This is a genomic window from Amycolatopsis sp. NPDC104863 (genome assembly GCF_055582965.1).
This window is the reverse complement of sequence record NZ_JBVJOW010000004.1, coordinates 314791-426707: the sequence shown is the minus strand read 5'-3', so window position 1 is coordinate 426707 and position 111917 is coordinate 314791. Positions and strand designations below refer to the sequence as shown.

Here is a 111917-nt window from a genome sequence, read left to right as displayed (position 1 = left end):
ATTGCGGGAGTGTATTGGTATCGCAACCAGCGTCTTCACGCCGTCCCGGTGACGGTACATTCCGTTACCTTGTGAGGCTCCTCACTTGATCGATCACTCGTTCGCCGATCCGTTGGCGCAGCTGGGGATCGCTCCGAGATGCGAGAACTGTCGGACCCCTGTGCCAAGCTCGGCTGGTGGACGACTCACGGGGGCGGCGGCTGCTGGGGCGGGTGACCGCCGGCATCCCGGCGCGCGAGAACCCGGTCACGCACGTGGCCGACCTGCCGGGCCGGAACGCGCGCTACGCAGAGTGGCCGTCTTGGGCCGATCCGGCCGTGGTGACTGCGCTGCGTGACTGCGGTGTTTCGGCCCCTTGGGCGCACCAGGCCGAAGCCGCTTCGCACGCGTACGAGGGTCGTCACGTCGTGGTTTCGACCGGCACGGCGTCGGGCAAGTCGCTGGCCTACCAGCTGCCGGTGCTATCCCGGCTCGCCGCGGGCGAGAAGGCGAACGCGCTGTACCTGTCCCCGACGAAGGCGCTGGGTGCGGACCAGCTGCGGTCCGTGTCCTCTTTGGACGTTCCGGGGGTCCGGGCCGCGTCGTTCGACGGGGACACGCCGATGGTGGAGCGCGACTGGGTGCGGGCGCACGCGAACTGGGTGTTCACCAACCCGGACATGCTGCACCGCGGGATTCTTTCGCAGCACGGCCGGTGGGCGCAGTTCTTCCGGCGGCTCAGCTGCGTGGTCGTCGACGAGTGCCACAGCTATCGCGGCGTTTTCGGCTCTCATGTCGCGCTGCTGCTTCGCCGGCTTCGGCGCGTTGCCGAGCACTATGGCGCGTCGCCGGTGTTCGTGCTCGCCTCGGCGACGACGGCTTCGCCTGCTTCGTTCGCTTCGCGGCTCACCGGGGTTTCGTGTGAGGCGGTGACGGAAGACGCGTCGCCGCGCGGCGCCCGGACCGTCGTGTTGTGGGAGCCGCCGCTGCTGGAGGAACTGACCGGGGAGAACGGCGCGCCGGTCCGGCGCTCGGCGGGCGCGGAGACGTCGCGGATCCTGGCCGACCTCGTTGTCGAGGGTGCCCGCTCGCTGGCGTTCATCCGGTCGCGGCGGGGCGCGGAGCTGGCCGCGCTGGGCGCGCGTCGCATCTTGTCCGAAGTGGACCCTCGGTTGTCGGAAACCGTTGCGGCGTATAGGTCTGGATATCTTCCCGAAGAGCGCCGGGCACTTGAGTCGGCGTTGTTGTCGGGACGGCTTCTTGGCGTCGCGACGACCAACGCGCTGGAGCTCGGCGTCGACATCGCGGGGCTGGACGCGGTGGTGCTCGCCGGTTACCCGGGCACGCTCGCTTCGTTCTGGCAGCAGGCCGGGCGGGCCGGCCGTTCGGGCGACTCGGCACTGGTGGTTTTTGTGGCGCGGGACGACCCGCTCGACACCTATCTGGTGCACCACCCGGCGGCGCTGCTCGACCGCCCGGTCGAGACGGCGGTGCTCGACCCGGCGAACCCGTACGTACTGGCGCCGCAGCTCGCGTGCGCCGTCGCCGAGCTGCCGTTGACCGTTCCCGAGCTGGAGATGTTCGGCGGTGCGGCGGCCCAGGAGGTGCTGACCGAGCTGGCCGAGCAGAAGCTGCTCCGGCGCCGGTCGAGCGGGTGGTACTGGACGTCGCGGGACCGGCCGCACGCCGAGGTCGGCATCCGCGGCACCGGCGGTGAGCAGATCGCGGTGGTCGAGTCGGACTCCGGCCGGATGCTCGGCACGGTCGACCCGGGTTCGGCGTGCTTCGCCGTGCATCCGGGGGCCGTCTACCTGCACCAGGGGTCGTCGTACGTCGTCGACGAGCTGGACCTGGAGACCGGGCTGGCGATGGTGCACTCGGAGAACCCCGACTGGACGACAACTCCGCGCGAGATCGTGGACATCGCGGTGCTGAGCACTGCCGAGAAGCAGGACTTCGGCGGGGTGAGCGTCTGCCTCGGCGAGGTGGCCGTGACATCGCAGGTGGTCGGCTACCTGCGGCGGCGGCCGTCCGGAGAGGTGCTGGACCACACCGCGTTGGATCTGCCGGAGCAGAGTCTGCGCACGCGGGCGGTCTGGTACACGGTCTCGGCGGAGCTGCTCGCGTCTTCAGCCGATGGCGAGGCGAGGACCGGGGGCCATCGGGTGGGGACCGAATCTGCGGGGCCGGTGGGGACCGGGGAGGAAACCCTGGCGAGCGGTCGGGGGCCCACTCACGAGGGTGGCAGGGCACCGGGGGGTGCCGGATTGGTTCCGGCACGGGTCCCCGGTGCCCTGCATGCCGCCGAGCACGCGGCGATCGGCCTGCTACCGCTGTTCGCTACGTGCGACCGGTGGGACATCGGCGGGGTGAGCACCGCGTGGCACGAAGACACCGGGGAGGCGACGGTGTTCGTGCATGACGGCCATCCCGGGGGTGCGGGATTTGCCGAACGCGGTTATGCCGCGATTGTCCCGTGGCTGGCCGCAACGCGGGAGGCGATCGTCTCCTGTGAGTGCCCGACGGGTTGCCCGTCCTGCGTCCAGTCGCCGAAGTGCGGGAACGGCAACGATCCGCTGGACAAGGCGGGTGCGGTGGCAGTCCTGGACACCGTGCTCGGGGCGTTGCGTCTACACGGTGCCTAGAACGGCCACTTGGTGGTTCATGGAGTTGTGTCCTGCTCCGCCGCGGCCGGGCTGGGACCGGCCGCCGGCGGTGGTTCGGGTGGGTCAGGCCGCAGTGGTCTGAACCAGCTGCGCGGCGTCGGCGCCGGCCAGGGCGCGCACGAGAACGTCGTGCACCTCGGCGGCGTCCGGCAGCTGCCAGCCGCAGACCTCGGGCTTGACGCGCCAGTGCACAACACCGTGCTGGAACGGCGACGGCGGCAGCGGGATCCAGCTGTCCTTGCCGTGCCACTGGATCGTGGCCTCGGCTGCCAGCTCGGCCGGCACGCGGTCGGCGACGGTGGTGAGGAAGAGCCAGCGGCCGTTCGGCAGCGCGATGATCGGCGCCGGGTGACCGAGGGTGCGGAGCAGGCGGCAGGCGCGCTTGCCGAGCTCGTCGTCGACCTCGATGGCGTCGAGGACGGTGCCGGTGGCGACGAGGAGGCTGTGGGTGCGGTCGGAGAACCAGGTGGCGACCTCGTGGGCGTGGGTGCCGATCTGCTCGCGCCAGGCGTCACTGGCCGGGACCGGACGACGCCAGGTGAGGTCGTCGCCGTCGGTGAGCGGAGCGGGGTTGACGCCCGGGAGCACCGGCCAGCCACGCCAGGCGAGTCCGATCGCCTCCGCGCGCAGTTCGATGCGGAAGGCGCCCCGCCAGCTGTCCGGCCAATTCGCGTCCAACATTGTTTTCCTGCCTTAGGTTCCGGTTCTCCGCGACCCCGGAGCTAAACGCTGTCGTGGTGTCGCACATCTCACTTAACGGCAAGTTGCACATTGCCCGGAACCCCCGCGCGACAACCGGTGGTTACTGGGCGATGAACGCCCAGTAGCCCGAACCGCCGGACCGAACCCGGCGGCGCGGATCGACGGTGAGCGGCGACCGCACACGGACCGTTCGTCGCGGGGAGCCCACGTCGGAGAAGGAGCCTGCGGGGGCAGCGCTACCGCCTATCGGCCCAGGTGGGCAGCTTTTTCGACCGCTCGCCGTGCACTGGCGACCGCTGCCCGTGACCATCCGCCGCTCATCGTCGGGTCCCGCGGATCAGCCGGTCATCGCCGCATACCGACCGGTCGGCGTCCGGTGGGCGGAGAGTCCCGGTGAGTGGGGCGTCGAGGCTTCGGGGGCCGGGTAGCTGGTGGTCACGGGGTGGACCCGGCAGGCGAACAGGGCCCGACCGCTGGAGATGGCCGGTCGCCGGCGCGGTTGTGAAGGGACGCAGCGGCCGGGCCCATGGGTGGGCGAACGGCCGGGCTGGCCTGGCCCGCGGGCGGGCCGGGCGGACGGGCTGGCAGTGGGTACTGGCCGAGGATGCGGGCCCGGGCCGCGATGCTCACGGCGAGCGGCCGGTGGGCCAGCGCGGGCGCGAGGCGCGGGGCGCGATGGTCACGGCGAGCGGCCGGTGAGGCCAGTGCGGGCGCGGGGCGCGCGATGGTCATGGCGCGCCGCCGGTCAGGCCAGCGCGGGGCGCAATGGTCACGGCGAGCCGCCGGTCAGGCCGACGCGGGCGCGAGGCGCGATGGTCACGGCGAGCCGCCGGTCAGGCCGACGCGGGCGCGAGGCGCGATGGTCACGGCGAGCCGCCGGTGGGGCTGGCACCGGCGCGAGGATCACGGCGCGCGGCCGGTGGGGCCGGCTCGGGCGCGGGCGGATGGGCCTGGCAGGCCCGCCAAGGCGAAGCTCGGGGCCTGGACTTCGACCAGGGCGTCGAGGCGCTGCCATCGGCAGGTCAGGAGTGCTACTTCCATCCGGTCCGCGATCCACCGGGCTCGCTCGCACGCCCTGATGGGTCCCTCTGCCGCATGCGAGGCTGCCGCGAGGGCGCCTAGGTCGGCTGCTGTCTCCGCCCTGTGGCGTGCGAGGACCGCCGCGCCTAGCCAGCAGCCCAGGACCGCTATGCCGGTCAGCGCTGCCACCGCCATGGCTGTCCAGATCGTGGCCACTCCGCTGTCGTCGTGGTCGTCGGGGGACTGGCCCTGCTCGGCACGTCGAGGCTGTCGGTCAGCCTTCTGCATCGGTGGCCTCCGTTCCCGGCTCGGCCATTGCGTAGGCCGTTGCGTCCAGGTGGATGGCCGGGAGCAGGCCGCCGGCCGGTTGGGCTGTCACCCTTACCGTTATTGCGTCGCCTTCCTGGCGTATGTCCAGGTTCGCGCCCGGTGGGGCGATCGTGTGGACCGCCGACGCCGCTTCGGCGGGCTGGCCTCTTGCCAGCAGGCGCGCTGCTTCGCGGGCTGCGTCCGTGCAGCGCAGTTGGCCTGTCAGGACCGTCAGGCCTGCGAGGAGCAGCACCGTGACCACGGTCAGACCCGCCAAGCCGAGCGCTGCCTCGACCGTCACCGAGCCTTCGTCGCGGCGGCTCACGAGGGCACCGTCAGGGCCTTCATGACCAGGCTCGTCAGCCACGACACCACTGAGTCACCGGTGAGCAGGGTGTAGAGGACAGCGGCGAACGCCGCGACGGCGACCGTGACGATCGCGTACTCGACCGTCGTGGAGCCGTCGTCGGAGCCGGGGCTGTGGTGGAACGCGCGCATGGGATTCCCTTCGTTGTTCTTACGTGGGTCAGAAGAGCGGGCCGAGACGTCCGGCGAGGCCCAGGACGACCGGCAGCACGCCCAGGCAGAAGAAGGCCGGTAAGAAACAGAGGCCGACCGGCAGCGCGAGAGCTACTCCCGCGCGCTCGGCTCGTTCCTCCGCGCCGGTGTCCAGCTCGTCGCGGAAGCGGGTCGCGAGGTCGGCCGCCGCGGTGGCGAACGCGGCGCCCGAGCGGGACGTCCGGATCGCTGCCGCCGCCAGCTCCGCGAGGCCCGGGACCGCCCGCACCGGCGCCCAGGCCTCGTCGGGTGTGGAGCCGAGGGCGAGCAGCCCGGCCGTCGAGCGCAGGGCCGCGCCCGCCTCGGTCGGTGTTGTGCCGGATACCGCATCGAGTGCGGAGGAGACCGGCAGGCCGGCTCGCAGGCACGCGGCCAGGAGGTCGAGTGTTCCGGCCAGTCGCAGTTTCACCGCGATGTCGATCGCCGGGGCGCTCGGACGGCGGGTTCTGCGAATCGCCCACCATCCGGTGGCCGTGATGGCGGCGCCCACGATCACTCCGGTCAGGCCGCCGATCAGCACGGCCGTCGAGACGCCGCCGAGTGTTGTCGCGATGTGCGGTATCGCTGGGTGCCATTTGCGGGCGGGTTGCGGTTTCCGACCGGCCAGCCAGTCGAAGCGCCGCGCGACGGCTGCGTCGGCTGGCCAGATGAGGAGGGCGCCGCCGAAGAGAAGGAGGGCCGCCGCGTTCATCGGATCCGCACCCGTCCGGTCAGGGCGCGGCACCAGGCCGTCCCCGCCCAGAGCAGGACACTGCCGACGACCAGCAGCAGCTGGCCCGGCGTGCTTCCGGCCAGGACCGACAGCGGCGCCGCGCCCATGACCTGCCCGAGCAGCACGCACAGAGCCGGGAGCCCGGTGAGCACGGCCGCGCTCGCGCGGGGGCCGGCCAGTTTCGCGCGCATCCGGCGAGCGAAGGCCAGGCCGGCTTCGGCGTCGCGGCGGGCCGCGTCGAGGACGTCAGCCATCGGCAGGCCGTAGCGCTTGCCCAGCGTCCAGGCGGCGGCGAGCTCCGGAAGTGCCGGTGCGCGCAGCTCGCCGTCGAGGCGAGCCGCCGTCGCCAGGGCGCGGAGGTCGCCGGCCACGGCCGGGACGGCTTCCGCGGCCGCTTCCGCCGCTGTCACCGGGTGGGCGCCGGATCGGAGCTCGGCCACCATCGTGCGCAACGCCGTTGCGGTGTGCGCGGCCATCGCGAGCTCCGCGGCGCCGCGGCGGTGGGACTGCCATTCCTGGCGCCATGCCAGCGTGAGCACACCGGCGGCCAGCGCGCCGCCGACTCCCGCGAGCAGGCCGGCGAGCGCGGCGGGAAGCAGCCACCGGATGACACCCCAGACGTCGGGGATCCGGATCGTCGCCGGTTTCTCGACTGCCCTTTGGAGCCGGGTCGGGGCCGCGGGCCAGCACGCCAGGGCCGCGCCGACGCACAGCGGGAGCCACGCGGTGATCATCGTGGCCTCCTTCGCCGGCGCGGGAAGATGTTCACCAGCAAGGAAAAACGCACGATCAGGAGGGTCAGCACGTGAGCGCTCCCGTCGTGACGAACAGGTGGCGATCGACGGTCCAGCGGCCCGCGCGCCACACCGGCACGACGCGGGCGCGGCCGTGTTCGGCGCGGAGAACGCCGACTTCGGCGAGGCGCCGTCGGCCGCCCGGCTCGCGTCTCATGTGGAGGACGACCCGGATCGCGGCGACGAGCTGGCTGTGGACGGCTTCGCGGCCGAGACCGCCGAGCGCGGCCAGCGCCTCGATGCGGGCGGGCACTTCGGCCGGCGAGTTGGCATGGACGGTGCAGGCGCCGCCGTCGTGGCCGGTGTTGAGCGCCGTGAGCAGAGCGCCGACCTCGGCGCCGCGGACCTCGCCGACCACCAGCCTGTCCGGGCGCATGCGCAACGCTTGGCGCACGAGCTCGGGCAGGCCGACCGCGCCGGCACCCTCCACATTGGCCGGTCGAGCGACGAGGCTGACGAACTGCGGGTGCGCGGGCTGCAGCTCGCCGGCGTCCTCGACGCAGACGATGCGCTCGGTGGGGTCGACCGCGCCGAGCAGCGCGGCCAGGAGTGTGGTCTTGCCCGCGCCGGTGCCGCCGGTGACCAGGAACGCCATCCGCCGCGCGACGACGGTGTCCAGGATCTGGGCGCCGGCCGCGTCGAAGGCGCCGAGCTCGCGGAGGGTGGTGAGGTCGTGGGTTGCCGGGCGGAGGACGCGGAGGGACAGGCAGGTGCCGTTCGTGGCGATCGGCGGGAGGACCGCGTGGATGCGTATCCGGCCGTGGGGGCCGGAGCCGGGGAGCCAGCCGTCCACATAGGGCTGTGCGTCGTCGAGCCGGCGGCCGGCGGTGAGGGCGAGGCGTTGGGCCAGGCGGCGAACGGACTCTTCGCCGTTGAAGGTGATGCCGGTGCGGGTGAGGCCTTCGGGGCCGTCTGTCCAGACCTCGTTCGGGCCGGTGACGAGGACGTCGGTGGTCGAGGGGTCCTCGAGGAGCGGGGCGAGGGGGCCGGCGCCGATGAACTCGTCGCGGGCTTGGCGGGCGGCGTCGAGCACGGCGTCGTGGCCGAGGGCGCCGCCGGCTTCGGCCCGGACCGCGGTCGCGACGGCGACGGGGTCGGCCTGGCGGCGGTCGCCGGCGAGGCGGTTGCGGACTCGGTCGACGAAGTCGGTGGTCATGGGTTCACCGCCTGGGGGCTGGTTGGTGTTGGCTCGGGGCTCGGTCTGCGGCTGTCGCGCGGGTGCCTGGTGACCGGGCTCGGATGGTGGAGGGCTTCGGCGGGGAGGGCCGGCACGGGGGTTTCGGACGGTGGGCGCGGATCGCGGGGACCTGCGGCGAGGCGCGCCGTCACGCGCGTTCCGGACGACAGGGATGGAGAGGAGGGATCGTCGGCGACGCATGCCGTCACGCGAGTGCCCGACGGCGAGCGCGGATCGTGAAGGGCTTCGGCGAGGCTGGCCGGCACGCGAGTACCCGACGGCGGGCGCGGATCGTGAAGGGCTTCGGCGAGGCTGGCCGTCACGCGAGTACCCGACGGCGGGCGCGGATGGTCGAGGGCTTCGGCGCGGGTGGCTGTCACGCGGGTTCCGGACGATGGGCGCGGATGGTCGAGAGGCTCGGCGAGAGTGGCAGTCACGCGAGTGCCGGGCGACGAGCACGGGTGGCGCGAGCCCTCGGCCGGACACGCCGTGCCCGACGGCACTCGCGGATGGTGGAGAGATTCGGCGAGAGCGGCCGTCACGCGGGTTCCGCACGACGGACGCGGAGGGCGAGATGGGCTCGCCTGGGGTGGCAACGACCGCAGAAAGCTCTCCGCGCTTGCCTGGCCGCGGCCAGCGAGCGTCAGGAGGGTTGGGAGCAACAGGTCGCTCACTCTGGTTGGGGGCACCGGGCCGCGGAGATCGTTCGCCGTTCTCATCAGGCCGCCGCCTGGGCTTCGCGGTGGGCTACTGACAGGACCCTTGCTGCTGCCGCCGCCAGCGGGCCCGATGGTTTGGTCGGGAACTCGCCTCGCTCCAGGGCCATCGCCAGGCCTCGCTCCGGGAGCATCGAGGCCAGCAAAGGCGGGCCGAGGATGCCTGCCGCGCGGGTTGGGGATACCCCTGCCCTGGACCGTCCACATGCGACTATGCCGACTCGGGCCGTCAGTTTTGACAGGCCGTGCAGGACCTGCTTGGCCGCCGCGGAGGCGCGGAACTCGATCGGGGCCAGGAGGACCACCAGGTCGGCCGCGCTCACCGCGCTCGCTGCTGCCTCCGTCAACGTTCTCGGGAGGTCGCACACCACCGTGCGGCCTGCGCGGCGGCCTGCCGCCAGGACCGCCGACAACGAGTTCGCCTCCGGGCCTTCGCCCTCGGTGCCGCACGCCAGGACCGGGAGGCTGCCGCCGCGGTGGCGCTTTTTCGGGAGGGCCGCTGCCAGTGACGTCACCGAGATTCGGCCGGTCAGCTTCACCTCCGACCAACGGGGGCCGGGGGTCTTTTCCAAGCCCAGCAAAAGATCCAGACCGCCGCCCAGGGGGTCGCAGTCGACCAACAGGGCGCCGCCCGGGTCGCAGTCGGCTGCCAGGGCCAGTGCCGTCGCGAAGACCGATGCGCCCGCGCCGCCGCGGCCGCCGACCACCGCCAGGACCAGGCCGGCCTGCTCGGCCGGGGTTTCGACGACGTCGGCGAACGCGCCCGCCAGCTCCGTCTCCTCGTCCGGCAACGAGATCACGCGCTCGACGCCGACCTCGAACGCGTGTTTCCACGTCCTCGGCCCCGGGCTGCCCTTGCAGACCAGGACGATGCCGCGACGCCGTGGCAGCGTGGGTGGCAGCCGCGCGGTTTCCTCGTCGAGCACCACCAGCGGCGCGCGGGCCCAGTGGCTCCGGGCCGCCGTCAGGTCCGGTGCCCGGTCGAGCTCGCAGCCCGCGACCGCGGCCACGCGCAGGATCTCGTCGAGCACGGTTTCGTCCGCGGCGACCACCAGCGGTCGTTCCCCCGTCATGCGTTCTCCCCCGTCGTCGGTGCGGGCCGTGGGTGGCCCGGCTTCCACCGTCGCGGTCGGGGGTGCGGCGGCACAACGGGTCGGGGGGCCGGCTGTGGACAACCGGGGTGTTGTGGACAACTGCCGCCCGGGGAACCGCTCGCGGGCCGGTTCTGTCGGTGGGCCGTGGGATGATCGCCGCGCCGAGGATTCGATGCCCGCCCGAACCGCGCGATCAAGCCGTGCCAAGGGAAACGGCGAAAGCAAGCGGAAGGTTAAGAGGGCGGCCCCCGCCAGGGGGGAGGGACGGGGGCCGCCGAGGGTTCAGCCCCGGGGGGTCGGACTGAACCGGCCCGGTTGGACACCGGGCTCCCTCACTGTAACTCCGCCGGGCGCCGGTTCGCGCGCCGGACGAGGCACACAGTTCGGTAACGGCACGGCGCGCCGGAAGTCCCTTCCTGTCATGGATTTTCCGCCCGCCGCGGCGCGCCTGTGGTGGATCAACGGGACGTGCCGCGATCAAGCTCTTATCCTGGGCACGTGGCCGAACCGAGCAGCGCGCCGTCGCGCATCCGGAACCCGGGCCCGGAGCACGCGGTGGCCGCGTTCTTCGACCTGGACAAGACGATCATCGCCTCGTCGAGCGCGCTGGCGTTCAGCAAACCATTGCTGAGAGAAGGACTGATCAACCGTCGCGCGGCGTTGCGCAGCGCCTACGCGCAGCTGGTGTTTTCCCTCGCCGGCGCCGACGAGAACAAGACCGAGCGGCTGCGCGCCGAGGTTTCCGCGCTGTGCGCCGGCTGGGACGTCGCGCAGGTTTCGGCCATCGTCCGCGAAACCCTGCACGACGTCGTCGACCCGCTCGTGTACGTCGAAGCGGCGGAGCTGATCGCCCGGCACCGCGAAGACGGCCACGACGTCATCGTGCTGTCGGCGACCGGTGAGGAAGTCGTCGCGCCGGTCGCGGAAATGCTCGGCGCGACCCGGAGCGTCGCCACGCGGATGCAGATCGTCGACGGCCGGTATTCCGGTCAGGTCGACTTCTATTGCTACGGCGCCAACAAGGCCGTCGCCGCGAAGCAGCTCGCCGCGACCTACGGCTACGACCTCGCCGAGTGCTTCGCCTACACCGACTCGAGCACCGACATCCCGCTGCTCGAGGTCGTCGGGCACCCCCACGCGGTCAACCCGGACAAGCTCCTGCGGCGCGAGGCCCTCGACCGCGGCTGGCCGGTGCTCGCCTTCGACCGGCCCATGTCGCTGCGCAGCCGGATCCCGACGCGGTCGGCGGGGATGGTCGCCCTCGGTGTCGGCGCGGTGGCCGCCGGGGCGACCTGGTACGGCCTCAGCCGTCGCCGTCGGTCCCGATGACGGGACCCCGACACCCACACGGCCGTACGACCTCCGCTTTCTCCCGGCCCAGCCCCGAATTGTCCGTCGCGCAGGGTGCCCGTGTCACCCGATCCAGCCTCTGTACCGGTGCACCCATCCGCGCACTTGAAGTGACCGGGCTCACGGCGTAGAAAGTAGGTGCGGACGTTTGGTCGGCCAGGGAGCAGGTAGAAGAGAAGCCTGTTCCACCCCGGCAAATCTCCGTGCGCGGACTCCGGGTACCCACGCGCAGCGCGCCGCGGGAGGCTCGTCGTCTAGGGACTGCGTAGTGGGACGCCACACGCCGAGTCCATGTAGGTACGACCAGAGTTGCACGCTTGGTCGCCCGAGAAGTTCGCGCTGCAGGCGGCGCCCGTCGGCCCTAGGCCACGGGCGCCGCCTCGTCTCTGTGTAAAGGTGTCTCGGCGAACGGCCGCCTCGCGAACGCCGCCGTTCGGCCGCCCCCGCATGTTGCGAACGGCGAATTTCCTACCGATCCGGGTACGACTGGACCGTTCGTGCGGTCGGCCGATGGACATCGACGGATTCGGTGAGTAGCTTCCCGATACTGGCGCCTCCGAGTGGACTTCTCACGTCCGCCGGGCGCCCGCAACTTTCTGGGAGGCTGGTCGTGACGACCCGAAATCGGAGGTTCCATGCGCTCGCCCTGCCCGTCGCGGGGGTGCTCGCCCTCACCGGTGTGGGTGTCGCGACCGCCGCGAGCGCGCCGAGCGTGAGCGCCGACGCGCAGGCGGACGCCGCCGCGACGCAGGCGCTGCGGGGGCTGTCGCTCGAGCAGAAGGTCGGGCAGCTGTTCGTCACGTGGGTGAACGGCAAGACGGCCGACGAGGTGAACCCGAAGAACCAGACGGACTTCGGCGTCGACACCCCGGCCCAGGTCGTCCAGAAGTACCACCTGGGCGGGGTCATCTACTTCAACAACGACACCCGCGACAACTTCGACGACCCGGTCCAGGTCTCGAAACTTTCGAACGGCCTCCAGAAAGCCGCCATCACGAGCGGGGCGCACATCCCGCTGCAGGTCGGCGCCGACCAGGAGGGCGGCACGGTGACCCGGATGGGCGCGCCGGCGACCGAGTTCCCGAACGCCATGGCGATCTCGGCCGGGCGCGACACCGGCCGCGCGACGAAGGCCGCGACCATTCTCGGCCAGGAGCTGCGCGCCGTCGGCATCAACCAGGACTTCGCGCCCGACTCCGACGTCAACTCCAACCCCGTGAACCCGGTCATCGGCGTCCGCTCCTTCGCCGGGCAGCCGGGGCTGGCGAGCGACTTCGTCACCGCCGAGCTCAAGGGCTTCCGGAAGTCCGTCGCGGCGACGTCGAAGCACTTCCCCGGGCACGGCGCCGCGCCGACCGACAGCCACACCGGGCTGCCGCGCATCGACAGCACCGAAGCGCAGTGGCGGGCCACCGACGTGCCGCCGTTCAAGGCCGCCATCAAGGCCGGCGTGCCCTCGATCATGACCGCGCACATCCAGTTCCCCAGCCTCGACCCGTCGCTGGAGCCGGCGACGCTGTCGAAGCCGATCGTCACCGGAAAGCTGCGCAACGAGCTCGGTTACAACGGCGTTGTCATCACCGACTCGCTCGAGATGCAGGGCGTGCGCGAGATGCACAGTGACGCCGAAATCCCCGTCCTCGCGCTGAAAGCGGGCGTCGACCAGCTGCTCATGCCGGTGCACCTCGACGTCGCGATCAACTCGGTGATCAACGCCGTGAAGACCGGGGACATCCCGATGCAGCGGATCGACCAGAGCGTGCTGCGCGTGCTGAAGCTGAAGTTCGAGAGCGGCATCCTCTTCTCGCCGTTCGTCGACCCGAACCGGGTGATGAAGACCGTCGGTGTTCCCGCGAGCCTCAAGACCGCGCAGGACATCGCCGACCGCGGCATCACGGCGGTCGCGAACGACGCCGGTCTCCTGCCGCTGAAGCAGAAGCCCGCGACGGCGCTCGTCACCGGCTGGGGCGTCTCCACGACGACCACGCTCGCTCAGAAGCTGACCGCCCACGGCACCACCGCGACGGCGTACCAGACCGGCCAGGCCCCGACGGACACCCAGATCGCGCAGGCGGTCGCCAACGCCAAGAACGTCGACCTCGTCGTCGTGCTGACCAACAACATCGGCGGTTTCCCGCTGCAGACCAAGCTGCTCGACGCCCTCCAGGCCACCGGGAAACCGGTGGTCGCGGTCGCCGCGCAGATCCCGTACGACGCCGGTTACCCGACCACCGTGAAGACCTGGCTCGCCACCTACGGCTACATCACGCCGACCCTGGAGGCGCTGGCCAAGGTGATCCTCGGCGAGACGAAGCCGGTCGGGAAGCTGCCGGTCGACATCCCGGCGGGCGCCGACGTCACCACCGTGAAGTACCCGTTCGGCCACGGGCTGACGTGGTGAGCCTGAACCGGCGGCACTTCCTCGGCGCGGGCGCGCTGGCCGTCCCGGTCCTCGCGGGCGGCTCTGCGGTGGCCGGGGCGCAGCCCGAACCGGCCGAGGTGCAGACCCACGGCCGCGTCCTCACGGGCGCGGAGCAGCTGGCCGCGCAGGGCTGGCGGACGCTCAAGGGCCGCAAGCTCGGCGTCCTGTCTAACCCGACCGGCGTCCTGCTGAACGGCGACCACATCGTCGACTCGATGGTCGCGGCCGGCGTCAAGCCGGTCGCGGCCTTCGGGCCCGAGCACGGATTCCGCGGCAGCGCGCAGGCCGGCGGGTCCGAAGGCGACTACACGGACCCGCGCACCGGCGTGCCGGTGTACGACGCGTACGGCGTCGACGCGGCGAAGCTCGCTTCGCTGTTCACCAAGGCGGGCGTCGACACGGTCGTCTTCGACATCGCCGACGTCGGCGCGCGCTTCTACACCTACATCTGGTCGCTCTACACCGCGATGGTGGCCGCCGCCCAGGTCAAGGCGGCTTTTGTCGTGCTCGACCGGCCGAACCCGATCGGCGGCCGCCTGGCCGGCCCGGTGCTCGACCCGAAGTTCTCCTCCGGCATCGGCAAGAAGCCGATCGCCCAGCAGCACGGCATGACCGTCGGTGAGCTCGCGCGCTTCTTCGCCGAAGAGTTCCTCCCCGGCGAAGGCGTGAAGCTCGATCGCCTCGACGTCGTCCAGGTGCGCGGCTGGCAGCGGGACACGCAGTTCGCGCAGACCGGGCTGAACTGGGTGCTGCCGAGCCCGAACATGCCGACCCCGGACACGGCGCTCGTCTACCCGGGCACCGGCATGTTCGAAGGCACCGTGTTCTCCGAAGGCCGCGGCACCACCCGGCCGTTCGAGATCATCGGCGCGCCCGGGCTCGACTGGCGGTGGCGCGAGAAGCTCGAGGACCTCGCGTTGCCTGGCGCGAAGTTCCGCGAGATCTACTTCGTGCCGACGTTCAGCAAGTTCGTCAACCAGACCTGCGGCGGCGTGCAGGTGAGCGTCGCCGACCCGCGGGCCTTCGATGCGATCCGGACCGCGGTCGCCATGCTCGTCACGGCGAAGGCCCTGCACCCGGACGTCTTCGCCTGGCGGCCCGACAACTACATCGACAAACTCTCCGGGTCCGACCGGCTCCGGACGATGGTCGACGCCGGCGCGGGCGTCGACGAAGTCACCGGGGCCTGGCGCGCCGAGCTCGCCGAGTTCGACCGGAAACGTCGCCACTACCTGCTCTACCGCTGAGGGGGCGCTCGTGCGTGCTAGGAAGGTCATCGCCGCGGCCACCGGAGTGCTGGTCGCGCTGACCACGTTGACCTCGGGAGCCGGCGCCATCACCAGGCACGACGACGCGGGCCGCTTCGACCGGCCACAGCAGGGGTTCGCCCCGGCGTGGACGACCCTGCGCGACGCCAAGCCGAAAGAGGTGAACCTCGACCCGGCACCGATCAAGGCGGCCGAGGACTTCCTGGCGAGCTGGACGAAGCCGGACGCCACCGGGCACCCGCACTTCTCCGGCGCGGTCGGCCTGCTGGCCCACGACGGTGTGGTCGTCGACCGGTACGCCGTCGGCGGCGCGCTGCGGTACGCCGACGAGGCGGGCACCGAACTGCCGCCCGCGCAGCAGGTCCCGATGCGCAACGACACCATCTTCGACATGGCTTCGATCTCGAAGCTGTTCACCTCGATCGCCGTCCTGCAACTGGTCGAACGCGGGCAGCTCACGATCGACACCCCGGTGAGCCGCTTCTTCCCGGAGTTCGCGACCGGCGACAAGGCCGCCATCACGATCAAGATGCTGCTCACGCACGTCTCCGGGTTCGACGCCGACCCGATCCCGTCGCTGTGGGCCGGCTACCCCGACATCCCGTCGCGCCGGCAGGCGGTGCTCGACAGCCCGCTGAAGAACAAGCCGGGCACGACCTACCTCTACTCCGACATCAACCTGCTCACCCTCGGCTTCATCGTCGAGAAGCTGACCGGGCAGAGCCTCGACAAGGTCGTCCACGACCGGATCACCGCGCCGCTCGGCATGGTCGACACGGGGTACAACCCGCCCGCGTCGAAGCTGAACCGGATCGCCGCGACGGAGTTCGAGGCGAACCCGCCGCGCGGGATGGTGCGCGGCAGCGTCCACGACGAGAACGCGTGGTCGCTCGGCGGCGTCGCGGGGCACGCCGGGGTGTTCAGCACCGCGGGCGACATGGCGACGCTGGCCCAGACGATCCTCAACGGCGGCAGCTACCGCGGTCACCGGATCCTCGGCGAGCAGACCGTCCGGCAGATGCTGACGAACTACAACCAGCAGTTCCCGGACGACTCGCACGGCCTCGGCTTCGAGCTCGACCAGCCCTGGTACATGGGCGCGCTGGCCTCGCCGGTCACCGCGGGCCACACCGGGTTCACCGGAACGACGCTGGTCATCGACCCGGAGTCGCGCTCGTTCGCGATCCTGCTCACCAACCGCGTCCACCCGACGCGGAACTGGGGCTCGATCAACACCGCGCGTCAGGTGTGGGCGACGTCGCTGGCCAGGGCGATGGCGGTGAAACCGGCCGTCGGGAAGGACGCCTGGACGAGCACGCTGGGTAACGCCGCCGTCGCAACGCTGAGTACACGGCCTTTTACTACCCAAAGTGATCAAGCACGGGTGTCTTTCTACGCTTTCGTGGACACCGAGGGAGTTACTGATCCATTACAGCTGCAGGCGACCACCGACGGGGTGAACTGGCAACCGATCACGCTATCGGTATCGGGGCCGGGTGCACCCTCCGGAGATGTGACGTCGCTCTCCGGACACGGGCACCGTGCCTGGTGGAAGGCGAGCGGTGTGCTGCCGCAGGGCAGCTCAGTGGGCCTCCGGTGGCGTTACAGCACCGATCCGAACTACACCGGGCGCGGAGTTTCGGTCGACGGTGTGAAAGTCACCGAGAGCGGCCGATCACTCCTCGACGGTGAACGGAACCCCTCGGATTTTGTCGCTGAGGGTTGGCAGTTGAGCGCTCGGTGACGACCGGGTCGCTTGCTGTCGACTTTTCCCCGCACCACACCGTTCCAGAGCCGTTTGCATCGCGACACTAAGTTGCCAAGTCGTTAGCTTGAGCTCGTTAACAAGACCGACCTGGTTGGCGACTTTCTGGTCAGTGATTAATCGCAAATCCAGATCCGCAGACACGGACGGGTTGCGATAAGACCGAAGGGTGTGGGTAGCCTTGTCGCAGATGCCAACGGTTAGTAACTTTCCGACGGTGAGTGATACCGAATCCGTAGTCGGCACGGCACCGTCCGAAGCCGTGGCGGTCCAGCCGACCGCCCGGGACGCCGACGCCAGCCCGCTGGTGCGGATCCGGTCCCTGCTCCCCGGCCTGGCCCGCGCGGAGCAGCGCGTGGCCAAGGTGGTGCTGGAAGATCCCGCGCAGGTCGCGAGACGCAGCATCACCGAGGTGGCCCTGGCCGCCAACACGAGTGAGACGACGGTGACGCGCTTCTGCAAGGCGGTCGGCGTCGGCGGGTACCCGCAGCTGCGCATCGCGCTGGCCGCGGACACCGCCCGCACCGAGGCGCGCACCACGCGCAACCTCGGCGGCGAGATCGGCCCGGAGGACGACCTGGCCGCCGTGATCGGCAAGGTCAGCTTCGCCGACGCGCGTGCGGTCGAGGAGACGGCCGACCAGCTCGACGTCGCCACGCTGCAGCGGGTGATCGAGGTCGTCGCGAGCGCCGGTCGCGCCGACGTCTACGGCGTGGGCGCCAGCGCGTTCGTCGCCGCGGACCTGCAGCAGAAGCTGCACCGCATCGGCCGCGTGTGCTTCGCGTGGTCGGACACGCACATCATGCTCACCTCGGCCGCGGTGCTGAGCCCCGGTGACGTCGCGATCGGCGTCTCGCACACCGGCGCGACCACCGACACCGTCGAGGCGCTGCGGGTGGCCCGGGAGCACGGCGCGGTCACCATCGCCGTGACGAACTTCCCGCGATCCCCGATCACCGAGGTCGCCGACTACGTTTTGACCACGGCCGCCCGGGAAACCACGTTCCGTTCGGGAGCGACGGCGAGCCGCATCGCCCAGCTCACCGTCATCGACTGCCTGTTCATCGGCGTCGCGCAGCGGCACATGGACGCGTCGGTCAGCGCCCTGGACGCCACCCGGGACGCGGTCGGCTCGCACCGCCTGGGCGTCCGGCCGGACGGCCGCCGCCGGCCGCGGGAAACCGGCAAGTAATGACCATCGAAGATGTGAGGCGCATGATGACCGTCCCCACGCAGGCGGTGCACGTCGATTCGCCGACCGAGACCCGCAACCCCCGCACCACGGACATCGACCTGATGTCCACCGCGGGGATCCTGGGCGCGATCAACGCCGAAGACCGCACGGTCGCCGGCGCCGTCGCCGCCGTGCTGCCCCAGGTGGCGCGCGCGGTGGACTACGCGGTCGACGCCCTGCGGGCCGGCGGCCGGGTGCACTACGTCGGCGCGGGGACGTCCGGTCGTCTGGCGACGCTGGACGCGGCCGAGCTGGTGCCGACGTTCAACGTGCCGGCGGACTGGTTCATCGCGCACCACGCCGGCGGCGAGCGCGCGCTGCGCCAAGCCGTCGAAAACGCGGAGGACGACGACGGGGCCGGTGCCGCCGAGATGGCGGCCATGGTCCAGCCGGGCGACTTCGTGCTGGGGCTGACGGCGTCGGGCAGGACGCCGTACGTCTTGGGCGCGCTGCTGGCGGCCCAGCGCCAGGGCGCCCACACCGGCCTCGTGTCGGGCAACCCGAAGGCCGCCAAGCCGGCGGGGGTCGACGTGCTCATCGCCGTCGACACCGGCCCGGAGGCGATCGCCGGCTCGACCCGGATGAAGGCGGGCACGGCGCAGAAGATGATCCTCACGTCGTTCTCCACCGCGACGATGATCAAGCTGGGCCGGACCTACTCCAACCTGATGGTCAGCATGCGGGCGACGAACGCGAAGCTGCGCGGCCGGACCATCCGGATCCTGCAGGAAGCCACCGGCATGACGATGGCGGAGTGCTCGGACGCGCTGACCGAGGCCGGGGGCGACCTCAAGGTGGCGCTGGTGCACCTGCTCTCCGGGGAAGACGTCAAGAGCGCGGCGAAGGCGCTGCACGTCTCCGGCGGGCACGTCCGCAAGGCGCTCGACCTGGTGCACGTGCGCGCCGGCTGACGCGGACGGCGAGGACTCGCGGCGCGGGCTTCGCGCCGCGAGTGGGAGCGGTCAGGACGCCGCGTCGGAGATGCTCTTCGCTTCGCGCGCGCCCGATTCGAACGCTTCGCAACAGAACAGCAGCCACGCGCGGACGCCTTCGGGCGTCCCGCTCGCGAACCCTTCCGCGGTCTCGAGATACCGCGGCACCCGGCGGAAAAAGGCGACCTCCGGAACGCTCAGCGCTTTCGGGTCGAGCCCCGTCGCGACCATCGTCAGCCGGGCCGCCGCACGGGCGACGACGCCGTCGGCGCTGCCGAAAGGCTTGAGCGCCAACAGTTCCCCGTGCACGACCGCCGTCAGGACCGGGCCCGGCACCGACGTCGCGCCGGTCACCAGCTGGGCCAGCAGCTCCAGGCGGCCACCGCCGGAATGCGGGCGCCCCAAGGTATCCGGGTCGCTGACGAGGTCCGCCGCGGCGAGCACGTGCAGCCGCGCCAGGGCCTGCATCGGCGCGCGCCGCCACGTCGGCAGCAGCGTCTCCAGCGTCTCCGCGACCCGCAGCGCGCCGGCCAGGACCGGGTCGCCGACCGCGCCGTCGGCGGGCAGCTCCGGGTTCGCGCCCTCGATCCCGGCGGACGCGCGCGCCGCCCGCACCGAGGCTTCCGCCGCCGTCGCCGCGCCGCCGCGGAGGTTGGCCGGGAGGCGGTGCACCGCGAACACGGCGTCCTGCGCGGACTTCGCCGCCGCCGCGACGCCTTCGAGGTCGAGCAGGGGCTTCAGCGGGTCGTTCATGCGTCGAGAACCTGTCCTTCGCGCTTGACCACGGGCGGCAGCACCGACCACGGGAAGTTGATCCACTTGTCGGTGTACCGCCAGACGTACTCGCACTTGACCGTCGAGTGCGGCTTCTCGTAGACGACGGCCGAGCGGACCTCGGCGACGTGGTCGAGGCAGAAGTCGCGGACCAGCTTGAGCGTGGCGCCGGTGTCGGCGACGTCGTCGGCGATCAGCACCTTCTTGCTCGTGAGGTCGACGACGTTGGGCACCGGCGGCAGCATCACCGGCAGGTCGAGGCGCTGGTCGACGCCGGTGTAGAACTCGACGTTCATCACGTGGAGGTTCTTCACGTCGAGCGCGTACCCGAGCGCACCGGCGACGAAGAGGCCGCCGCGGGCGATGGACAGGACGAGGTCCGGCGCGAAGCCGTCGTCGGCGATGGTGTGAGCCAGTTCACGGCTCGCCGTGCCGAACAGCTCCCAGCTCAGCTCTTCCCGCTCTTCGGCCATCGAACTCGCCCTTTCGTCGTGGTTCAGCCGAGTTTAGGCAACGCCGAAGTGGCCCCTGGAGATGCTCGGAAATTGGCTATCAGGGAAAGCCAATGCCGATTCTACGATGATCACGTGAGCGACTGGAACGGACAACCCACCCTGGCCGGCGAGCACGTCCGCCTCGAACCGCTGGCGCGCGAGCACGCCAAGGGCCTGCTCGAAGCGGGCGCCGACCCGGGCATCTGGGCGTGGCTGAGCATCCGGCAGCCGGGGGATCTTCCGGCGGCCGAACGGATGGTCGAGCAGGCGCTCGCCGACCCCGCGCGCCGGGCGTTCGCGCAGATCGACGTCACCTCCGGGCGGGTCGCCGGGACGACGTCGTACTACCAGGTCGTCGAGCAGCACCGGATCCTCTCGATCGGGCACACCTGGATCGGCGCGGACTGGCAGCGCACCGGGCTGAACACCGAGTCGAAGCTGCTGCTGCTCACGCACGCGTTCGAAACCCTTGACGCGCAACGGGTTTCCTGGGAGACCGACATCCGCAACCTGCGCTCGCAACGCGCCATCGAACGGCTTGGCGCGCTTCGCGAAGGCATTCTGCGCGCGCACCGGATCCGGCCGGACGGGTCCTCGCGCGACACCGTCACCTATTCGATGCTGGCGCCGGAGTGGCCGGCGGCGAAGGCGCGGCTGAACGAACGCTTAGTCACCGGGACTCGCCTGCCTCGGTGAAACGGCCGTGCTACGTGGGTGCAACCTTTTACAAGGCGGACTAACGTCGCTAGCGTGCCGCTAGCCGTCATGTCGGCGCACTACAGGAGGCCTTGCAACCATGACCGAGCAGTCCCCAGCCCTGGACAACCTGCTCACCGAGAGCCGCACCTTCCCGCCCAGCGACGAATTCGCCGGCCAGGCCAACGCGAAGGCCGACCTCTACGCCGAGGCGGACGCCGATCGTGAAGCCTTCTGGGCCAAGCAGGCGGAGCGGCTGACGTGGGACACGAAGTGGACCACGGTACTGGACTGGACCAATGCGCCGTTCGCGAAGTGGTTCGTCGGCGGCAAGCTGAACGTCGCGTACAACTGCGTCGACCGGCACGTCGAGTCCGGCCACGGCGAGCAGGTCGCGATCCACTGGGTCGGCGAGCCGGGTGACACCCGGGACATCACCTACGCCGAGCTGAAGACCGAGGTCTCCCGGGCCGCCAACGCCCTGCTGTCGCTGGGCGTCACCGCCGGCGACGTCGTGGCGATCCAGCTGCAGATGGTCCCCGAGGCCATCTTCGCGATGCTCGCGTGCGCCCGGATCGGCGCGCTGCACAGCGTCGTCTTCGGCGGCTTCTCCCCGACCGCGCTGCGCGCCCGCGTCGACGACGCCGCCGCGAAGGTCGTGATCACCTCCGACGGCCAGTTCCGCCGCGGCAAGGCCGCGCCGATGAAGGCGAACGTCGACGAAGCGCTCGAAGGCGCCGAAAGCGTCGAGAAGGTCATCGTCGTGCGGCGCACCGGAGACCAGCTCGAGGGTGACGTCCCGTGGACCGACGGCCGCGACCTCTGGTGGCACGAGCTCGTCGACGGACAGTCCGAAGAGCACACTCCCGAAGCCTTCGACAGCGAGCACCCGCTGTTCATCCTCTACACGTCCGGGACGACCGGGAAGCCGAAGGGCATTCTCCACACGTCGGGCGGCTACCTGACGCAGACGGCGTACACGCACCACAACGTCTTCGACCACAAGGCCGGCGAAGACGTCTACTGGTGCACCGCCGACATCGGCTGGATCACCGGCCACAGCTACATCGTCTACGGCCCGCTCGCGAACCGCGTCACGCAGGTCGTCTACGAAGGCACGCCGAACACCCCGCACGAGGGCCGGCACTGGGAGATCATCCAGAAGCACAAGGTCTCCATCTACTACACCGCGCCGACGCTGATCCGCACGTTCATGAAGTGGGGCGCGGAAATCCCGGAGAAGTACGACCTGTCGTCGCTGCGGGTGCTGGGCTCGGTCGGCGAGCCGATCAACCCCGAGGCGTGGATCTGGTACCGCGAGAACATCGGCGCGGGCCAGGCGCCGATCGTCGACACGTGGTGGCAGACCGAAACCGGCGCGATCATGATCTCGCCGCTGCCGGGCGTCACCTCGACCAAGCCGGGCTCGGCGCAGAAGGCGCTGCCGGGCATCTCGGCGAAGGTCGTCGACGACACCGGCACCGAGGTCGGGCACGGCGGTGGCGGGTACCTGGTGCTCGACCAGCCGTGGCCGTCGATGCTGCGCGGCATCTGGGGCGACGAAGAGCGCTACAAGGAGACGTACTGGTCGCGTTTCAAGGACCAGGGCTTCTACTTCGCCGGCGACGGCGCGAAGTACGACAACGACGGCGACATCTGGCTGCTCGGCCGCGTCGACGACGTGATGAACGTGTCCGGCCACCGCATCTCGACGACCGAGGTCGAGTCGGCGCTCGTCTCGCACCCGACGGTGGCCGAGGCCGCGGTCGTCGGCGCGACCGACCCGACGACCGGGCAGGGCATCGTCGCGTTCGTCATCCTCCGCGGCAACGCCGTCGACGGTGGTGAAGAGGCCATCCAGGCGCTGCGCAACCACGTCGCGAAGGAGATCGGGCCGATCGCTAAGCCGCGGCAGATCATGGTCGTGCCGGAGCTGCCGAAGACGCGCTCGGGCAAGATCATGCGCCGGCTCCTGCGCGACGTCGCGGAGAACCGGCAGGTCGGCGACGTCACCACGCTGGCCGACTCGTCGGTGATGGACCTGATCTCGTCGGGCCTGCAGTCGGGCAAGTCCGAGGAGTGAGCTAGCGTCTTCGTGTCAGAGCCCTTCCGGCTTCGTCCGGGAGGGCTCTGTCATGACACCCCGCGCGGCGCGCGTCGAACGCATGTTCTACACTGTGCCGCGAACCACACCCCCTTCCCGGGCAAGGAGACGACACGACGATGACCGTGGATGTCCTGACGCACGACGAGGAAACGGCTTCGGCTACCCCTGAGGCGCCCGCCGTTGCCACTGACGAGGCGACGACCGTCACCGAGTCCGCGTCCACCTCTTCTCCGGAGGACTCGGCCCCGGCCGAGCCCGCCGCCGAGGAGGCCCCCAAGCCCAAGCGCGGCCGCCCGAAGGGTGCGGCGACCGCGTCGACGGCGAAGAAGACCCGCACGGTCGAGCTGATCCTGACCGTCACCGGCACGGCCGACGGCGAGTGGCAGGCCGAGCTGAAGAACGGCTCGAAGTGGGTCGCGAAGGGCCTGGAGATCCCCGCCGCCGCGGTGTCGCGCGCGGCGAAGGAGCTGCACTCCGACCTGTCCGGCCCGATCGACGAGGTGATCAACCAGGCCCGCGAAGCGCAGGCCGCGAAGGTCGCCGCGCTGGAGGCCGAGCTCGAGAAGGCCAAGCAGGCCCTCGCCGAGCTGGACGGCTGAGGCTTTACTGGTAGAAGCGCCCGGTTCCGCGTTCCGCGGGGCCGGGCGTTTCGCTTTCCGCGGGTGGCTCGCGTGCTTGAAGGGTCGACGCGCGTGATCAGAGGGGTCGACACGCGTGTCTGGAGGGTCGACTCACCCCGTGAGGGGTGCGGTCAGCCGCCCTCTGCGCGGGCGTTGAAGTCGTCCAGCGGCATTTTCGGCTCAGGCGATCGGCGGGCGGCCCGGCAGGGGTGACTTGAACTCCACCCACATGGCGTCCGTCAGCGCCTCCACGTGGTGGTCCACCCCGCGGGGGTGCAGCACCGAATCCCCCGGCTCCAGCACCGCCTCGACGCCGTCCACCGCGCCGCGGAGTTTGCCGGACAGGACGTAGACGATCGAGTCGTGGTCGTGCGCGTGGGGCGGGGATGCCACGCCCGCCGGGTAGTGGATCAGGTACGCCAGGCCGCTCGACGCCGTCTCCAGCAGGCGGAACCGGCCTTCGCCGCCGTGGAGCGGCAGGCCCTCGACCGTCACCAGCGGCTGCCACACTTGCTCGTCCATACCGCCATGATGACCCAGAACCGCTGAGTCCACACAGGACCGAGTTAGGCAAGGCACGCGTTATTTAGGCGAACCTGACCCAAATCGGAGGTCTCGCCACGATTCTCCGTTCGTGTTTCACTGGTTTCCGTGACCGACACCGACACCGCCGTGCAGCACGCCCACGAGCCGCACGAAGACCTGGGCGGGAAGCTGAACTGGTTGCGGGCCGGGGTGCTCGGGGCGAACGACGGGATCGTGTCGGTCGCCGGGATCGTCGTCGGGGTCGCCGGCGCGACCACCGAGAGCACCACGATCCTCACCGCCGGCATCGCCGGGCTCGTCGCCGGGGCCTTTTCCATGGCCGGCGGGGAATACGTGTCCGTGAGCACCCAGCGCGACACCGAGCAGGCGCTGCTCCGGCTGGAAAAGCAGGAACTGAAGACGATGCCGGAGGCCGAGGAGCGCGAGCTCGCCGGCATTTACGAAGAAAAGGGCCTTTCGCCCGATCTGGCGAGCCAGGTCGCCCGCGAACTGACCGAAAAGGACGCCCTCCACGCGCACGCCGAGGCCGAGCTCGGCATCAACCCGGACAACCTGACGAGCCCGTGGCAGGCGGCGTGGGCGTCGCTGATCGCGTTCTCCGTCGGCGCGCTGCTGCCGATCCTGTCCATCGCCTGGGCCGGCGTCTCCCTGCGGGTGTGGGCGTGCGCGGCCGCGGTCGTCGTCGGCCTCACGCTGACCGGATGGGTCAGCGCGAGGCTCGGCGACGCACACGTGGGGCGCGCGATCCTGCGCAACGTCGGGGTCGGCGCCCTCACGATGGTGGTGACCTACTTCGTCGGGGTGATCTTCGGTGTCACCGTGGGCTAGTGCACGCCCTTCATCAGCTTGCGGATGAACGGGATGCCCAGGAACAGCAGGATGCCGACACCGATCGCGACGCCGCCGACCGTGCTGAAGTACGGCGCCTCGTCGTCGACGGAGTAGTACTCGGCGAGCTTGCCGGACATCGCGGTGCCGAACGAGATCGACAGGAAGTTCAGCGCCACCATCTGCGTCCGGAACGCCGCCGGCGCGAGCTTCGTCGACAGCGACAGCCCGACCGGCGACAGGCACAGCTCGGCGATCGTGAAGACGAACAGGATGCCGACCAGCGCGAGCATCGGGCTCGCGTTCTTGCCGCTGCCCACCATCGGCAGGAACAACAGGAACGCCGCGCCCATCAGCACCGTGCCGAGCACGAACTTCATCGGCGTCGACGGCTGGCGCTCGCCGAGCTTCGTCCACAGCGCCGCCAGCACCGGGGCGAACACGATGATGAACACCGGGTTGATCGAGTTGACCCAGGGCACCGGCAGCTCCCAGCCGAACAGGTTCCGGTTCAGCCGCTGGTCGGTGTAGGCCGCGACGACCGTGAACTGCTGCTGGTACAGCGAGAAGAACACCGCGCTGGCGATGAACATCGGGATGAACGAGAAGACCCGGCTGCGCTCGTCCGAGGTGATCTTGCGGCTGGTCAGGATGACGAGGAAGTAGATCACCGAGATCACGCCGACCACGATGACGACGACGTCGGCGAGGTTGCCCGGGTTCACGACGCCGGTCATGACCAGCACCAGGATCGCGGCGACCAGCAGGACGGCGGCGCCGACGGCCAGCAGGCGCTGCGACGACGGCAGCGGGTTCGGCACCTCCCTGGCCTTGTCGCCGAGGTTCTTGCGGCCGAGCGTGTACTGGCCCAGGCCGAGCGCCATGCCGATCGCGGCGAGGCCGAAGCCGAGGTGGAAGCCGACCTCCGTCTGCGCGAGCCCGGTCAGCAGCGGCCCGACAAAACCGCCGAGGTTGACGCCCATGTAGAAGATCGTGAAGCCGGCGTCGCGCCGCTCGTCACCTTCGGCGTAGAGCGTGCCGACGATCGCCGTCGCGTTGGACTTCAGCCCGCCACTGCCGACCGCGACGCACACGAGACCGATGCCGATCCCGGTCAGGCCCGGCAGCAGCGCCAGGCTGATGTGGCCGATCATGATCAGCACGGCGCTGTAGAACAGCGTCCGTTCGGAGCCGAGCAGCCGGTCGGCGACCCACGCGCCGATGACGGCGGACAGGTACACCAGGCCGCCGTACGCGCCGACGATGCCGAGCGCGGACTCCTGCGCCAGGCCCAGCCCGCCCTGTTCGACCTTGTAGTACAGGTAGATCGGCAGGATGCCGAGCATCCCGTAGTAGGAGAAGCGCTCCCACATCTCGACGCCGAAGAGGTTCGCCAGCCCTCGTGGGTGCCCGAAGAACCTCGTGTCCTGCTGGACCTCGGTGGAGGTGCTCACAACTCTGTCTTCCTTTGTCTCGGACTTCGTTGTCGCTTGGCATGCTATGAGCACACCGTGTGACCCACCACCGGCACCCGATGTGGCGGTGGCCATAACGGTCCGTGACAAAGAGGGATTAAAATAATGTCAAGGTGCGCCGGGAAGCCTGGTCGGCAACAGTGACCAGCGACCCCAGGAGCTGCCGTGTCCCGTCCGTTGAGCGAGTTCGCGCGTTACCTGCGCACCGAAACCACCGGCGGTCTCATCCTGCTCGCCGCGACCGCCGTCGCCCTGGTCTGGGCCAACTCCCCGCTGCGCGACAGCTACCACGCGCTGCGCGACTTCCGGCTCGGCCCGGAGTTCCTGCACCTGAACCTGACGATCGGTGACTGGGCCAAGGACGGCCTGCTCGCCCTCTTCTTCTTCGTCGCCGGGCTGGAGCTCAAGCGCGAGCTCGTCGTCGGCGAGCTGTCGCGGTTCAAGCAGGCGATCCTTCCGGTCGTGGCCGCGATCGGCGGCATGGTCGTGCCCGCGCTCATCGCGCTGAGCGTCGGCTGGGGGACGCCGGGCATCGACCGGGCCTGGGCGATCCCGGTCGCCACGGACATCGCGTTCGCGCTCGGGGTGCTCGCGCTGACCGCGTCGAACCTGCCCTCGAGCGCGCGGGTCTTCCTGCTGTCGCTGGCCGTCGTCGACGACCTCGGCGCGATCGTCGTGATCGCCGTGGTGTTCACGACCGGCTTCGACCTCGTCGCGGTGGCCGTCGCCGTGGTGGCTCTCGCGCTGTACGCCTACCTGCAGCACCGCCGCGTCCGGACGCCGTGGCTGTACGTGCCGCTCGCGCTCGTCACCTGGGTCGCGGTCCACTCGGCGGGCGTCCACGCGACGATCGCCGGGGTCGCGCTGGGCCTGCTCACCCGCGTCCGCCCCGACGAAGGCGAGGCCGAAGCGCCCGCGTTGCGGCTCGAGCACCGGCTGCAGCCGTGGTCGGCCGCGGTGGCCGTGCCGGTGTTCGCGCTGTTCGCGGCCGGGATCTCGGTCAGCGGTGACGCGCTCGGCGAGGTGTTCACGACGGCGTTGCCGCTCGCCGTGCTCGCCGGGCTGCTGGTCGGCAAGGTCGTCGGGATCCTCGGCGCGAGCCTGCTCGCCGTGCGCCTCAAGCTCGCCGAAAAGCCGCACGGGATGGGCTGGCGCGACCTGGGCGCATTGTCCGTGCTCGGCGGGGTCGGGTTCACCGTCAGCCTGCTGATCGCCGACCTCGCGCTGCCGGCCGAGGCGAGCGAACTGGCCAAGGCCGCGGTGCTGATCGCCTCCGGGATCGCCTCCCTGCTCGCGGCCGCGCTGCTGCTGCGGCGCAGCCGGGTGCACGCCCGGGCAGATTGATCGCGACACTCGCGTACTCCGCCGCGCCCGCTCCAGGGCGTCATGGCACGATGACCCGGTGAGCAGCCCCAAGCACGAACGCATCGGCCCCGACGGCGTGGGGGCCGTGCCTTACCTCCCGCTGTCCTCCGACTCCGACATCCCCGGCGACCATTCGATCGGCAGGCTCGTCGGCGACGCGACCCAGCACATCTCGACCCTGGTCAGGGCCGAGATGGAGCTCGCGAAGTCCGAGCTGGTCGGCGAGGTGAAGAAGGGCCTCAAGGGCGCCGTCTACTTCCTGATCGCACTGACGGTCTTCCTGTACAGCACCTTCTTCCTGTTCTTCTTCGCGGCCGAGGGGCTGGCCCAGTGGCTGCGCTACCGCTGGATCGCCTTCGGGATCGTGTTCGTCCTGATGCTGCTGGTCGCGGGCGCGGCCGGGTTCCTGGGCTACCGCAAGGTGAAGAAGTTCAAGGCGCCGGAGCGGACCATCGCCAGCGTCAAGGAGACCGCCGCCGCGCTCAAGCCGCAGAAGGCGCCCGACGCCGACTTGACCACCACGCGCGACTGAGTTCGTTGCCCGCGTCCCCCGATCCGTCGACCGTCCGGCTCGACGGCCCGTGGGCGCACCGCGACGTGTCCGCGAACGGCATCCGGCTGCACGTCGCCGAGCTCGGGGACGGCCCGGTCGTGGTGCTGCTGCACGGCTTCGCCGAGTTCTGGTGGACCTGGCACCACCAGCTGCGGGCCCTGGCCGACGCCGGGTTCCGCGCGGTCGCCGTCGACCTGCGCGGGTACGGCGACTCGGACAAGCCGCCCCGCGGGTACGACGCGTGGACGCTCGCCGGTGACGTCGGCGGGCTGGTCAAGTCCCTCGGCGCGCGCCGCGCGCACCTCGTCGGGCACGCGTGGGGCGGCATGCTCGCCTGGACCGTAGCCTCGCTGCACCCGCGGCTCGTCTCTTCGGTGACGGCGATCGGCGCGGCCCACCCGCTCGCCCTGCGGTCCGGCGCGGCTCGCCCGTGGGGTGGCCAGGGCCGCGCGGCCGGGCACCTCTTCCGCTTCCAGGTGCCGATGGCGCCGGAGAAGTGGCTGGTGAAGAACGACGCCCAGGCCGTCGAGGACCTCTTCGCCGGCTGGGCCGGCCACGACTGGCAGTCCACTTCGGACTTCACCGAGAGCGTCGGGGCCTTCCGGCAGGCGATGCTCGTGCCCGGGGTCGCGCACAGCGCCCTCGAGTACTACCGCTGGGCGTTCCGCGCGCAGTTCCGCGGGGAGGGCCGCCGCTTCACCGACGCCGTCGCCACCCGGATCACGGCGCCGACCCTGCAGCTGCACGGCGCCGACGACACCTGCATCCTGCCCGAGACGGCGACGTCGTCGGTCCGCTGGGCGGGCCCGCACGCCGAGCCGGAGGTCTGGCCGGGCGTCGGGCACTTCCCCCACCTCGAGGTCCCGGACCGCACGTCGACGGCCCTGGCGGACTTCCTCAGTCGAGCGTGATGGCGTTCTTCGCCCGCTCCACGGACTCCTCCGCCGGGCCACCGGTCGGGTTTTCCGTCGCCAGCGCCTGGTTGAGCGCGACGAAGGGCCGCATCCGACGCTCGTAAGCCGCGAAAGCTGCTTCGTGTTCCGAGCGGCCCAGCTCCTGAGCGAGGACGTACGCGCCGACCAGCGCCAGGCTCGTGCCCTGGCCGGACAGCGCCGACGCGCAGTAGCCCGCGTCGCCGACCAGCGCGACCCGGCCCGCCGACCAGCGGTCCAGGTGGATCTGCGCCATGGCGTCGAAGTAGAAGACGTCCGCTCCGGCCATCGCCTCCAGCAGTTTCGGCACCTCCCAGCCGACCCCGCCCAGCCGCTCGGTGACGAGCCGTTTCTGGCTCTCGACGTCCAGCCGGGGCAGCGGGTCCGACCCGAAACCGAGGGTCACGCGCAGCTCGGTGTTGTCCCGCACCGGGTAGGCGACCCCGCCGGTCTCCTCGTGCCGGAACCAGACCTGCCAGTCCTCGAGCCCCAGGAAGTTCGGCGCCGGGAAGATCGCCAGGTACTGACCGAGGTGCGTGCTGAACCGTTCCTCCGGCCCGAAGGCCAGCCGCCGCACGGCCGAGTGCAGGCCGTCGGCGCCGACGACCAGGTCGAACGTCCGGAAGCCGGCGTGCTCGAACTCGACGCGCACACCGTGCGGCTCCTCGGTCAACGCCGTGATCGAGTCGCCGAAGACGTACTCGGCGTCGGTCGCCTCGCGCAGGATGTCGACGACGTCGTCGCGGAGCACCTCGAAGTCGTCGCTGTCGAGGCGTCCGCTGCTGTAGGTGAACTCCTCCGAGCGGAACAGCTCCTGGCCGTCGCCGTCCACCACCGACATCCCGCGCATCCGCGTCCGCCGGGCGCGCAGCCGGTCACCGAGGCCCATCCGGTCGACGACGTCGAGCGCGGCCCCGCGCACGTCGATCGCCTGGCCGCCACGCCGCGGACCGGGCGAGCGCTCCACGACCGTCACGGCGAAGCCCTGGCGCGCCAGGAACCAGGCCGTGGTCAGGCCGGCGACGCCGGCCCCCGAGATCAGCACGTTTCGCATCTTTCCTCCAGAGTCGTACGCTTGCCTGCACCACACTGGAGTCGACGCAGCTCGAAGGCCAGATCTGTACTAGCACAGATTGCCTGCTGTACTAGGTCAGGAGACGCCGTGAAGTACACCGCCATCGCCGACGACCTGCGTGGCCGCATCACGCGTGGCGAGCTCCCGCCGGGCGCGCGGGTGCCCTCGACCCGGCGGCTCGCGGCCGACCACGGCGTCGCGCCGGCGACCGCGGCCAAGGCGTTGGCCCTGCTCGGCCAGGAAGGCGTGGTGCGCGCGGAGCCGCGGTCCGGCACGGTGGTCGCCGAGCGGGACCGCCGCGGGGGCGGTCACCGGGGGCTGACGCGCGACCGGATCGTCCGGACGGCGATCGACATCGCCGACGCGGAAGGCCTGGCCACGCTCTCGATGCGCGCGGTCGCCGCCCGGCTCGGCGTCGCGGCCATGGCGCCGTACCGGTATGTGAGCGGCAAGGACCAGCTCGTGCTGCTGATGGCCGACGCGGCGTACGGCGAGCGCGGTTACCCCGCGACTCCGTCCGGGGGCTGGCGCGAACGGCTGACGCTCGGCGGCCGGACGCTCTGGTCGCTCTACCGGCGGCACCCGTGGCTGGCCCAGCTCGCGCCGCTCACCCGGCCGCTGCCGCTGCGCAGCCTCGCGACGCACGCCGAGTGGGCGCTGTCGGCGCTGTCCGAGTTCGACGTCGACGCGGCGACGCTGTGCGACCTGCACGTCCTGTTCTTCAGCCAGATCCAGGGCCTGGCGATCCACCTCGAGCGCGAGCAGCACGCGCAGGCCGCGTCCGGGCTCTCCGAGGAGCAGTGGATGGACCACCAGGCGCCGGCGATGGTCACCATGGTCGACGGCCACCCGGTCTTCGCGAAGATGCTGACCGAGCTGGGCGAGACCGGGTACGACCTCGTCCTCGACGACGTCTTCGAGTCCGGGATGCGGGCCCTGCTGGACGGCCTAGCGCTGCGGTACGGGCGTTAGGCGGCGCAGGAACCGGTGGAGACGTTCGTCGTCTGCGACGGCGCCGCGTCGACCTCGGCCCGCACCTGCTCGGCCGTCAGCGTGAACCCGGTTTCGGGGTCCTCGACCGCCGCCCCGAAGACGACGCCGATGACCTGGCCGTCCGGGGTCACCATCGGGCCGCCCGAGTTGCCGCTGCGGATCTCGGCGCGGACCGTGAAGACGTCCCGCTGCACGGTGTTCGCCTCGTAGATGTCCGGGCCGCGCAGGTTGATCCGGCCGCGCACGCGGGCCGGCGTCGCGCGGTAGGGGCCGTCGAGCGGGTAGCCGAGCACGATGGCGCTGTCGCTCGCCCGGGCCGTCTCGGCCGCGAACTGCAGCGCCGGGGCCCGCAACCGCGGCACGGCGAGCACGGCGATGTCGACCTCGGGGTCGAAGTAGACGACGCGCGCCGGGTAGTCGCCCTGCGTCGTCTCGATGCCGACGGTGTCGGTGCCCGCCACGACGTGCGCGTTCGTCATCACCCGCTGCGGCGCGATCACGAACCCGCTGCCCTCCAGCGAGCGGGAGCACGAGCTGGCGCTGCCGCGGATCTTGACCACGCTGCCGTGCAGCTGCTGGACGGTCGCGCTGGTCTGCAGGGCCGGGTCGGGCGGCGACGTGTCCGCCGTCGGGGCCTTCTCGAACGGGTCCATGATGGACGGGAAGCCGGACGCGTCGAGCAGCTTGCGCAGCTGGCTCGGGAAGCCCTGGGCGGCCTCCGGCATGGTGTCGTTGACCTTGCCGAGCACCACCGAGTTGTTGATCGCCTTGGCCAGCCCGGGCAGGCCGGACACGGTGGTCAGCGGGGTCGCGATCAGCCACGCCACCACGAAGACGACCACGGCCTGCACGATCGCGCCGAGGGTCTTGTCGATGCCGGAGAGCTTGTCCGGGTTGATCTTCTGCCGCAGCTTGCGGCCGACGTAGACGCCGATCGCCTCGCCGAACGCGACCAGGAACACCACGGTCGCGACCGCGAAGGCGACCTTCCACACCGGGTCGTCGAAGAACGAGACGACCACCGGCGCGAGCTTGATCCCGGCGATGGCGCCGAGGACCACGCCGACGAGCGACGGCAGCGCGACGATCACCCCCTGGTATGCGCCGGACACCGCCGCCAGCACGGCCAGCAGCAGCACCAGCACATCGACCCAGTTCACGTCGTCACTCCCCGCCTTGCAGTCGCGCCTGGAACGCAGCCAGCGCCTCGTCGAGATCCCGGACGTCGCCCGAGTCCCATTCGCGCTCCCAGCCTCCCAGGCCGAGGAGGACGGACAGCAACCCGGCGGTGAACCCCCAGACGAACAGGCCACCGACCTCGAAGGCCGGGCCCTTCCACGGCATGCCGGCCTTCTGGATCATGAACCGGTTCGCCGGGTCGACCAGGTCGGCGATGGCGACGCGCGCGACGGACGCCGTCTCGGCCGGGTCGACCGCGTGCACCGGCGACGGCTCCGCCCAGTGCGCCAGCACCGGCGTCACGGCGAACCCGGACACCGGGACGAACAGCTCGGGCAGCACCGCGACCGGGCGGACGCCGGCCGGGACGACCCCGGTTTCTTCCTCGGCCTCGCGCAGCGCGGTGCCGACGGGCCCGCCGTCACCGTCCTCGGCGCCGCCGCCCGGGAAGGCGACCTGGCCGGCGTGCGAGCCCAGCGTGTCGGCACGGCGTTGCAGGAGGACGTCCGGCTCGCCGTCGGCCTCGCGCTCGCCGAAGAGGATGAGCACGGCGGCGGGGCGCGTGTAGGCGTCTTCGGGCGGGCTGAACCGCGTGAACGTCTTCGAATCGACCTCGGCGCTCACCTTCACGAGCGGCCGGAGCCACTCGGGCACCGACTCCGGCTCGACCAGTGGTCCGATCACGATGCCCCCTCGACTGCCGCGCGCACCTGGTCAGTGTTCCCGAACGTGCGGGGATTCGCGATGAACCGCACCTCGCCCGCGGCGGTGACCAGATAGGACGCCGGGAGCGCCGACGGCACCTTCAGCGCCGTCCGGACGGGCCCGGCCGGCCCGTCCCCGTCGAACACCGACGGTAGGTGCACGCCCAGCTTCGCCAGGAGGTTCAACCCGTCCTCGGCCGGGCTCTGCACCTGGACACCGAGCACGCGCACCGCGCCGGGCTGCTTCGCGTAGTCCTGGAGCACGGGCAGCTCGGTCCGGCACGGCTGGCACCACGACGCCCACACGTTGACCAGCACCGGAGCCCCGGCCAGCGCGCGCCCGACGTCGACGCTCGCGCCGTCGCCGAGGCAGTCCGCCTTGACGCCGTCGAGCTGCTTCACCGGCTGGGCGGGCCCGGGCGCCGGGCACGGCTGGAGCGCCGCCGCCGACCGCGCGGGAGCGAGGTCGGCCGCCGGTTTCGCGGCGGAGTCGTCACCCCCGCGGGGCAGCAGCGCGACGATCAGCGCCACCGCCACCACGGCGGCGGCCAGCGCCCATTTGGTGACGGTTGTCACCGGGGCGCCGCCAGCGCCAGGATGTGGTCCTTTTCGACACCCTTGACCAGTTTCGCGGCTTCCTCGAACCCGGTCGGGCCGGTGCCGTACGACGGGCAGTCCCTGGCCAGCGGGCAGGCGCCGCAGGCGGGCTTCTTGGCGTGGCAGACGCGGCGGCCGTGGAAGATCACCCGGTGGGAGAGCATCGTCCACTCCTTGCGGGGGATCAGCTCGCCGACCGCGTGCTCGACCTTGACCGGGTCGTCCTCCGCCGTCCAGCCCCAGCGCCGGACCAGCCGGCCGAAGTGGGTGTCGACGGTGATGCCCGGGACGTCGAAGGCGTTCCCGAGCACGACGTTGGCGGTCTTGCGGCCGACGCCGGGCAGCGTGACGAGGTCGGTCAGCTTCGCCGGCACCTCGCCGCCGAAGCGTTCGACCAGCGCCGCACCGAGCCCCATCACGGAGTTCGCCTTGGCCCGGTAGAAGCCGGTGCTCCGGAGGTACTCCTCCAGCTCGGTGCGGTCGGCGCCCGCGTAGTCGGCGGCGGTCTTGTAGCGCTGGAACAGCGCCGGCGTGACGAGGTTCACCCGCACGTCGGTGGTCTGCGCGGACAGCACGACCGCGACCAGCAGTTCCAGTGGCGTGGTGAAGTCGAGCTCGCAGTGGGCGTCGGGATACACGTCGTCGAGGCAACGCTTCATCCGCCTGGCGCGTCTCACCAGAGCTAACCGGCTTTCACCAGCGCCCTCTTGGGGGGCGTTCGTGGTGGCAGGTGGCACCCCGATAGCCTACGGGCGCCGTCGGACGAGCCGGTCAGTGCACCGGTGGACGTCACGACACGCCAGAGCGGACTCGGCGCAGTTCACGGCCGCCATGAGCGAGGATCTGGAGTAGATGCTTTTCATCGAGTGTTTCGGGGTCCGGTCATGACCGTCTGGTTCGTCATCCTGGTCCCCTTGGTGATCATGTTCTTCGCGCTGTTCATGGAGCGCGTCGAAAGCCGGCTCAAGCACGTCGCGGTGCAGGAGAACGAGGTCGAAGAGTTCCTCGAGCAGGCGCAGCCCAACGAGGTCAGGGCGCTCTACGGGCACGGCATCGGCCGTGCGCTGGAGCTGTTCCGGCTGCGTAGGCTGGGCGGACGGGCAGCCAGGCTACGCGCGCGTCGCGTGCGGAGTTAGGCTCCACGTTCGAACGAGATCATCTGGCGGTCGCGCGCGTCCGGCAGGCGATCTCGGTCGTACGCCCTAGACTGACGCGCAAGTGATTGGCGTCACGCTCTGCGACCGACGCCGAGCGTGATCGTTTCTCGACGAGGAGGCACCCGAGGTGGACGAAACCCTGGCCCGTGCGGGCATTTTCCAGGGTGTGGAGCCGGCAGCGGCGGAGGCGCTGGCCCAGACCTTGGAATCCGTGGAGTTCCCCCGCGGCCATGTCATCTTCAACGAGGGTGAGCCCGGCGACAAGCTGTACATCATCCAGTCCGGCAAGGTGAAGATCGGCCGCAAGTCCCCGGACGGCCGCGAGAACCTGCTGGGCATCTTCGGCCCGTCCGACATGTTCGGCGAGCTGTCCATCTTCGACCCCGGCCCCCGGACGTCGAGCGCGACCACGGTCACCGAGGTCCGCGCGGTCACCATGGACCGCCCGGCCCTGCGGCAGTGGATCTCGACCCGCCCGGAGATCGCCGAGCAGCTGCTGCGCGTGGTCGCGCGCCGCCTGCGCCGGACCAACAACATGGTCGCGGAGCTGATCTTCACCGACGTCCCGGGCCGCGTGGCGCGGGCGCTGCTGCAGCTCGCGCAGCGGTTCGGCAGCCAGGAGGCGGGCCTGCTGCGGGTCACGCACGACCTGACGCAGGAAGAGATCGCCCAGTACGTCGGCGCCTCGCGCGAGACCGTCAACAAGGCGCTCGCCGACTTCGCGCACCGCGGCTGGCTGCGGCTCGAAGGCAAGAGCGTGCTGATCCTGGACCCGGAGCGGCTCGCCCGCCGGGCTCGCTGAGTTCTTCCACCGAGTAAGGCCCCTCACCCGTCCGGGCGAGGGGCCTTACTTGGTGTGCACCCAAAACAAAGAGCCGGGCGCCACCCCCGACGTGGCGCACCGGCTCTTCGTTGTTGCGCGGACCATCCCCCGACGATCCGCGCTCCCCGCCCTCCGGACCAGGCCCCGACCCATATGCCGGAGGGAGCTGGGTTCTGTGCTGTTGTTCAACCATCACGGCCCATACCCACGAATTCAAGGCCATTCACTCTCAAGGACGCCGTGGGGGCCGTTTTGTTGCACGGGTTCACGGAGAATATCGCGAGTGTTACCTGATCGAGACCTCGCGTGCTCCACCTCCAGTTTGCCGGTGACGCACCTGACCGTCAAATAACTGGTACTTGCGTACCACTCTGCGGCATACTCGTCCTGTGTCCCACTCCGAAGGTCGTACCTCCCTGGCCGACTACCGCAGCGCGCTGACGACCCGCGCGGCCCGGCGGCCCGCTGTCGCGTCCGTGCTCGCCCGGCTGCCGATCGCCATGATCGGCATCTCGGCGCTGCTCTACGTCCAGCGCGAGACCGGTTCCTTCGCCGCCGCCGGGCTCGTCTCGGCCGGTTCACTCGTCGGGGTGTCGGTGGGCGCGGTGATCCAGGGCCGGCTGATCGACCGCTTCGGCCCGACGCGGCCGCTGCTCGTCGTCGCGGTCACCCTGGCGTTGTCGATGACCGCGCTGGTGACGGCGATCGAGTCGCACGCGCCGACGGCCGTGCTGGTCACGCTCGGCGCGCTCACCGGCCTGTCGGAACCGATGGTCGGCTCGGCGTCCCGGGCGCTGTGGACCCGCCTGCTGCCCCCGGGCGGCCCGCGCAACGCGGCGTTCTCGTACGAGGCGATCAGCATGGAGGTGTTCTTCATCCTGGGGCCCGGCCTGGCCGGCCTGCTGGTCATGGCGCCGTGGGCGGGCACCGGCCTGGTGCTGGGCGTGGCCCTGCAGTTCACCGGCGCGGTGCTGTTCGCATTGAGCCCGGCGGTGCGCTCGTGGGGCCCGGCTTCTTCGTCGTCGGCGTCGCTCCTGGGTGCGCTGGCGAGCCCCGGCATGCGGACGCTGGCGCTGGCCGCGCTCGGCTTCGGCGTCGTGATCGGCTTCGTCGAGGTCGCGGTCCCGGCGTCGGCGACGGAAGCCGGGCACGCGTCGGTCGGTGGGTTGCTGCTGTCGGCGTGGTCGCTGAGCTCGGTGGCGTTCGGCGTGGCGTACAGCCTGCGGCCGTGGCCGCGCCGGCTGGGCCTGCGCCTGCCGATGCTGCTGGGCGCGTTCGGCGCGCTGGTGGCCCTGCTCGCGTGGCCGTCGTCGCTCTGGGGTCTCGCGGTGATGATGCTGCTGGCGGGCGCGTTGATCACCCCGCAGTCGACGGCCCATTCGGCGGCGATCGAGCTGGTCGCCCCGAAGGGGACGGCCGCGGAGGCGTTCGGCTGGGTCCTGACGGCGGTGACGTTCGGGCTGGCGATCGGCCAGTCGGTGAGCGGGTACGTCGTCGAGCACGCGGGCCCGGCGGCGGCGTTCCTGGGCGCGAGCCTGGCCGGGCTGGTGCTGGCCGGTGTGGTGTGGGCACTGCGCGGGACGGTGCGGCCGGTGGATCAGGGTGCTGCGGTCGACGAAGCCGCATTGGTCGGCGCGGGCCGGTAGGCCGGCGGAAGAGGTGCCGCAGTCGGCGAGGCCGCGTTGGCCGGTGGGCCGGTGGGTCAGGCCGCTGCGGTCGACGAGGCCGGGTTGGTCGGCGCGGGCCGGTAGGCCGGCGGGAGAGGTGCCGCAGTCGACGAAGCGGCGTTGGCCGGTGGGCCGGTGGGTCAGGCCGCTGCGGTCGACGAGGCAGGGTTGGTCGGCGCGACCCGGTGGGCCGACGGGACAGGGTGCCGGGACCGCGTTGGTCGGCACGACCCGGCAGGCCCGCGGTCTGCCCCGGTCCACCCAGCGCCGATCGACCGTTCCCCCAACCCACGTTTTCGCTGTTCAGCGGCACTGTGCGCGGTTTTTGTCGGTGCCCGCCGCTAGCTTCGGGGCATGGACGTCACCGCGCCTGCTCACCGCCTCTCGGCGGCCGTCTCGGCTGCCTCGCGCCTGTTGCCCGCCCGTGCCGGGCTGCGGGTGCGGGCGGACGTGGCCGGGCTGACCGTGGCCGGGACCGATCCGGATCTCGCCGTCCGGTTCGACTGCCCGGCCGCCACGCACACCGACGGCTCGGTCGTCGTCCCCGCGGCGCCGTTGGCCGAGACGCTGAAGATGCTCGACACCGACCACGTGCGCCTGGTCGTCGAAGGCAGCCGTCTGGCGCTGCGGCTCGACAACGCCCGGTTCGCGTTGCCCCTCCTCGCCACCGAGGACGACCTCCCGCAGCGAGAACCGCCGCTTGTGTCCGAAGTGGACGGATCCGCCTTCGCCTCGGCGCTGCGGATCGTCGCGGGCACCGCCGCGAAGGACGACCCGCTCCCGCTGTTCACCGGCGTCCGGCTGCAGGCGGACGCCGGCCGGCTGACCCTCACCGCCTCCGACCGGTACCGGATGGCGGTCGCGCGGCTGCCGCTGCGGAGCCCGGGCGAGCTGGACGTCCTGGTGCCCGCCGCGCTGCTCACGGAGGCCGCGCGCCAGGCCACCGGGGTCGTCGGGCTGCACCTGGGCCCCGGGCGGTTCGGCTTGAGCTGGCCCGGCGGACTGGTCGGCACCGCCGTGCTCGACGCCGGGTTCCTGTCCGAGGACTCGATCCCCTCGGGCGCGGTCGACACCACGGTCACCCTGGACGCGGACGCCCTGGCCGCGGCGGTCCGCCGCGTCGGGGTGTACGCCGAAGACCGCCGGGTGCTGACCCTCGAAGTCGGCGACACCCAGGTCCGCCTGGCGAGCGCGCGCCAGGACACGGGCGAGGCGGAGGAGACGCTGAAGGCGGACGTCGAGGGCGGCCGGACGTCACCGTCCTTCCAGGCGAAGTACCTGCTCGACGCCCTGCAGGCCTTCGCCGGCGAGCGCGTGACGTTGTCGATCCAGCCGGGGATGCGCGCGTGCGTCCTGCGGGCGGCCGAGGCCGGGGAGGTGGAGCTGACCTACTACCTGATGCCGATGCTCAGCCGATGATCTCGGTGAGGTCCCGAAGGCGGACGTCGGAGGCCGGGCCGGCGGTGAACTCGCGCACGGTCAGTGCCGCGCTTCCGAAGCGCTGTTGGTAGGCGTCGCGGAGGTTCGGTGACGAGCGGCCGAGCATCCACTCGACCGTCGACGTGCTGGTCCGCAGGAACTCGAGGGGCAGGCGGCCGAACACGTACAGCTCGGCGCGCAGCTCCCGGCGATCGAGGACCAGACCGACGAGGTCGGCGACGAGCAAGCGTTTGCGCATGGTGTCGGCGCCCTTCCACCGGGCCGTTTTGAACTCGGCCACGCGACGGTCGGTCTCGAGGTCGAACGGGCGGTCCGGGTCGTTCCCCGAGGCCAGCGAAGGCCGGCGGACGATGCGCTCGCCCGGTTCGAGGATCTTCGGCAGCGCCCGGACGATCGTCGCCGCGTGGATGAGGTCGTTGATCCGGCAGGTGTGCTGCCGCACCAGCAGCGCGGCCTGAAGCAGGTCGTCGGTCATGCCGCAGTTCACGCTGCCGACATTCCCGAGCTGCGCTCCCTCCAGGCGCTGTTCCATGCGGCCGATGCGAGCGGTCAGGTCTTCGACGGTCAGAAAATCGACGAGAGACGCGAAGGCTTCCCGCGGTTCGGGGTCCGGGCGGACGTCCGGCTCCTGCGGCAGCGGGCTGGTCGGGAACCCGAGCCGGCGCAGCTGGCGGATCGCGGTGTGCGAGATGAACTCCGTCCGCGACACCCCGAGCGCGCGCTCGAAGAGCTGTCTCGGCGGCCACTGGCGGTCGCCGACGGAGACCCAGTGCTTGCGGATCGGCTCGGGGCCACCCCTCGCCGCCGCGCTCAGCACCTCGGCGCGGCTCAAGTGGTGCTGTTCGCCGTTGAGGATGAAGTCGATCGCGCGCTCGTCGTCCACAGGCAGTGAGTCGCCCGCGCACCCGATCCCGCTACACCGGCGTCACGGTCCCGAAGCGCTTCAACGTGCGGATCATCGGCGCCGTCTCCACCTGCCGGACGCCGGGCAGGCCACCCAGGTCGTCGGCCAGGTACGCGTACAGCGCCGCGTCGTCGCGGCAGCCGACGTTCGCCACCAGGTTCGCCGGGCCCGTGGTGGCGGCCGCAAAAGCCACCTGCGGGTGCGACGCCAGCGCCCGGCCCGCGGACTCCAGCGCCGAGGGCGCCACCGTCAGCCATAGGGTCGCGGTCAGGGGAAAGCCGAGCAGGGCCGCGTCCACCTCGACGTCGAAGTACAACGCGCCCGACGACCGCAGTGCCTCCAGGCGACGGCGGACCGTCGACTCCGACCGGCCCGACGCCGCCGCCAAAGTCGACATGTCGGCACGGCCATCGTGCGCCAAAGCCGCCAGCAACTCCGGGTCCCCCGGCTCGGACCGGTAAGAACCTTCCAGCGGAGGACAGCGAAGGAGCGCGACCTGCTCCGCCGACAACGCACTCGACCGGCCCGACCACCCCGCCGGGCCGCCCGCGAACCGGCGCAGCAGCCGGTACGCCGTCATCGACACCACTCGGGGCGTCCGGGGCAGCTGGCCCAGCAGCAGGCCGTCGGTCTGCTCGCGCAGCGGCGCCCGGACGAAACACACGATCTCGGTGCCGCCGGACATCAGGCTCACCCACTGGGTGTCGGACCGCCGGGCGAGCGCCGCCGCGATCGCCGCCGCCGCGTCCGGGACGCACCGGAGGCGCACCAGCCAGTGCACCTGACCCAGCGGCGCCGCCTCCGGGACGCCGACCACCCGCAGCACGCCGGCCGAGCGCAGCTTCCGGTAGCGCCGCGCCACCGTCTGGTCGGAGACGCCGAGCACCGACGCGATCGTGCTGAACGACGCCCGGCCGTCCAGCTGCAGCGCGTGCGCCAGGCGGCGGTCCAGGTCGTCGAGCAGGCCGGATTCCACCAGATCAACGTAGAACGTGTCGGATTCCGGGCACAAGCGATCGATGAGCGGAAGAAAAGGCCGTTCCGGCCCACGCTGAAGGCCATGAACATCGACCACACGGTCTTCCTGACCCGCGGCTACGAGCAGGCCTGGCGGCGCTACGAGCAACTCGGCTTCACGCTCAGCCCGCCGTCCCGGCACTTCGCCGCCGCCACCGACAACACCGAGCCGGTGCCGAGCTGCACGGCCAACCGGTGCGCCTACTTCGGCGTGTCCTTCCTGGAGCTCATCGGCATCGTCGACGAAGCCGCCGGCGACCCGTGGCACGTCCTGCCGATCCTCGACGCCCACGGTGCCGGCCTCCACGGCTGCTCCTTCGGCGTCGACGACTCCGAAGTGGCCGAACGCCGGCTGCGCGAAGCCGGCCTCTCGAGCTCGGGTGTGCTGAAGCTGCAACGCGACGTCGAACTCCCCGAAGGCACGCGCACCGCGCGCTTCCGCAGTGTCCACATCAGACGTGACCGGACCCCCGAAGGCATCCTCCACACCGCCGAGCACCTGACGCCCGAGTACGTCCACCAGCCGCGGTACCTCGACCACCCCAACGGCGCCCGCGGCGTCGCCGGGATCGTCCTGGTCGTGCCGGACGACGAGGTCGGCGACTACCGGCAGCGCTACGCCGTGATCACCGACGGGCAGCGACTTGTCGACATCATCGGCGTGAGCGACCTCGACCGCTCCTTCCCCGGCGAGCAGCCGCGCGAGCTGCCGTACTTCGCCGCCCACGGAGTCGTGGTTGCGGATCTGGCCGAAGCGCGGAAGCTGGTCGAGGAGCACGTCCCGACGACCACCCGCGGGACCGGGTTCTTCGTCCGCGCCGAGGACGCCGAAGGCGCCGCCGTGTACTTCGAGGAGGCCCGATGATCGTCGAAACCACCACCGGCCGGGTTCGCGGCACCGATGGCGCGTTCTGGGGAATCCTTTACGCCACAGCGGGACGCTTCGAACCACCCCAGCCGCCGAAGCCGTGGACCGGCGTCCGTGACGCGCTGGAAGCCGGGCCTGCCGCGCCGCAACCGCCGTCACGGCTCGAGCACGCCCTCGGGCCGATGCCCCTGCCGCAGAGCGAGGACTGCCTGTCGCTCAACGTCTTCACGCCGTCGGCCACCGGGAGCCGACCGGTGCTGGTGTGGATCCACGGCGGCGGGTTCTCCAGCGGCTCGGGCGGCCAGGTCTGGTACACCGGCACGCGCCTGGCCCGCGAGGCCGACGTCGTGGTCGTGACGCTCAACTACCGGCTCGGCGCCCTCGGTTTCCTCGCCCTGGACGGGGTTCCGCCCAACCTCGGGATCGCCGACCAGCTCGCCGCGCTCGAATGGGTCCGCGACAACATCGGCGCGTTCGGCGGCGACCCGGCCGACGTCACCCTCGGCGGGCAGTCGGCGGGGGCGCAGTCGACGCTCACCCTGTGGTCGGCGCCGCGCGCTCGGGGACTCGTCAAGCGGATCGCCCTGCAGAGCGCACCAGTGGGCATGCGACCGTCCACATGGGACGAAGCAAATCAGAACGCCTTGCTGCTACAGGAAGAACTCGGCGAAGATCTCCGGACTACCTCCGTCGAGAAGCTTTTGGACGCTCAGCTGAGGGTCGCGGCCAAGACGGCAAAACCGGGCTCGATCGAACCGCCGTTCCAGCTGGTGGCCGACGGTGACCTGGTCGCCGACGACCTGATCCAAGCGGCCGGCCCCGGTCCGGCACTCATGAGCTGGACCAGGGAAGAGCTGCGCGCGTTCGCCCCGGACGCGCCGCAGGACGTCGTCGACGCCGCGAACGCGTTCTTCACCGACGACCGGCTGGCCGGGAAGCTCGACGCCTTCGTCTACCGCTTCGACTGGCAGGCGCCGGGCAACCCCTTCGGGGCCTGCCACTGCATCGACCTGCCGTTCCTCTTCGGCACCCACGACGTCTGGGACGCGCCGATGCTGCGTGGCGCCCCGAAGGGCCTCAAAGAAGAACCGGGGCTTCGCGAAGTCTGGGCCGCTTTCCTGCACGGAAAGCGGCCCAGCCCGACGTGGGAGGCGATCAGGCCGACGCGGCCTTGACCGCCGCCTCGACCTCGGCGAACGTCGGGTTGACCAGGGCGGTCGACCCGACGATCACCGTCGGCACGGTCTCGTTGCCGTTCGCGACCTCGCGCACGCGCGCGGCGGCGTCCGGCTCCTCCCAGATGTTGATCTTTCGGATGGTGAAGCCGCTCTTGGACATCGGCCGGTCCAGCGCGGCGCAGAAGCCGCACCCCGGCCGCCAGTAGAACTCGACCTCGACGTTGCTCATCCCTGGTCCTCCGACCGCAAGTAGTCCAGCTGCGCCTGCACGCTCAGTTCGGCGGGCGCCCACAGCGCCCGGTCGACGTCGGCGTACACGACTTCGACGACCTGGCGCGGCGTGGCGTCCGCACCGAGCTTCCCCAAGGCCGAACGCACCTGGTCGAGCCGCTGTTCCCGGTGGGCGAGGTACTCGCGGGCGGTGGCGGGCAGATCGGGCAGCTCCGGACCGTGGCCGGGCAGGCCGAGGGTGCCCGCGGGCAGGTCGATCAGCTTGCGCAGCGACCGCAGGTAGTCACCGAGGTCGTGCAGCACCGTGGTGCCGCGGCCGAGGATGGTGTCGCCGGTCAGCACCTGGCCGTCGAGCACCAGCGACACGGAGTCGTCGGTGTGCCCCGGCGTGTGCAGCACGCGGATCGAGAGCCCGCCGGCCGAGATGACGTCGCCGTCCACGAAGGACTTCGCGTCGATGCAGAGCGCCGGGTCGAAGGCCCGCACCGGCGCGCCGGCCCGCTCGGCGAACCACGGCGCGCCCTCGGCGTGGTCGGGGTGGAAGTGCGTGAGCAGCACCAGTTCGACCGCGCCGACGCCGGCCAGCAGCTCGAGGTGCTCGAGATCGCGGTAGCCCGGGTCGACCACGACGGCCGGGGTGTCCGGCGTCGCCCGCAGCACCCAGCTGTTGGTGCCTTCGAGCGTCATCGACGACGGGTTGTTCTCCAGCAGCACCGAAGCCGTCTCGGACACCGGGCGCAGCACGCCGTACGCGGGGGCGTTCATCGGGGCTCCAGCACGACTCGGACGTGGTCGTTCTCGCGGATCAGCGTCGGCGCGATCCGGACGATCTCGCGCTGCGCGTTCAGGACGTCGTCGGCCGTGGCGAACTCGGCCAGCTCGCTCAGCGTCAGCCAGGTCGGCGGCATCAGCATCCGGCGGCCCTCGCGCGCGTCCGCGATCGCGTCCTCGGGACGCTGCCAGCCGGAACTGGACGCCTCCGACGTCGCGCCGTCGGCCTGCTGGCCTTCCGGCAGCTTCGCGACGTAGAAGCGGGTGTCGTAGCGACGCGGCTCGGCTTCGGGGGTGATCCAGTGCGCCCACGGGCGAAGGAGGTCCGCGCGCAGCGTCAGCCCGGCGTCGGCGAGGAAGCCGGCCAGCGACACCTCCCGCGTCTCCAGGGCCTGGCGCGCGGCCGCGTACGGCGTCACGTCGGTCAGCACCGCGTCCGCGCTGCCGGCGAGCAGCACGCCGGACTCCTCGAACGTCTCGCGCACCGCTGCGCACGTGAGCGCGCGCGCGAGCGCGTCGTCACAGCTGAACCGGGACGCCCACCACGACGGCTCCGGGCCGGCCCACGCGACCGACGCGTCGGCGTCGCGCTTGTCGACCCCGCCGCCCGGGAAGACGGTCATCCCGCCCGCGAAGGGCATGCCCTTGACCCGGTGCTGCAGGAAGATCTCGACACCGTCGGCGCCGTCCCGGACCAGGATCACGGTGGCCGCGTCCTTGGGGACGGCCGGCGGGCCGTCGGCGTTGGCGCGGGTCGCTACCCCGGCGCCGACGGGGATGTCGAAGACGAACTCCGTTGGCTGCTCCACCCGGGCAACATACCTCCGGACCCCGACGTTCCGTCGCGCAGTTGTGGCGTCCCGGACAGTGAAAAGGCGGTACCTCCCGGAGGAAGTACCGCCTTTTCGCGAAGGAGGACTAGGGGGCGGTCCAGCCGCGCTGGTCGCCGCCGGAGCGGGAAGCGCCGTTGAGCCGCATCTTCGCCGCCTCGGCCCGCTCGCGCTCGGCCAGCTCCGCGTGCAGCTCACGCAGCAGGGCCCGGTCGCGCTCGCTCAGGCTCGGGTCGTCCAGGTCCAGCGCGGGCAGCTCGACGACCTCGTGCATCGACGGCTTGCCCGCGGCGATCTCGCGGCCCTTCTCCGGGTCCTCGGCCAGCGCCTGCCGCAGCTGCGCGACTTCGGCCGGGGTGAGGTCCGCGGTGCGCTCCGCGCGTGTCTCGGCCCGTTCCGACCGCGACTGGCGGGGCGGCTCGGGCGCGGGCGGCGGCGACACGATCGGCACCACCGGGGCGACCGGCTCGGCCTGCGCCGTTGTCGTCGCGCTGGAGCGCATGCTGTGCCTGCTGCCCGACTCCGCGACCGGCTCCGGCGTCACCGGGGCCGAGACCTTGGCCGGCTCCGGCCGGTACGGCGACGAAGCCGACGTCGTGGCTCCGGTCACCCAGGCCGGCGAAGAAGCCGCCGAAGCCGCCTGGTGGTACTCGGAGTGCGCGACCCCGGGACCGCTGACCTCGACGACCGAGTGGATCCCGGCGCGGCGCAGCGCGGTGTCGACGCGGAAGGCGACGGCGGGCGGGTTGCCCTCCGGCCCCAGCTCGACCAGCACCACGCGCTGCGGGAGCGCGCCCGGCACACTGCCGGCCGGGGTGTTGCGCCACACCGCGTGCACCGAGCGGACGTCCGGCAGCACCTGCAGGGTGCGGTCGAGCGCCTCGGCGATGCCGAACTCCGGGGAGTTCTCGCCGCTGAAGCGGTGCGTGCTGACCTGCTCGGCCTCGTCGACCAGCAGGTCGTTCGCCAGCGTCGCGTCCGACCGGCTCATCTCGAGCACCAGCGCGAGCTCGCGCTGTTCGGCGGAGCTGACCGGGATCCGGCCCGCGATGAGCGTGCCGGTGGTCAGCTCGACCGCCTCGTCGATGTGCGCGCGGGCGATCAGCTCACGCGCTTCGGTGAGCGCGCTGTCGTCGATCCGGCCCGCCAAGGCCAGCAACAGGTTGTGCAGGCGCAGGGGCACCGAGAACCCGTCCATGGGCGGGCCGTCGTGGACCTCCACCATTGCCTTGCTCCCTCCCAGCTCGCTGGCGGAGCGAGCGTTAAGCGGCTACTAGCCGGTTTCCGGCGACCGCGCCCACGCAGACCAGCTCTGAGTCGGCCAGCGCGGCCCGGTGGTATCCCGGCAGGTCGAAACGCGGCGGGATGACCTCGACGCTGGGCTCTTCGTCACCCAGCACCCGCAGCACCCGCTGCAGTTCGCCGGTCAACCTCGGCAACCCCGTCAGCGCGGTGATCAGCAGGACGCGCTTGGCCGTTCCCTGACCGACAACACCGACGTGTCGCCAGCTCTGCCGCACTTCCCCCACGTCCGGGCGTCCTCGCAACGTTGCGTGGATCAACACGGACACGGAGTCGACCGAGTTAACCCATTCGGGCGCACTCGACGTGAATGTGTACCTGTTCTCGGTGACGTCGTCTACCCCCAGCGTCGAACTGACCTGGTGCCAGTCGGCGCCGTGCGGGATGAGACCGGCCACGAGCAGGCGGTACTCCGTTTGGTCGAGGTCGATCCTGTGCTTAAGCAAAGACCTCGGCAGGGTCCGGGCGAGCGTGCCCATCGCACCCTCGCCGAGCCAGTCCCGGAAGCGCCACAGCAGCTGGTCGGGCAGCCGCCCGGCCAGCCGGAGCAGCAGCTCGTGGGTGGACTGCTCGATGTCCGGATCCATCACTGCACCTCCACGATCAGTTCGACCTCCACCGGCGACCCGATGGGCAGCTCCGCGACGCCGACGGCCGAGCGGGCGTGGACACCCGCGTCACCGAAGACCTCGCCGAGCAGCTCGGACGCGCCGTTGACGACCGCGGGCTGGCCGGTGAAGCCGTCCGCGGAAGCCACGAAGCCGACAACCTTGACGATCCGCGTGACGTTGTCAATGCCGACCAGAGCGTGCACGGCCGCGAGCGCGTTGAGCGCCGAGGTGCGGGCGTGGCCCTTCGCCTCTTCGGGGCTGATCTCCGCGCCGACCTTGCCGGTCGCGGCGAGCACGCCGTCGACGAAGGGCAGCTGGCCGGAGGTGTACACGTGCTTGCCGCTCTGCACGGCGGGCACGTACGCGGCCAGCGGGGCCGCCACGCCGGGCAGCTCGATGCCGAGCTCCTTCAGCCGTTCGCTCCAGCTCACGCGGATCAGCCCTTCGGACGCTTGAGGTACGCGACGTGCTGCTCGCCCGTCGGGTTCGGCAGGACGGTGACCAGCTCCCAGCCGTCCTCGCCCCACTGGTCGAGGATCTGCTTCGTCGCGTGGATCAGCAGAGGGACCGTCGAGTACTCCCACTTGGTGGCGCTCATGAACCGGGAGCGTAACCAAGCGGGCAAGAGCGCCGGGGACGGCCGCCGGATCGGGCCCCCGCGACGCGCCGGAGTGTGGTTCATCTCACGCCGCTAGCGTGGGTGCGTGGAAACGTGGCGCGTGATCGCGACGGCGCTCCTGGCCTCGGCCGGGCTGCCGCTGGTGCTCGTCGTGATGGCGAAGGTGCGCGACCGGACGCAGAGCTCCGGCCAGGTCGTCCTCGGCGGCGTGATCACGTTCACCCTGCTGGTCGTCCTCGGTGTGCTCGCGCTCACCGTGCTGCCCGGGATCGTCACCTGGGTGCTCGTCGCGGCGGTGGCCACTGCGGTCAGCGTCATGCTGCTGGCCAGCTGAACACCGGTTTAGGGTGAAGAAGTGACCACTTCCCATGCCGGCTGGACCGACGAGCTTGCCCGCGCCCGGCTGCACTTCGTCACCGGCAAGGGCGGGACCGGCAAGACGACGCTCGCCGCGGCGCTCGGGCTCGCGCTCGCCCGCGAAGGCCGGCGCGTCCTGCTCATCGAGGTCGAGGGCCGCCAGGGCATCGCCCAGCTCTTCGACACCGAGCCGCTGCCCTACGCCGAGCAGCGCATCGCCTCCGTCCCCGGCGGGGGCGAGCTGCGCGCGCTGCACATCGACGTCGAAGCCGCGCTGCTCGAGTACTTCGAGATGTTCTACAACCTGGGCTTCGCCGGCCGGACGCTGCGGCGGATGGGCGCGATCGAGTTCGCGACCACGCTCGCGCCGGGCCTGCGGGACGTCCTGCTCACCGGGAAGATCAAGGAGTGCGTCGGGCGCACCGAGTCCGACGGGCGGCACACCTACGACGCCGTGGTCGTCGACTCGCCGCCGACCGGCCGGGTCGTCAAGTTCCTCGACGTCACCAAGGCCCTCACCGACCTCGCGAAGACCGGCCCGATCCGCGGCCAGGCCGAGGGCGTCGTGCGGCTGCTGCACTCCGGCGAGACCGTGATCCACCTCGCGACGCTGCTCGAGGAGATGCCGGTCCGCGAGACCGTCGAAGCCGTCGCCGAGCTGGACGGCGCCGACCTGCGCCCCGGCGCGGTGCTCGTCAACCGGGTCCGGCCGCCGCGGCTGCCCGCCCGGTCGGTGACCGCCGCCGCGGACGGGCGCGTCGACGCTTCCCGCGTCCGCACCGGGCTGGCGTCGGCCGGCCTGAAGCTGCCGGACGAGACACTGGAAGCGCTGGTCGAAGAGACCGTCGAGCACGCCGTGCGGGTCGCCGCCGAGCAGCGGGCGCGCGAGCAGCTCGCCGAGGCCGACCTGCCGACGCTCGAGCTGCCGGACCTGACCGACGGCGTGGATGTCGCGGCCCTCTACGACCTGGCCGAGGCCCTGACCGACCAGGGGGTGCGGTTGTGACCACCGTCGACATCGACGCGCTGCTCGACGACGAGAAGAGCCGCGTGATCGTCTGCTGCGGCTCCGGCGGCGTCGGCAAGACGACCACCGCGGCGGCGCTGGCGTTGCGCGCGGCCGAGCGCGGCCGCCAGACCGTCGTGCTCACCATCGACCCCGCGCGGCGCCTGGCGCAGGCGCTCGGGCTGCGCGAGCTCGGCAACCACCCGAAGCAGGTGCAGGTCGAAGGGTTCGAGCCCAAGGGCGAGCTGTGGGCGATGATGCTCGACATGCGCCGCACCTTCGACGACATGGTGCGCGTGCACGCCGGCCCGGAACGCGCCGAGCAGCTGCTGCAGAACCCCTTCTACCAGACCATTTCCACGTCGTTCTCCGGCACGCAGGAGTACATGGCGATGGAGAAGCTGGGCCAGCTCGCGGCCACCGGCGACTGGGACCTGATCATCGTCGACACCCCGCCGAGCCGGTCCGCTTTGGACTTCCTGGACGCGCCGACCCGGCTTTCGTCCGCTTTGGACGGTCGGATGATCCGCCTGCTGACGGGCCCGGCGAAGGCCGGCGGCTGGGGCCTGCGCAAGGTCGTCAACGCCGGGTTCTCGATGTTCGCCAAGGCCGTGTCGACGATCATCGGCGGCCAGCTGCTGACCGACGCGTCCGCGTTCATGCAGGCCTTCGACAGCATGTTCGGCGGTTTCCGCGAGCGCGCGCGCAAGACGGCCGAGCTGCTGCGCTCGTCCGGGACGTCGTTCCTCGTCGTGGCCGCGCCGGAGCCGGACGCGCTGCGCGAGGCGTCCTACTTCGTCGAGCGGCTCTCGGCGGAGTCGATGCCGCTGGCCGGGCTGATCGCGAACCGGACGCACCCGGTGCTCGCGAAGCTGTCGGGCTCGGAAGCGCGCGCGGCGGCGGACTCCCTGCAGGGCGCGCCCCTGGCCGAGGCCGTGCTGCGGCTGCACGCGGACCGCGTCGACCTGGCCGCGCGCGAAGAACGCCTGCTCGCGCGGTTCACCCGGGCCCACCCCGAGGTGGCGCTGGCCCGGGTGCCCGCACTGGCCGGTGACGTGCACGACCTCGAGGGCCTGCGCGACATCGGCGTCAAGCTCGCCGGCTGACCGCCCGGCTCAGGTGGCGTGGTCGCTGCGGGACCACGCCACCTGAGCCGGTCAGCCGACTTCGACCCGTTCCAAGGCGTCCCTCTTGGCCGCCTCGAGCAGGTCCGCCCAGCTCCCCACGTCGGGACGGCGGCGCAGCAGGGCCCGCCGTTCCCGTTCGGTCATACCGCCCCAGACACCGAAGTTGATCCGGCCGTCGAGCGCTTCGGCGAGACATTCCGTGCGGACCGGGCAGCCCATGCAGACGGCTTTCGCCCGGTTCTGCTCCGCACCCCGGACGAACAGGCCGTCCGGATCGGCGTCCCGGCAGGACGCGTTGATTCGCCAGCTCGACTGGTTGGTTTCCATACCCCCAGCTCCCTACCCTGGTGTTCGACGCACCAGCGGGGAAAGGCACTGCGCTCCCTGCCCCCGCGAGCGTGTCTCCCTCTGCTCACGTCGGTTACCCGGGCACCTCCCCGGTGCCGGTGCCGCCGTTCGGGCCAAGCGAGCTCCCACTCGCACTAACCCGTCCGACGGCTTTTCTTCGTGAGACGTTGACGGACTGTAGGGGCCCTCGGTTCCCCCCGCCAAGACCTAGGATGCCTTCCGTTACCAGATGTCACCGAAGGGGGTCGGTTTTGTCACTGAATTCACACTTGTGGAGACAGGGCGTCACCGTGGCCTGACCTCGTCCGCGTAGGCTGGCCCCGTGCGAAAAGCGGATGGTTTGTTCAAGCTCATCGGCCTCTGTCTGCTCGCGGGGGTGCTCGTCGCCGGCATGCTCTTCCCGGTCGTGGGGGCCGCCGGCGTCATGTCCAACCAGGCCAGCGAGACGGTCGAGAAGACGTCTTCGGACCTCGCCGACATCCCTCCGCCCCTGGTCACGACGGTCACCGACAGCGGCGGCAAGCCGATCGCCACCCTGTACGACCAGTACCGGCTGCCGATCACCGAGAACCAGATCAACGAAGCCATGAAGTGGGCGCTGGTCTCGGTCGAGGACAAACGGTTCTACGACCACCACGGGGTGGACTGGCAGGGCACGCTGCGCGCGGCCGTCAGCAACAGCACCGGCGCGGACACCCAGGGCGCTTCCACGCTGACGCAGCAGTACGTCAAGAACTACCTGATCAACGTCGTCTACCGCGGTGACCAGGTCGGGCAGAAGAAGGCCCAGGAACAGTCGGTCGCCCGCAAGCTCAAGGAAGCGCGGATCGCGATCCAGCTCGAAACGAAACTGAGCAAGCAGCAGATCCTCGCCGGTTACCTGAACATCGTCGAATTCTCCCGGCAGATCTTCGGGATCGGCGCCGCCGCGCACGCGTACTTCGACACGACGCCGGAAAAGCTCACCGTTCCGCAGGCCGCACTGCTGGCCGGGCTCGTGAACAACCCGATCACCTTCGACCCGTGGAAGCACCCGGACAAGGCCACCGCGCGCCGCAACATCGTCCTCGACCGGATGGTCGAGAACAAGAAGCTGGCGAAGGCCGACGCCGACCGCTTCAAGGGCGAGCCGCTGGGCGTCGTGCCGGACTTCCCGGCCAAGCCGCCGGCCAACTGCATCGGCGCGGGCCCGGAGTCCGGGTTCTTCTGCCAGTACGTCGAGGACTACCTGATCAAGTCCGGGATGACGAAGGACCAGCTCTACACCGGCGGGTACACGATCAAGAGCACGCTGGACGAGCGCGCCAACCACGAGGCGAAGGTCTCGGCCGAGGCGCAGGTGAAGAAGACCCAGCCCTACATCGCGAACACGCTGTCGCTGGTGAAACCGGGCAAGGACCGGCACGAGGTGGTCGCGCTCGCGGCCAACCGCGACTACGGCGGGAACCAGGACGACGGCCAGACGACGTACGCGCTGCCCGCGGGTGTCTACAACACCGGCGGCGCGGGGTCGACGTACAAGATCTTCACCACCGCCGCGGCGCTCGAGAAGGGCGTGACCGGGATCTTCTCGCCGGTGCAGGTGCCCGACTCCTACACCTCGCACGTCTTCACCGGTGGTGGCAACAGCTGCCCGCAGACCGGGCCGCCGCTGCGCTCGCGCTGGTACTGCGTGGGCAACGCCGGTGACTACAGCCGGGTCGCCCAGGGCGCGACGGTCCAGACCGCGCTCGCGACGTCGCCGAACACCACGTTCGTCGAGCTGGAAGACCGGCTCGGCAGCACGGCGCCGGGCATCGACATGGCCAGCCGGCTCGGCATGCGCGACACGATGGCGAGCACGACCGGCGGCGGCACGGTCGACCCGAAGTCCCCGGACGACAACAAACGGCTCAGCCAGGCCCAGGTCTACGGGCCCAACGGGCAGAACCCGGGCTACGGCGCGTTCACGCTCGGCTTCAGCCCGCTGAGCGGCCTGGAGCTGGGCAACGTCGCGGCGACGATCCTGTCCGGCGGCGTCTGGTGCCCGCCGACGCCGATCGCCGGCGTCACCGACCGGAACGGGAAACCGGTCCCGGTCAAGGAAGCGGCGTGCCAGCAGGTCGTGCCGGAGGGCCTGGCCAACACCCTCGCCGTCGGCATGAGCAAGGACGACCAGCCCGGCGGCACGTCGTTCCAGGCGGCCAACAGCGCCGGCTGGGACCGCCCGATCATCGGCAAGACGGGCACCACGCAGGGCAACGTCTCGGCGACGTTCGTCGGCGGCACGCCCCAGCTGGCGGGCGCGGCGATGACGTTCAAGTTCGGCGGCGGCCGAGGCGGTATCTGCGACGCCGGCCCGGGCCGGGTCAGCCTCTGCCCCGGCGGCCGCGACGGCAACATCTTCGGTGGCCACGCCCCGGCCCGGACCTGGTTCGGCGCGATGAAGAACATCATGGACGCGAGCCAGCCGATAATGGACCTCCCGCAACCGGACCCGCAGTACATGGGCGGCGGCCGGTAGCGCCAACGACTGGAGGGGGCCCGCGGGCCCCCTCCGGTCGTTCCGGGGTCAGTTGTCGGGCATCTCCGACAGGATCCCGGTGTTCCACCACTCGTACAGGTCGGCCAGCTCCGCGTTGTTCGTCACCTTGGTCGACAGCAGCACGCCGGCCACCAGGTTCTGCTGCGTCCACACCAACTGGGACGGGCTGCCGACGAAGCACGTCAGGTACTCACCCGGCTTCGGGGCCGCCGCGCGGTAGTACGTGCCCCAGATCTTCGGGTACTTCTCGGGCCGGCACGCTCCCTGCGCGTCGTTGCGGGTGAGGCCCTGCGCCTTGACGATGCTCTGGAAGAACGCGTCCATCGCGGCCGCGTCGGCGAAGCGGAGGAAGCGCGCGCCGGTCGGCTCCGGGAACACCACGTTGCCCGACTTGATGTCCCCGACGTTCGAGCCCTGGCACTCCACCGCGGCGGCCGCGCCGGCGGGCACGGCCGCGTCGACGCACGAGTACTGCTTGTAGATGGCCGGAAGCGCGGCGTACAGCTTCTCGTCGTGCGCCGGCTTGGTCTCCGAAGTGGACGGTGGCGGGCTCGACGTCGTCGGCGGCGGGGCCGACCCCTCGGTGACGGTCGCGGGCACCAGCGGGGGCGTCGTCGGGCTGCCCGTCTGCGACGTCCGGCCCTTCGTCACCAGGTACGTCACCACCAGCGCGACCACCACGATCCCGGCCAAGACGCCGCACACGGCGACCCAGCGGTTGCGCTGGGACTTCGGCGCGGCCGGGGCGACCTTGCCGGGCGCGGGCGGGCCCGTGTACGCCCCGGTCGGCGGACCATACGGCCCGGTCGGGACCGGCGTCGCCCGCGGCGGTGTCATGGGCGGAGGAGCGGCCAGGGTGGGCGGCGGCCCCGGCCGGGTCGGCTGCCAGGCCGGCGCGGGCAGCGTCTTCTGCCACGTCGGGTGCGGAGCGGCCGGCGCTTTCACCGCGGCCCGGACGGCGTCGGCCAGCGCGGCCGCCGTCGGGTAGCGGTCCGCCGGCTTCTTCGCCATCCCGCGTGCCACCACGGCGTCCAGGGCGGGCGGCAGGCCCGGCCGCACCTGCGACGGCACGGGCGGTGACGCGGTCAGGTGCGCGCCCATCTGCGCGGCCGCGCCCTCGGCCGGAAACGGGCGGCTGCCGGTCAGGCATTCGAAAAGGACACACGCGAGCGCGTAGACGTCGACGAGCCCGGTGATCGGCGCGTCGCCGAAGCGTTCCGGCGCCATGTAGTCGAGCGTGCCGATCACGTTGCCGGTGCCGGTGATCGAGGTGCCTTCGGCGGTCATCGACCGCGCGATGCCGAAGTCCACGAGGTACACAAAATCGGCACTCGTGACGAGCACGTTGGACGGCTTGACGTCCCGGTGCACCAGGCCGTCTTCGTGCGCGGCGTCGAGCGCGCCCGCGACCTGCTCGACGATGCCGGCGGCCCGCTCCGGCGGCAGCGGCCCGTCCTCGAGCAGCTCCTTCAGGTCCTTGCCCTCGACGAGGCGCATGTCGAGGTACAGCTGCCCGTCGATCTCGCCGTACGCGTGGATGGGGATCACGTGCGGCTCGCGCAGCCGCGCGACGATCTGCGACTCACGGCGGAAGCGCGCGCGGAAGCCCTCGTCCGCCGCGTTCGGTCCGGACAACAGCTTCAGCGCGACGACGCGGTCGTGCGCCGTGTCGTAGGCGCGGTGGACCTCGCCCATGCCACCGCGGCCCAGCAGGCCCTCGATCCGGTACGGCCCGAACTGCTCCATCGTTCTCCCCAAGCCCCCCGGCTTGCTTCCCGTCTACGGGCCGACGCAAATGCTAATCAAGAGGTTCCCCTTAACGGCGGCGAAGTCATCCAACCGTTGAGCACGTATCCTGGACCCCGTGAGCACGCTCAGTAACAAATCCACGTCGGGGGCGAAAGCGGCACGCCTCGCCGCGGGGACGCTGGCGCTCGGCGCCGCGACGCTCGGTTACGCCGTCGGCATCGAACGGCGTCACTGGACCCTGCGCACCGCCCAGCTCCCGGTGCTGGCGCCCGGGTCGCGGCCGTTCACCATCCTGCACGTCTCGGACCTGCACATGCTGCCGAGCCACCACAGCAAGCAGCGCTGGGTCGCCGCGCTCGACGAGCTCGAACCCGACCTCGTCGTCAACACCGGCGACAACCTTTCCCACCGGCAGGCCGTCCCGTCGGTGCTCCGGGCGCTCGGCCCGCTGCTCGACCGGCCCGGCGTGTTCGTCTTCGGCAGCAACGACTATTACGCGCCGAAGCCCAAGAACCCGGCCCGGTACCTGATGCCGAAGGGCAAGAAGAAGCGCATCCACGGCGTCCAGCTGCCCTGGCGCGACCTGCGCGCGGCGTTCGTCGAGCACGGCTGGACGGACCTGACCCACGTCCGCCGCACGATCGACGTCGGCGGCCAGGCGGTCTTCGCGGCCGGCGTCGACGACCCGCACCTGCGCCGCGACCGCTACCCCGACATCGCGGGCCCGGCCGACTCCGGCGCGGCCGTCCGCATCGGCGTCACGCACTCACCGGAGCCGCGGGTGCTCGACACGTTCGCCACGGACGGTTACGACCTCGTCCTGGCGGGCCACACCCACGGCGGCCAGCTCCGGCTCCCGGGTTACGGCGCTTTGGTCACCAACTGTGAGCTGGATCGCACCCGCGCCCGCGGCGCGTCCCGCTGGGGAGCCCACATGTGGCTGCACGTCTCGGCCGGCTTGGGGACGTCGCCGTGGGCCCCGGCCCGGTTCGCGTGCCCACCGGAAGCCAGCCTGTTGACGCTGGTCCCGCGCGGGTCGGGGGCCGGGGAACCGCGTAAGGCGGCCCGCCGAAAAGCCCGCGACACCGTCCGCTAGACTTCTCCACGACCCGTTAAGCAGTACCTCGGGGTGTGGCGCAGCTTGGTAGCGTGCCTCGTTCGGGTCGAGGAGGTCGTGGGTTCGAATCCCGCCACCCCGACGAGTAAGAGCCGGTGTCTTCGGACACCGGCTCTTCTGGTTTCCGGAGGGGGTCAGCGGGTCGCCGTCACCTCGACCCAGCATTGGGTGAAGTCGCCGTCGCCGCCGCGGGTCCACATCCAGGCCGAACGCGCCGCGCTCGCCAGCTGGTCCCGGTCGCGGCCCGGTTCCGCGATCGCTGCCTCCAGGCGTGCTTCCACGTACTTCGCCAGGTCCCGGTAGCTCATGTCTTCGCGGTAACGCGCTCTTGAGACCACCTCGGTGAAGCCTGCTTGGGTACATTGGTCCGCTATCACTCGGCCGGCGAACGGGTTTCCGCCTGCCTGGCGGCGCAACAAATAGTGCCCTCTCAACGCCGCGTCCACGTTTGCTGTCTTGGGGCGGATCCGGGCTTTGCTCCAGTCCGAAGTGGACAGAGCGAGGCGGCCACCCGGTTTCAGGACCCGGTGGAGCTCCGCCAGCGCGTCCAGGGGGCGGGCCAGGTGCTCGAACAACGCGTGGGAGAACGCCACGTCCACGCTCGCGGAAGCGAACGGGAGGTCGTAGGCCGACGCCACCAGGAAGTCCACTGTGGACCGGCCGGCGCGGCGGGCCAGCGCGCGGGCCATCGCCACCTGGCCCGCGTCGAGGTCGACGCCCGCCACGCGGGACTCCGCCGCGAGCCCCAGCGTGATCGAGCCCGGGCCGCAGCCGAGGTCGACCACCCAGGCGCCCGGGGTGAACAGGGGCTGCGCGAACGTCGCGCGCTCCGCGGCGGTGCGCGCGGACATCATCGAAACCGCGTCTCGCCCGTAGCCCGGCGCGTAACCCTCCAGCACCCCGCACACAGTACGGCCAGAAGGTGGCAGGATCGAGGGGTGAGCACGCAGTCAGCCAACCAATATCCGCCCGCGGTGGTCCCGGACCGGCTGTTCGACGAGGCCGAAGCCGAAACCCGCTGGCGCGCCCGCTTCCACGCCCCGCGCATCTCCGTGCCCGACTGGGCTCGCGACGCCCCCGACTCCAACGTCTACGTCTCCAACTCCAGCGGTGTCTGGGAGGTCTACGCCTGGGACCGCGCGACCGGGGAGCACCGCCGCGTCACCGACCGGCCCAACGGCACCATGCACTCGACCCCGTCCCCGGACGGCGAGTGGATCTGGTGGTTCGACGACACCGACGGCGACGAGTTCGGCTCGTGGGTGCGCGAGCCGTTCGCCGCGACCGAGGGCAGCAAGCCCGAGAAGGCCGTGCCGGACGTCCACGACGGCTACCCGGCCGGCCTCGAGATCGGCGCGAAGCTCGTCGCGATCGGCGTCTCGACCGACGACGGCAGTGAGCTCTTCGCCCGGATCGACGGCGAAACGCACCGCTTCTACAACCACGCGGACGACGCCGGCATCGCGTCGCTTTCGCGCGACGAGAGCCTCATCGCGATCTCCCACTCCGAACACGGCGACTCGCGCCACCCCGCGCTGCGGGTGCTCGCGACCGACGGGTTCGGCACCGTTTCCGAGAAGTGGGACGGCGAGGGCAAGGGCCTGACCGCCCTCGAGTTCTCCCCGCTGCCCGGCGACCAGCGCCTGCTGGTGCTGCACGAACGCCGGGGCCGTGAAGAGCTGCTCGTCTGGGACGTCCGCGAGGACACCGAGACGGAGCTCGAGCTCGACCTGCCCGGCGAGGTCGTCGCGGGCTGGTACCCGGACGCGCGCGCCCTGCTCGTCGTGCACTTCCACGAGGGCCGCAGTTCCTTGTACCGCTACGACCTCGACACCGCCGAGCTGTCCTCTGTGGACACCCCGGCCGGCCGGATCGGCGGCGCCGGCGTCCGCCCGGACGGCACCGTCGAGTACTCGTGGTCGAGCGCCGCCGAGCCGGCCGCGGTCCGCGCCCGGACCACCGACGGCACGGACTCCGTGCTGCTCGAGCCGCCGGGCGAGCGCGCGCCGGGATCCGAGCCGATCACCGACGCGTTTGTCGAAGGGGTCGGCGGCCGGATCCACGCGCTGGTCTCCCGGCCGTCGGGCGCGCCGGAAGGCCCGCTGCCGACGGTGTTCTCCCTGCACGGCGGCCCGCACGCGGCGGACGAGGACCGCTTCTCGGCCTACCGCGCCACCTGGCTCGACGCCGGGTTCGCCGTGGTCGAGGTCAACTACCGCGGCTCGACCGGCTACGGCTCGGCCTGGCGCGACGCCATCGAAGGCCGGCCCGGGCTGACCGAGCTGGAAGACGTCGCCTCGGTGCACGACTGGGCCGTCCAAAGTGGACTCAGCGACCCGAAGAAGTGCGTGGTGAACGGCGCTTCGTGGGGCGGTTACCTGTCGCTGCTGGCGATCGGCACGCAGCCGACGCGCTGGGCGGCGGCCGTCGCCGGGGTGCCGGTGGCGGACTACGTCGCCGCGTACGAGGACGAGATGGAGCAGCTGCGCTCGTTCGACCGCGCGCTCTTCGGCGGTTCGCCGGAGGAGGTGCCGGCGGTGTACCAGGAGTGCTCGCCGATCACGTACGTCGACGCCGTGACGGCGCCGGTGCTCGTGCTGGCCGGCGACAACGACCCGCGCTGCCCGATCCGGCAGATCGAGAACTACCTCGACCGCCTCGGCGGCCGCGAGCTGCACCACGAGTTCTACCGCTACGACGCCGGCCACGGCTCGCTGGTGATCGCCGAGACGATCAAGCAGACCTCGATCGAGGTCAACTTCGCCCAGCGGGCGCTCGGCCTGCGCTGACGCACTCGCCGGGAGGCCGCGCGGCCTCCCGGCGGGTCAGCGTTCGGAGTGCAGGACCCCGCCGGTGGCCCAGTGGTCCGCGCCGATCTCGACGAGCGTCACCTGGACCCCCTCGGGCTTGCCGCCGCAGGTGCGGATGAAGGCGTCGGTCAGCTCCCTGACCAGGGCGCTCTTCTGCGCGGGCGTGCGGCCGGGGAACATCGAAACACTGATCATCGGCATGGCGCACAGCCTAGAGCCCCCGCTTGACCGCCTGAAGCTTCGCGGCCGCGGCCGGGTCACCCCGGAAGTCGAGGTTCACGGCGTCGCGGCCGAAGACGAACAGCAGCAGGTCGACCGGGTCGCCGACCACCGTCACCGGGTCGGGCCCGGTCTTGACCGCGGCCTCCTGGCCGTCCGTGGTCCGGAGGGTGACGCCGACCGGCGACTTGCGGAGGTTGAGCTTCGCGGCGCCCTTCGCCGAGCGCCACGCCGTGGCGTCCCGGGTGGGGTCGGCCGGGCGAGGCTTCCAGTCCGGCTGCGCACGGCGGACGTCTTCGTGGTGGACGAGGAACTCCGCGCCGTTGGTCAGCTCGTCGAGCGGGCCGATCGAGGTGGGCCAGAACTTCGACGGGCCCCGCCGGACCTGCTCGACCAGGACGCCCCACGGCTTCGCGGCGTAGCGGTCCTGGACCTTCTGCGTGTACCCGGCGAGCGCGGGCACCATGATCCCGGGCGCGGCGTCGGGCCGGTGCTCACGCACGACGAGGTGCGCGGCGAGGTCCCGCGTGGTCCAGCCTTCGCACAAAGTCGGCGCGTCGGGCCCGAGGTCTTCGAAGAGCGAGCTCAACGCCTGGCGTTCGTCAGCAGCGACACCCATGTGGTCGACGTTACTCGCCGGTACCCGCCCTGGCGACGGGAAGAGACGGCGGGCACGTGCCGTTGATCGAGAGGTGAGCCGACTCTTCAGCCCCATCACCGTCCGCGGCCTGACCCTGCCGAACCGCGCCTGGGTGTCGCCGATGTGCCAGTACTCCGCGACCGACGGCGTGCCCGGCGCCTGGCACCTCGTCCACCTGGGCCAGTTCGCCACCGGCGGCGCCGGGCTCGTCATGACCGAGGCGACCGCGGTGGTCCCGGAAGGCCGGATCAGCCCGCAGGACACCGGGATCTGGAACCAGTCCCAGGCCGACGCGTGGCGGACCGTCGTCGACTTCGTGCACGGCCAGGGCACGGCCATCGGCATGCAGCTCGGCCACGCCGGCCGCAAGGGCTCGGCGCAGCGGCCGTGGGAAGGCACCGGCAGCGTCGCGACGCAGGACGGCGGCTGGCAGAGCGTCGGCGCCGACGCGCAGCCCTTCGGCGCCTACGCCCCCGCGCGGCCGCTGACCACCGACGAGGTCGGCGCGCTCCCCGCGGCCTTCGCCGAAGCGGCCAAGCGGGCCGTCGACGTCGGGTTCGACCTGCTCGAGCTGCACTTCGCCCACGGTTATCTGGTCCACCAGTTCCTGTCCCCGCTGTCGAACACCCGCACCGACCGCTACGGCGGCGACTTCGAGGGCCGCACCCGGCTGGCCCTCGAGATCGCCGACGCCGTCCGCGCGACGACGGACGTCCCCCTCTTCGCCCGGCTGAGCGCCACCGACTGGACGGAGGGCGGCTGGACGCTCGACGAGTCCGTCCGGCTCGCGAAGCTCCTGGCCGAGCGCGGGATCGACCTGGTCGACACGTCGTCCGGCGGCAACACCCCGAACCCGGACATCCCGGTGGGCCCGGGTTACCAGGTGCCGTTCGCCGAGCGCATCCGCACCGAGGCGGGCCTCCCGACCGGCGCGGTCGGCATGATCACCGACCCGCACCAGGCGGAGGAGATCATCGAGAAAGGCGAAGCGGACGCGGTGTTCCTGGCCCGCGCCCTGCTGCGCGACCCACACTGGCCCCTGCGCGCGGCGAACGTCCTCGGGGCGGATGTCCCCTGGCCGAACCAGTACGCCCGCGCCAAGTCCTGGCGTTAGTGATGGAAAGCGGTCGCCTTTGTCGGGTGGCCGCCTTCCTTCTCCAAATCCGCGACCACCCGAGCCAGGTCCCCCAGCAGCAGGTCCGCGAGGTCGTGCGTGAAGCCGTTGCGGACGACGATCCGCAGGACCGCCAGATCCGTCCGGTTCGCCGGGAACGTGTACGCGGGCACGAGCCAGCCGCGCTCGCGCAGCCGCCGTGACACGTCGAAGACGTCGAAGCCGGCGTCCGCGCGGGTCGTCACCGCGAACACCGGCAACTGGTCCCCGCGGGTCAGCAGCGAGAACGGCCCCAGTTCCGAGATCCCCGACGACAGGTGCGTCGCAACGTCGCGCGAAGCCTGTTGCACTGCGCGGAACCCTTCGCGGCCGAGCCGGACGAACGTGTAGTACTGGGCCGCAACCTCGGCGCCCGGGCGCGAGAAGTTCAGCGCGAACGTCGGCATGTCGCCGCCCAGGTAGTTCACGTTGAACACCAGCTCGGACGGCAGCGCGGCCTGGTCGCGCCAGATCACCCAGCCGACACCCGGGTACACGAGCCCGTACTTGTGGCCCGACGTGTTGATCGACGCCACCCGCGGCAGCCGGAAGTCCCACACCAGGTCCGGGTCGAGGAACGGCGCGATCATCGCGCCCGAGGCGCCGTCGACGTGCACCGGGATGTCCCACCCGGTCCGCGACTCCAGGGCGTCCAGCGCCGCGGTGATCTCCGCGACCGGCTCGTAGCTGCCGTCGAAAGTGGACCCGAGGATCGCGACCACGCCGATCGTGTTCTCGTCACACCGGGCCACGGCTTCGTCGGCCGTGAGGTGGTACCGGTCGCCGTCCATCGGCACCAGCCGCGGCTCGACCTCCCAGTACTCGCAGAACTTCTCCCAGCACACCTGGACGTTCGCGCCCATCACCAGGTTCGGCTTCCCGGTGCGCCCGAGCTTGGACCAGCGCCGCTTCAACGCCATCCCGGCGAGCATGCACGCTTCGGACGAACCGGTCGTCGAACAGCCCATGATCCCGGTGGGGTCGGGCGCGTGCCACAGGTCGGCGAGGATGTTGACGCAACGGCGCTCCAGCTCGGCCGTCTGCGGGTACTCGTCCTTGTCGATCATGTTCTTGTCGACGCACTCGGCCATCAGCTCACGCGCCTGCGGCTCCATCCACGTCGTGACGAACGTGGCGAGGTTGAGCCGCGCGTTGCCGTCGAGCATCAGCTCGTCGCGCACCAGCTGCAGCGCCGTGTCCGGCGGCAACGGGTCGTCGCGCAGCTTGTCGTGCGGCATGACGAACCCCGCCGCCAAGGCCGGGTTCGCCCCGGCGTAGAGCGGGTTCGTGCCGCCGGCGCGGTCCGGGCGGCCGGTTTTCCCCTGATGCAAGACCATGCCCCCGAACGTACTGAGCCCGGCAACGCGAAAGGGGCCGTCCCGTCCGGAACGACCCCTTTCGCGCGAAAAATCAAGCCTGCTGGGCCTGCCACATCCAGTGCGCCTCTTCGAGCGCGCGGGTGATCTCGATCAGCAGGTCCTGCGTCACGAGGTCACTCTTGTCCGTTTCGTCGATGCGGGCGCGCAGCCGCTCGATGAGCACCGCGAGGATGTCGACGATCGCGGCGACCGTGGACTCCACGGACTGCCAGTTGTCGGGGTACTCGGGCACGCCCGAGCTCTCGACGACGGTCTTCGCCTTGCCGTTCGGCGAGACGCCGATGGCGTTGGCGCGCTCGGCGACCTCGTCGACGTACTGGCGCGCGGTGTTCACGAGCTCGTCGAGCTGCAGGTGCGCGCTGCGGAAGTTCGAGCCGACGACGTTCCAGTGCGCCTGCTTGGCGATCAGCGAAAGGTCGACCAGGTCCACCAGCGTCGCCTGCAGGGCGTTGCCGGTGATCTCCTTGTCGGCCTCGGAAAGCGGGCTCTTGATCGGAGACTTGCTCATCTGGCGGTGATCCTTCCTTCGTGCCGGCCCGAGGGGGTCAGACGGTGGCGGAGAGCGCGACCTCGATGTTCCCGCGGGTCGCGTTCGAGTAGGGGCAGACCTGGTGGGCCTGCTCGACGAGCTGGTCGGCCTGGGCCTGCTCGAGGCCCGGCAGCGAGACGTTCAGCGCGACCCCGAGGCCGAACCCGACGTCCTGCTTGAGCACGCTGACCTCGGCGGTGACGGTCGAGTCGTTCAGCGTCACCTTGGCCTGGCGCGCGACCAGCTGCAACGCGCTGTGGAAGCAGGCCGAGTAACCGGCGGCGAAGAGCTGCTCCGGGTTGGTCTTGTCCCCGCCCGGGCCGCCCATCTCCTTCGGGATGGCCAGGGACTCGTCGATGACGCCGTCCGAGGAGGTCACCTCGCCGTTGCGGCCGTCGCCGCGCGCCGTCGCCACCGCCGTGTAGATCGCCTGACCCATGCTCTGCCTGCCTTCTGTCCGGGGACGCTCCACAGCGAGCGTCTCACTGGGCACAACATCCCGCACCCGCGGAACGGTGCCCCCACATGGCAGGCATCACGTGGTCCGGTTACCCGGCGGCCTCCGGCGGAAACTTCACGCGGCGCGCGTCACCGCGAACTCCGCGACCTGGCGCCCGATCAGGCGGAGGGTGCGGACGCTCTTCTCGTCGGACGCGCCGCCGCCGTCGTCGAACTTGGTCTCGGCGGAGTTGATGGAGCCCCCCAGCGGGGTGGGCCAGCCGCGCAGCGCGTGCGTGATCGTGCGCAGCTGCTCGAGGGTTGTCACCGCCGCCTGCCAGCCGTACGCGACGGCGGCCAGGCCGACCGCGCGGCCGTCGAGGTAGGGCCGGGTGTCGTCGCGCAGGTCCTCGACGTAGTCCAGGGCGTTCTTGACCAGCCCGGACAGCGCGCCGTGGTAACCCGGCGAGACGACGATCAGGCCGTCCGCCTGCCGGATCGCCTCGATGAGGCGGGTCGCGCGTTCGTCGCGTTCCGGCTCGCCGGCGTCGTAGAACGGCAGCACCAGTTCCGGCCCGGTGAGCAGCCGGGTCCGGACGCCGGTTTCCGCCGCGGCGGCGAGCGCGATCTGCAACGCGCGTTCGGACTGGGAGCCCTCGCGCAGAGAGCCGCCGATCCCGAGCACGTTGACCGTCCTGGCTGAAGTCACGCTTTCCAGGCTAACCCCTCCAGTTAACTGGAGGACCAGTCTCTGGGACGGAGGTCCTGGTCACAGCTGGACCTGTTACCTACTGACAAGTAACGTCCTGGGCGGCGTCGAAGCTCAGGAGGAACCATGGCCATCCCGCTCCCGGTCCGCGTCCAGGCGGCCGCGTCCCAGCTCGCGTTCTGGCTGCCCACACCGGTGCGGCGAGCCGTCGCGGGCCGCGCGGTGCGCCTCGACGGCCAGGACCTCGCGCTCGACGCCCAGCTGCTGCTCCGGCTGCAGAAGCTCTCCGGCGCCGAGCTGGTGCAGGGCTCGGTCGAGAAGTCGCGCGCGCTCCTCGACGTCGGACGGCACCTGGTCAGCGGCAAGACGATCGAGCCGGTTTCGGTGCGGGAGATCGCGGTCCCGACCCCGGACGGCGATCTGCCGGCGACGCTCTACACGCCGGTCGGGCTGCCCGAGAAGTCACCGCTGCTGGTGTTCTTCCACGGCGGCGGCTGGGTGATCGGCACCCGCGCGAGCCACGACAACGCCGTCCGCTTCCTGGCCAAGCACGCCGGGGTGCGGGTGCTGTCGATCGAATACCGGCTGGCGCCGGAGTTCCCGTTCCCGGCGGCCACGGAGGACGCGCTGGCGGCGTTCGAGTACGCGGTGGCGAAGGCGGGCGACCTCGGCGCCGACCCGGCGCGGATCGCCGTCGGCGGGGACAGCGCGGGCGGCAACCTGGCCGCGGTGACGGCCCAGCAGGCGGTCCGCCGCGGCGGACCGGCGCCGGCGTTCCAGCTGCTCATCTACCCGGCGACGGACTTCACGCGGCGCTACCGCTCGCAGGACCTGTTCGCCGAGGACCTGTTCCTCACCGACGTGCACATGAAGTGGTTCGAGGGCCACTACGTGCCCGAGGACACCGACCTGGCCGACCCGCGCCTGTCCCCGCTGTGCGCGGACGACCTGAGCGGCCTGCCGCCGGCCCTGGTCGTCACGGCCGGGTTCGACCCGCTGCGCGACGAAGGCGAGGCGTACGCGAAGAAACTCGCCTCGGCCGGCGTGGATGTGGCGTTGCGGCGGCACGAGGACCTGATTCATGGGTTCATCAACTTCACCGGGGTCGGCAGCCGGTTCCGGGAAGCGCTGGCCGAGATGGCCGGCGCGCTGCGGCAGGGCCTCGCTCGGACGTAGTCGGGGGCAGAAGCGGCGGATCGGCGCGAGGGCAGTGGCGGGCCGGCGCCGGCCGGGGCGGCGGCCGCGAACCGCGCTGAGCCTGGGCGGCGGCAACCGGCGCCGGGCCGGAGCGGCGGCTGCGAACCGCGCCGAGCCCGGACGGCGAACCAGGCACCGGGCCGGGGCGGCGGCAAATCGGCGCCCGACCGGGGCGGCGACGAACCGCACTGAACCCGGGCAGCGGCGACCGGCACCCGTGCCAGGGCGGCGGCGAAACCGGGCACCGAGCCCGGGCAGCGGCAACCGGCGCCGGGCCTCGGCGGCGGCGAACCAGGCACCAACCCCGGGCGGCAGCAACCAGCACCGGGCCGAGCGGCGGCCAACCAGGCACCGACCCCGGGCCCCGGCGAGCGGCGCAGCCCCAGCCTCCGCACCGAAACGACCCCGGAGCCGCGCAACCCGAGCCTCCCTGCCCGAAACGACCCGGAGCCCGGCGCGGAGAAATGTCCGCGACCGGGCTCCGGGCCCCCCTGTTTCACTGTGCCGGGATCAGGCCGCCGGTGCGGGCAGCGGCGGGACCGGCAGTGGTGGCACCGGAAGGCCGCCGAGCAGGCCACCGAGGATGCCGGTGACCGCGGCGAGCAGGGCCTTCACCAGGTCGCTGACGATCTTCAGCGGGCCCGGCAGGTCCGGCAGCGACGGGATCGGCAACGGCAGCGGCGGCAGCTGCCGCGCCTTGGCCGTCGGGTCGGTGAGCAGCCGGGTGGACTCGTCGGCGCGGCCCTTGGCCAGGCCGGCGAGCTGCTCGGTGTCGGTTTGGACCGTGTAGCGCTTGCCGGCGGCGATGTCCGCCATCACCGGGCTCATCTGACCGAGATCCGACCGCGTGGCGCCGACGTTGCCCGCGTAAGCCACCTTGGTCAGGTCGTCTCGCATCTGGAGCACCTGTGCGGCGAGAGCCTGGGTGCTGGAGGAACCCTTGCCCCCGTCCGGGCTCGCCGAAGCGATCCCCGCCGTCGCGACCGCCAGCAGACTGCCGGCGGCTACCAGGGCGATGGACCGCCCGAACTTGCCTTTCATTTCCTACCTCCTGGCCTCGGGAGACCTGACGCGTTAAATCGATACCCGCCGTATCGGAGATAAGCCACCCGATCACCGGTTAGGGAGGATTTCTAACCCTTACGTGCCGGATGCGGAGGAAGCGAACTCGCCCGCAATTGATTAACGTCGAAACCTTGCCCGTCCCCCTGAAGATCATCAACAGCGAGTCCGATCGTCACCGCTGGTGACAGCCGTCCACTGTGGAGCATCTCGGTCACCCACGCGGGTGTAAACGGTGATCATTTAGCTTCATCACTCCGTCGGACCGCGTGTCGGGACTGCTCCAGACAGGGCGTCCCCCACGCTCGCACCGCCACCCACAAGGTTCGCACCGGCCGGACGGAAAACGCGAATTCAATTCCGGTAAAAGCGCCGAAGCGGACGAGCACTCAGAGCGTCACGCCGGTTTCCAGGTGGGCCAGCGCCCGGTCGAACACCACGAGCGTGTCGGCGTCGGGGTCCGCCGCCGCGCCGAGGAACGCCGCCATGACCACCCCGACCACCGCGCCCGCCCAGTTCCGCACCTCGAACTCGCCGGGGTCACGGCCGGTGCGGCGGGCCGCGAGGTCGGCCAGCAGGTCGATCCCGGCCGCGAACTGGTCCATGATCGCGCTGCGCAGGTCCGGCTCGCGGAACACCAGCAGCTGCCGCTCGCGTTCGCGGGCCCAGTCCGCCGCGGAGATCTGCTCCCGGATGGTGTCCGCCGTCGCGCGCAGCGCGCCGATCGGGCTGAGCTCGGCCGGCTGGGCGAGCGCGGCCGCGATCAGCACCGGGTCGAACGGGTCGTACAGCACCGTCGCTTCCTTCGTCGCGAAGTACCGGAAGAACGTGCTCGGCGAGATCTCCGCCGCGGCCGCGATCTGGTCGACGGTCGTCGCGGCGTACCCCTGCTCGTGGAACAGCCGCAACGCGTGCCGCTGGATGGCGGCCCGCGTCCTGGCCTTCTTCCGTTCGCGCAGTCCTTGCGGCTCAGCCGGCGACGAGGTCATGCTCCGATTCTCGCGGCTGGGTCCCCCCGGCCGTCCGCCCGGGCAGGAACAGCAGCGCGAGCAGGGCCGCGGCCAGGCCCAGCCCGGCGCACACCCAGAGCGTCACGGCCATGCCGTCGGTGAACGCGGCCCGCGCGGAGCCGGCGAGCGCGGGCAGGTGCAGCTTCTCCGCCACGGCCACCGCGCCCGACGCGCTGCCGCGGGCTGCGTCGGCGGCGAGCCCAGCGTCGCGAATGGGTCATTCGGGACGTCTGGCGTCCCGAATGGGTCATTGGCAACACTCGGCGCGGGCGTGCTCGTCGGCGGCCGCCGCGGACCTGCCGAGAATTGTCCACAGCTCGGGATCGATGTGGACAACTCCGGCGCCCGAGCCACAATTCGCCGGTTTTGTCACCCGTCGCCGATACACTGGAGCGGGGACGCCCCCCAGGGAAGGGCGGGGCGAGCCCCAGGCCAGCCCGCCCGCGAGCAGCACGAACCCGCCAGTGACCACCCCGCGCACCCCGAACGCGGCGACGAGCTTCTCGGCGACCTTCGCCGCCACGAGCATCCCGCCGATCAGCGCCAGCAGCCGGACCCCGGTCTGCAGCGCGTCGGCCCCCTGCACCGCCTGGAACAGCTGCGGCAGCACGAACATCAGGCCCATCAGCGCGAAGGACGCCATGGTCGCGAGCACCGCGCCCCAGACGAACCGCGGTTCGCGGAACAGCGCGAGGTCGGCGAGCGGCGCGGCCACCCGCGTCTGCGCCCGGCAGAACACCGCGAGCAGGACGGCGCCGAGCGCGAGCAGGCCGTAGGTGACCGGGTCGGCCCAGCCGTGCTCACCGGCGTTGACGAACCCGTAGGTGAGCGCGACCAGCCCGGCCGCCGAGAGCGCGATGCCCGCGAAGTCGATCGCGCCCCGGCCCGAGCCCCGCGTCAGCGGCACCAGGAACAGCACGGCGGCCAGGCCGACCACGGTCAGCGGCACGTTGATCAGGAACACCGAGCCCCACGCGAAGTGGTCGAGCAGCCAGCCGCCGAGCAGCGGCCCGAGCGGGATACCGGCGAACGTCGCCATCACCCACGTCGTCAGCGCCTTCGCCCGCTCCTCCGGCGGGAACAGGACGTTCAGCAGGGAAAGCGACAGCGGGATGAGGAACGCGGCCCCGGCGCCGAGCACCACCCGGGCGGCGATCAGCTGGCCCGGCGAGCTCGCGTAGGCGCACCCCAGCGAGGCCAGCCCGAACACGACCAGCGCGCCGAGCAGCAGCTTCTTCGGGCCGAACCGGTCGCCCAGCAGGCCCGCCGGCAGCAGCAGCGCGGCCAGCGCCAGCGTGTAGGCGTTGCCGAACCACTGCAGCTGCGTGGTCGTGGCGCCGAGGTCGACGGCCAGCGTCGGCACGGCGACGTTCAGCACGGTCAGGTCGAGCCCGACGGTCAGCAGGCTCACCGCGAGCGCGCCGAGCGCCCACCACCTGCGGGGATAGAGCTGTGTCATAGCGACCCCCAATTGATAGTTACTACCAAATGAGAGTAGCTCTCAAAATTTCTTGGCGCCAGGCCCGATGACCGGGGAAATAACTTGCACGCGCGTACCACCTTGGGTTCTCATCGAAGGCGTGCCTCTGCAGCCGTACCGCCGGGTCCTGTCCGTTCCCCGAGTCCCGTCGACGATGGCGCTGATGTTCCTGGCCCGGCTGCCGATGACCATGAACGGCGTCCTGATGACGCTCTACATCGTCACCGGGCTCGGCCGCGGCTACGGCGCCGCCGGGCTGGTCGGCGCCGGGGTCACCCTCGGGATGGCGCTCGGCGCGCCACTGCTCGGCCGCTGCTTCGACCGGTACGGCCTGCGCCCGATCGTCGCCGTCTGCGGCATCGGCACCACGGTGTTCTGGATCGCCGCGCCGCACCTGCCGTACGAGGTGCTCGCCGCCGTCGCGATCCCGGCCGGGATGCTCTCGGTGCCGGCGGGCTCGCTCGCCCGGCAGATCCTGGCCGCGCTCGTCCCGGTTTCGGAGCGACGGGCGGCGTACTCGCTCGACACGATCTCGATCGAAGCGACGTTCATGATCGGCCCCGCGGCCGGCATCGCGGCGATCACGTCGTTCTCCCCGACCTGGACGCTCAGCGCGCTCGGCGTGCTGTTCGGCGGCACGGCGTTCCTGATCTGGCTGGTGAACCCGCCGATCCGGGAGGCGGTGACCGACCCGCTCGCCGAGACCGCCCGCCCGCCGCTGCGGAGCTGGCTCACCGGCCGGCTGGTGGCGACGCTGCTGATCGCCGCCGGCGCGTTGTTCGTGCTGGTCGGCACAGAGCTGGCGACGCTCGCGGCGCTGCGCGCGAACGGCGACCTCGGGGTGACCGGCCTGGTCATCGCGGTGATGTGCGCCGCGTCCATCCTCGGCGGCATCGTGCACGGCGCCGTCAAGCGGTCACTGCCGCAGGGTCTGCTGATGCTGCTGCTCGCGCTGCTGGTGGTGCCGGTCGGGCTGGCCGACCAGCCGTGGTGGCTGCTGATGCTGGTGCTGATCCCGACGAACCTGGTCTGCGCGCCGACGCTGGCGGCGACCACCGAGACGGTCAGCCGGATCGCCCCGCCGCGGGTGCGCGGCGAGGCGATGGGCCTGCAGGACGCTTCCACCCGGCTCGGCCTGGCGCTGGGCAGCCCGGTGGTCGGCTTCGCGATCGACCACTCGAGCCCGGCGTGGGGCTTCGCTGCGGCCGGCCTCGGCGGCCTGCTGATCGCGTCGGCCGGCCTGCTGCACCGGCGGGCCCCGGAGCCGGTCGCGGACCCCGCGCCGGCGCTGGCCGAGAGCTGCAACTAGCCGCAGGCCGCGCGCAGGGCGTCGAGCTTCTTGACGTTGCGCTGCACCCACTGGGCGACGACGCCGGCGTCCTCGATGCGTTCCTTCTGCACCTCGACGTAGGAGTCGGCCATGCCGAAGAGCGCGTTCTTGACGTCCTGGTCCTGGACGTTCCCGGCCAGCTCGCGCAGCCGTTTTTCCTTGTCCTCGGCCCGCGCCTTGAGCTTGGCCGGGTCGACCAGCGGGTTCAGGTCCGCCAGCCCGAGCGCCTCGGTGCACGCGCTGACCTTGTTCGCCGTGTCCGCCCCCTGGCCGACCGCGTTGCCGACCTGGTCGCACCCGCTCAGCAGCAGTGCGGCCCCGGCCAGCAGCGCGGCCGTCGTTCCACCCCTCGTCATGTCGCCAAGGTACCGGCTCAGCCCTTCACGCAGACGACCTGCTTGAGGTGCGCCACCACCTCGACCAGGTCCGTCTGGGCGCGGATCACCGAATCGATGTCCTTGTACGCCGCCGGGATCTCGTCGACCACACCCGAGTCCTTGCGGCACTCGACGCCGGCCGTCTGCGCCGCGAGGTCGTCGGCCGTGAACAGCTTCTTGGCCTTGTTCCGCGACATCCGGCGCCCGGCGCCGTGCGACGCCGACTGGAACGACGAGTCGTTCCCGAGCCCGCGCACGATGTACGAACCGGTCCCCATGCTGCCCGGGATGATCCCCAGGTCACCCGATCCGGCGCGGATCGCGCCCTTCCGGGTGACCAGCAGCTCGACCCCGTCGTACGTCTCTTCGGCGACGTAGTTGTGGTGGCACGAGATCGCGTCGTCGAAGGCCGTCCCCGGCACGACGTCGGCCAGCGCCTGCTTCACGAGCGCGACCATCGTGGCGCGGTTGCGCGCCGCGTAGTCCTGCGCCCAGAAGAGGTCACGCCGGTACGCCCGCATCTCCGGCGTGCCCGCGACGAACACCGCGAGGTCGCGGTCCGGCAGGTCGGCGTTGTGCGGCAGCTTCCGCGCCACGGCCATGTGCCGCTCCGCCAGCTCCTTGCCGATGTTGCGCGAACCCGAGTGCAGCATCAGCCAGACGCGGCCTTCGTCGTCGAGGCAGACCTCGATGAAGTGGTTCCCGCCGCCGAGGCTCCCGATCTGGCGCGCGGCCCGGTCGTGCAGCTCCTGGACGCCGCTGTGCAGCTCGCCGAAGCCCTTCCAGAACGCGTCCCAGCCGCCGACGCCGTGCACCTTGGCCGGGTTCACCGGCGTCTTGTGCAGGCCGAAGCCCACCGGGACGGCGCTTTCGATCCGCCGGCGCAGCTTCCCGAGGTCGTCGGGCAGATCGCTCGCGCCGAGCGACGTCCGGACGGCGCTCATCCCGCACCCGATGTCGACCCCGACGGCGGCCGGCGAAACGGCGTCACGCATGGCGATGACACTGCCGACGGTCGCGCCCTTGCCGTAGTGCACGTCGGGCATCACGGCGACCCCGTGCACCCACGGCAGGTTGGCGACGTTGTGCAGCTGCCGCATGGCCTGGTCTTCGACGGACGCGGGGTCCGCCCACATCCGGATCGGGACACGCGCGCCGTCGACGGCGGTGTACATGGTTTCCTCCCCTGGAACTGGTTGCGGGGCTTAGGATCCCTCTTGGCCGGAAATCGGACAAGGCGATTTCCGGCAGTCCACTGTGGAGGAGAACGGACATGGGCCTGCTGCCCGGCCCCGCGGCCGCTGCCCGGGGAATGGTTCCGGACGCGGAGCTCAGCACCGAGCCGCATTTCGGCGAGCCCGGCCTCGCCGCCGCCGTTTCCGCCGCGCTGGCCGGGGACTGGCACCCCGCCGCCGCGCTCGTCGCCACCCTGAACGGTGACTGGGACCGGCGCACCGCCGTCATCAGCGCACTCGCCACCACCGCCACGACCGAACGCCAGTGGTTGCGCGACTGGCTCGCCGAGCGGGACGGCGATCCCGACGCCGCCGTCGTGCAGGCGGAGACCTTCGTCGCCCTGGCTTGGCAGCGCCGGGGCTCCGCACGCGGCCGGCACACCAGCCGGCAGCAGTTCGGGCCCTTCTACCAGCTGCTGGACCACGCCCGCGACACCGCCTGGAAGGCGGCCGAACTCGCCGGAGCCGATCCGACACCCTGGGCGACCCTCGTCACCGTCTGCCGGGGGCTCGATGTCCGGTACCAGCCCTTCGACGGGATCTGGTCGGGTCTGCTCGTCCGCGCGCCCGCCCACCGCATCGGCCACAACCGCGCCCTGCAGTACTGGTGCCCGAAGTGGCACGGCACCGAAGAACGCCTGCTCGACTTCGCCGCCGGCGCCGCGGCTTTCGCGCCGTCGCTGACGCCACTGCCTCTGCACGCGGCCTTCGAAATGGCCATGGAGGGCAACCCGATCTGGCGCAGCCGGTACGTCCGGGAGGCCCTCGAAACAGCTCTGCCCTGGTTGGACGGCGAAGGCGCCGAGCACCCCGCTACCCGGGAAGACCGCGGCTACGCGATCTACGCGCTGCACCACAACGGCCGGCACGACGAAGCCGTCGCCCAGTTCCGGCGGCTCGGCGGCCACGCCGACGGTCATGTCTGGAACTTCGACACCGACGTCAAGCGCTCTGCGAAGCCCGTGAAGCAGTTCGCGGCATTGCGAGCCCAGGCGTGCCGGAAGGCGGCCAGGGACGCGTGAGGGGACCGGTCCCCGGGCACCCGTGCTCCCCTTGGCCGGTTGCTGCCGTGTTCGGAGAGGTGGTCCCGTGACCGAATCGAGCGCCTACCGGCCGCTGCCGGTGTCCGGCGAAAACGCGGACCGGGAGGTGCGGCGCGGGATCAGGTCGATGCGGCTCGCGATCGCCGCCCAGGCCGTGCTCTACCTGGCCCTCGCCGTCTTCGTCTGGTCACTGGCGGCGAGCGTGGACGACGGCACTGACGTCACCTGGCCGCTGGTGGTCGTGTCGGTGAACTCGGCGCTGCTCGTCACCCTCGTGGTGTTCAGCGCGCTGCTGAGCCGGCGCGAACGCAAGATCATCTTCACGGTCGTCTGGCTGGAATGCGCGTTCATCGCGGTGCTGCTCGTCGGCCTGGTCGTGAGCCTCGTGCAGAGCTCGTCGGCCGGCGGGTCCACCGGAACGCCGGTCGGGCTGTTCGTGTGGGGCGGGCTGATGATGGCCGTGCTGCGGCCGCTGCAGAAGCCGGAGCTGCGGACGGCGTTCGGCCTGCCGCCGATCCAGCCCCGGCAGAAGAAGCCCAGGAAATGAACCCGCCCGGCCCCGGGTGTCCGGGGCCGGGCGGGTTCGGCTCAGAGCTGCTGCGCCACCAGCTCCGCGAGCTGCACGGTGTTGAGCGCCGCGCCCTTGCGGAGGTTGTCGTTGGAGATGAACAGCGCCAGCCCGCGGCCGCCCTCGACACCCTGGTCGACGCGGATGCGGCCGACGTAGCTCGGGTCGTTGCCCGCCGCCTGCAGCGGGGTCGGGACGTCGGACAGCTCGACACCCGGCGCGTGCGCCAGCAGCTCGGTCGCGCGCTCGACCGTCAGCGCGCGCTCGAACTGGGCGTTGACCGAGATCGAGTGCCCCGAGAACACCGGCACGCGCACGCAGGTGCAGGACACGCCGAGACCCGGGATGCTCAGGATCTTGCGGCTCTCGTTGCGGAACTTCTTCTCTTCGTCCGTCTCGAGCTCACCGTCGTCCACAATGGACCCGGCCATCGGCAGGACGTTGAACGCGATCGGGCGGACGTACTTGTCCGGCGCCGGAAACTCGATCGCCCCGCCGTCGTGGGTGAGCAGCGCGGCGTGCTCGGCGCCGGCCTTGATCTGCCCGGCCAGCTCGTCCACACCGGCGAGCCCGCTGCCGGACACCGCCTGGTACGTCGACGCGACCAGCCGGACCAGCCCGGCCTCGTCGTGCAACGGCTTCAGCACCGGCATCGCGGCCATGGTGGTGCAGTTGGGGTTCGCGATGATCCCCTTCCGCGCCTCCTTGATGGCCTCGGGATTGACCTCGCTGACGACCAGCGGCACGTCCGGGTCCATCCGGAACGCCGAGGAGTTGTCGATCACCGTCACCCCCGCCTCGGCGAACCGCGGCGCCTGCGCCTTCGACGTCGACCCGCCCGCCGAGAACAGCGCGATGTCCAACCCGGACGGATCCGCCGTCGTCGCGTCCTCGACGGTGATTTCGCCGTCGCGCCAAGGCAGGGTCGACCCCGCCGAGCGCGCCGAAGCGAAGTACCGCAGCTCGGCGACCGGGAACTCCCGCTCCGCCAGCAGCTTGCGCATCACCGCGCCGACCTGGCCGGTCGCGCCGACCACCCCGATCCGCAGCCCGTCCGCCATCAGCGACCACTCCCCGCGTAGACAACAGCTTCTTCGTCGCCGCCGAGCTCGAAGGCGTCGTGGATCGCGCGCACGGCCTCGTCGAGCTGGGCGTCCCGGATCAGCACCGAAATGCGGATCTCGGAGGTGTTGATGATTTCGATGTTGACGCCGGACTGGGCCAGCGCCTCGCAGAACGTCGCCGTGACACCCGGGTGCGACCGCATCCCGGCGCCGACCAGCGAGACCTTGCCGACGTGGTCGTCGTAGAGCACCGACTCGAAGCCGATCTCCGCCTTGACCTTCTCCAGTTCCTTGACGGCCTTGGCGCCGTTGGCCTTCGACAGCGTGAACGTGATGTCCGTGCGACCGGACACCGTGCTGGAGACGTTCTGCAGCACCATGTCGATGTCGATCTCGGCGTCGGCGATCACGCGGAAGATCCGGGCCGCCGCACCGGCGGTGTCCGGCACGCCGGTAACCGTGATCTTGGCCTCGGAGCGGTCGTGCGCCACACCGGTGATCAGGGCTTGTTCCACGGGGATCTCCTCGATAGAACCGGTCACCGTGGTGCCCGGCTTGTCACTGTAGGAAGAGCGGACACGGATCGGGACGCCGTAGCGGCGCGCGTACTCGACCGAACGCAGGTGCAGGATCTTCGACCCGCTCGCGGCCAGCTCGAGCATCTCTTCGTAGGTGACGGTGTCGAGCTTGCGCGCGTCCGGCACCACCCTCGGGTCGGCGGTGTACACACCGTCCACATCGGAATAGATCTCGCAGACGTCGGCGTTCAGCGCGGCGGCCAGCGCGACGGCGGTGGTGTCCGAGCCGCCGCGGCCCAGCGTCGTGATGTCCTTGGTGTCCTGCGCGACGCCCTGGAAGCCCGCCACCAGCGCGACGTAACCCTGCTCGAGCGCCTCGGTGACGCGGCTCGGCGTGACGTCGATGATGCGCGCGTTCCCGTGCACCGACGTCGTGACGACGCCGGCCTGCGACCCGGTGAACGACCACGCCTCCGCGCCCTGGGCCGAGATGGCCATGGCGACCAGCGAGTTCGAGATGCGCTCACCGGCGGTGAGCAGCATGTCCATCTCCCGCTCCGGCGGCGCCGGGTTGACCTGCTGAGCCAGGTCGAGCAGCTCGTCGGTGGTGTCACCCATCGCCGAGCAGACCACCACGACGTCGTTGCCCGCCTTCTTGGTGGCGACGATCCGTTCCGCGACGCGCTTGATCCGGTCGGCACTTTCCAGCGACGATCCGCCGTACTTCTGGACCACGAGGGCCACGCCCGAACCTCCTAGACGGGCCGGGTCTGCTCCCTGGTGGGCACCGGAGAGCCCCCGCGTCCCATAGTTGAGAAGGAGCCTACCGGGGCTCCAGCGGCCCGCCACCCTCTTGACGTGGGGCGGACCCGTTCCCCGGGCCGCTCGGAAGTAAATCTTCCGTAACACCAACGAAATGCGCGGAGTCCTTCCTTCCGAGTGATGCAGCGCACTAGGTGGGTACGGTGAAGATCATGCGGAAACCAGCTGTGACGAGCATCCCGATCGCTTCGATCATGGCCGAACGGTGGAGCCCCCGGGCCCTGGACGCATCTTCGTCGGTCAGCCCGGACCAGGTGCGGTCGCTCCTGGAGGCGGCCCGCTGGGCCCCGTCGTTCGGCAACACCCAGCCGGCCCGCTACCTGGTGGGCGTGCGCGGCACACCGTCGTTCGACGCGATCCTGGCGACGTTGAACTCGGGCAACCGGGCGTGGGCCCACCGCGCGGGCCTGCTGCTGATCGGCGCGATGGTGACGACGAACGAGAAGGGGGCGGTTCCGTACGCGGAGTACGGGCTGGGGCTGGCTTCGGAGAACCTCGTGCTGCAGGCGGTGGAGCTGGGGTTGGTGGCGCACCAGATGGCGGGCTTTTCGGCGGGCTCGGTGCGGGCGGCGTTCTCGCTGCCCGAGGATGTGGTGCCTCGGGTCGCGATCGCGGTGGGGTCGCCGGGGCATCCGGATGTGCTCGAGGAGGAGTGGCGGATCGAGCGGGAGAAGGCGGAGCGGGTGCGGGTGCCGCTGACGGAGTTCGCCTTCAGCGACCAGTGGGGCACGTCGGCTCTCTAGCTCGGCAGGACGACAGCCCGGTCGCGGACGCGCTCCAGTGCCGCAAAAGGCACCACAGTGGTGACGTCGTCGACGGCGGCGAACCCGCCGACAGTCGTCCTGATGTCGACGATGGCTTCGGCGGTGGCGGCATCGAGCCCGCAAACCGAGGCAATCACGGTGGCCGGCGCGTTGTTGAGGTCGACAAGACCGCCGTCGTCGTAGTTCCGCGCGAGATCCGGACGCCCGACGTGCAGGTCGCGCGCGATGAGCGGGTCCTCGGCGACGAGCTTGCGCGCTTCGGAGCGCCGTTCGCGCGCGGCCAAAGCCGCGGCCAGCGCGGGGTCCGGGCCGTCGAGCCGCTCACCGGGCACCTGACGCAAGATCTCCCGGCGCAGCTTGGCCTGCTGAACGCAGCCGACCGCGACGACGACGAGCCCCAGGATCACGGCGGCCGAGGTGAGCAGGTTCCCGGTCGTCCCGACCACCTTGCCTGTGGCGTCCTTCGGCGAGAGGGACATCAGCACACCCATGACCGCGGCAGCCGCCCCGAAGACCGCGGCGCGCGCGTAGAGCGACTTCCGGCCGAGCCGCAGCGCGGCGTGCACGAACGGCACCCAGGCAAAAAGCCCCACCGTGGCGATCGTGACGACGAAGTACCAGCGGCTCCCGAGACGGGCGACCGCACTCGGCGACGTCGCGGCAGGCTGTGAAACGGACATGGTCAGCACCCCTTCCGGCGTGCTGATGTCGCCTGGCGGCGACAGTGCGTTACGAGGGTGCGCCGATCGTGATCACCGCGAAATCAGGAAGCTCCGCCCACCCGGCGGATGATCTTCGCCAGGATCCCCGACACCACGAGCCAGAAGATCGCCGCGATGCCGTAGTTCACCAGGACGCGGAGCTTCGCGTCACTCGGGGTGAACAGGTCGCTGAACCCCAGCGCCAGGCTGTCCGCCCAGGACTTCACGAACGAGACGATGCCGTTGTCCGGGTTGGCCGAGCCGACCGTGAAGATCACGTGGATCACCAGCAGCGCCGCGAAGACCAGGCCCACCCAGCGGACGATCGACGCCACGATCGAGGCGATCCGGCCGCCCGTCGCGCGCCAGTCGACCGGGGCCCGGCGGGAAACCTTGGTCTCCTCCGGTGCCGAAGACGACGATGACTCCGCGTGCTCACCCATGCCCGCAGTTTCGCACGGCCACCGGCCAATTGCTACCCACAGGTAACCCCAGCTGGGGACCGCCCGGCTTTCCCCGTGCCGTGTTCCGTGGTTATGGTGGGGGCGTGGCGCGTGCTCTCCTGCTTCGCTGCCGCGACGGGGCCTGACCGGACCGGCTCCCCGTCGCGGGGCTTCGTGGTGCCGGTCGCACCCGTCTAGCTGGAGAACCCCGAATTCGCATGAGCAAGATCCGCAAGCCTTCGCGTCCCGCCCCCGCTGACCAGCCCGCTTGGAACACCCAGCTGGGCACGTCCATGCCGGTGCACCGCTACCGCCCCTGGTACGACCTCGTCGAGAACATCGACCTGCCCGATCGCACCTGGCCCGCCAAGCGCATCGAGCGCGCGCCGCTGTGGTGCGCCGTCGACCTGCGGGACGGCAACCAGGCGCTGATCGACCCGATGTCGCCCGCGCGCAAACGCAAGTTCTTCGACCTGCTGGTACGCATGGGGTACAAGGAGATCGAGGTCGGCTTCCCGGCCGCGAGCCAGACCGACTTCGACTTCGTCCGCGAGATCATCGACGAGGGCGCCATCCCCGACGACGTCAGCATCCAGGTGCTGACCCAGTGCCGTCCGGAGCTGATCGAGCGCACCTTCCAGTCGCTCGAAGGCGCGCCGCGCGCGATCGTCCACATCTACAACTCGACGTCGATCCTGCAGCGCCGCGTCGTCTTCCGCGAGGAGCGCGAAGGCATCAAGAAGATCGCGACGCAGGCCGCGGAAATGGTCGTCGAGCTGGCCGCGAAGCAGCCGGACACCGACTTCCGCTTCCAGTACTCGCCGGAGTCCTACACCGGCACCGAGCTGTCGTACGCGCTCGAGGTCTGCAACGCCGTCACCGAAATCTGGCAGCCGACGCCGGAGAAGCCGGTGATCCTGAACCTGCCGGCGACCGTCGAGATGGCCACGCCGAACGTCTACGCCGACTCGATCGAGTGGATGTCCCGGAACCTGGAACGCCGCGACTCCGTGATCCTGTCGCTGCACCCGCACAACGACCGCGGCACCGGCATCGCCGCCGCCGAGCTGGGCTACCAGGCCGGCGCGGACCGGATCGAAGGCTGCCTGTTCGGCAACGGCGAGCGCACCGGCAACGTCGACCTGGTCGCGCTGGGCATGAACCTCTACAGCCAGGGCATCGACCCGCAGATCGACTTCTCCGACATGGACGAGATCAAGCGGACCGTCGAGTACTGCAACCAGCTGCCGGTCGGCGAGCGCTCGCCGTGGGGTGGCGACCTGGTGTTCACGGCCTTCTCCGGCAGCCACCAGGACGCGATCAACAAGGGCCTGGACGCGCTGAAGGACGCCGCCGACAAGCAGGGCGTGCCGCTGGACGAGTACCCGTGGCAGGTCCCGTACCTGCCGATCGACCCGAAGGACGTCGGCCGCACGTACGAGGCCGTGATCCGGGTGAACTCGCAGTCCGGCAAGGGCGGCGTCGCCTACATCATGAAGGCCGAGCACCAGCTCGACCTGCCGCGGCGCCTGCAGATCGAGTTCTCGAAGGTCATCCAGCGCTACACCGACACCGAGGGCGGCGAGGTCGACCCGGCCACGATGTACAACGCTTTCTCGGCCGAGTACCTGGAGCTGAAGACGCCGCTGGAGCTGGTCCGCCAGCACGTCCGCGACAACGGTGACGGCGAGTACGACATCTCCGCGACCGTCCGCGTGGAGGGTGACGAGCACGAGGTCACCGGCCGCGGCAACGGCCCGATCGCGGCGTTCTTCGACGCGCTGTCGACCGTCGGCTTCGACCTGCGCCTGCTGGACTACTCCGAGCACACGCTCTCGCCGGGTGACGACGCGCGCGCCGCGTCGTACATCGAGTGCGCGATCTCGGACCGCGTGTTCTGGGGCATCGGCATCGACCCGTCGATCGTCACGGCGTCGCTGCGCGCCGTCGTCTCGGCCGTGAACCGCGCCCATCGCTGAACCTGTGGGCCGCCTGTCGGGTTCCTGTGAGTCCCCGGTGATCGGGAGCATCGCGGCCCCGGCAGGCGGTTAATGGAGGTGTGGACGCGACTACGGCGGGACTCCTGGTGCTGTTCGTCGTCTCGCTGGTGCCCCTGCTGCCCACCGAGGTGACGCTCCTCGGGATGGGTGTCGCGGCGGCACAGGGCGGGGCGTCGCTCGCGCTGGTGATCGCCGTGTCGAGTGCCGGGTGCCTGGTTTCCGACCAGACGCTCTACGCCCTCGGCCGGTTCGGCGGCCGGGCGGCGCTGGACCGGCTGAGCCGGCGGCGGAAGATCGCCGCCGGCATCGGCTGGCTCGACGGGCGGCTGCAGCGCCACCCCCGGCCGGTGCTGGTCGCCGCCCGCTGGCTGCCGTCGGGCGGGACGATCGGCGCCCTCCTCGCCGGTTCGCTCCGCTGGCCAATGGCGGAGTTCTTCACCGCTTCGGCCGTCGGCGTCACGCTCTGGACGTCCTACGTGGCCTTCCTCGGCTACGCGGGCGGCCAGATCATCACCGAACCCGGGATCAGCATGCTGCTCTCCCTCGGCATCGCCCTGGTCCTGGGTTCGGCGATCACCTTCGGCGTGAAGCGCGGCGCTAGAGCGCTTTGAGGATGTCCGCGGGCTCGGTCCGCGTGACGAAGTCCGGGTGGACGTCGACAAAGCGCAGCACGCGGTCGCGGTCGACCACGACGACCGCCGGGTGGACCAGCTCCCACGTGCCGTTGACCTGCTCGAGATCCGTGCCGAGGGTCACCATCGCATCCCGCACCGGGGCGGAGACGGGATAGCTCAGCCCGAGTCCGCGGGCGACGGTGCTGCCGGCGTCCGACAGCACCGGGAACGTCAGGTCCGGGAGCGGGCCGTCCGGCTTCTGCGGGCTGACCGCGACCAGGCTCGCGCCGGACTTCGCCAGCTCGGGCAGCAGTTCCTCCTGGTAGGTGCGCAGGGTCAGGTTGCAGTACGGGCACCACTGGCCGCGGTAGAACACGAGCACCGCCGGCCCGTCCGCGACGAGGTCGCCCAGGCTCACGTCCGCACCGTCGGCGCCCGGCAGCGTGAACTCCTCGATCTTGTCGCCTGCCTCGGCGAACTTCCCGCCGGCCCGGCGCCGGTCCGCCTCGATGACCTCGAAGATCTCGGGCGGCAGCGCGCCGCGGAGGTGGTCGTTTACTCCGGTCAGGGCGTTGTTGAGCGTCATGGATCCCCTAGCTCGTTGTACTGATTGGTACAGTGAAACAGACTGTACTATTCGGTACATGGAGACGCAAGCGGCGGCCACGACCCCACGCGGCAAGCGGACCCGCGAAACGATCGTCGACGCGGCGGCGAAGCTGATGTACGTCGACGGCGTCGCGGGCACGAGCGTCGACAAGGTGCTCGCCACGAGCGGGGCCGGGAAATCGCAGATGTACCACTACTTCAAGAACAAGGACGAGCTGGTCGCGGCCGTGATCGACCGCTACCTCGAGGAGATCCTCGGCAACCAGCCGGCGATCTTCGAGCTGGCCTCCTGGGCGGACCTCGAGACGTGGACCGAGCAGCTCCTCGACATCCACCGCCGCGCGGGCAGCCCGGTCGCGTGCCCGCTGGGCAACCTCGCCGGCGAGGTCGGCGACAACCCGAAGCTCGCGCCGCTGGTCGACCAGGCCTACCGGAAGTGGGAGTCCCACCTGGTGCGGGGGCTGGTCAAGCTGCAGGAGCAGGGCGAGCTGGCACCCGACGCCGACCCGGCACGGCTCGCGCAGGCGGCGATGACGTCCGTCCAAGGTGGACTGCTGCTGGCCCACATCCGGCACGACCTCACGGCGCTGGAGGACGCCCTGCAGATCGCGCTGACCCACCTGCGCGGCTTCCGGACGATGTCGTGAGTGGTAATTCGGGTTAGAACCCTAATTACCACTCACGACATCTTGGTGAGCTGGGCGATCTCCGCACGCAGTTCGTCGATCACCTTCGCGACGGCCGGCCGCTGCAGCGCACCCGTGCGGCAGACCGCTTCCACCAGCCGGGCCGCGCGGATCCCGGCCAGCGGGCGGCTCACCAGGCCGCTGCCCCGGCGCGTGTCGATCGTGTAGCGCGGCACCAGCGCGATCCCGTGCCCGGCGGCGACCAGCCGCTCGGTGATCCGGAAGTCGTTGATCCGCTGGACGACGACCGGCCGCACGCCGGTCCGGACGGTCAGCGAGCGCAGCACGTCGTCCACCGGAAAGCCGTGGTCGACGCCGATCCAGCGTTCGTCCGCCAGCTCCGCGAGGTCGACCCGGCGGCGGCTCGCCAGCCGGTGCCCCGCGGGCAGCGCGACGTCCAGCGGCTCCCGCAGCAGCGGCACGACGTCGAGGCGGCCGGAGTCGAACTCCGGCGCGTGCTCGTCGCGGTGCGCCACGACGACGTCGTAGTCCGCGACCAGGCCCGGCACCTCCGGCGGTGTCATGTCGACGTCCCGGACGTCGACGTCGAGGCCGTCGTACCCGGCGATGCGGGTCAGCAGGCCCGGCAGCAGCATCAGCCCGGCCGACTGGAAGATCGCGAGCCGCACCCGGCCGCGCGGCGCGCTGCGGTAGGTGTCCAGTTCGGACTCGGCCCGTTCGAGCGCGGCCAGCACCTCGTCGGCGCGGGCAACCAGCGCACGCCCGGCGTCGGTCAGCCGCAGCCCGCGCCCGGCCGGTTCGGTGAGCGGCAGCCCGACCTCGCCCTGCAACGCGCGCAGCTGCTGCGAGACGGCGGACGGCGTGCAGTGCAGCGCCCGCGCGGCCGCCGTCACGCTGCCGCGGTCGGCGAACTCCCGCAGCGTACGCAGGCGACCCAGATCCACGACCCCAGCATATGTGAAGCACGGCTACAGAGTCCCTGCAGATATTCTCGCTGGTCCTTCACGATCGCCGTTGTCACAGTGGAGGCATGCCCACCCGTGACCGCCTGCTCGCCGTGCTCGTCGCCGTCCTCTGGGGCCTGAACTTCCTGGCCATCCACGCCACGCTCGGCCAGTTCCCGCCGGTGTTCGCGGGCGCGCTGCGGTTCGCCGTGATCGCCGTGCCGACGATCCTGTTCGTGCCGTGGCCGAAGGTGAAGGTGCGGCACCTGCTCGGCTACGGCCTGGGCTTCGGCACCGGGCAGTTCGCGTTCCTGTTCATCGCGATGGACACCGGGATGCCGACCGGGCTCGCGTCGCTGGTGCTGCAGGCCTCGGCGCCGTTCACGGTGCTGCTCGGCGCCGTCTTCCTGCGCGAACGCGTCACGCCGCACCAGCTGGCCGGCATCGTGCTGGCCGTCGCCGGGATGGCCGCGATCGCGTGGCAGCAGTCCGGGCACGCCGCCCTGCTGCCGATGATCCTGACGCTGCTGGCGGCGCTGAGCTGGGCGTTCGGCAACCTCAGCACCCGCAAGGCCGAGCCGGACAACCCCCTGCACTTCACGCTGTGGATGTCGGTCGTGCCGCCGCTGCCGATGTTCGCGCTTTCGCTGGTCATGGAAGGCCCGGCCGCGCAGTGGCGGTCGCTGACGACGCTGGGCACGCCGACCGGGCTGACCGCGCTCGGCGGGCTCGCGTACGTCGTGCTGATCGGCACCGTGGTCGGCTCGGGCCTGTGGACCACGCTGATGCGGCGCAACCCGGCCGGTGTCGTCTCGCCGTTCTCGCTGCTCGTGCCGGTGGTCGGGCTGACGGCGTCGTTCCTGCTGCTCGGCGAGCGGCCGACCGGCCTGGAGATCGGCGCCGCCGCCGTCGTGATCGCCGGGGTGCTGCTCGGGTCGATCCGGCGCTCGCGCAAGCCCGACCCGGAGCTGCTGCCCGAGGAAGTGCCGGTCTAGGCCGCGGTCTCTTCCTGCTTCGAGGCCTCTTCTTCGCTTTCGTGCTTCTTGCCGAGCCGCTTCTTCATGACGAAGAAGACGACCACGCCGATCACGATGGCGGCGACCAGGCCGTACTTGGAGAAGTTGCCGAGCCACTTCTCCGCGACCACACCGAGGTAGAAGACGAGCGCGGTGGTGCCGCCCGCCCAGACGATGCCGCCGAGCGCGTTGGCCACCAGGAACTTCGGGTAGTGCATGCGCAGCGACCCGGCGAGCGGCCCGGCCAGGATGCGCAGGAACGCGATGAAACGGCCGAGGAACACGGCCCACATGCCGCGTTTGTTGAAGATGCGTTCGGCGTTGGCGATGTGCGTCGGGCCGAAATGCTTCGGGAATTTCCGGCCCGCCCAGGCGAAGAGCCGCTGGCCACCGGTTTTCCCGATCAGGTAGCCGATGCTGTCGCCGATGATGGCGCCGGCGCTGGCCAGGATCCCGATCCACAACGGGCTCAGGTTGCTGTGCTGCGACGCCAGCAGAGCCGCGCTGACCAGCACGATCTCCCCCGGGAGCGGGATGCCGAGGCTCTCGATCATGATCACCGCGCCGACGATCAGGTACACCGAGAGCGGCGGGATCGCCTCCAGCCATTGGTCGATGTGCACTGCCCGTACCCCCTACTTGGAGAATCTGCTTTCCGCAGGGTACCGGGGGCGGCCGCACCGGGGCGGCCTACTCAGGTATTGCGGTGTCTACGACTTAAGTAGCGTCAGTCGAGCGCGGCCAGGGCCGGCGCAACCGGGAAATCCCCGGAAACGACGTCGAACCCGCGGTTTTCGGTGAGCGGCTCGGCGAGCACCCCGACCAGCACGGCGGCGACGTCCGAGCGGGCGATCCGCCCCGGCTCGAGGTGGCCGGCGGCCTTGACCCGCCCGGTGGCGGGGCCGTCGGTGAGCGTGCCGGGCCGCACGATCGTCCAGGTCAGCGCGGACCGCTGGAGGGCGCTGTCGGAGATCTGCTTGGCCAGCAGGATCGACCGCACGAGCCGGTCACCCTGGTCGGGCGAGTCGGCGAACTGGGCGGACAGCTGGATGTACCGGGCGACCCCGGCCTTCTCGGCGGCCCGGATGGCGGTGATGGCCCCGTCCCGGTCGACGAGGTTGACCGACGCGGGCTCCGGATCGGGCGCGCCGATGGTGTTGATGACGACGTCGGAGTTCTTGAAGGCTTCGACGAGGTCTTCGGGATCGGCCGTCACGTCGGCGACGACCGGCTGCGCCTTGACGTCTCGCAGCACCTCGGCCCGCTTCCGGCCGCGAAGGCCGGCGCGGACGGTGTGGCCTCTCGCGGCGAGCAAGCGGACCACGTGGAACCCGGTCCGGCCCGTCGCGCCCAGCACGGTGACCTGCATGGGATTGATCCTCCCGCAGGTGTCGGCGGTTTGCCCAGGGGCGGAGTTGTCCACAGGAGTGACCCCCATGTGGACAACCCGGTCAGAGCCGGGCCGCGCGGGACTGGAGGTACGCCTGCTCCGGCAGGCTCAAAGTCCGCTGCGCGGCGGCGCCATAGGCGTCCCGCGCGCCGGCGGTGTCCCCTGATCTTTCGAGGAGGTGCCCCCGCACCACATCCACCCGATAGTGCGGCTGCAACGCCGGGTCTTCGACGGCTCGGGCCAGTTCGGCCAGGCCCGCCGCCGGTCCGTTGACCTGGGCAAAAGCCACCACCCGGTTGAGCGTCACCATCGGGCCGGGAGCGACCACGCGCAGCAGGTCGTACAGCGTGAGGATCTGCGGCCAGTCCGTCTCGCCGGCGGACGCGGCCTCGTCGTGCACCGCGGCGATGGCCGCCTGCAGCTGGTACGGCCCCACCGGCGCCGAAGCCAGCGCCCCCGTGATCAGCGAGACGCCCTCGTCGATGAGGTCCGTTGTCCACAGCGACCGGTCCTGCTCGGCCAACGGCACCAAGGCGCCGGCCGGGGAAAGGCGGGCCGGCCGGCGGGCCTCCGTCAGCAGCATCAACGCGAGCAGCCCGGTGACTTCGCCGGACGGAAGCTCCGACCGCAGCTGCCGGACCAGGCGGATCGCCTCGGTGGTCAGCTCGACGCGGTTCAACGCCGAGCCAGAGCTGGCCGTGTGGCCTTCCGTGAAGATCAGGTACAACACCTGGAGCACCGAAGCCAGCCGCTCGGGCTGCTCGTCCGACGAAAAGCGTTCTCCGCGCAACGAGCGTTTCGCACGGCTGATCCGCTGGCCGATCGTGGCCTCCGGGACCAGGAACGCGCGGGCGATCTCCGCGGTGGTCAGGCCACCGACCGCCCGCAGGGTCAGCGCGACCTGCGACGGCCGGGACAGCGACGGATGACAGCAGAGCAGCAGCAGGGTCAGCGTGTCATCGACGGCGGCGACCGGCTCGGGATCCGGCGGCTCGGCCAGCACGACGGCCTGCTCACGCCGTTGCCGCGCGGTCTCACTGCGCCACTGCTCGATCCGCCGCCGCGACGCGGCGGTGATCAGCCAGGCCTTGGGGTTGTCGGGCAAGCCATCGGACGGCCACTGCTGCGACGCGGCCAGCAGCGCTTCCTGGACGGCGTCTTCGCAGGCGTCGAAGCCGCCGTAGCGCCGGACCAGCGCGGCGAGGACCTGGGGTGCGAGCTCGCGGAGGAGACCGTTCACAGGTCCGTCCCGTGCAGGCCCATCACCGGCCGCACCTCCACCACCCCGAACGCCGCTTCCGGAACCCGCCCGGCGATCTCGAGCGCGCGTTCCTCGCTTTCGCAGTCGAGCAGGTAGAACCCGGCGAGGAACTCCTTGACCTCGGCGAAGGGCCCGTCAGTGGCCATCGGCGCGCCGACGCGCTTGGTGAGCTCGGGGAAGGCGAGCCGCTCGGAGACGATCCGCTCCCCGGAGGCATCGAGGTCGTCGTTGAGCTGCTGGTAGTAGGCAAGCCCGGCGGCCCGCTGCTCGTCGGTCATGCCGGCCCACGCCGCGCGGGACTCGGGGTTGCCGTAGATCAGGACCACGTATTTCACGAACGCCCTCCGTTGTCACCGCGAGCACCGACCCTCAGGAGGATGGCACGACCGAGCACCGGATCCGCGAAACCACGGCGGCGCGCGCAGCCTGGTTCGGCGGCTTCGAAAGGCCGATCGAGTACTCGATCGGGAACCTGACCGTCGTCGGGGGCGGCGGCGATGTGGCGTCCTTGCCACGCCCGGCCGCACCTCCACCACCCGCGAAGGATGCCACGGAAAAGCCCCTCCGGGCAGCGGCCCGGAGAGGCTTCCGTTCACAGGATCTCGGCGGAGGTGCCGATGTCCGGCGGGCCCAGGTCGGGGTTGAGCGCCCCGGTGAGCTCGATCAGCTCCGGCTTGACCTCGTGCGGCTGGATGCGCCCGTCGCGGATGTCCTCCGCGTAGTGGCACGCCACCCGGTGACCGCCGCCGATCTCACGTAGCTGGGGGCGGTCCGTGTCGCACAGGCTCGCCTGCTTCCACGGGCAGCGCGTGTGAAACCGGCAGCCCGACGGCGGGTTCGCCGGCGACGGCAGGTCGCCCGCGAGCAGGATCTGCTCGCGCGTGTCCTCGACCTGCGGGTCCGGCACCGGGATCGCCGACAGCAGCGCCCGGGTGTACGGGTGCAGCGGGTCGCGGTAGAGCGAGTCCGCGTCCGTCTCCTCCACCAGCGCGCCCAGGTACATCACGCCGATGCGGTCGGAGATGTGGCGCACCACCGCGAGGTCGTGCGCGATCACCACGTACGTCAGGCCGAGCTGGTCCTGCAGGTCCTCCAGCAGGTTGACCACCTGGGCCTGCACCGACACGTCGAGCGCCGACACCGGTTCGTCCGCGACGATCAGGTCCGGCTCCACCGCCAGCGCCCGCGCGATGCCGATGCGCTGGCGCTGCCCGCCCGAGAACTCGTGCGGGTACTTCCGCAGCGACGACTCCGGCAGGCCGACCGCGTGCAGCAGCTGCCGCAGCCGCCGCTGGGTGGCTTCCTTGTCCTTGTCGAGGCCGTGCGCGTGCATGCCCTCGACCAGGATCGACTCGACCGACTGCCGCGGGTCCAGGCTGGACATCGGGTCCTGGAAGATCATCTGCATCCGGCGCCGGGCCTTCCGCAGCTCCTCGCCCTTGAGCTGCGCGACGTCGGTGCCGTCGAAGACCACCGAACCGGCCGTCGGCTCGTTGAGCCGCAGGATCGCCCGGCCGAGCGTGGACTTGCCACAGCCGGACTCGCCCACCAGGCCGTACGTCTCACCGCGGCGGATGGCCAGGTCGACACCGTCGACCGCGAACACGTGCCCGACCGTCCGGTCGAACACCACGCCGCTCTTGATCGGGAAGTGCACCTTGAGGTCGGTGACCTCGAGCAGCACGTCACCACCGGGACGGGTCATCGGGTTCCTCCTCCCGCGGCGACCGCGGGCCGCACGGGGTTGTGACAGCGCAGCAGCCCACCCTGGTCGGGCACCAGCTGCGGCGAAACCTCACGGCAGACCGGCAGCGCGTTCGGGCAGCGGGGCGCGAACGCGCAACCGCCCTCCCACGGGATGTTGTCGGACACCGAACCGCGGATGGGGATCAGCTTCTCGCCGCGGCCCGCGTCGAGCCGCGGGATCGAAGCCAGCAGGCCGTGGGTGTACGGGTGCCGCGGCTCGCCGAACAGCTGGTGCCGCTGCGCCCGCTCGACGATCTTGCCGCCGTAGAGCACGTTGACCTCGTCGCACAACCCGGCGACCACGCCGAGGTCGTGCGTGATCATGATCAGCGCGGTGCCGGTGTCCTGCACCAGTTCCCGCAGCAGCGCCAGGATCTGCGCCTGGATGGTGACGTCGAGCGCGGTGGTCGGCTCGTCGGCGATGAGCAGCCGCGGCCGGCACGCCAGCGCGATCGCGATCAGCGCACGCTGCCGCATCCCGCCGGAAAGCTGGTGCGGGTACTCGGAAAGCCGCCGTGACGGGTCGGGGATGCCGACCTTGTCCAGCAGCTCCGTCGCTTCGACGGACGCCGCCTTGCGCGACATCCCGCGGTGGCGCTCCAGCACCTCGGTGATCTGCAGCCCGATCGGGATGACCGGGTTCAGCGAGGACAGCGGGTCCTGGAACACCATGCCGAGGTCGCGGCCGCGGCGGTCGCGCATGTCCTTGTCGGACAGCTTGAGCAGGTCGGTGCCTTCGAAGCGCACCGAACCGCTGACCTTGTTGCCGCGCCGGGCCAGCAGCCGCATGATCGCCAGCGACGTCACGGACTTGCCGCAGCCGGACTCGCCGACCAGGCCGACCGTCTGGCCCGGTTCGACGTCGAAGCTGACGCCGTCCACCGCGGTGAACGGCCGCTCGCCACGGCGGACGAAGTCGACCGTCAGGTCACGGACTTCAAGGAGTGCCATGGGTTTTCACCGCCTGTTCTTCGGGTCGAGGGCTTCACGGAGGGACTCGCCGAGCAGCGTGAACCCGAGCGCCACGATGATGATCGCGATCGCCGGGTAGTACGCCAGCTCCGGGCGGACGTCGAGGAACTGGTGCGAGGCCTTGCCCAGCATCAGTCCCCACTCCGCCCGCGACGGGTCCGGGTCGCCCAGACCGAGGAACGACAGCGCCGCGGCCTCGAGGATCGACGTCGCCAGGGTCAGCGTCGCCTGCACGATGACCGGGCCGAGCGAGTTCGGCAGCATGTGCCGGAACACGATCGCCCCGCGCTTGACGCCGAGCGACCGCGCCGCCAGCACGTGGTCGGCGTCCCGCTGGGACAGCATGGAACCGCGCAGCAGCCGGGCGAAGATCGGCACGCCGATCATCGACACGGCCAGGATGACCGTCCACTGGCTCGGCTTCGCGAACAGCGCCGCGATCGAAATGGCCAGCAGCAGCGAGGGGAACGAGAGCAGGACGTCGACCAGTCGCATGAGGACGGTGTCGACCCAGCCGCCGAACGCGCCCGCCAGACCGCCGATGATCACGCCGATCAGCACCCCGACGAGCGTGGCGAGCACACCGACGATCAGCGTCTGCTGGGCGCCGGCGATCAGCCGCGAGAGGAAGTCGCGGCCGAAGTCGTCCACGCCGAGCGGGAACCCGGACTGCGCGCCCGGGATGAAGTTCGGCCGGATCTGGTCGCCGAGGTAGTGGACGTCCGGGTCCTTCGGCTCCAGCAGGGGCGCGAAGATCGCGACGATGAGGAACAGGCCGGTGATGGCCCCGCCGGTGATCGCGACCGGGCTGCGCAGCATGCGGCGGAGCGCTTCCCCGCCGAGGCTGCGGCCGCTCGCCGCGGCGAGCTTGTCGATCGGTTCCTTCTTCTTGTTGAGCAAAGTGTTCATCGCACACGCACCCTCGGGTCGATGATCCCGTACGAGATGTCGACCAGCATGTTCACCAGGACGTAGACCACGGCCCCGAACAGCAGGAGCGCCTGCAGCCGCGGGTAGTCACGCCGTTCGATGCCTTCGGCCAGCAGGAACCCGAGGCCGCGGATGTTGAACACCCGCTCGGTCAGCACCGCGCCGCCGAGCAGCGCGCCGGTCTGCAGGCCGATGGTCGTGACCACCGGCAGCAGGCCGTTGCGCAGGACGTGCCGGGTGCGCACGACCTGCTGGGTGAGGCCCTTGGAGTTGGCCGTGCGGATGAAGTCTTCGTTGAGGACGTCCAGCACCGACGCGCGGGTGATCCGGGTGATCACCGCGAGCGGGATGGTGGCGAGGGCGAACGCCGGCAGGATCAGGTGCTTGATCGCGTCCCAGACGGCGTCCCACTCGCTCGTCATGATGCCGTCGAGGATGGCGAAGTTGGTGATCGCGGTGGCGTCGAGCCCGGCCGACTGCCGCCCCTGGGACGGCAGCCCCAGCGGCGCGGCCAGGATGTCCTGCATCATGTAGCCGAGGAAGAACACCGGCACCGCGACGCCGATCAGGCTGAGCACGATGACACCGTTGTCAACCGGCCCGCCGCGGTACCGCGCGGACAGGTAGCCGGCCGGGATGCCGACGACGATCGCGATGATCATCGCGGAGAGACCGAGTTCGATGGTCGCCGGCAGGAAGGTGACGATCTCGCTCATGACGGGCTGGGTCGACACCAGGGAGCTGCCGAAGTTGCCGGTGAGCGCGCGGCCGAGGAACCCGAAGTACTGGATGAAGATCGGCTGGTCGAGGCCCAGCACGTGGTTCAGGTCGGCGATCTTCTCCGGCGTCGCTTTGTCCCCGAGGAGGGCGGCGGCGGGGCCACCGGGCAGGGACCGGAGCCAGGCGAAGACCAGGATGGACAGGATGAGGAGCGTCGGGATCGCTTGTAGCAGCCGACGCACGAGGAAACGGAGCACTTGCAGTCCTTTGTTGCCAGCCCGGGAATCAGGCGCAGGGGGTGGGTGCGGTAGCACCCACCCCCTGCCTTTTGGCTGAGTCCGTCGATCAGCTCACGGTCACGGTGTTGAAACGCTCGTCGGTGAGCGGGCTCGCCACCAGACCCTTGACCTTCGGGCCGACCACGATGGCCGGCGTCGGGTACGCGATCGGGATCGCCGGGAGGTAGTTCATGATCTGCTTGTTGACTTCCTGGTACGCCTTGGCGTGGGCGTCACCGGCGGGCGAAGCGTCCGCCGCACCCAGGGCCGCGAACAGCTCCGGGTTGTCGAAGCCGAACTCCGCCTTCTTGCGACCGAAGAACGTGCCGACGAAGTTGCCGGCGTCGTTGTAGTCACCGGTCCAGCCGAGCAGGTGGAGGTCCTGCTTGCCGGCCTTCTGCACGTCGTCCTTGTACCCGCCGTTCCACGGCTCGGCGTGGGCTTCGACGTTGACGCCGATCTTCTTGAGGTCCTCGGAGATCGCCGTGAACGTGTCCGCCGGGTTCGGCATGTACGGGCGGCTGACCTCGGTCGGGTAGTAGAACTTGAGCGTCAGGTTCGTCGCCCCGGCCTCCTGCAGCAGCTGCTTGGCCTTGTTCACGTCGTACGGGTACTTCGTGACGTCGTCGGTGTAGCCCGAGATGACCTTGGGGACGAACTCGGTCGCGACCTCGGAACCCTCGGCCAGCTTCGACTTCACGAACTGCTCGCGGTTGACGCCGTAGGCCAGCGCCTGCCGGACGCGCACGTCCTTGAGCTTCGGGTTGTTGGCCTGGTTGATGCCCAGGTACAGCACGTTGAACGACGGGCGGATGAGGACCTGCTCGCCGTCGTTGCGCAGCAGGCCGTAGTCCGCCGGGCTCGGGTAGTCGTAGCCGTTGATGTCGCCGGCCTTGAGCGCCTGCTTGCGGGCGTTCTCGTCCGGGATCACCTTGAAGATCAGCTTGTCGAGCTTCGCCGGCGACGGGCTGCTGTCGTTGCGCACCAGGGTGATCTCACCCTTGGCCTGGTCCCAGCTCTCGAACTTGAACGGACCGGTGCCGGTCGGGAACTTGTTCGCGTAGTCGCTGTAGGTGAACGAGTCGCCGCTCTGGGTGACCGTGTCCGCGTTGTGCGCCTTGAGTGCGGTCGGGCTCTGGATCGAGAACGACGGCAGCGTGAACGCCGACGGGAACGCGCCCTTGGCCTTGTTGAGGTTCAGGACCGCGGTCGTCGGGTCCTTCGCCTCGCAGCTCTTGTAGACCGGCTCGCCGCCCGCGTCGCCTTCGTTCTTGGCGAAGCCCTCGAAGACGTCGCCGTAGTAGATCATCTGGCTCTGGGCGGCGGCGCCCTTCATGTTGTACCAGCGGTCGAAGTTGAAGCAGACCGCCGTGGCGTCCATCGGAGTGCCGTCGGAGAACTTCACGCCGGACTTCAGGGTGAACGTCCAGGTCTTGCCGTCGTTGCTCGGGTCCCACTTCTCGGCGAGGGAGGGCTCGAGGTCGGCGGTGCCCGGCTTGTTCTGGATCAGCGTGTCGTAGATCTGCCGCGTGATCCGGAAGGTCTCGCCCTCGTCGTTGAACGCGGGGTCGAACATCTTCGGGTTGCCGGCCGCGCCGAAGATCATCGTGCCTCCGGAACCACCTCCGGCGCCCTCTTCACGCTTGGATTCCGCACAGGCGGACAGCGAAACCGCGAGCGCGCCGGCGAGCCCGATCAGGGCCACGCGGCGTGTTCGGGTCAGCCGCAATTGCTGCATCTGGCACCCCTTGGGAGATGTTCGGGATCAAAGTCACCGTCCGGTCGGTCAGGAACTCGACGGACGATCGGTGTGCTCGCCGACACTAGCGGGAACTCGGCTCGCACTTAAGCACGTGAGGTTACGATCGCGCTACGTGGGCGTCGATTTGACCGCAATGTGTCCGTAAATCGCGACACAATGTGACCATTTGCCGGGGATGGCTGCACCCGGTGCCGGATCACTAACTCAGATGGCGGTACCCACGTTAGACCAGTCGTGTTTCCGCGGCGAGCCTTCTTGATCGGTCCGGAACGGCTCGTGCACGCAGCGTGAGCGATCCGTTCCCTACGAAAGTCGGGTGCCCGCGGCCTCGGAAGTGCGGTCGACGGCGAACCAGCCGCGCTCGAACCGTTGCCAGCGGCCCAGTTCGTCCCGTGCGGCCTCACCGTCCCTCGTGACGGCCTTCGCCAGCCGCTCGGCCGCCGAACCGCCGGAGATCCAGCACAGGTGCGAAAGCAGGGGTCTTGCCGAAGCCCGGCCGCAGGAAACCCCCTCCAGCACCAGGACGTCCGGCACCGTCACCCGGACGAGCTCACCCGCGCGGGGAGTGCCGGTGGACCAGTCCACGCGCCGGTAAACGCCTTCCTCGCCGGCCGCGAGCGGACGCAGGACACCGTCGAGCAGCTGCGGCCACCAGGCCACGGGGTCGTCCCAGGTCGCGAAAGCGTCCGTGCTCACCAGTTCCGTCCGGCAGCCGCGCGTGCGCAGCCGCTCGACGACCTGGGCGGCCACTGTGGACTTCCCGGCGCCCGAGGGGCCGTCGATGGCCAGGACGCGCACCCCGCCGAGGCGGGCGGGCGCGGCGAGCAGCGCCCCGATCAGCGCGTCACTTGGCGACGCGCTCGACCTCCGGGAGCCCTTTGACGTCGTCCGGGGCCGACGTCCTGGTCTCCAGCTCGGCAATCCGGCCTTCGAGCTCGCGCTTGGCGTCTTCGAGCTCGCAGCGCAGCAGCGCGATCTCCTCGACCGACGTGCGCACCTCTTCCTCCAGGTGCCCGACCTCGGTGGACAGGTGCAGCGACACCAGCGCCAGCACGACACCGGCGAGGAGGAAGACGAAGTTCGACGGCGTCTGCACGCCGGTGTTCTTGGCCAGGAACTCGGCGGCCTGCGGGAGCACCGCGAGCACGACCACGCCGACCGCGACGACGAGCCACACACCCGCGTACTTCTCGCGCAGCTTCCGGCGCCGCATCATCTCGAGGACGACGAACAGCACGACACAGGCGACGACGATGCTGAGGACGCGCCAACCCTGCATTTTGCTTCCCCTTACGCGGAGTCGGACGAGTCGACGGCCGGCCGGCGGCGCACCAGCGCCAGCAGCAGCGCGAGCCCGGCCCGGCTGAGGTAGACGGCCGACTTCACGGGCGAGTGGCTGGGCGTGCCGCCCACGCGTTCCCGCATGACGACCGGGATCTCCTTGATGGTCAGCTTGGCCCGGATGGCCATGACCAGCGACTCGACGGTGTCGCCGAGGTACTCCGCCGGGTAGTAGCCGGCGAACAGCCGGATGGCCCGCGGACCCATCGCCTTGAACCCCGACGTGACGTCGGTGAGCTTGGTCTTCGCCAGCCGCGAGAACACCAGCGACAGCGCGACCATCGCGTACTTGCGCGGCCCGCTCGCCTTGTACGAGCCCTTGCCGGCGAACCGGGAGCCGATCACGATGTCCGCGTCGTCCAGGCCGCGCAGCAGCGCGTCCAGCTCGTCGGGGTCGTGCTGGCCGTCCGCGTCCACCTGCACGACGACGTCGTACCCGCGGGCGGCGGCGTAGCGGAAGCCCGTGCGCATCGCGCCGCCGACACCGAGGTTCACCGCGAGGCGGGCCACCTCGGCGCCCGCCGCCCGGGCGAGCTTGGCGGTGTCGTCGACCGAGCCGTCGTCGACGACCAGCAGGTCGCCACCCGGCAGGGCGCGCTTCACCTGCTCGATGACCGACGCGACGCTCGCCGACTCGTTCAGCGCGGGCATCACGATGAGCACCCGGCGGCTGGTCACGGAGGTCGCAGACGTCACTGACACGCGATCACTCTAGCCCTTTCCTCTGGGGCCAAGCCCCAGACCCCGGCCAGGGGGCAAGCCCCCTGGACCCCCAAAAACCGGGGGTCACTGCCCGTTACCGGCCGCGGACCCAGGCGCCGCACCCGCGGTGACAACGCCCTGCTGGCCCTCGATCTCGTAGATCGAAGCGCCCGGATTGCGGTAGACGAGCTTGAAACCGGTACCGGATTCGAGGTGCTCGAGGCCGACCCCGGTCTGGGTGGTCGTGGTGACCTTGCCCTTGCCGATGAAGACGTACCGCACCTTGAGGTCGGTGAGCAGCTCGCGCACCCGCGGGTACTTGTCGATGTCGTTGAGGTACACGCTGAGGTAGCCGGCCGGGGTGTCCCGCTCGGCGCCGTAGAAGGTCCATTCGACCGGCTGGACGCCGTTGAGGGCGTACATCCAGACCGAGCCGTCGGCCTTGTCGTTCATGACGTGCTCGCCCGGCGCGGTGTGCGCGGCGAGCCAGCCGAACGCCTCGCGCTCGTCGTTGCTGACCGTCGGGCCGCCGCTGTAGTTGAGCTGCAGGCGGGCGGTGTTGCGGCCGATGTACCCGCCGCGGCTGAGCCCGCCGATCACGACGACGAGCAGCACGACGCCGATCGTGGTGAGCGTCGCCGGCCGGACGTTCGTCAGCCGCGTGCCGGCCTTGCGCGCGAACCAGCGGGCCGCGGTGTCGGTGAACTCGCCGAACGCGACCGCCCCGGCCAGCGGGACCAGCGCGCCGATCCGCCAGTGGTCGTTGTAGAAGATGCCGGTGAGGGTGTGGATGAGCGGCGACTCCATCGACACGGTGGCCGCGAACAGCCCGCCGAACACGACGTAGGCGGCGACCATCCACAGCATCCGGCGGTGCTTGACCAGCAGGCAGATGCCGATGAACGCGGGCACGCCGATCCACCACTGCGGGAACGCGGCCATCGGCGAGAACGTGATGGTCTCGCCGAAACCGCCGGAGACGGTCGCCTCCGACGCCCAGAAAGCACCCGTCACGCCCCCGGCGTTGTACAGCGAAGGCAGTGCGAGCGGCAGTCCGCAGAGGACGGCCAGCACGATCGTCGCGCCGAGCGAGGCCGCCGAGCGCCGCCAGTCGATCCGCTCGAACCGGAACACCACGGCGAGCAGGATCAGCAGGAAGTACACGACGACGACGAACGCGACACTCGTGTGCAGCCCGATCAGCCCCGCGACGGCGAGGCCGATGGCCACCGGGCCGGCGACGCCCTTCGGCTCCAGCAGCAGGCGGGCCAGCGCGAGCGCGGCGGGGATCAGCGCGACCCCGGCGACGTAGGGCCACAGCGGGCCGCGCCACAGCGAGTCGTACGGGAAGTTCGTGAACGACGCCGACACCGCGGCGGCCGCGGCGACCGCGAGCGGCGGCATCCGCCACACGTGGCACATCGCCGCGACACCGATCGGCACGCACAGGATGACGGTGAGCGCCGCCATGTTCAGCGTCGGCATCATCGCCAGGCCGGCCTTGTCGAGGACCAGCGCGAGCAGGGCGTGGTAGGTGTCCGGGTAGAAGTAGTTCGTCTGGTCCGGCAGGTTCGCGATCGTGCCGACCGTCGACGGCCGGGCGTCACCGTGCTCGGCGATCCAGCGCACCAGGTTGGCGTGGAACGGCGCGTCCCAGCCCTGCTGGACCTGGTTGAGGCCGCGCGCGCCGCGCAGGAACGTGACGACCGCGATCAGGCTGCCGGCGAAGACGCCCGCGCCCATCAGCAGGTGGTCACGCAGGGACCGGGCGGGCGCGGCCGCGGCGGCGTCCTTCTCGGCCCAGTCCGGGTGCCGCCGCGCGGTGAAGCGCTGCACCAGGAACGCGAGCCCGAAGCCGGCGACGGACAGCACGAGCGTCCACAGTGCGACGTCGAGCGCGTTCCAGCGGATGCCGAGGCCGCCGAGCACCGGCACACCCAGGCTGACGACGCCGAAGGTCAGGAGCGGCGCGGCCGCCGCGAGCAGCCAGCCGCGGAGCCTGATCGCCGCCCCGAAGACGAGGCCAGGCAGCCAGAAGGCGAGCACGACCAGAAGTACGTTCATGGTTTTCCGCTGTCCAACCTCACCGGCGCTTCACGCCGATCCTGTCCCCGAGGGTCCGGCCGGGGTCACCCTACTGGGACGTCCGAAGCGGGGTGCACGTTGCCCGGCCGTCGTAACACGAACACCAGCACGACGGCCAGCCCGAGCGTCGGGCCACCCGCCAGCCCGGCGACCGCCTTGAGGATCGGGTCACCCGGCACGAGCAGCAGCGTCACGGCGGTCGCGACCGCGACCACGGCCCAGGTGACGAGCACCTTGTTCGCTTCCTTGCGGGCCACGAGCACGGCCGTCATCAGCTGCAGCGCGGTGAGCAGCACCGCACCCCACACCATCCACGCCACCCACCAGCCCTGGGCGACGAACTCCGAGCCGTAGAGCAGGGAGACCAGCCACGGCCCGATCAGCCAGCCGACCAGGGCGCCGACCACCCCGACGACCAGCGTGCCGAGCGCGCCCACCGCGAGCAGCTTCCGCAGCCGGTGCCGGCCCTCGTCGGTGCCGGTGAGCCGGACGACCGTGGGCACCGCGAGCGCCTGCAGCGGTGAGAGCAGCAGCAGCGGCACCCGCGACACGGTGAGCGTCGCGAAGAGGACACCGACGTCGCGCACGGACCCGCCGGGTGCGAGCAGGCTCACCATCGCCGGGTAGCCGGTGATGACGCTCGCGGTCAGCGCCGCGCCCGCCAGCAAGGTGAGGATCCGGCCGGTGACCGGGCCCCAGCCCTCGCCTTCGGCGTGCGGGTCGACCAGGCCGGAGACCGGCCGGACGAACAGCAGCCAGGCGAACGAGCCCGCCGCGGCCGCGATCGCGTACGACGTCACGCCGGTGAGCCCGGCGGCGGCGATCCCGAGCAGCACGACCACCCGGACCGCGGCTTCGGCGACGACCAGTCCCGAGTACGGCTTGATCCGCTGCTGCCCGACGAGCAGGCCGCGGGCGGCGAACTGGCAGGCGAACGCGATCGCGCCGCACAGCACGATGACGCCGAGCACGGTGTTGCCGCCGTAGAGGCGGTCCGAGAGCACCGGCACGGCCATCGTCAGGGCAGCGACCACGGCGACCGTCACCGCGCCGACGGTGAGCGCCCGCAGCGCGGGCTTGCCGGCCTTGCCGCCGTCGAGCGCGGCCACCGCGGACTGTCGCGAGAGCTCCTGCTCCAGCGGCGACAACGCGCTGCCGAGGCCCATCAGGATGCCCCAGAACGAGAGGTAGACCTTGCTGTTCTCCGGTCCGAGCCAGCGCGTGGCGACCAGCGTCAGCACGTACCCGAGCGCGATCGCGACGAGCAGCGAGACACCGATCCGCCCGGCCGAGCGCCCGGTCTCCTTCGCCAGGCTGCGGCCGTCCGCCTCGTCGGACTCGTGGGTCACCGGCGAGCTCATCGATCCCGCCGCCGGCGCGCGCGCAGCGCCATGACGAGCCCGCGGACGGCGCCCGCGCCGAAGCCGGCCCCGAACACCGGCGCGAGCTTCGCGACGGCCTTGGCCTCGGCGTTCGTCGCGCCGAAGCGGGTCACGGCCACGCCCGCCGCGGCCGAGCCGGCGGCCGCGAGCGCCACCGCCGTCTTCGGCTTCTTCAGCGCGAGGCCGAGGCCCAGGACGCCGACGCCGAACGCGGCGAACAGGCCGTTGCGGGCCGGGCCGGGCGAGCCGAGGTAGGAGTCCACGAAGGTCGTCCCGCGGAAGTAGGCCTGGGCGGCGAACTTCTTGAAGCTGTCGCGCCCGTGGTAGGTCGCGGAGAACTCCGGGGCCAGGAAGATGCGGTGCCGCTCGGCGATCCAGCGCAGGACGCCGGTGTCGTCACTGGCGAAGCGGACGTCGTCGAAGAGGGAAACAAAAGCGTCGGAAGCCGCTTCGAGAACGTCACGCGGCGCGGAAAAGAATCCGGTGCCCTTCGGGAACAGGTCGAACTGGTCGATGCCGAAGGACATCAGGCGCGGGTCCGCGCAGTACCGGCGCCAGGGGATCTTCACCAGCCCGGCCATGAACCCGGCGTACGGGTTGTGCTCGGAAGCGACGTTGACGTGCCCGTTCCAGACCGTCCGCTCCGGGTGGTCGACCAGCTGGTCGCGCAGGAAGGTCAGCGAGCCGGTGTCCACCACCACCCGGCTGTCGAGCAGCAGGATCTGGTGGCCCGACGCCTTGGCGATGCCCGCCCGCCGGGCCTCGAAGCGGCCCGAGTTGGCCTGGCTGAGCACGGTGATCCCACGGCGTTCCCGCAGCTCGTCGAGCCGCGAAGGCGTGGCGTCCGTGCTGCCGTCGTCCACGACGACGACCTCGATCGGCCAGTTCGCCTCCTCGGCGGAGGCGAGCAGCGCGCCGACACTGCGTTCGATCCAGTCCTGCTCGTTGTAGACCGGGATCACGACGCTGAGCGAGGGGAGGAGCGGGTTCGCACTCACCGGGCCGAGGCTACCCGGCGGTCTCCGCGGCGGGTCGGCCAGTATCCTTGCGCCACCGCACCCGACCAGAAATGGGCCTTCACGGTGATTTCCTTCATTCTCGGCACCACCGCGGAACTGATCAAGATCGCGCCCGTCTACCACGGGATCCGCGAGCGCGGGATGCGGCCGAAGATCTGGTTCACCGCGCAGCACGTCGACGAGGTCGCGGACGTGCTCGCCGACCTGAACATGCCCGAGCCGGACGTCTGGCTGGTGCCGGAGGACAAGGCGCACAACCTCGAGTCGCCGGCGCAGGTGCCGGGCTGGGCCGCGCAGGTGCTGCGCACCGCGTGGAGCCGCCGCCAGGAGCTGCGCGCCGCGCTCAACGAGGACGGCCGCCCGCCGCTGGTGCTGGTGCACGGCGACACGTTCACCACGCCGTACGGCTCGCTGATCGGCAAGCGGATCCTCAAGTCCCGCGTCGGGCACGTCGAGGCGGGCGCGCGGTCGGGCAGCATCCTCTCGCCGCTGCCGGAGGAGCTGAACCGCAAGATCGCGGCGAAGATCGTCGACATGCACTTCGCGCCGAGCATCCGCGAGGTCAACAACCTGCGCCACGCGCGCGGCGTGGTCGTCGACACCGAGGCGAACACCGCGATCGACGCGATGCGCCTGGCCATCAACGGCCCGCTGGACGTGCCGAACCTGCCGGAGAAGTTCGGCCTCGCCACGCTGCACCGCTTCGAGCTGGTCTCGCGCCCGGACAAGTACCGCGAGGCGCTCGAGATCCTGCGCGAGCAGAGCCGCAAGATGCCGATCCTGTACATGGCCGGCGCGCCGGAGCGCGAGAAGATCCGCGCGCTGGGAATCGGGAACATCTTCGACGACCAGTTCATCGTGCAGCCGAAGATGCGGTACCTGAAGTTCCTCCCGCTGGTGGCGCGCGCGGAGTACGTCGTCACCGACTCGGGTGGTCTGTCGGCGGAGTGCTACTACCTCGGCCTGCCGTGCGCGGTGCACCGCGAGCGCACCGAGACGCCGCAGCACCTGGGCGAGACGGTGGTGCTGACCGAGATGCGCGGCGACAAGCTGCAGAACTTCCTCGACACGTACGAGAACCGGCGTGGTGAGTCCTGGATGGACAAGTACCACCCGTCCGAGATCATCGTGGACACACTGGCGCAGCTCGGCTACTGCTGAGCATCTCTTTGGAGTGACCCCGGTCGCCGCTGGAGCGGCGATCGGGCAGCTTGGCGTCCATGATCCACATCGGACTGGCCGCGCTGCTGGTGGTGACCCCGCCGGTCGACCAGGTGTCGATCCGCGACGCGGCGCTTTCCTCGGGCTACCAGCAGGCGTACGTCGGTTCGGCGGGCCCGATCGCCCAGACGATCCACGCGGCGTACGACATCCCGGCGTCGGTGACGGTGGCGCAGTCGATCCTGGAGTCGAACTGGGGCCGCAGCACACTGTCGACGGTCGAGCGGAACTTCTTCGGCTTCAAGTGCGTGACGCCGACGAGCCCGGGGCCGATCGCGTTGAGGTGTGTGCGGTATCCGACCACGGAGTGCATTCCGTCGCCGTGCCATCCGGTGGACGCGTTTTTCCGCTCGTACGCGACGGTTTCCGACTCGTTCCGTGATTACGGGCGGTTGTTGACGACGTCGTCGAACTACGCGGCGGCGTTGCCGGTGCGGAGCGACCCGGACGCGTTCATCCGGGCGGTGGCGCGGAAGTACGCCACCGACCCGGAGTACGCGAACAAGGTGATCAGGCTGATGGACCTCTACGACCTGAGACGCTTCGACCGGTGAGCTCCGCCAGTTTCGCGAAGAACTCGGCCGCACCCGCTTCGAGCGCGGAAAGCAGCTTCTCTTCCCCGGTGACCGCGGTCTCGCGGTACGGCCCGCCCGCCACGGTGATCCGGACGAGCCCCGGCGGGACCGGCTCGAGCGTGATGCTCGCCGGTTGGTCGGGGAACGGCACCTCGGCGTGCCCGCGCTCGCGGTAGCGAGCCACCAGCTCGGCCACGGAACCCCACAGCCCCTCGATCTCCGACTCCCAGTTCGGGCCGAAGAGGGCGACCTGCCCGACGGACAGCTCGATCACGCCGGTCAGATCGTCGCCGTACCGCACCTGGGGCAGCTCGGCGCAGTCCCGGATGTCGACGTACCGCCGCTCTACGGCCAGCAGCGTCCGGACCGGCCCGACCGGCAGCCCGTCAAAGGACACGACGGCCCGAGAGCGCGCGGCCCAGGGTGAGCTCGTCCGCGAACTCCAGGTCACCGCCCATCGGCAGCCCCGACGCCAACCGCGTCACGCTCAGGCCCGGGAAGTCCCTCAGCATCCGCACCAGGTACGTCGCCGTCGCTTCGCCCTCGGTGTTGGGGTCCGTCGCGATGATGATCTCGCTGATGTCCGCCTCGCCGATGCGCTTGAGCAGCTCGCGCATGCGCAACTGCTCCGGGCCGATGCCCGACAGCGGGTCGAGCGCGCCGCCCAGGACGTGGTAGCGGCCCTTGAACTCGCGGGTGCGCTCGACCGCCAGGACGTCCTTCGGCTCCTCGACCACGCAAATCACCGTGAGGTCGCGGCGCTCGTCGCGGCAGATGCGGCACTTCTGCTGCTCCGAGACGTTGCCGCAGACCTCGCAGAACTGCACGCCCTCCTTGACCTTGCCGAGCACGTCCTGCAGCCGCGCGATGTCGGCCGGGTCGGTGGCCAGCAGGTGGAACGCGATCCGCTGGGCGCTCTTCGGTCCGACCCCGGGCAGCCGCCCGAGCTCGTCGATCAGGTCCTGGACGACACCTTCGTACAAGTTCGTCAGCCGCCGAAGCCGAGGGCGCCGAGGTCGGGCATGCCGCCACCGCCGCCGAGACCGCCGGCCAGCGGGCCGAGCTTCTGCTCGGTGAGCTTCTGCGCGCTCGCCGACGCGTCGCGGACCGCCGCCACGATCAGGTCGGACAGCGTCTCGACGTCGTCCGGGTCGACCACCTTCGGGTCGATCTGCAGGCTCTTCAGCTGGCTGTCACCGGAGACGGTCGCGGTGACCAGCCCGCCGCCGGCCGTGCCGGTGACCTCGGTGTTGGCGAGCTCCTCCTGGGCCTCGACGAGCTTCTGCTGCATCTGCTGGGCCTGCTGCATCAGCTGGGAAATGTCGAAGCCGCCGCCGGGTTGCACCATGATCGCACTCGGTCCTCTCTGCACGCCTGTGTCCCCACCAGGGTAGTCGCGCCCCGGCCGGGCCCGGGTTGTGGCACCGTGGTCGCCGTGCGACGCGCGATTGTCCCCCTGCTGCTGGCCGGTGCCCTGCTGCTCAGTGGCTGTCAGGAAGAAGCCCCGGCGGCTCCGGCCCCCGTGGTCACCCGGACGGTCACGCCGGCCCCGACGACGGTGACCTCCGCGCCACCGCCGCCGACCTCGCCGTCGTCTTCGGCGCCCGCGCCGCCGCCGCCGGTCGCGGGCGGGAAGGTCGTCGTCCTCGACCCGGGCCACAACGGCGGAAACGGCTCCCACCCCGCGGAGATCAACCGGCTGGTGCCCGCCGGGCGCGGGCAGACCAAGCCGTGCAACACGACCGGGACGTCGACCAACGCCGGGTACGCCGAGCACGCGTTCACCTGGGACGTCGCCCAGCGCGTCGGGCAGGCGTTGGCGGCCAAGGGAATCCGCGTCGTCTACACCCGGCCGAACGACACCGGCGTCGGCCCGTGTGTCGACAAGCGGGCCGAGATCGGCAACACCGCCAACGCGGACGCCGTCGTCTCGATCCACGCCGACGGCTCGAACTCACCGGGCGCGAACGGCTTCCACGTCGCGTATTCGTCACCGCCGCTGAACGCGGCCCAGGGCGCGCCGTCGACGCGGCTGGCCCAGACGCTGCGCGACACGATGCGCAGCGGCGGCTTCAGCACGTCGAACTACATCGGCGGCAACGGCTTGTCGGCGCGCTCGGACCTCGGTGGCCTGAACCTCTCGACGCGCCCGATCGCGCTGGTGGAGTGCGGAAACATGCGCAACGCGGCCGAAGCGGCCCGGATGACGAGCGAGGAAGGCCGTCAGCAGTTCGCTTCGGCCATCGCCGCGGCGATCGAGGCCTACCTGGCCGGCTGACGGTTCAGTCCAGCGGGCGGGCGCCGAGGTGGTCCGAGATCAGCTTGCGGGCCAGCTCGTCCGGGTCCTGGTCCGGCGGGGGCGGAGGTGGCGGCGGGGCCGGGCTGGCGTCCTCGTTGTAGAGGTCTTCGTCGTCCTCGTCGGACGGCTCCGGCGGCAGCGGGATGTCCGGCTCGGCCGTGGTGACCTTGGGCCGCGCGGGCGGCGCGGGCGGTGGCGCGGGCCGGGACGGCGGCGCGGGGGTGCTGGCGGGCGCGGCCGCCGACTGGCGTGTGAACGACCGCTCCGGCGCGGGCGCGGCCTGCTGCGGACGCGCGGCGGGCGCGGCCGGGGCGTTGCCGTGGACGCAGCGGACCTGCCACTCGCCGCCCAGGACGTCGGTCAGCGCGCCGGCGATCTTGCGGGCGTTGTCCTGGTCGGACAGGCGGCGCGAGAGCGGCTCGGACTTGTGGGTCAGCGTGACGGCGTGGCCCTCGACGGTCGCCACCGTGGCCTGGGTCAGCATCGCTTCGAGGCTGCGGCCGCCGGTGAACTTGCGCAGGGCGGTCATGAGCTGCGGCCAGATGTTCCGGATCCCGGCGGCGTCCATGCCGCCGGACGCGGCGGGCGCCGGGGCTTCCTCGGCGGGGGCGGCTGCGGGGGTGCCGCCGCCCGGGGTGCGCGGGGTGCCCCAGCCGCTATCGGCGGACTCGGCGGAGGCTGCGGCCGGGGCGGGCGTGCCGCCACCGGGGGTGCGCGGAGTGCCCCAACCGCCATCGCCGGACTGGGTGGAGGCCGCGGCCGGGGCAGGCGTGCCGCCACCGGAAGTGCGCTGGGCGCCCCTACCGCCATCGCCGGACTCGGCGGGGGTGCCGCCGCCCGGGGTGCGCGGGGTGCCCCAACCACCGTCGCCGGACTGAGCCGGGGCGCCGCCTGAAGCTGCCGGGGTCGTGGCGGGGGTGCCGCCGCCCGGAGTACGGGGAGCTCCCCAACCGCCGTCACCGGACTGGGCAGGAGCGGGCGTGCGCGAGCCACCGTCGGCGGGCTGAGCGGAAGCACCAGCCGGCGCCACCGCAGTCGCGCCACCCGGGGCTGCCTGCGGCGGTTCCGGCACCGCAACCGGCGCCGGCCCGGCCGAAGCCGCGCGCTGCGAAGGCCGGGAAAACTCCTTCTCCGGCGCCGCCCGCACCGGCGGCTCGACACCGCCCTCGGCCGGTGCGCCACCGCCGCCCGCCAACGTCGCTCGACGCTCGAGCCGCTCGATCCGGGCCAGCAGCGCCTTTTCCGCCTCCGTCACCGACGGCAGCAGCATCCGCGCGGACAGCAGTTCCAGCACCAGCCGCGGCGAGGTCGCGCCGCGCATCTCCAGGAGTCCATTGTGGACGATATCCGCGTAGCGCGAGAGCGTGGCCAGGCCGACTCGCTCGGCCTGCGCGATCATCCGCGTCAGCTCTTCCTCCGGCGCCGACACCAAGCCACCCGCGGACTCCGGCACCGCGCGCAGCAGCACCAGGTCACGCAGGCGGTCGAGCAGGTCGGTGGCGAACCGGCGCGGGTCGTGCCCGGCTTCGGTGACCTTCTCGACCGTGCCGAACACCGTGCCGGCGTCGTCGGTCGAGAGCGCGTCGACCATGTCGTCGATCAGCGCGACGTCGGTGACGCCCAGCAGCGACACCGCGCGGCTGTACGAAACACCGTCCGGCCCGGCGCCGGCGAGCAGCTGGTCGAGCACCGACTGCGTGTCACGCGCCGAACCGCCACCCGCGCGGATGACCAGCGGGTACACCGCGGGCTCGACCTCGACACCCTCGGCAGCGACGTTGCTTTCCAGCAGCGTCCGCATCGCGCCCGGCGGGATCAGCCGGAACGGGTAGTGGTGCGTGCGCGAGCGGATGGTGGTCAGCACCTTGTCCGGCTCGGTGGTCGCGAAGATGAAGATGACGTGCTCTGGCGGCTCTTCCACGATCTTCAGCAGGGCGTTGAAGCCCTGCGTGGTGACCATGTGCGCCTCGTCGATGATGAACACGCGGTACCGCGACTCGGCCGGCGCGTAGAACGCCTTGTCACGCAGCTCGCGGGCGTCGTCGACACCACCGTGGCTGGCCGCGTCGAGCTCCGTGACGTCGACGCTGCCGGAGCCCTCCGGCGCGAGCGCCTTGCACGAGTTGCACTCGCCGCACGGGTCCGGCGTCGGCCCCTTCACGCAGTTCAGCGAGCGCGCCATGATGCGCGCGCTCGACGTCTTCCCGCAGCCGCGCGGGCCGGAGAAGAGGTAGGCGTGGTTGATCCGCCCGGCGGCCAACGCCGTGCGGAGGGGTTCGGTCACATGCTCCTGCCCGACGACCTCGGCGAAGGTTGCCGGACGGTACTTGCGGTACAGCGCGAGAGCCACGCCAGTGAATCTACCGCGACGCGAAGCGTCTCCGTTGAGGGCGGTGGTGGGGGCATGGATGGAGTACCGGGCACCACCGACAACCTTCGCCCTGCGGTCAAGAGGTCAGGGCGTTCACCTCGGCGACCAGAGCGTTCACCTTCGTGACGTGCTGGGTGGTGAAGGCGTCCCGCGCCCGCGCCTTGCCCAGCTCACCGTCGAGGTACGGCTGCAGGCCCGACCGCGGGCCGTCGAGCACGCCCTGCGCGACGGCGTTGACCTCGGGACCGTCCGACAGCGTCCGCGTCACGTAGATGTCCAGGTCGACCAGGTGCGCGTCGTACTGGCCGTGCGCCAGGAACTCGCGGACGTCGGCGACGGTGCCGTCGAGCGCCTTCTGCGCCCACGACTTCGTCGCCGGGCCACCGGCCGCCAGGATCTGGTTGACCTCGACGCGGTCGTCGGCGTCGCGGCCCGGGTAGTCCCCGGTGCGCAGCAGCGCGGCGACCCCGGCGTACGGCCCGGCGAGCGCGTCACGGGCGGCCTGGCGCAGGCCCGGGCGGGCCTTCGGGTCGGCCGCGATCGCCGAGACGGCGGCCCGGTCGTCCGACTCCTGCGCGACGGCGAGCCCGCTGTGCACGAAGGTGACGACGTCGTCGTCCGAACCGCTCAGCGCGACGCGGGCGGCGTCCTTGACCGCGGCGCCGCCGTTGTGGAGCAGGTAGACCGACGCGCGGCGGCCGTTCGGCACGGTCAGCGCCGGGTCGGCCGCGTCGGTGAGCAGCTTGTCGTTGTCGGTCTTGGCCTGCGCGGCGCGAGCCGCCGCGTCGCGGGCCTGCTGCTGCGCGGCCGCTTCGGCGCCGGCCGCCGCCTGGCCGTCCTGCCGGCCCTGGTGCTGCTGGGTGGCCAGCCGGTCGGTGTTCGCCTTCCGCGCGTCCGACGCGATCGCCGTGGCGCGGCTCTTCGCGAGCCGGACGCCGAGGGCGCTGTGCTTGGCCGCGGCCGCCTTGCCGTAGTCGAGCTGGGCCTGGACCGCGGTGACCTCGGCGTCGCCGTCCGCGGCGACCTTCTTCCACAGGTTCAGGAAGTACCGGATGTCGGCCGGGCCGCCGTCGAGCGCCGTCTGCGCGGCCGCCTTGACCTCGGGGCCGCCGGCGGACATGGCCTGGGCGGCCAAGACCCGCTCGTCGACGTCGCGAGCCAGCTGCAGACCGGTCTCGAGGAACGCCCGGACGTCGGCGGCTGTGCCGTCGAGCGCCTTCTGGGCGCGCTCGTTGACGGTCGGGCCGCCGGTGCTCATGGCCTGGCCGACGGCGATCCGGTCGTCCGCGACCCGGGCCTGCGGGAGGCCGTGGGCGAGGAACTCCCGGACGTCGGTGATGGTGCCGCTGAGCGCCTGCTGAGCGGCGCGCGTGGTGACCGGGCCGCCGGTGGACAGGGCCTGGGTGACGAGGACCCGGTCGTCGTCGTCCTTGGCCTGGAACTGCCCGGTGGCCAGGAAGGCCTGCAGGTCGGCGGGTGTGCCGAGCAACGCCGTTTCCGCTGCTCTCGCGACGCCGGGCCCGCCGGACTCCAGCAGCGAGACGGCCTGGGCCCGGTCGGGCAGGACGTCCGCGGCCGCCGGCGTCACGAAGACCCCGGCGGCGAGTGCCGCGGCGACGATTACTGCGTTTGCACGCAAGGAAAACCCCCTCGATCGTTGATCTTTCCGCTCCTCTATCGGCGCGGCGGGCGGAATGTTTCCGACCCGCTAGGCTCGGTCGTCGTGGGTCGAACGCGGAAGGCCGAACCGGTGCCCGGGCGGTACCCGGTGCGCTTCGGGACGGCCGAGCTGCTCCGGGACGTCGACCGGGGCAACGCGTGGCTGCTGTCGGTGGAGGGGGTCGCGCAGTCGTACGTCGACCTCGACGACCCGGCCAACCTGGAGTTCGACTACGTCCGCCGCTTCGGCGACGTGGTCGACCAGCTGCCACCGGGTCCGCTGGACGCGTTGCACATCGGCGGCGCGGCCTGCACGCTCCCGCGGTACGTGGCGGCGACGCACCCGGGGTCGCGGCAGCTGGTGTTCGACGCCGACGGTGAGCTGGTCGAGCTGGTCCGCACCCAGCTGGGCCTGCGGGTGCCGGGCCTGCGCGTCCGCGTGACCGACGGCCGGGCGGGGTTGGCGACGCGCCGCGAGGATTCGGCGGACCTGGTGGTGGTCGACGCGTTCGAGCGCGCGACCCTGGCGGGCGGCCTGGCGTCCCTGGAGGCGACGCGCGCGATCGCGACGATCCTGCGCACCCCGGGCGTGTACCTGACCAACATCACGGACGGCTCGGGCCTGCCGTTCGCCCGCCGCTTCCTGGCGACGCTGCGGGAGGTGTTCCCGGAGGTGATGGTCCTGGCCGACCCGGCGGTGCTGAAGGGCCGCCGCTTCGGCAACCTGGTCCTGGCGGCCTCGGCGACCGAACTCCCCACGGCGGCGATCGCGGCCCGCACGGCCTCGGCGGCGTTCCCGGCGAGGTGCGTCTACGGCGCGGAGCTGGTGAAGCTGACAGGCCGGGCGAAGCCGATCACGGACGAGGACACGCCACCGTCGCCGCAGCCGCCGGACGACATGCTGGGGATCTTCTAAAGATGTCGTGAGTGGTAATTCGGGTTAGAACCCTACTTACCACTCACGACAGCCGCGGCAGCCCACCCAACCAGCGCTGAAAGGGCCGCGGCAGAGCTCCCAGGCCGCACGAGAGGCACCGTGGGGGTCCGGGGGCTCGGCCCCCGGGCAAAAGGACGAAGTGAAGGCCCGGCAAAGGGGCGAAGCCCCGAGAGCCGGAGCCAGAACGAAGGGGACCCCGCGCACCCGTCAGAGCCTGCTTATCCTTGCTGCCTTCCGGCCCTGGGGAAGTTCACAGGGTGGACGCCGCGCGGGGTCCGTGGATCAGTGTAGCGGGCCCGGCCTATGCCCCCGCGCCCGCCTGGGCACGAGCCCGCTTGAACGTGTTCCGCAGCACCGCCAGCAGCGCGTCGCGCACCGACAGCTTCTGCCGCGCGTCGAACGTGATCAGCGGGACGTCGTCACTCACCGCGAGGGCCCAGCGGACGTCCTCGAGGTTGTGGCCCAGGGACCCGTCGAACATGTTCACCGCCACCACGAACGGCAGGCCCGCGTTCTCGAAGTAGTCGACCGCCGGGTAGCAGTCGTCCATGCGGCGGGTGTCGACGATCACCAGCGCGCCGAGCGCGCCGTGGACCAGGTCCTGCCACATGAAGCCGAAGCGGTCCTGGCCGGGGGTGCCGAACAGGTACAGCTTGACCTCGTCGTCGATCGTGATGCAGCCGAAGTCGAGGGCGACCGTCGTGGTGGTCTTGGCCGGGACGTGGCCCGTGCGGTCCACCGACGCCGCCACCGACGTGATCGCCGCTTCGGTCGTCAACGGCTTGATCTCCGAAATGGCGCCGACGGCCGTCGTCTTGCCGACGCCGAAGCCGCCCGCGATGACGATCTTGACCGGGGCCGGTGGCCGGGCGCCCGGTTCAGTGAATGGCTTCGAGTCCACGAATGACCCTTTCGATCATGCCGAGGTCTTGCGAGTTGTGGTTCGCCGGCCGCCGGACGACGACGTAGCCGAGCTCGGCGAGGTCGGCCACCAGGACGCGGGCGACACCGATGTGCAGGCCGAGCATGGCGGCCACCTCGGCGACCGACATGGTGCTCCGGCACAGGGAAACGATTTCCTGGCGTTCGAAGGTGAGCTTCGGGTGGGACGCCGCACCCAGCCGGGACGTCATCACCTGGGCCTCGATCTCGAGGCTCTGGTCCACCGGCTGGGCCCGCCCCGAGGTCATCAGGTACGGCCGCAGGAGCGAAGGTTCCTCCGTCATCACGAACCTACGGTGTTCTTGAGCTCCTCGATCAGGCCGGGCGTCAGGACCTCGGTGGCGCGGTTGGCGAACATCGCCATCTCGTAGGCGATCGTGCCGAGGCTGGCCTGCTTGTTGGCGAGGACGCCGAGCGAGCAGCCGATGCTGATGGTGCAGACCAGCAGGTAGCCGTGCTCCAGTTCGATGATCACCTTGTCGGGCGAGCCGAGCGGGTGGCTCTCGGAGACGCCGTGGGCGAGGCCGAGCATGGCGGAGGAGATCGCGGCGAGGCGGTCGGCGTTGGAGCGCTCGAGCTCCGAGGACACCGCGATCAGCAAGCCGTCGGCGGAAACCGCGATGGCGGCGATCGCGCCCGCGGTGTGCTGGGCGAAGCGGCTCACCAGCCAGTTGAAGTTCTGGGCCTCGACGCTGACGCCTGCTGCGGGGATGCTCATTTCCTGCTCTCTTCTCCTCGTTCCATCACACGACCGGCGACCACGCCATGCGGCGGGCTGTCTGCCGTAACCACGTCCTCCGCCTTGGCCAGGCCGGCGGCGAACGAGTCGAACGCCGCCCGCTCGGCCGCCGGGTCGCGCCGGGCGCGGCTGACGACGGCTCGGGCGACCGGCCGCCCGGCGGGCTGCTGCCGCAGGCCGGGGGCGAGCTGGGCGCCGGGGACGCGGCGGACCAGGCCGTCACGCGACGGCGGTTCGGGGACGGCCGCGGCCGGGACGCGCACCGGCAGCGACACGGGCTCGGTCACGACGGTCGGCGGCGCGGACGGCGGGTCGGTCTCCATCGCGCCGACCTCGGCGGCCTTCGCGAAGGCGCTCTGGAAGCCGTCCATGGCGGCCTTGGTCGCGTCCGGGTCGTGCCGCGGGCCGTCGGCCACCGGCGCGGTGGTGCCCGGGCTGGGCAGCTGGGCGCCGCGGACGCGCCGGCGGAGGCCACCGCGGGACTCGGCCTCCGAAGAAGACTCCGGGGCCCCGGAAAGGACCGTCGCCTTGACGTCGGGTTCGGCGTCGGGCCAGACCGGCTCCAGCTGGTTGAACCAGCGGAACCCGTTGCCCTGAATGGTGCCGAGCAGCGCCGGGATCGCCGGCATCGGCAGCTCGGCCGGCGCCGCGACCGGGCGAAGCTCGTCCAAAGTGGACACCGAGGCGGCGACCGCCACGGCTTCCGCGGGACGCGGCTGGGGTGCGGCCTGGGCCGGGATCACCGGCGTCGGAGTGGTCTTCAGGAGCCCGCCGCGGTGGCTGAACAGCGACGGCGGGATCGTCAGCCGCGCGGTCACGCCGCCGGTCGGGGTCGCGAGCAGCTCGACGGCCAGGTCGTGGCGCCGCGCCAGGCGGCCGACCACGAACAGGCCGAGCACGCTGGTGGGCGCCAGCTCAAGGCGTTCGCGCTCGACGAGCCGCCGGTTCTCGTCGGCCATCTTCTCGGCGGTCATGCCGATGCCGTGGTCGACCATGTTCACCAGGCAGGAGCCGTCGGTGAGGAACATCGTGTCCACCTCGACCAGCGAGCCGGGCGGCGAGAACGACGTCGCGTTCTCCAGCAGCTCCGCGAACACGAGCACCAGGTCGGCGCCGAGGGCCGACGACAGCAGGATCTCCGCGACGACGCCGAGCTTGACGCGCTGGTAGTCCTCGATCTCGGCGAGCGCCGAGCGCAGGGCGGTGGACAGCTCGATCGGGCCGGCGATGCGCGTCTCGTCGCGGGTGCCGGACACCACGAGCAGGTTGTCGGCGTTGCGGCGCAGGCGGGTGGAGAGGTGGTCGAGCCGGTAGAGGCTGGCCAGCAGACGGGTGTCCTGCTCGTTGCGCTCGACCTCGTCGATCAGCGCGAGCTGGCGGCCGACGAGGTTCTGCGTGCGCTTCGCGACGTTCGCGAACATCAGGCTGGTGTTGCGCCGGGTGAGCGCCTGCCGCTCGACCAGCTCGGCCGCGGTGGTCTGGACCCGGTTGAACGCCGCGGCCAGCTTGCCCAGCTCGTCGCTCGAGACGACGTCGATGGTGGCCAGCCGCGGGATCTGCTCCTCGGCCTCTTCGGTGTCGGTCACGCGGACGAGCTCGGTGCCGGCGAGGTCGGCGACCGACGTCGCGGCGGTGGTCAGCCGGCGCAGCGGCCGGGCGATCGACCGCGACACCGCGACGGCGAGGAAGGCGACGAGCAGGAACAGCAGGCCCGCGCCGGCGCCGACCAGCCACGCGAGCCGCGTGCCCGCGTCGGCACGGCCGTTCGCGGCGGCGGCGATCTCGCCGGTGACCCGCTCCTGGACCAGCTTGCGTTGCGCCGCCTGGCTTTCCGACGCGGCGAGGACGTCGGCGACGTACTGGGTCCGCGCGCCGGTGTCACGCGGGTTGCCGACCACGCCGGCGAGGTCGTCGATCCGGCGGCCCGCCTCGCTCTGCTCGACGTTGACGACCAGCGCGGACTGCTCGCTGCCGGCCTGCTGGACGAACCGGTCGGTGAAGATCGGCGCCTGCTGGGTCGCGTCGTCCAGGATGGACCGGCCGGCCTCCGGCGCCACCGCCGTCACGATCAACGCCATGCCGCGCAACGAGTTCTCCTCGTTCGCGCGCAGCAGCGCCTCCAGCGCGGTCAGCTCCCGGGTGCCCTCGGCGTCACTGGTCAGCTGCGGGACGAGCCGCAGCGCGTCGATGACCGCGCCGATCACGGCGTGGTAGGTGCGGGCGACGCTGTCGAGCGCGACCCCGCGGCGTTCGGCGTTCTGCCGCAGCTCGGCGAGCGAGCCGATCCGGGTCAGGGCCGCGGAAAGCTCGTCGGGCGCGTCGGCGCCGAGGGACGACCGGACGTTCTCGACCGCCGAGTCGACCGTCTTCCGCTGCTGGAGCATCTGGTCGGCCGGCAGTGACGGCGACGCGACGAACGCGCCGGTCAGCAGCCGTTCCCGCTGCAGCTGGGAGACCAGCCCGCCGAGCTGCTGGGTGTGCCGCGCCACGGTCGCCGACTGTGTCGCGGCCATGGCGCTGTTCGCCTGGGTCAGCACGAACGGCACCGACACGAGCACCACCGCGGCCAGCGGCGGCAGGAGCAGCAGGTTCAGCTTGCCGCGAATGCCGAGCCGGGCGAGGATTCCCCCGCCGCCGGCCCGTTTCGCGGTCGCCTTGCCGTGCCTCATCCCGCCACCATCCCGTCTTCCGTTCTCACGAACCCGCGGCCACCCGGTTGACGTGACCGCGGTGCTGCTCGCGGACCAGGTCCTCGATCCGGGCGCGCAGCGCGAGGAACCGCGGTTCGCGCTTCACCGCCAGGCCGCGCTCGGCGGGCAGCGTCACCTCGACGTCGGCGGCGATGCGGCCCGGGTCGGAGGCGAGCACCACCACCCGGCCGCCCAGGAACACCGCTTCCTCGACGTCGTGGGTGACCATCAGCACCGTGGTGCCGGTGTCGGCCCACACCTGGCGGATGAGCACCTGCATATCCTCTTTGGTC

At 71.2% G+C, this 111917-nt stretch carries 113 protein-coding genes, 1 tRNA gene and 1 other RNA gene (1 of these 115 running past the window's edge); 42 read left to right on the top strand and 73 right to left on the bottom strand.

The genetic code is table 11. The features are described 5' to 3' along the window. Window positions 1–212: 212 nt before the first annotated feature. Window positions 213–2624 (top strand): DEAD/DEAH box helicase, encoded by a 2412-nt coding sequence (locus tag ACZ63J_RS23590; protein WP_465406060.1) that lies wholly within the window; start codon window positions 213–215, stop codon window positions 2622–2624. 84 nt (window positions 2625–2708) lie between these two features. Here the strand turns inward: ACZ63J_RS23590 and ACZ63J_RS23585 are convergent, their stop codons facing one another. The 8 genes from ACZ63J_RS23585 to ssd all read right to left on the bottom strand — a co-directional run bounded on the left by ACZ63J_RS23585 (window position 2709) and on the right by ssd (window position 9706). Continuing rightward, window positions 2709–3326, bottom strand: coding sequence for a bifunctional DNA primase/polymerase (locus tag ACZ63J_RS23585; protein ID WP_465405944.1), 618 nt, complete (start codon window positions 3324–3326; stop codon window positions 2709–2711). Window positions 3327–4250: 924 nt separating this feature from the next. Then, window positions 4251–4655, bottom strand: coding sequence for an Rv3654c family TadE-like protein (locus ACZ63J_RS23580; RefSeq protein ID WP_465405940.1), 405 nt, complete (start codon window positions 4653–4655; stop codon window positions 4251–4253). After that, window positions 4642–4977 (bottom strand): TadE family type IV pilus minor pilin, encoded by a 336-nt coding sequence (locus ACZ63J_RS23575; RefSeq protein WP_465406058.1) that lies wholly within the window; start codon window positions 4975–4977, stop codon window positions 4642–4644. Before ACZ63J_RS23575 ends, ACZ63J_RS23580 begins: the two co-directional genes overlap by 14 nt. Window positions 4978–4997: 20 nt before the next feature. Beyond that, entirely contained in the window at window positions 4998–5174 is a 177-nt protein-coding gene (locus ACZ63J_RS23570) for a DUF4244 domain-containing protein (RefSeq protein WP_465301250.1), read from the bottom strand. A 28-nt stretch (window positions 5175–5202) separates the two neighbouring features. Next, the gene (locus ACZ63J_RS23565; protein ID WP_465405939.1) at window positions 5203–5925 is read right to left on the bottom strand and encodes a type II secretion system F family protein; all 723 of its coding nucleotides are present in this window, start codon (window positions 5923–5925) and stop codon (window positions 5203–5205) included. Further along, window positions 5922–6680, bottom strand: a complete 759-nt coding sequence (locus ACZ63J_RS23560; protein WP_465405937.1) for a type II secretion system F family protein — start codon at window positions 6678–6680, stop codon at window positions 5922–5924. Before ACZ63J_RS23560 ends, ACZ63J_RS23565 begins: the two co-directional genes overlap by 4 nt. 64 nt (window positions 6681–6744) lie before the next feature. After that, window positions 6745–7896, bottom strand: a complete 1152-nt coding sequence (locus ACZ63J_RS23555; RefSeq protein WP_465405935.1) for a TadA family conjugal transfer-associated ATPase — start codon at window positions 7894–7896, stop codon at window positions 6745–6747. 739 nt (window positions 7897–8635) lie between these two features. Continuing rightward, a complete protein-coding gene (gene ssd, locus ACZ63J_RS23550) occupies window positions 8636–9706 on the bottom strand; it encodes a septum site-determining protein Ssd (RefSeq protein ID WP_465405933.1) in 1071 nt (356 codons plus the stop codon). 519 nt (window positions 9707–10225) lie between these two features. Here ssd and ACZ63J_RS23545 point away from each other — a divergent pair. The 6 genes from ACZ63J_RS23545 to ACZ63J_RS23520 all read left to right on the top strand — a co-directional run bounded on the left by ACZ63J_RS23545 (window position 10226) and on the right by ACZ63J_RS23520 (window position 18677). Beyond that, window positions 10226–11056, top strand: coding sequence for an HAD family hydrolase (locus ACZ63J_RS23545; protein ID WP_465301240.1), 831 nt, complete (start codon window positions 10226–10228; stop codon window positions 11054–11056). A gap of 682 nt (window positions 11057–11738) precedes the next feature. Then, window positions 11739–13478: a glycoside hydrolase family 3 protein gene (locus ACZ63J_RS23540; protein WP_465406057.1), complete on the top strand. Its 1740-nt coding sequence runs from the start codon at window positions 11739–11741 to the stop codon at window positions 13476–13478. After that, a complete protein-coding gene (locus tag ACZ63J_RS23535) occupies window positions 13475–14746 on the top strand; it encodes an exo-beta-N-acetylmuramidase NamZ family protein (RefSeq protein WP_465405931.1) in 1272 nt (423 codons plus the stop codon). Before ACZ63J_RS23540 ends, ACZ63J_RS23535 begins: the two co-directional genes overlap by 4 nt. 46 nt (window positions 14747–14792) lie before the next feature. After that, on the top strand, window positions 14793–16511 hold the full coding sequence (locus ACZ63J_RS23530; RefSeq protein ID WP_465406055.1) for a serine hydrolase domain-containing protein: 1719 nt from the start codon (window positions 14793–14795) through the stop codon (window positions 16509–16511). A gap of 238 nt (window positions 16512–16749) precedes the next feature. After that, the gene (locus ACZ63J_RS23525; RefSeq protein WP_465301236.1) at window positions 16750–17724 is read left to right on the top strand and encodes a MurR/RpiR family transcriptional regulator; all 975 of its coding nucleotides are present in this window, start codon (window positions 16750–16752) and stop codon (window positions 17722–17724) included. A gap of 23 nt (window positions 17725–17747) precedes the next feature. Beyond that, window positions 17748–18677, top strand: coding sequence for an N-acetylmuramic acid 6-phosphate etherase (locus ACZ63J_RS23520; protein ID WP_465301234.1), 930 nt, complete (start codon window positions 17748–17750; stop codon window positions 18675–18677). Window positions 18678–18728: 51 nt separating this feature from the next. Here ACZ63J_RS23520 and ACZ63J_RS23515 read toward each other — a convergent pair whose 3' ends face one another. Beyond that, complete coding sequence (locus ACZ63J_RS23515; RefSeq protein WP_465405929.1) at window positions 18729–19451, bottom strand: Fic family protein; 723 nt, start codon at window positions 19449–19451, stop codon at window positions 18729–18731. Continuing rightward, complete coding sequence (locus ACZ63J_RS23510; protein WP_465301230.1) at window positions 19448–19945, bottom strand: phosphoribosyltransferase; 498 nt, start codon at window positions 19943–19945, stop codon at window positions 19448–19450. The genes ACZ63J_RS23515 and ACZ63J_RS23510 overlap by 4 nt, the downstream gene beginning before the upstream one ends. 114 nt (window positions 19946–20059) lie before the next feature. On the opposite strand from ACZ63J_RS23510, the gene ACZ63J_RS23505 reads away from it, so the two are divergent. The 3 genes from ACZ63J_RS23505 to ACZ63J_RS23495 all read left to right on the top strand — a co-directional run bounded on the left by ACZ63J_RS23505 (window position 20060) and on the right by ACZ63J_RS23495 (window position 23368). Then, entirely contained in the window at window positions 20060–20662 is a 603-nt protein-coding gene (locus tag ACZ63J_RS23505) for a GNAT family N-acetyltransferase (protein WP_465405927.1), read from the top strand. A gap of 100 nt (window positions 20663–20762) precedes the next feature. Continuing rightward, complete coding sequence (acs, locus tag ACZ63J_RS23500) at window positions 20763–22745, top strand: acetate--CoA ligase (protein ID WP_465405925.1); 1983 nt, start codon at window positions 20763–20765, stop codon at window positions 22743–22745. Between the two features lie 140 nt (window positions 22746–22885). Beyond that, complete coding sequence (locus ACZ63J_RS23495; RefSeq protein WP_465334035.1) at window positions 22886–23368, top strand: DUF6319 family protein; 483 nt, start codon at window positions 22886–22888, stop codon at window positions 23366–23368. 201 nt (window positions 23369–23569) lie between these two features. Here ACZ63J_RS23495 and ACZ63J_RS23490 read toward each other — a convergent pair whose 3' ends face one another. Beyond that, entirely contained in the window at window positions 23570–23911 is a 342-nt protein-coding gene (locus ACZ63J_RS23490; RefSeq protein ID WP_465405923.1) for a cupin domain-containing protein, read from the bottom strand. Window positions 23912–24040: 129 nt separating this feature from the next. Here ACZ63J_RS23490 and ACZ63J_RS23485 point away from each other — a divergent pair, with 129 nt between their 5' ends. Beyond that, window positions 24041–24763 (top strand): VIT1/CCC1 transporter family protein, encoded by a 723-nt coding sequence (locus ACZ63J_RS23485; RefSeq protein ID WP_465301220.1) that lies wholly within the window; start codon window positions 24041–24043, stop codon window positions 24761–24763. Here ACZ63J_RS23485 and ACZ63J_RS23480 read toward each other — a convergent pair. Beyond that, window positions 24760–26217 carry a peptide MFS transporter gene (locus ACZ63J_RS23480; RefSeq protein ID WP_465405921.1) on the bottom strand — a complete coding sequence of 486 codons (1458 nt, stop codon included), beginning with the start codon at window positions 26215–26217 and terminating at the stop codon, window positions 24760–24762. The two genes, ACZ63J_RS23485 and ACZ63J_RS23480, sit on opposite strands and share 4 nt — an antisense overlap. 186 nt (window positions 26218–26403) lie before the next feature. On the opposite strand from ACZ63J_RS23480, the gene nhaA reads away from it, so the two are divergent. The 3 genes from nhaA to ACZ63J_RS23465 are packed head-to-tail and all read left to right on the top strand — an operon-like array spanning window position 26404 to window position 29067. Continuing rightward, window positions 26404–27582 carry a Na+/H+ antiporter NhaA gene (gene nhaA, locus ACZ63J_RS23475; RefSeq protein ID WP_465405919.1) on the top strand — a complete coding sequence of 393 codons (1179 nt, stop codon included), beginning with the start codon at window positions 26404–26406 and terminating at the stop codon, window positions 27580–27582. Between the two features lie 58 nt (window positions 27583–27640). Then, window positions 27641–28135, top strand: coding sequence for a phage holin family protein (locus ACZ63J_RS23470; protein ID WP_465405917.1), 495 nt, complete (start codon window positions 27641–27643; stop codon window positions 28133–28135). Window positions 28136–28140: 5 nt separating this feature from the next. Then, a complete protein-coding gene (locus ACZ63J_RS23465; protein ID WP_465405915.1) occupies window positions 28141–29067 on the top strand; it encodes an alpha/beta fold hydrolase in 927 nt (308 codons plus the stop codon). On the opposite strand, the gene ACZ63J_RS23460 is transcribed toward ACZ63J_RS23465, so the two are convergent. Further along, window positions 29054–30142, bottom strand: a complete 1089-nt coding sequence (locus tag ACZ63J_RS23460; RefSeq protein WP_465405913.1) for an FAD-dependent oxidoreductase — start codon at window positions 30140–30142, stop codon at window positions 29054–29056. The genes ACZ63J_RS23465 and ACZ63J_RS23460 overlap by 14 nt on opposite strands. A gap of 108 nt (window positions 30143–30250) precedes the next feature. On the opposite strand from ACZ63J_RS23460, the gene ACZ63J_RS23455 reads away from it, so the two are divergent. Beyond that, window positions 30251–31135 carry a TetR/AcrR family transcriptional regulator gene (locus tag ACZ63J_RS23455; RefSeq protein WP_465405911.1) on the top strand — a complete coding sequence of 295 codons (885 nt, stop codon included), beginning with the start codon at window positions 30251–30253 and terminating at the stop codon, window positions 31133–31135. Here the strand turns inward: ACZ63J_RS23455 and ACZ63J_RS23450 are convergent. From ACZ63J_RS23450 to nth, 4 genes are read right to left on the bottom strand one after another with little or no spacing between them, the layout of a single operon-like run. Beyond that, window positions 31132–32316: a MarP family serine protease gene (locus ACZ63J_RS23450; RefSeq protein WP_465405909.1), complete on the bottom strand. Its 1185-nt coding sequence runs from the start codon at window positions 32314–32316 to the stop codon at window positions 31132–31134. The genes ACZ63J_RS23455 and ACZ63J_RS23450 overlap by 4 nt on opposite strands. 4 nt (window positions 32317–32320) lie before the next feature. Beyond that, a complete protein-coding gene (locus tag ACZ63J_RS23445; protein ID WP_465405907.1) occupies window positions 32321–33019 on the bottom strand; it encodes an NUDIX hydrolase in 699 nt (232 codons plus the stop codon). Further along, window positions 33016–33615, bottom strand: a complete 600-nt coding sequence (locus ACZ63J_RS23440; RefSeq protein ID WP_465405905.1) for a TlpA family protein disulfide reductase — start codon at window positions 33613–33615, stop codon at window positions 33016–33018. Before ACZ63J_RS23440 ends, ACZ63J_RS23445 begins: the two co-directional genes overlap by 4 nt. Beyond that, window positions 33612–34295: an endonuclease III gene (gene nth / locus ACZ63J_RS23435; RefSeq protein WP_465334364.1), complete on the bottom strand. Its 684-nt coding sequence runs from the start codon at window positions 34293–34295 to the stop codon at window positions 33612–33614. The genes ACZ63J_RS23440 and nth overlap by 4 nt, the downstream gene beginning before the upstream one ends. A gap of 225 nt (window positions 34296–34520) precedes the next feature. Between nth and ACZ63J_RS23430 the strand changes: the two genes are divergently transcribed. The 4 genes from ACZ63J_RS23430 to ACZ63J_RS23415 all read left to right on the top strand — a co-directional run bounded on the left by ACZ63J_RS23430 (window position 34521) and on the right by ACZ63J_RS23415 (window position 38702). Continuing rightward, on the top strand, window positions 34521–34772 hold the full coding sequence (locus tag ACZ63J_RS23430) for a hypothetical protein (RefSeq protein ID WP_013230551.1): 252 nt from the start codon (window positions 34521–34523) through the stop codon (window positions 34770–34772). A 148-nt stretch (window positions 34773–34920) separates the two neighbouring features. Continuing rightward, entirely contained in the window at window positions 34921–35595 is a 675-nt protein-coding gene (locus ACZ63J_RS23425) for a Crp/Fnr family transcriptional regulator (RefSeq protein WP_003081747.1), read from the top strand. Between the two features lie 410 nt (window positions 35596–36005). Next, window positions 36006–37262: an MFS transporter gene (locus ACZ63J_RS23420; protein WP_465405903.1), complete on the top strand. Its 1257-nt coding sequence runs from the start codon at window positions 36006–36008 to the stop codon at window positions 37260–37262. 375 nt (window positions 37263–37637) lie between these two features. Then, a complete protein-coding gene (locus tag ACZ63J_RS23415; protein ID WP_465405901.1) occupies window positions 37638–38702 on the top strand; it encodes a DNA polymerase III subunit beta in 1065 nt (354 codons plus the stop codon). Here ACZ63J_RS23415 and ACZ63J_RS23410 read toward each other — a convergent pair. Beyond that, a complete protein-coding gene (locus tag ACZ63J_RS23410; RefSeq protein WP_465405899.1) occupies window positions 38692–39606 on the bottom strand; it encodes a hypothetical protein in 915 nt (304 codons plus the stop codon). The genes ACZ63J_RS23415 and ACZ63J_RS23410 overlap by 11 nt on opposite strands. 31 nt (window positions 39607–39637) lie before the next feature. Next, window positions 39638–40603 carry an Lrp/AsnC family transcriptional regulator gene (locus ACZ63J_RS23405; RefSeq protein WP_465405897.1) on the bottom strand — a complete coding sequence of 322 codons (966 nt, stop codon included), beginning with the start codon at window positions 40601–40603 and terminating at the stop codon, window positions 39638–39640. Window positions 40604–40687: 84 nt separating this feature from the next. Between ACZ63J_RS23405 and ACZ63J_RS23400 the strand changes: the two genes are divergently transcribed. Both ACZ63J_RS23400 and ACZ63J_RS23395 read left to right on the top strand, forming a co-directional pair. After that, a complete protein-coding gene (locus ACZ63J_RS23400; protein ID WP_465405895.1) occupies window positions 40688–41509 on the top strand; it encodes a VOC family protein in 822 nt (273 codons plus the stop codon). Beyond that, window positions 41506–42687: a carboxylesterase family protein gene (locus ACZ63J_RS23395; protein WP_465405893.1), complete on the top strand. Its 1182-nt coding sequence runs from the start codon at window positions 41506–41508 to the stop codon at window positions 42685–42687. Before ACZ63J_RS23400 ends, ACZ63J_RS23395 begins: the two co-directional genes overlap by 4 nt. Here ACZ63J_RS23395 and ACZ63J_RS23390 read toward each other — a convergent pair. The 7 genes from ACZ63J_RS23390 to ACZ63J_RS23360 all read right to left on the bottom strand — a co-directional run bounded on the left by ACZ63J_RS23390 (window position 42668) and on the right by ACZ63J_RS23360 (window position 47033). Further along, window positions 42668–42919, bottom strand: a complete 252-nt coding sequence (locus ACZ63J_RS23390) for a glutaredoxin family protein (RefSeq protein WP_465301188.1) — start codon at window positions 42917–42919, stop codon at window positions 42668–42670. The genes ACZ63J_RS23395 and ACZ63J_RS23390 overlap by 20 nt on opposite strands. Then, window positions 42916–43686: an MBL fold metallo-hydrolase gene (locus tag ACZ63J_RS23385; protein ID WP_465405892.1), complete on the bottom strand. Its 771-nt coding sequence runs from the start codon at window positions 43684–43686 to the stop codon at window positions 42916–42918. The genes ACZ63J_RS23390 and ACZ63J_RS23385 overlap by 4 nt, the downstream gene beginning before the upstream one ends. Further along, on the bottom strand, window positions 43683–44501 hold the full coding sequence (locus ACZ63J_RS23380; protein ID WP_465405890.1) for an NUDIX hydrolase: 819 nt from the start codon (window positions 44499–44501) through the stop codon (window positions 43683–43685). The genes ACZ63J_RS23385 and ACZ63J_RS23380 overlap by 4 nt, the downstream gene beginning before the upstream one ends. A gap of 109 nt (window positions 44502–44610) precedes the next feature. Next, window positions 44611–45747: a hypothetical protein gene (locus ACZ63J_RS23375; protein WP_465405888.1), complete on the bottom strand. Its 1137-nt coding sequence runs from the start codon at window positions 45745–45747 to the stop codon at window positions 44611–44613. Between the two features lie 37 nt (window positions 45748–45784). Further along, the gene (locus ACZ63J_RS23370) at window positions 45785–46411 is read right to left on the bottom strand and encodes a hypothetical protein (RefSeq protein WP_285457668.1); all 627 of its coding nucleotides are present in this window, start codon (window positions 46409–46411) and stop codon (window positions 45785–45787) included. Continuing rightward, window positions 46411–46866, bottom strand: coding sequence for a RidA family protein (locus tag ACZ63J_RS23365; protein WP_465301179.1), 456 nt, complete (start codon window positions 46864–46866; stop codon window positions 46411–46413). Before ACZ63J_RS23365 ends, ACZ63J_RS23370 begins: the two co-directional genes overlap by 1 nt. Window positions 46867–46871: 5 nt before the next feature. Further along, entirely contained in the window at window positions 46872–47033 is a 162-nt protein-coding gene (locus ACZ63J_RS23360; RefSeq protein WP_020642049.1) for a DUF4177 domain-containing protein, read from the bottom strand. Between the two features lie 106 nt (window positions 47034–47139). On the opposite strand from ACZ63J_RS23360, the gene ACZ63J_RS23355 reads away from it, so the two are divergent. From ACZ63J_RS23355 to bagB, 3 genes are read left to right on the top strand one after another with little or no spacing between them, the layout of a single operon-like run. Continuing rightward, window positions 47140–47388 carry a hypothetical protein gene (locus ACZ63J_RS23355; RefSeq protein WP_465301177.1) on the top strand — a complete coding sequence of 83 codons (249 nt, stop codon included), beginning with the start codon at window positions 47140–47142 and terminating at the stop codon, window positions 47386–47388. Window positions 47389–47409: 21 nt separating this feature from the next. Then, entirely contained in the window at window positions 47410–48417 is a 1008-nt protein-coding gene (gene bagA / locus ACZ63J_RS23350) for an ATPase BagA (protein WP_465405886.1), read from the top strand. Next, entirely contained in the window at window positions 48414–49523 is a 1110-nt protein-coding gene (gene bagB / locus ACZ63J_RS23345) for an ATPase BagB (RefSeq protein WP_465405884.1), read from the top strand. Before bagA ends, bagB begins: the two co-directional genes overlap by 4 nt. A 51-nt stretch (window positions 49524–49574) precedes the next feature. Here bagB and ACZ63J_RS23340 read toward each other — a convergent pair whose 3' ends face one another. Further along, the gene (locus ACZ63J_RS23340; protein ID WP_465301171.1) at window positions 49575–49871 is read right to left on the bottom strand and encodes a WhiB family transcriptional regulator; all 297 of its coding nucleotides are present in this window, start codon (window positions 49869–49871) and stop codon (window positions 49575–49577) included. A gap of 343 nt (window positions 49872–50214) precedes the next feature. Here ACZ63J_RS23340 and ACZ63J_RS23335 point away from each other — a divergent pair, with 343 nt between their 5' ends. Continuing rightward, on the top strand, window positions 50215–52395 hold the full coding sequence (locus ACZ63J_RS23335) for a transglycosylase domain-containing protein (RefSeq protein ID WP_465403108.1): 2181 nt from the start codon (window positions 50215–50217) through the stop codon (window positions 52393–52395). A 48-nt stretch (window positions 52396–52443) separates the two neighbouring features. Here the strand turns inward: ACZ63J_RS23335 and ACZ63J_RS23330 are convergent, their stop codons facing one another. Beyond that, window positions 52444–54162 (bottom strand): serine/threonine-protein kinase, encoded by a 1719-nt coding sequence (locus tag ACZ63J_RS23330; protein ID WP_465403106.1) that lies wholly within the window; start codon window positions 54160–54162, stop codon window positions 52444–52446. A 118-nt stretch (window positions 54163–54280) separates the two neighbouring features. Between ACZ63J_RS23330 and ACZ63J_RS23325 the strand changes: the two genes are divergently transcribed. Beyond that, window positions 54281–55261 (top strand): metallophosphoesterase, encoded by a 981-nt coding sequence (locus ACZ63J_RS23325; protein WP_465403104.1) that lies wholly within the window; start codon window positions 54281–54283, stop codon window positions 55259–55261. A 29-nt stretch (window positions 55262–55290) separates the two neighbouring features. Next, window positions 55291–55364: transfer RNA gene (locus ACZ63J_RS23320), tRNA-Pro, on the top strand. Between the two features lie 52 nt (window positions 55365–55416). On the opposite strand, the gene ACZ63J_RS23315 is transcribed toward ACZ63J_RS23320, so the two are convergent. Further along, window positions 55417–56181 carry a methyltransferase domain-containing protein gene (locus ACZ63J_RS23315; protein WP_465333992.1) on the bottom strand — a complete coding sequence of 255 codons (765 nt, stop codon included), beginning with the start codon at window positions 56179–56181 and terminating at the stop codon, window positions 55417–55419. Between the two features lie 39 nt (window positions 56182–56220). Between ACZ63J_RS23315 and ACZ63J_RS23310 the strand changes: the two genes are divergently transcribed. Further along, window positions 56221–58071: a S9 family peptidase gene (locus ACZ63J_RS23310; RefSeq protein WP_465403102.1), complete on the top strand. Its 1851-nt coding sequence runs from the start codon at window positions 56221–56223 to the stop codon at window positions 58069–58071. Window positions 58072–58107: 36 nt separating this feature from the next. Here ACZ63J_RS23310 and ACZ63J_RS23305 read toward each other — a convergent pair whose 3' ends face one another. Continuing rightward, window positions 58108–58293 carry a tautomerase family protein gene (locus ACZ63J_RS23305; protein WP_465333990.1) on the bottom strand — a complete coding sequence of 62 codons (186 nt, stop codon included), beginning with the start codon at window positions 58291–58293 and terminating at the stop codon, window positions 58108–58110. A 10-nt stretch (window positions 58294–58303) separates the two neighbouring features. Continuing rightward, on the bottom strand, window positions 58304–58930 hold the full coding sequence (locus ACZ63J_RS23300; RefSeq protein ID WP_465403101.1) for a TIGR03085 family metal-binding protein: 627 nt from the start codon (window positions 58928–58930) through the stop codon (window positions 58304–58306). Window positions 58931–59003: 73 nt separating this feature from the next. Between ACZ63J_RS23300 and ACZ63J_RS23295 the strand changes: the two genes are divergently transcribed. Beyond that, window positions 59004–60065: an NADH:flavin oxidoreductase/NADH oxidase gene (locus ACZ63J_RS23295; RefSeq protein ID WP_465403099.1), complete on the top strand. Its 1062-nt coding sequence runs from the start codon at window positions 59004–59006 to the stop codon at window positions 60063–60065. On the opposite strand, the gene ACZ63J_RS23290 is transcribed toward ACZ63J_RS23295, so the two are convergent. From ACZ63J_RS23290 to ACZ63J_RS23275, 4 genes are all read right to left on the bottom strand, one after another. Then, the gene (locus tag ACZ63J_RS23290) at window positions 60062–61441 is read right to left on the bottom strand and encodes a glutamate decarboxylase (protein ID WP_465403098.1); all 1380 of its coding nucleotides are present in this window, start codon (window positions 61439–61441) and stop codon (window positions 60062–60064) included. The genes ACZ63J_RS23295 and ACZ63J_RS23290 overlap by 4 nt on opposite strands. 73 nt (window positions 61442–61514) lie before the next feature. Beyond that, a complete protein-coding gene (locus ACZ63J_RS23285) occupies window positions 61515–61991 on the bottom strand; it encodes a Dps family protein (RefSeq protein ID WP_465403096.1) in 477 nt (158 codons plus the stop codon). A gap of 37 nt (window positions 61992–62028) precedes the next feature. Next, window positions 62029–62451: an organic hydroperoxide resistance protein gene (locus tag ACZ63J_RS23280; RefSeq protein WP_465333986.1), complete on the bottom strand. Its 423-nt coding sequence runs from the start codon at window positions 62449–62451 to the stop codon at window positions 62029–62031. A gap of 135 nt (window positions 62452–62586) precedes the next feature. Continuing rightward, window positions 62587–63159 carry an NADPH-dependent FMN reductase gene (locus tag ACZ63J_RS23275; RefSeq protein WP_465403095.1) on the bottom strand — a complete coding sequence of 191 codons (573 nt, stop codon included), beginning with the start codon at window positions 63157–63159 and terminating at the stop codon, window positions 62587–62589. A gap of 126 nt (window positions 63160–63285) precedes the next feature. Here ACZ63J_RS23275 and ACZ63J_RS23270 point away from each other — a divergent pair, with 126 nt between their 5' ends. Next, complete coding sequence (locus ACZ63J_RS23270; RefSeq protein WP_465403093.1) at window positions 63286–64335, top strand: alpha/beta hydrolase; 1050 nt, start codon at window positions 63286–63288, stop codon at window positions 64333–64335. A gap of 531 nt (window positions 64336–64866) precedes the next feature. On the opposite strand, the gene ACZ63J_RS23265 is transcribed toward ACZ63J_RS23270, so the two are convergent. The 4 genes from ACZ63J_RS23265 to ACZ63J_RS23250 all read right to left on the bottom strand — a co-directional run bounded on the left by ACZ63J_RS23265 (window position 64867) and on the right by ACZ63J_RS23250 (window position 67887). Then, window positions 64867–65397 carry a hypothetical protein gene (locus ACZ63J_RS23265; RefSeq protein ID WP_465403091.1) on the bottom strand — a complete coding sequence of 177 codons (531 nt, stop codon included), beginning with the start codon at window positions 65395–65397 and terminating at the stop codon, window positions 64867–64869. A 410-nt stretch (window positions 65398–65807) separates the two neighbouring features. Beyond that, a complete protein-coding gene (locus ACZ63J_RS23260; RefSeq protein WP_465403089.1) occupies window positions 65808–66407 on the bottom strand; it encodes an acyl-CoA-like ligand-binding transcription factor in 600 nt (199 codons plus the stop codon). Then, window positions 66388–66582: a hypothetical protein gene (locus tag ACZ63J_RS23255; protein ID WP_465403087.1), complete on the bottom strand. Its 195-nt coding sequence runs from the start codon at window positions 66580–66582 to the stop codon at window positions 66388–66390. Before ACZ63J_RS23255 ends, ACZ63J_RS23260 begins: the two co-directional genes overlap by 20 nt. A 93-nt stretch (window positions 66583–66675) precedes the next feature. After that, window positions 66676–67887 carry an MFS transporter gene (locus tag ACZ63J_RS23250; protein ID WP_465403085.1) on the bottom strand — a complete coding sequence of 404 codons (1212 nt, stop codon included), beginning with the start codon at window positions 67885–67887 and terminating at the stop codon, window positions 66676–66678. 184 nt (window positions 67888–68071) lie between these two features. On the opposite strand from ACZ63J_RS23250, the gene ACZ63J_RS23245 reads away from it, so the two are divergent. After that, window positions 68072–69217, top strand: coding sequence for an MFS transporter (locus tag ACZ63J_RS23245; protein WP_465403117.1), 1146 nt, complete (start codon window positions 68072–68074; stop codon window positions 69215–69217). On the opposite strand, the gene ACZ63J_RS23240 is transcribed toward ACZ63J_RS23245, so the two are convergent. Together ACZ63J_RS23240 and ACZ63J_RS23235 are read right to left on the bottom strand one after the other, a co-directional pair. Beyond that, on the bottom strand, window positions 69214–69594 hold the full coding sequence (locus tag ACZ63J_RS23240; RefSeq protein ID WP_465403083.1) for a hypothetical protein: 381 nt from the start codon (window positions 69592–69594) through the stop codon (window positions 69214–69216). The genes ACZ63J_RS23245 and ACZ63J_RS23240 overlap by 4 nt on opposite strands. Before the next feature lie 17 nt (window positions 69595–69611). Then, a complete protein-coding gene (locus ACZ63J_RS23235; RefSeq protein ID WP_465403082.1) occupies window positions 69612–70790 on the bottom strand; it encodes an RtcB family protein in 1179 nt (392 codons plus the stop codon). 98 nt (window positions 70791–70888) lie between these two features. Between ACZ63J_RS23235 and ACZ63J_RS23230 the strand changes: the two genes are divergently transcribed. Together ACZ63J_RS23230 and ACZ63J_RS23225 are read left to right on the top strand one after the other, a co-directional pair. Next, window positions 70889–71872, top strand: coding sequence for a DUF4034 domain-containing protein (locus ACZ63J_RS23230; RefSeq protein WP_465403080.1), 984 nt, complete (start codon window positions 70889–70891; stop codon window positions 71870–71872). 67 nt (window positions 71873–71939) lie between these two features. Then, window positions 71940–72440 carry a hypothetical protein gene (locus ACZ63J_RS23225; protein WP_465403077.1) on the top strand — a complete coding sequence of 167 codons (501 nt, stop codon included), beginning with the start codon at window positions 71940–71942 and terminating at the stop codon, window positions 72438–72440. 41 nt (window positions 72441–72481) lie between these two features. On the opposite strand, the gene ACZ63J_RS23220 is transcribed toward ACZ63J_RS23225, so the two are convergent. Together ACZ63J_RS23220 and ACZ63J_RS23215 are read right to left on the bottom strand one after the other, a co-directional pair. After that, window positions 72482–73522, bottom strand: a complete 1041-nt coding sequence (locus tag ACZ63J_RS23220; protein WP_465403076.1) for an aspartate-semialdehyde dehydrogenase — start codon at window positions 73520–73522, stop codon at window positions 72482–72484. Continuing rightward, entirely contained in the window at window positions 73522–74787 is a 1266-nt protein-coding gene (locus ACZ63J_RS23215) for an aspartate kinase (protein WP_465333968.1), read from the bottom strand. The genes ACZ63J_RS23220 and ACZ63J_RS23215 overlap by 1 nt, the downstream gene beginning before the upstream one ends. 230 nt (window positions 74788–75017) lie before the next feature. Between ACZ63J_RS23215 and ACZ63J_RS23210 the strand changes: the two genes are divergently transcribed. Then, complete coding sequence (locus ACZ63J_RS23210; protein WP_465403074.1) at window positions 75018–75608, top strand: nitroreductase family protein; 591 nt, start codon at window positions 75018–75020, stop codon at window positions 75606–75608. On the opposite strand, the gene ACZ63J_RS23205 is transcribed toward ACZ63J_RS23210, so the two are convergent. Then, on the bottom strand, window positions 75605–76309 hold the full coding sequence (locus ACZ63J_RS23205) for a ComEA family DNA-binding protein (RefSeq protein ID WP_465403072.1): 705 nt from the start codon (window positions 76307–76309) through the stop codon (window positions 75605–75607). The two genes, ACZ63J_RS23210 and ACZ63J_RS23205, sit on opposite strands and share 4 nt — an antisense overlap. Before the next feature lie 83 nt (window positions 76310–76392). Continuing rightward, window positions 76393–76773: a hypothetical protein gene (locus ACZ63J_RS23200; protein WP_465403070.1), complete on the bottom strand. Its 381-nt coding sequence runs from the start codon at window positions 76771–76773 to the stop codon at window positions 76393–76395. Between the two features lie 218 nt (window positions 76774–76991). Here ACZ63J_RS23200 and leuA point away from each other — a divergent pair, with 218 nt between their 5' ends. Next, window positions 76992–78752 (top strand): 2-isopropylmalate synthase, encoded by a 1761-nt coding sequence (gene leuA, locus ACZ63J_RS23195; RefSeq protein WP_465403068.1) that lies wholly within the window; start codon window positions 76992–76994, stop codon window positions 78750–78752. Between the two features lie 80 nt (window positions 78753–78832). Beyond that, the gene (locus ACZ63J_RS23190) at window positions 78833–79384 is read left to right on the top strand and encodes a DedA family protein (RefSeq protein WP_465403066.1); all 552 of its coding nucleotides are present in this window, start codon (window positions 78833–78835) and stop codon (window positions 79382–79384) included. Here the strand turns inward: ACZ63J_RS23190 and ACZ63J_RS23185 are convergent. After that, on the bottom strand, window positions 79371–79973 hold the full coding sequence (locus ACZ63J_RS23185; RefSeq protein ID WP_465403064.1) for a peroxiredoxin-like family protein: 603 nt from the start codon (window positions 79971–79973) through the stop codon (window positions 79371–79373). The genes ACZ63J_RS23190 and ACZ63J_RS23185 overlap by 14 nt on opposite strands. Before the next feature lie 58 nt (window positions 79974–80031). Here ACZ63J_RS23185 and ACZ63J_RS23180 point away from each other — a divergent pair, with 58 nt between their 5' ends. After that, window positions 80032–80643 (top strand): TetR/AcrR family transcriptional regulator, encoded by a 612-nt coding sequence (locus tag ACZ63J_RS23180; protein WP_465403062.1) that lies wholly within the window; start codon window positions 80032–80034, stop codon window positions 80641–80643. Window positions 80644–80675: 32 nt separating this feature from the next. Here the strand turns inward: ACZ63J_RS23180 and ACZ63J_RS23175 are convergent, their stop codons facing one another. Beyond that, complete coding sequence (locus tag ACZ63J_RS23175; protein ID WP_465403061.1) at window positions 80676–81587, bottom strand: LysR family transcriptional regulator; 912 nt, start codon at window positions 81585–81587, stop codon at window positions 80676–80678. A gap of 86 nt (window positions 81588–81673) precedes the next feature. Here ACZ63J_RS23175 and ACZ63J_RS23170 point away from each other — a divergent pair, with 86 nt between their 5' ends. After that, the gene (locus ACZ63J_RS23170) at window positions 81674–82582 is read left to right on the top strand and encodes an EamA family transporter (RefSeq protein ID WP_465403060.1); all 909 of its coding nucleotides are present in this window, start codon (window positions 81674–81676) and stop codon (window positions 82580–82582) included. Here the strand turns inward: ACZ63J_RS23170 and ACZ63J_RS23165 are convergent. From ACZ63J_RS23165 to ACZ63J_RS23095, 15 genes are all read right to left on the bottom strand, one after another. Then, on the bottom strand, window positions 82579–83226 hold the full coding sequence (locus ACZ63J_RS23165; RefSeq protein WP_465313116.1) for a DedA family protein: 648 nt from the start codon (window positions 83224–83226) through the stop codon (window positions 82579–82581). The two genes, ACZ63J_RS23170 and ACZ63J_RS23165, sit on opposite strands and share 4 nt — an antisense overlap. Before the next feature lie 104 nt (window positions 83227–83330). Then, window positions 83331–83972: an SDR family oxidoreductase gene (locus ACZ63J_RS23160; RefSeq protein WP_465333951.1), complete on the bottom strand. Its 642-nt coding sequence runs from the start codon at window positions 83970–83972 to the stop codon at window positions 83331–83333. An 82-nt stretch (window positions 83973–84054) separates the two neighbouring features. After that, window positions 84055–85233, bottom strand: coding sequence for an RNA polymerase sigma factor (locus ACZ63J_RS23155; RefSeq protein WP_465403058.1), 1179 nt, complete (start codon window positions 85231–85233; stop codon window positions 84055–84057). Continuing rightward, the gene (locus ACZ63J_RS23150) at window positions 85230–85589 is read right to left on the bottom strand and encodes a YciI family protein (protein ID WP_465403056.1); all 360 of its coding nucleotides are present in this window, start codon (window positions 85587–85589) and stop codon (window positions 85230–85232) included. The genes ACZ63J_RS23155 and ACZ63J_RS23150 overlap by 4 nt, the downstream gene beginning before the upstream one ends. 257 nt (window positions 85590–85846) lie before the next feature. Then, window positions 85847–86959: an ABC transporter ATP-binding protein gene (locus ACZ63J_RS23145; RefSeq protein WP_465403054.1), complete on the bottom strand. Its 1113-nt coding sequence runs from the start codon at window positions 86957–86959 to the stop codon at window positions 85847–85849. Beyond that, entirely contained in the window at window positions 86956–87951 is a 996-nt protein-coding gene (locus tag ACZ63J_RS23140) for an ABC transporter ATP-binding protein (protein ID WP_465403053.1), read from the bottom strand. Before ACZ63J_RS23140 ends, ACZ63J_RS23145 begins: the two co-directional genes overlap by 4 nt. Before the next feature lie 6 nt (window positions 87952–87957). After that, window positions 87958–88881, bottom strand: a complete 924-nt coding sequence (locus ACZ63J_RS23135; protein ID WP_465403051.1) for an ABC transporter permease — start codon at window positions 88879–88881, stop codon at window positions 87958–87960. Next, entirely contained in the window at window positions 88878–89879 is a 1002-nt protein-coding gene (locus ACZ63J_RS23130) for an ABC transporter permease (RefSeq protein WP_465313109.1), read from the bottom strand. Before ACZ63J_RS23130 ends, ACZ63J_RS23135 begins: the two co-directional genes overlap by 4 nt. Window positions 89880–89967: 88 nt before the next feature. Beyond that, the gene (locus ACZ63J_RS23125; protein WP_465403049.1) at window positions 89968–91638 is read right to left on the bottom strand and encodes an ABC transporter substrate-binding protein; all 1671 of its coding nucleotides are present in this window, start codon (window positions 91636–91638) and stop codon (window positions 89968–89970) included. Window positions 91639–91965: 327 nt separating this feature from the next. Further along, entirely contained in the window at window positions 91966–92460 is a 495-nt protein-coding gene (locus tag ACZ63J_RS23120; protein WP_465403047.1) for a uridine kinase family protein, read from the bottom strand. Between the two features lie 46 nt (window positions 92461–92506). Next, entirely contained in the window at window positions 92507–92941 is a 435-nt protein-coding gene (locus ACZ63J_RS23115) for a DUF2304 domain-containing protein (RefSeq protein ID WP_465333939.1), read from the bottom strand. A gap of 11 nt (window positions 92942–92952) precedes the next feature. Beyond that, window positions 92953–93654 (bottom strand): glycosyltransferase family 2 protein, encoded by a 702-nt coding sequence (locus ACZ63J_RS23110; protein ID WP_465403116.1) that lies wholly within the window; start codon window positions 93652–93654, stop codon window positions 92953–92955. Between the two features lie 135 nt (window positions 93655–93789). Further along, window positions 93790–95769 (bottom strand): DUF6541 family protein, encoded by a 1980-nt coding sequence (locus ACZ63J_RS23105; protein WP_465403045.1) that lies wholly within the window; start codon window positions 95767–95769, stop codon window positions 93790–93792. 65 nt (window positions 95770–95834) lie between these two features. Continuing rightward, window positions 95835–97139 (bottom strand): polysaccharide biosynthesis protein, encoded by a 1305-nt coding sequence (locus ACZ63J_RS23100; protein ID WP_465439604.1) that lies wholly within the window; start codon window positions 97137–97139, stop codon window positions 95835–95837. 8 nt (window positions 97140–97147) lie between these two features. Next, a complete protein-coding gene (locus ACZ63J_RS23095) occupies window positions 97148–98170 on the bottom strand; it encodes a glycosyltransferase family 2 protein (protein ID WP_465313104.1) in 1023 nt (340 codons plus the stop codon). A gap of 84 nt (window positions 98171–98254) precedes the next feature. Between ACZ63J_RS23095 and ACZ63J_RS23090 the strand changes: the two genes are divergently transcribed. Beyond that, window positions 98255–99352: a UDP-N-acetylglucosamine 2-epimerase gene (locus tag ACZ63J_RS23090; RefSeq protein ID WP_465403043.1), complete on the top strand. Its 1098-nt coding sequence runs from the start codon at window positions 98255–98257 to the stop codon at window positions 99350–99352. Between the two features lie 59 nt (window positions 99353–99411). Further along, window positions 99412–99966 (top strand): glucosaminidase domain-containing protein, encoded by a 555-nt coding sequence (locus ACZ63J_RS23085; RefSeq protein WP_465403041.1) that lies wholly within the window; start codon window positions 99412–99414, stop codon window positions 99964–99966. On the opposite strand, the gene ACZ63J_RS23080 is transcribed toward ACZ63J_RS23085, so the two are convergent. The 3 genes from ACZ63J_RS23080 to ACZ63J_RS23070 are packed head-to-tail and all read right to left on the bottom strand — an operon-like array spanning window position 99923 to window position 101335. After that, window positions 99923–100384, bottom strand: a complete 462-nt coding sequence (locus ACZ63J_RS23080; RefSeq protein ID WP_465403039.1) for a hypothetical protein — start codon at window positions 100382–100384, stop codon at window positions 99923–99925. The two genes, ACZ63J_RS23085 and ACZ63J_RS23080, sit on opposite strands and share 44 nt — an antisense overlap. After that, window positions 100374–100970 carry a recombination mediator RecR gene (gene recR / locus ACZ63J_RS23075; RefSeq protein ID WP_285477257.1) on the bottom strand — a complete coding sequence of 199 codons (597 nt, stop codon included), beginning with the start codon at window positions 100968–100970 and terminating at the stop codon, window positions 100374–100376. Before recR ends, ACZ63J_RS23080 begins: the two co-directional genes overlap by 11 nt. Window positions 100971–100975: 5 nt before the next feature. Next, window positions 100976–101335, bottom strand: coding sequence for a YbaB/EbfC family nucleoid-associated protein (locus ACZ63J_RS23070; RefSeq protein ID WP_155549341.1), 360 nt, complete (start codon window positions 101333–101335; stop codon window positions 100976–100978). Window positions 101336–101413: 78 nt separating this feature from the next. On the opposite strand from ACZ63J_RS23070, the gene ACZ63J_RS23065 reads away from it, so the two are divergent. Then, the gene (locus ACZ63J_RS23065; RefSeq protein ID WP_465403037.1) at window positions 101414–102265 is read left to right on the top strand and encodes an N-acetylmuramoyl-L-alanine amidase; all 852 of its coding nucleotides are present in this window, start codon (window positions 101414–101416) and stop codon (window positions 102263–102265) included. 4 nt (window positions 102266–102269) lie between these two features. On the opposite strand, the gene ACZ63J_RS23060 is transcribed toward ACZ63J_RS23065, so the two are convergent. Both ACZ63J_RS23060 and ACZ63J_RS23055 read right to left on the bottom strand, forming a co-directional pair. After that, window positions 102270–104636, bottom strand: a complete 2367-nt coding sequence (locus tag ACZ63J_RS23060) for a DNA polymerase III subunit gamma and tau (RefSeq protein ID WP_465403035.1) — start codon at window positions 104634–104636, stop codon at window positions 102270–102272. Window positions 104637–104733: 97 nt separating this feature from the next. After that, complete coding sequence (locus ACZ63J_RS23055) at window positions 104734–106296, bottom strand: ALF repeat-containing protein (protein ID WP_465403033.1); 1563 nt, start codon at window positions 106294–106296, stop codon at window positions 104734–104736. An 84-nt stretch (window positions 106297–106380) separates the two neighbouring features. Here ACZ63J_RS23055 and ACZ63J_RS23050 point away from each other — a divergent pair, with 84 nt between their 5' ends. Further along, entirely contained in the window at window positions 106381–107232 is an 852-nt protein-coding gene (locus ACZ63J_RS23050; RefSeq protein ID WP_465403031.1) for a spermidine synthase, read from the top strand. A 206-nt stretch (window positions 107233–107438) separates the two neighbouring features. Here the strand turns inward: ACZ63J_RS23050 and ffs are convergent. The 6 genes from ffs to ACZ63J_RS23020 all read right to left on the bottom strand — a co-directional run. Beyond that, window positions 107439–107533, bottom strand: an RNA gene (gene ffs / locus ACZ63J_RS23045) — signal recognition particle sRNA small type. 21 nt (window positions 107534–107554) lie between these two features. Beyond that, window positions 107555–108154: a GTP-binding protein gene (locus ACZ63J_RS23040; RefSeq protein WP_465313096.1), complete on the bottom strand. Its 600-nt coding sequence runs from the start codon at window positions 108152–108154 to the stop codon at window positions 107555–107557. Next, window positions 108132–108479, bottom strand: a complete 348-nt coding sequence (locus tag ACZ63J_RS23035) for a DUF742 domain-containing protein (RefSeq protein ID WP_395921209.1) — start codon at window positions 108477–108479, stop codon at window positions 108132–108134. Before ACZ63J_RS23035 ends, ACZ63J_RS23040 begins: the two co-directional genes overlap by 23 nt. Further along, a complete protein-coding gene (locus ACZ63J_RS23030; RefSeq protein ID WP_364378792.1) occupies window positions 108479–108913 on the bottom strand; it encodes a roadblock/LC7 domain-containing protein in 435 nt (144 codons plus the stop codon). Before ACZ63J_RS23030 ends, ACZ63J_RS23035 begins: the two co-directional genes overlap by 1 nt. Further along, window positions 108910–111603 carry a sensor histidine kinase gene (locus tag ACZ63J_RS23025; protein WP_465403029.1) on the bottom strand — a complete coding sequence of 898 codons (2694 nt, stop codon included), beginning with the start codon at window positions 111601–111603 and terminating at the stop codon, window positions 108910–108912. Before ACZ63J_RS23025 ends, ACZ63J_RS23030 begins: the two co-directional genes overlap by 4 nt. A gap of 25 nt (window positions 111604–111628) precedes the next feature. Further along, a protein-coding gene (locus tag ACZ63J_RS23020; RefSeq protein WP_465403027.1) for an ABC transporter ATP-binding protein crosses the window boundary here: on the bottom strand, window positions 111629–111917 show its 3' end. It continues 500 nt past the right edge of the window; 289 of the gene's 789 nt are visible here — the last part of the coding sequence; the start codon falls outside the window, past its right edge — the gene reads right to left on this strand; the stop codon is at window positions 111629–111631.

Bases quoted from the DNA above. Each gene is read 5' to 3' on its own strand.
- ACZ63J_RS23145 (WP_465403054.1), bottom strand. From the start codon at position 86,959: ATGACCCGTCCCGGTGGTGACGTGCTGCTCGAGGTCACCGACCTCAAG.
- nth (WP_465334364.1), bottom strand. From the start codon at position 34,295: ATGAAGCGTTGCCTCGACGACGTGTATCCCGACGCCCACTGCGAGCTC.
- ACZ63J_RS23235 (WP_465403082.1), bottom strand. From the start codon at position 70,790: ATGTACACCGCCGTCGACGGCGCGCGTGTCCCGATCCGGATGTGGGCG.
- ACZ63J_RS23025 (WP_465403029.1), bottom strand. From the start codon at position 111,603: ATGAGGCACGGCAAGGCGACCGCGAAACGGGCCGGCGGCGGGGGAATC.
- ACZ63J_RS23250 (WP_465403085.1), bottom strand. From the start codon at position 67,887: ATGACACAGCTCTATCCCCGCAGGTGGTGGGCGCTCGGCGCGCTCGCG.
- ACZ63J_RS23330 (WP_465403106.1), bottom strand. From the start codon at position 54,162: ATGGAGCAGTTCGGGCCGTACCGGATCGAGGGCCTGCTGGGCCGCGGT.
- acs (WP_465405925.1), top strand. From the start codon at position 20,763: ATGACCGAGCAGTCCCCAGCCCTGGACAACCTGCTCACCGAGAGCCGC.
- ssd (WP_465405933.1), bottom strand. From the start codon at position 9,706: ATGACGGGGGAACGACCGCTGGTGGTCGCCGCGGACGAAACCGTGCTC.
- ACZ63J_RS23070 (WP_155549341.1), bottom strand. From the start codon at position 101,335: ATGGTGCAACCCGGCGGCGGCTTCGACATTTCCCAGCTGATGCAGCAG.
- ACZ63J_RS23520 (WP_465301234.1), top strand. From the start codon at position 17,748: ATGATGACCGTCCCCACGCAGGCGGTGCACGTCGATTCGCCGACCGAG.
- ACZ63J_RS23305 (WP_465333990.1), bottom strand. From the start codon at position 58,293: ATGCCGATGATCAGTGTTTCGATGTTCCCCGGCCGCACGCCCGCGCAG.
- ACZ63J_RS23490 (WP_465405923.1), bottom strand. From the start codon at position 23,911: ATGGACGAGCAAGTGTGGCAGCCGCTGGTGACGGTCGAGGGCCTGCCG.
- ACZ63J_RS23270 (WP_465403093.1), top strand. From the start codon at position 63,286: ATGGCCATCCCGCTCCCGGTCCGCGTCCAGGCGGCCGCGTCCCAGCTC.
- ACZ63J_RS23210 (WP_465403074.1), top strand. From the start codon at position 75,018: ATGCGGAAACCAGCTGTGACGAGCATCCCGATCGCTTCGATCATGGCC.
- leuA (WP_465403068.1), top strand. From the start codon at position 76,992: ATGAGCAAGATCCGCAAGCCTTCGCGTCCCGCCCCCGCTGACCAGCCC.
- ACZ63J_RS23370 (WP_285457668.1), bottom strand. From the start codon at position 46,411: ATGGATCCGGACATCGAGCAGTCCACCCACGAGCTGCTGCTCCGGCTG.
- ACZ63J_RS23360 (WP_020642049.1), bottom strand. From the start codon at position 47,033: ATGAGCGCCACCAAGTGGGAGTACTCGACGGTCCCTCTGCTGATCCAC.
- ACZ63J_RS23220 (WP_465403076.1), bottom strand. From the start codon at position 73,522: ATGGCGGACGGGCTGCGGATCGGGGTGGTCGGCGCGACCGGCCAGGTC.
- ACZ63J_RS23160 (WP_465333951.1), bottom strand. From the start codon at position 83,972: ATGCAGGTCACCGTGCTGGGCGCGACGGGCCGGACCGGGTTCCACGTG.
- ACZ63J_RS23105 (WP_465403045.1), bottom strand. From the start codon at position 95,769: ATGAACGTACTTCTGGTCGTGCTCGCCTTCTGGCTGCCTGGCCTCGTC.
- ACZ63J_RS23265 (WP_465403091.1), bottom strand. From the start codon at position 65,397: ATGAAAGGCAAGTTCGGGCGGTCCATCGCCCTGGTAGCCGCCGGCAGT.
- ACZ63J_RS23185 (WP_465403064.1), bottom strand. From the start codon at position 79,973: ATGACGCTCAACAACGCCCTGACCGGAGTAAACGACCACCTCCGCGGC.
- ACZ63J_RS23285 (WP_465403096.1), bottom strand. From the start codon at position 61,991: ATGAGCAAGTCTCCGATCAAGAGCCCGCTTTCCGAGGCCGACAAGGAG.
- ACZ63J_RS23415 (WP_465405901.1), top strand. From the start codon at position 37,638: ATGGACGTCACCGCGCCTGCTCACCGCCTCTCGGCGGCCGTCTCGGCT.
- ACZ63J_RS23495 (WP_465334035.1), top strand. From the start codon at position 22,886: ATGACCGTGGATGTCCTGACGCACGACGAGGAAACGGCTTCGGCTACC.
- ACZ63J_RS23515 (WP_465405929.1), bottom strand. From the start codon at position 19,451: ATGAACGACCCGCTGAAGCCCCTGCTCGACCTCGAAGGCGTCGCGGCG.
- ACZ63J_RS23125 (WP_465403049.1), bottom strand. From the start codon at position 91,638: ATGCAGCAATTGCGGCTGACCCGAACACGCCGCGTGGCCCTGATCGGG.
- ACZ63J_RS23565 (WP_465405939.1), bottom strand. From the start codon at position 5,925: ATGAACGCGGCGGCCCTCCTTCTCTTCGGCGGCGCCCTCCTCATCTGG.
- ACZ63J_RS23135 (WP_465403051.1), bottom strand. From the start codon at position 88,881: ATGAACACTTTGCTCAACAAGAAGAAGGAACCGATCGACAAGCTCGCC.
- ACZ63J_RS23230 (WP_465403080.1), top strand. From the start codon at position 70,889: ATGGGCCTGCTGCCCGGCCCCGCGGCCGCTGCCCGGGGAATGGTTCCG.
- ACZ63J_RS23170 (WP_465403060.1), top strand. From the start codon at position 81,674: ATGCCCACCCGTGACCGCCTGCTCGCCGTGCTCGTCGCCGTCCTCTGG.
- ACZ63J_RS23510 (WP_465301230.1), bottom strand. From the start codon at position 19,945: ATGGCCGAAGAGCGGGAAGAGCTGAGCTGGGAGCTGTTCGGCACGGCG.
- ACZ63J_RS23240 (WP_465403083.1), bottom strand. From the start codon at position 69,594: ATGACGAGGGGTGGAACGACGGCCGCGCTGCTGGCCGGGGCCGCACTG.
- ACZ63J_RS23035 (WP_395921209.1), bottom strand. From the start codon at position 108,479: ATGACGGAGGAACCTTCGCTCCTGCGGCCGTACCTGATGACCTCGGGG.
- ACZ63J_RS23205 (WP_465403072.1), bottom strand. From the start codon at position 76,309: ATGTCCGTTTCACAGCCTGCCGCGACGTCGCCGAGTGCGGTCGCCCGT.
- ACZ63J_RS23200 (WP_465403070.1), bottom strand. From the start codon at position 76,773: ATGGGTGAGCACGCGGAGTCATCGTCGTCTTCGGCACCGGAGGAGACC.
- ACZ63J_RS23385 (WP_465405892.1), bottom strand. From the start codon at position 43,686: ATGAACGCCCCCGCGTACGGCGTGCTGCGCCCGGTGTCCGAGACGGCT.
- ACZ63J_RS23245 (WP_465403117.1), top strand. From the start codon at position 68,072: ATGTTCCTGGCCCGGCTGCCGATGACCATGAACGGCGTCCTGATGACG.
- ACZ63J_RS23180 (WP_465403062.1), top strand. From the start codon at position 80,032: ATGGAGACGCAAGCGGCGGCCACGACCCCACGCGGCAAGCGGACCCGC.
- ACZ63J_RS23585 (WP_465405944.1), bottom strand. From the start codon at position 3,326: ATGTTGGACGCGAATTGGCCGGACAGCTGGCGGGGCGCCTTCCGCATC.
- ACZ63J_RS23580 (WP_465405940.1), bottom strand. From the start codon at position 4,655: ATGCAGAAGGCTGACCGACAGCCTCGACGTGCCGAGCAGGGCCAGTCC.
- ACZ63J_RS23375 (WP_465405888.1), bottom strand. From the start codon at position 45,747: ATGGTGGAGGTCCACGACGGCCCGCCCATGGACGGGTTCTCGGTGCCC.
- ACZ63J_RS23260 (WP_465403089.1), bottom strand. From the start codon at position 66,407: ATGACCTCGTCGCCGGCTGAGCCGCAAGGACTGCGCGAACGGAAGAAG.
- ACZ63J_RS23290 (WP_465403098.1), bottom strand. From the start codon at position 61,441: ATGGTCTTGCATCAGGGGAAAACCGGCCGCCCGGACCGCGCCGGCGGC.
- ACZ63J_RS23430 (WP_013230551.1), top strand. From the start codon at position 34,521: ATGACCGTCTGGTTCGTCATCCTGGTCCCCTTGGTGATCATGTTCTTC.
- ACZ63J_RS23110 (WP_465403116.1), bottom strand. From the start codon at position 93,654: ATGCCCGCGCTGAACGAGTCGGCGAGCGTCGCGTCGGTCATCGAGCAG.
- ACZ63J_RS23390 (WP_465301188.1), bottom strand. From the start codon at position 42,919: ATGAGCAACGTCGAGGTCGAGTTCTACTGGCGGCCGGGGTGCGGCTTC.
- ACZ63J_RS23300 (WP_465403101.1), bottom strand. From the start codon at position 58,930: ATGGGTGTCGCTGCTGACGAACGCCAGGCGTTGAGCTCGCTCTTCGAA.
- ACZ63J_RS23030 (WP_364378792.1), bottom strand. From the start codon at position 108,913: ATGAGCATCCCCGCAGCAGGCGTCAGCGTCGAGGCCCAGAACTTCAAC.
- ACZ63J_RS23280 (WP_465333986.1), bottom strand. From the start codon at position 62,451: ATGGGTCAGGCGATCTACACGGCGGTGGCGACGGCGCGCGGCGACGGC.
- ACZ63J_RS23085 (WP_465403041.1), top strand. From the start codon at position 99,412: ATGATCCACATCGGACTGGCCGCGCTGCTGGTGGTGACCCCGCCGGTC.
- ACZ63J_RS23400 (WP_465405895.1), top strand. From the start codon at position 40,688: ATGAACATCGACCACACGGTCTTCCTGACCCGCGGCTACGAGCAGGCC.
- ACZ63J_RS23340 (WP_465301171.1), bottom strand. From the start codon at position 49,871: ATGGAAACCAACCAGTCGAGCTGGCGAATCAACGCGTCCTGCCGGGAC.
- ACZ63J_RS23140 (WP_465403053.1), bottom strand. From the start codon at position 87,951: ATGGCACTCCTTGAAGTCCGTGACCTGACGGTCGACTTCGTCCGCCGT.
- ACZ63J_RS23570 (WP_465301250.1), bottom strand. From the start codon at position 5,174: ATGCGCGCGTTCCACCACAGCCCCGGCTCCGACGACGGCTCCACGACG.
- ACZ63J_RS23555 (WP_465405935.1), bottom strand. From the start codon at position 7,896: ATGACCACCGACTTCGTCGACCGAGTCCGCAACCGCCTCGCCGGCGAC.
- ACZ63J_RS23560 (WP_465405937.1), bottom strand. From the start codon at position 6,680: ATGATCACCGCGTGGCTCCCGCTGTGCGTCGGCGCGGCCCTGGCGTGC.
- ACZ63J_RS23115 (WP_465333939.1), bottom strand. From the start codon at position 92,941: ATGCAGGGTTGGCGCGTCCTCAGCATCGTCGTCGCCTGTGTCGTGCTG.
- ACZ63J_RS23395 (WP_465405893.1), top strand. From the start codon at position 41,506: ATGATCGTCGAAACCACCACCGGCCGGGTTCGCGGCACCGATGGCGCG.
- ACZ63J_RS23460 (WP_465405913.1), bottom strand. From the start codon at position 30,142: ATGCGAAACGTGCTGATCTCGGGGGCCGGCGTCGCCGGCCTGACCACG.